Annotated in this window: 130 protein-coding genes and 1 tRNA gene (2 of these 131 running past the window's edge); 51 read left to right on the top strand and 80 right to left on the bottom strand. The window is 47.9% G+C overall.

Annotated features, from left to right (window positions below; all coding sequences use genetic code 11):
• Positions 1-1,171 carry the 5' portion of a lysine--tRNA ligase gene (lysS, locus tag QSJ47_RS01230; protein WP_285602167.1) on the bottom strand. Its footprint begins 326 nt before the window's first position, so only the first 1,171 of its 1,497 coding nucleotides appear in the window; it begins with the start codon at positions 1,169-1,171; its stop codon lies off the left edge, out of view.
• Positions 1,172-1,183: 12 nt separating this feature from the next.
• Positions 1,184-1,768 (bottom strand): CvpA family protein, encoded by a 585-nt coding sequence (locus QSJ47_RS01225; protein ID WP_285602166.1) that lies wholly within the window; start codon positions 1,766-1,768, stop codon positions 1,184-1,186.
• A 108-nt stretch (positions 1,769-1,876) separates the two neighbouring features.
• Between QSJ47_RS01225 and lnt the strand changes: the two genes are divergently transcribed.
• The 3 genes from lnt to QSJ47_RS01210 all read left to right on the top strand — a co-directional run bounded on the left by lnt (position 1,877) and on the right by QSJ47_RS01210 (position 4,631).
• Positions 1,877-3,145: an apolipoprotein N-acyltransferase gene (gene lnt, locus QSJ47_RS01220; RefSeq protein ID WP_285602165.1), complete on the top strand. Its 1,269-nt coding sequence runs from the start codon at positions 1,877-1,879 to the stop codon at positions 3,143-3,145.
• Between the two features lie 5 nt (positions 3,146-3,150).
• Positions 3,151-3,789, top strand: coding sequence for an ABC transporter ATP-binding protein (locus tag QSJ47_RS01215; protein ID WP_285602164.1), 639 nt, complete (start codon positions 3,151-3,153; stop codon positions 3,787-3,789).
• Between the two features lie 155 nt (positions 3,790-3,944).
• Positions 3,945-4,631: an SEL1-like repeat protein gene (locus tag QSJ47_RS01210; RefSeq protein WP_285602163.1), complete on the top strand. Its 687-nt coding sequence runs from the start codon at positions 3,945-3,947 to the stop codon at positions 4,629-4,631.
• Here QSJ47_RS01210 and gyrB read toward each other — a convergent pair.
• From gyrB to QSJ47_RS01190, 4 genes are all read right to left on the bottom strand, one after another.
• Positions 4,628-6,931 carry a DNA topoisomerase (ATP-hydrolyzing) subunit B gene (gene gyrB / locus QSJ47_RS01205; RefSeq protein WP_285602162.1) on the bottom strand — a complete coding sequence of 768 codons (2,304 nt, stop codon included), beginning with the start codon at positions 6,929-6,931 and terminating at the stop codon, positions 4,628-4,630. The genes QSJ47_RS01210 and gyrB overlap by 4 nt on opposite strands.
• A 62-nt stretch (positions 6,932-6,993) precedes the next feature.
• Positions 6,994-8,295: a chromosomal replication initiator protein DnaA gene (gene dnaA / locus QSJ47_RS01200; protein WP_285602161.1), complete on the bottom strand. Its 1,302-nt coding sequence runs from the start codon at positions 8,293-8,295 to the stop codon at positions 6,994-6,996.
• Entirely contained in the window at positions 8,289-8,759 is a 471-nt protein-coding gene (gene ruvC / locus QSJ47_RS01195) for a crossover junction endodeoxyribonuclease RuvC (protein WP_285602160.1), read from the bottom strand. The genes dnaA and ruvC overlap by 7 nt, the downstream gene beginning before the upstream one ends.
• Positions 8,760-8,764: 5 nt before the next feature.
• Positions 8,765-10,441, bottom strand: a complete 1,677-nt coding sequence (locus QSJ47_RS01190; protein WP_285602159.1) for a methyl-accepting chemotaxis protein — start codon at positions 10,439-10,441, stop codon at positions 8,765-8,767.
• Between the two features lie 107 nt (positions 10,442-10,548).
• Here QSJ47_RS01190 and QSJ47_RS01185 point away from each other — a divergent pair, with 107 nt between their 5' ends.
• Positions 10,549-11,004, top strand: a complete 456-nt coding sequence (locus QSJ47_RS01185; RefSeq protein WP_285602158.1) for a N6-threonylcarbamoyl adenosine t(6)A37 modification in tRNA — start codon at positions 10,549-10,551, stop codon at positions 11,002-11,004.
• 13 nt (positions 11,005-11,017) lie between these two features.
• Here QSJ47_RS01185 and QSJ47_RS01180 read toward each other — a convergent pair whose 3' ends face one another.
• From QSJ47_RS01180 to tig, 6 genes are read right to left on the bottom strand one after another with little or no spacing between them, the layout of a single operon-like run.
• Entirely contained in the window at positions 11,018-11,488 is a 471-nt protein-coding gene (locus QSJ47_RS01180) for a DUF1104 domain-containing protein (RefSeq protein WP_285602157.1), read from the bottom strand.
• Positions 11,489-11,544: 56 nt separating this feature from the next.
• Positions 11,545-13,596, bottom strand: a complete 2,052-nt coding sequence (locus QSJ47_RS01175) for a heavy metal translocating P-type ATPase (protein WP_221271900.1) — start codon at positions 13,594-13,596, stop codon at positions 11,545-11,547.
• A 2-nt stretch (positions 13,597-13,598) separates the two neighbouring features.
• Positions 13,599-15,110: a YifB family Mg chelatase-like AAA ATPase gene (locus tag QSJ47_RS01170; RefSeq protein ID WP_221272633.1), complete on the bottom strand. Its 1,512-nt coding sequence runs from the start codon at positions 15,108-15,110 to the stop codon at positions 13,599-13,601.
• 11 nt (positions 15,111-15,121) lie between these two features.
• Positions 15,122-15,637, bottom strand: a complete 516-nt coding sequence (gene def, locus QSJ47_RS01165) for a peptide deformylase (protein WP_221271899.1) — start codon at positions 15,635-15,637, stop codon at positions 15,122-15,124.
• Positions 15,637-16,230 (bottom strand): ATP-dependent Clp endopeptidase proteolytic subunit ClpP, encoded by a 594-nt coding sequence (gene clpP / locus QSJ47_RS01160; protein WP_221271897.1) that lies wholly within the window; start codon positions 16,228-16,230, stop codon positions 15,637-15,639. The genes def and clpP overlap by 1 nt, the downstream gene beginning before the upstream one ends.
• Positions 16,227-17,537, bottom strand: a complete 1,311-nt coding sequence (tig, locus tag QSJ47_RS01155; protein ID WP_285602156.1) for a trigger factor — start codon at positions 17,535-17,537, stop codon at positions 16,227-16,229. The genes clpP and tig overlap by 4 nt, the downstream gene beginning before the upstream one ends.
• Positions 17,538-17,639: 102 nt before the next feature.
• On the opposite strand from tig, the gene fliI reads away from it, so the two are divergent.
• Positions 17,640-18,950 carry a flagellar protein export ATPase FliI gene (fliI, locus tag QSJ47_RS01150; protein ID WP_285602155.1) on the top strand — a complete coding sequence of 437 codons (1,311 nt, stop codon included), beginning with the start codon at positions 17,640-17,642 and terminating at the stop codon, positions 18,948-18,950.
• A 257-nt stretch (positions 18,951-19,207) separates the two neighbouring features.
• Positions 19,208-19,447: a hypothetical protein gene (locus QSJ47_RS01145; protein WP_260321598.1), complete on the top strand. Its 240-nt coding sequence runs from the start codon at positions 19,208-19,210 to the stop codon at positions 19,445-19,447.
• A gap of 11 nt (positions 19,448-19,458) precedes the next feature.
• Here QSJ47_RS01145 and QSJ47_RS01140 read toward each other — a convergent pair whose 3' ends face one another.
• The 5 genes from QSJ47_RS01140 to QSJ47_RS01120 are packed head-to-tail and all read right to left on the bottom strand — an operon-like array spanning position 19,459 to position 23,633.
• Positions 19,459-19,932, bottom strand: a complete 474-nt coding sequence (locus tag QSJ47_RS01140; RefSeq protein ID WP_285602154.1) for a methylated-DNA--[protein]-cysteine S-methyltransferase — start codon at positions 19,930-19,932, stop codon at positions 19,459-19,461.
• Positions 19,929-21,308 (bottom strand): glycolate oxidase subunit GlcD, encoded by a 1,380-nt coding sequence (glcD, locus tag QSJ47_RS01135; protein ID WP_285602153.1) that lies wholly within the window; start codon positions 21,306-21,308, stop codon positions 19,929-19,931. The genes QSJ47_RS01140 and glcD overlap by 4 nt, the downstream gene beginning before the upstream one ends.
• 9 nt (positions 21,309-21,317) lie before the next feature.
• Positions 21,318-22,406 carry a plasminogen-binding N-terminal domain-containing protein gene (locus tag QSJ47_RS01130; RefSeq protein WP_221271889.1) on the bottom strand — a complete coding sequence of 363 codons (1,089 nt, stop codon included), beginning with the start codon at positions 22,404-22,406 and terminating at the stop codon, positions 21,318-21,320.
• A complete protein-coding gene (locus tag QSJ47_RS01125; protein WP_285602152.1) occupies positions 22,399-22,998 on the bottom strand; it encodes an NUDIX hydrolase in 600 nt (199 codons plus the stop codon). Before QSJ47_RS01125 ends, QSJ47_RS01130 begins: the two co-directional genes overlap by 8 nt.
• Positions 22,995-23,633: a peptidoglycan DD-metalloendopeptidase family protein gene (locus tag QSJ47_RS01120; protein ID WP_285602151.1), complete on the bottom strand. Its 639-nt coding sequence runs from the start codon at positions 23,631-23,633 to the stop codon at positions 22,995-22,997. Before QSJ47_RS01120 ends, QSJ47_RS01125 begins: the two co-directional genes overlap by 4 nt.
• 160 nt (positions 23,634-23,793) lie before the next feature.
• Here QSJ47_RS01120 and QSJ47_RS01115 point away from each other — a divergent pair, with 160 nt between their 5' ends.
• The 4 genes from QSJ47_RS01115 (at position 23,794) to flgK (ending at position 26,583) form a co-directional block, all read left to right on the top strand.
• Positions 23,794-23,988, top strand: coding sequence for a hypothetical protein (locus QSJ47_RS01115; RefSeq protein WP_285602150.1), 195 nt, complete (start codon positions 23,794-23,796; stop codon positions 23,986-23,988).
• Between the two features lie 59 nt (positions 23,989-24,047).
• On the top strand, positions 24,048-24,254 hold the full coding sequence (locus QSJ47_RS08190; protein ID WP_221271884.1) for a flagellar biosynthesis anti-sigma factor FlgM: 207 nt from the start codon (positions 24,048-24,050) through the stop codon (positions 24,252-24,254).
• A gap of 67 nt (positions 24,255-24,321) precedes the next feature.
• A complete protein-coding gene (locus QSJ47_RS01105; protein ID WP_285602149.1) occupies positions 24,322-24,750 on the top strand; it encodes a hypothetical protein in 429 nt (142 codons plus the stop codon).
• Between the two features lie 9 nt (positions 24,751-24,759).
• Entirely contained in the window at positions 24,760-26,583 is a 1,824-nt protein-coding gene (gene flgK, locus QSJ47_RS01100) for a flagellar hook-associated protein FlgK (protein ID WP_285602148.1), read from the top strand.
• Between the two features lie 18 nt (positions 26,584-26,601).
• Here the strand turns inward: flgK and QSJ47_RS01095 are convergent, their stop codons facing one another.
• The 35 genes from QSJ47_RS01095 to rpsJ form a co-directional block, all read right to left on the bottom strand.
• Entirely contained in the window at positions 26,602-28,221 is a 1,620-nt protein-coding gene (locus tag QSJ47_RS01095) for a phage tail family protein (protein ID WP_285602147.1), read from the bottom strand.
• Between the two features lie 13 nt (positions 28,222-28,234).
• Complete coding sequence (locus tag QSJ47_RS01090) at positions 28,235-29,239, bottom strand: hypothetical protein (protein ID WP_285602145.1); 1,005 nt, start codon at positions 29,237-29,239, stop codon at positions 28,235-28,237.
• A 14-nt stretch (positions 29,240-29,253) separates the two neighbouring features.
• Complete coding sequence (locus tag QSJ47_RS01085; protein ID WP_285602144.1) at positions 29,254-29,661, bottom strand: hypothetical protein; 408 nt, start codon at positions 29,659-29,661, stop codon at positions 29,254-29,256.
• A 21-nt stretch (positions 29,662-29,682) separates the two neighbouring features.
• Positions 29,683-29,970: a YkgJ family cysteine cluster protein gene (locus QSJ47_RS01080; RefSeq protein ID WP_285602143.1), complete on the bottom strand. Its 288-nt coding sequence runs from the start codon at positions 29,968-29,970 to the stop codon at positions 29,683-29,685.
• A 1-nt stretch (position 29,971) separates the two neighbouring features.
• Positions 29,972-30,385 carry a hypothetical protein gene (locus QSJ47_RS01075; protein ID WP_221271867.1) on the bottom strand — a complete coding sequence of 138 codons (414 nt, stop codon included), beginning with the start codon at positions 30,383-30,385 and terminating at the stop codon, positions 29,972-29,974.
• 209 nt (positions 30,386-30,594) lie between these two features.
• Positions 30,595-30,759: a hypothetical protein gene (locus QSJ47_RS01070; RefSeq protein WP_221271865.1), complete on the bottom strand. Its 165-nt coding sequence runs from the start codon at positions 30,757-30,759 to the stop codon at positions 30,595-30,597.
• On the bottom strand, positions 30,759-31,109 hold the full coding sequence (gene rplQ / locus QSJ47_RS01065) for a 50S ribosomal protein L17 (RefSeq protein ID WP_221271863.1): 351 nt from the start codon (positions 31,107-31,109) through the stop codon (positions 30,759-30,761). The genes QSJ47_RS01070 and rplQ overlap by 1 nt, the downstream gene beginning before the upstream one ends.
• Positions 31,109-32,113, bottom strand: a complete 1,005-nt coding sequence (locus QSJ47_RS01060) for a DNA-directed RNA polymerase subunit alpha (RefSeq protein WP_285602142.1) — start codon at positions 32,111-32,113, stop codon at positions 31,109-31,111. Before QSJ47_RS01060 ends, rplQ begins: the two co-directional genes overlap by 1 nt.
• Positions 32,114-32,121: 8 nt before the next feature.
• Positions 32,122-32,748 (bottom strand): 30S ribosomal protein S4, encoded by a 627-nt coding sequence (rpsD, locus tag QSJ47_RS01055; protein WP_285602141.1) that lies wholly within the window; start codon positions 32,746-32,748, stop codon positions 32,122-32,124.
• Positions 32,749-32,757: 9 nt separating this feature from the next.
• Positions 32,758-33,150, bottom strand: coding sequence for a 30S ribosomal protein S11 (rpsK, locus tag QSJ47_RS01050; protein WP_221271859.1), 393 nt, complete (start codon positions 33,148-33,150; stop codon positions 32,758-32,760).
• Positions 33,151-33,160: 10 nt separating this feature from the next.
• The gene (gene rpsM, locus QSJ47_RS01045) at positions 33,161-33,523 is read right to left on the bottom strand and encodes a 30S ribosomal protein S13 (protein WP_053829179.1); all 363 of its coding nucleotides are present in this window, start codon (positions 33,521-33,523) and stop codon (positions 33,161-33,163) included.
• Between the two features lie 2 nt (positions 33,524-33,525).
• Positions 33,526-33,639 carry a 50S ribosomal protein L36 gene (gene rpmJ, locus QSJ47_RS01040; RefSeq protein WP_006016749.1) on the bottom strand — a complete coding sequence of 38 codons (114 nt, stop codon included), beginning with the start codon at positions 33,637-33,639 and terminating at the stop codon, positions 33,526-33,528.
• A 57-nt stretch (positions 33,640-33,696) separates the two neighbouring features.
• A complete protein-coding gene (gene infA, locus QSJ47_RS01035) occupies positions 33,697-33,915 on the bottom strand; it encodes a translation initiation factor IF-1 (RefSeq protein ID WP_013890401.1) in 219 nt (72 codons plus the stop codon).
• A gap of 1 nt (position 33,916) precedes the next feature.
• Positions 33,917-34,678, bottom strand: coding sequence for a type I methionyl aminopeptidase (gene map / locus QSJ47_RS01030; RefSeq protein WP_221271857.1), 762 nt, complete (start codon positions 34,676-34,678; stop codon positions 33,917-33,919).
• The gene (gene secY / locus QSJ47_RS01025; RefSeq protein ID WP_221271856.1) at positions 34,678-35,937 is read right to left on the bottom strand and encodes a preprotein translocase subunit SecY; all 1,260 of its coding nucleotides are present in this window, start codon (positions 35,935-35,937) and stop codon (positions 34,678-34,680) included. The genes map and secY overlap by 1 nt, the downstream gene beginning before the upstream one ends.
• Positions 35,937-36,341: a 50S ribosomal protein L15 gene (gene rplO, locus QSJ47_RS01020; protein WP_221271853.1), complete on the bottom strand. Its 405-nt coding sequence runs from the start codon at positions 36,339-36,341 to the stop codon at positions 35,937-35,939. Before rplO ends, secY begins: the two co-directional genes overlap by 1 nt.
• 9 nt (positions 36,342-36,350) lie before the next feature.
• Positions 36,351-36,791 (bottom strand): 30S ribosomal protein S5, encoded by a 441-nt coding sequence (rpsE, locus tag QSJ47_RS01015; RefSeq protein ID WP_015106535.1) that lies wholly within the window; start codon positions 36,789-36,791, stop codon positions 36,351-36,353.
• Positions 36,792-36,799: 8 nt separating this feature from the next.
• Positions 36,800-37,156: a 50S ribosomal protein L18 gene (gene rplR / locus QSJ47_RS01010; protein WP_221271851.1), complete on the bottom strand. Its 357-nt coding sequence runs from the start codon at positions 37,154-37,156 to the stop codon at positions 36,800-36,802.
• Positions 37,157-37,164: 8 nt separating this feature from the next.
• Complete coding sequence (gene rplF, locus QSJ47_RS01005) at positions 37,165-37,701, bottom strand: 50S ribosomal protein L6 (protein WP_221271850.1); 537 nt, start codon at positions 37,699-37,701, stop codon at positions 37,165-37,167.
• Between the two features lie 9 nt (positions 37,702-37,710).
• Complete coding sequence (rpsH, locus tag QSJ47_RS01000) at positions 37,711-38,106, bottom strand: 30S ribosomal protein S8 (RefSeq protein ID WP_053827980.1); 396 nt, start codon at positions 38,104-38,106, stop codon at positions 37,711-37,713.
• A 9-nt stretch (positions 38,107-38,115) separates the two neighbouring features.
• Positions 38,116-38,301 carry a type Z 30S ribosomal protein S14 gene (locus tag QSJ47_RS00995; protein ID WP_015106540.1) on the bottom strand — a complete coding sequence of 62 codons (186 nt, stop codon included), beginning with the start codon at positions 38,299-38,301 and terminating at the stop codon, positions 38,116-38,118.
• On the bottom strand, positions 38,301-38,846 hold the full coding sequence (gene rplE, locus QSJ47_RS00990) for a 50S ribosomal protein L5 (protein WP_221271849.1): 546 nt from the start codon (positions 38,844-38,846) through the stop codon (positions 38,301-38,303). The genes QSJ47_RS00995 and rplE overlap by 1 nt, the downstream gene beginning before the upstream one ends.
• Positions 38,847-38,850: 4 nt before the next feature.
• Positions 38,851-39,072 carry a 50S ribosomal protein L24 gene (gene rplX / locus QSJ47_RS00985; RefSeq protein ID WP_053827983.1) on the bottom strand — a complete coding sequence of 74 codons (222 nt, stop codon included), beginning with the start codon at positions 39,070-39,072 and terminating at the stop codon, positions 38,851-38,853.
• Positions 39,072-39,440 carry a 50S ribosomal protein L14 gene (rplN, locus tag QSJ47_RS00980; protein WP_015106543.1) on the bottom strand — a complete coding sequence of 123 codons (369 nt, stop codon included), beginning with the start codon at positions 39,438-39,440 and terminating at the stop codon, positions 39,072-39,074. Before rplN ends, rplX begins: the two co-directional genes overlap by 1 nt.
• Positions 39,441-39,701, bottom strand: a complete 261-nt coding sequence (rpsQ, locus tag QSJ47_RS00975; RefSeq protein ID WP_053827984.1) for a 30S ribosomal protein S17 — start codon at positions 39,699-39,701, stop codon at positions 39,441-39,443. It abuts the gene before it with no gap.
• Positions 39,702-39,703: 2 nt separating this feature from the next.
• Positions 39,704-39,892, bottom strand: a complete 189-nt coding sequence (gene rpmC, locus QSJ47_RS00970) for a 50S ribosomal protein L29 (RefSeq protein WP_053827985.1) — start codon at positions 39,890-39,892, stop codon at positions 39,704-39,706.
• Positions 39,879-40,304, bottom strand: a complete 426-nt coding sequence (rplP, locus tag QSJ47_RS00965; protein WP_221271848.1) for a 50S ribosomal protein L16 — start codon at positions 40,302-40,304, stop codon at positions 39,879-39,881. Before rplP ends, rpmC begins: the two co-directional genes overlap by 14 nt.
• 2 nt (positions 40,305-40,306) lie before the next feature.
• The gene (gene rpsC / locus QSJ47_RS00960) at positions 40,307-41,011 is read right to left on the bottom strand and encodes a 30S ribosomal protein S3 (RefSeq protein ID WP_285602140.1); all 705 of its coding nucleotides are present in this window, start codon (positions 41,009-41,011) and stop codon (positions 40,307-40,309) included.
• Entirely contained in the window at positions 41,012-41,338 is a 327-nt protein-coding gene (gene rplV / locus QSJ47_RS00955; protein ID WP_053830718.1) for a 50S ribosomal protein L22, read from the bottom strand. It abuts the gene before it with no gap.
• Positions 41,339-41,368: 30 nt separating this feature from the next.
• Complete coding sequence (gene rpsS, locus QSJ47_RS00950; protein WP_053827988.1) at positions 41,369-41,650, bottom strand: 30S ribosomal protein S19; 282 nt, start codon at positions 41,648-41,650, stop codon at positions 41,369-41,371.
• Complete coding sequence (gene rplB / locus QSJ47_RS00945; RefSeq protein WP_285602139.1) at positions 41,650-42,480, bottom strand: 50S ribosomal protein L2; 831 nt, start codon at positions 42,478-42,480, stop codon at positions 41,650-41,652. The genes rpsS and rplB overlap by 1 nt, the downstream gene beginning before the upstream one ends.
• Positions 42,481-42,489: 9 nt before the next feature.
• On the bottom strand, positions 42,490-42,771 hold the full coding sequence (locus QSJ47_RS00940; protein ID WP_053829906.1) for a 50S ribosomal protein L23: 282 nt from the start codon (positions 42,769-42,771) through the stop codon (positions 42,490-42,492).
• Positions 42,772-42,773: 2 nt separating this feature from the next.
• On the bottom strand, positions 42,774-43,394 hold the full coding sequence (gene rplD / locus QSJ47_RS00935; protein ID WP_221271845.1) for a 50S ribosomal protein L4: 621 nt from the start codon (positions 43,392-43,394) through the stop codon (positions 42,774-42,776).
• Positions 43,394-43,978 carry a 50S ribosomal protein L3 gene (gene rplC / locus QSJ47_RS00930; protein WP_221271843.1) on the bottom strand — a complete coding sequence of 195 codons (585 nt, stop codon included), beginning with the start codon at positions 43,976-43,978 and terminating at the stop codon, positions 43,394-43,396. Before rplC ends, rplD begins: the two co-directional genes overlap by 1 nt.
• 31 nt (positions 43,979-44,009) lie before the next feature.
• A complete protein-coding gene (gene rpsJ, locus QSJ47_RS00925) occupies positions 44,010-44,324 on the bottom strand; it encodes a 30S ribosomal protein S10 (RefSeq protein ID WP_015106554.1) in 315 nt (104 codons plus the stop codon).
• Positions 44,325-44,460: 136 nt separating this feature from the next.
• On the opposite strand from rpsJ, the gene QSJ47_RS00920 reads away from it, so the two are divergent.
• The 10 genes from QSJ47_RS00920 (at position 44,461) to QSJ47_RS00875 (ending at position 54,686) form a co-directional block, all read left to right on the top strand.
• Entirely contained in the window at positions 44,461-45,516 is a 1,056-nt protein-coding gene (locus tag QSJ47_RS00920) for an ATP-binding protein (RefSeq protein WP_285602138.1), read from the top strand.
• Positions 45,517-45,570: 54 nt separating this feature from the next.
• Positions 45,571-46,656 (top strand): flavodoxin-dependent (E)-4-hydroxy-3-methylbut-2-enyl-diphosphate synthase, encoded by a 1,086-nt coding sequence (ispG, locus tag QSJ47_RS00915; RefSeq protein WP_221271835.1) that lies wholly within the window; start codon positions 45,571-45,573, stop codon positions 46,654-46,656.
• Positions 46,643-47,842 carry a 2,3,4,5-tetrahydropyridine-2,6-carboxylate N-succinyltransferase gene (locus QSJ47_RS00910; RefSeq protein ID WP_285602137.1) on the top strand — a complete coding sequence of 400 codons (1,200 nt, stop codon included), beginning with the start codon at positions 46,643-46,645 and terminating at the stop codon, positions 47,840-47,842. The genes ispG and QSJ47_RS00910 overlap by 14 nt, the downstream gene beginning before the upstream one ends.
• 107 nt (positions 47,843-47,949) lie before the next feature.
• Entirely contained in the window at positions 47,950-48,960 is a 1,011-nt protein-coding gene (locus tag QSJ47_RS00905) for a tetratricopeptide repeat protein (RefSeq protein ID WP_285602354.1), read from the top strand.
• A gap of 63 nt (positions 48,961-49,023) precedes the next feature.
• Positions 49,024-49,470 carry a 50S ribosomal protein L9 gene (gene rplI / locus QSJ47_RS00900; RefSeq protein WP_221271831.1) on the top strand — a complete coding sequence of 149 codons (447 nt, stop codon included), beginning with the start codon at positions 49,024-49,026 and terminating at the stop codon, positions 49,468-49,470.
• Between the two features lie 2 nt (positions 49,471-49,472).
• Positions 49,473-50,015, top strand: coding sequence for an ATP-dependent protease subunit HslV (hslV, locus tag QSJ47_RS00895; RefSeq protein ID WP_221271829.1), 543 nt, complete (start codon positions 49,473-49,475; stop codon positions 50,013-50,015).
• Entirely contained in the window at positions 50,015-51,355 is a 1,341-nt protein-coding gene (gene hslU / locus QSJ47_RS00890) for an ATP-dependent protease ATPase subunit HslU (RefSeq protein WP_221271827.1), read from the top strand. The genes hslV and hslU overlap by 1 nt, the downstream gene beginning before the upstream one ends.
• A complete protein-coding gene (gene era / locus QSJ47_RS00885; protein ID WP_221271825.1) occupies positions 51,352-52,248 on the top strand; it encodes a GTPase Era in 897 nt (298 codons plus the stop codon). The genes hslU and era overlap by 4 nt, the downstream gene beginning before the upstream one ends.
• Positions 52,249-52,285: 37 nt before the next feature.
• Positions 52,286-53,290 (top strand): L,D-transpeptidase family protein, encoded by a 1,005-nt coding sequence (locus QSJ47_RS00880; protein ID WP_285602136.1) that lies wholly within the window; start codon positions 52,286-52,288, stop codon positions 53,288-53,290.
• Positions 53,274-54,686 (top strand): 4Fe-4S dicluster domain-containing protein, encoded by a 1,413-nt coding sequence (locus QSJ47_RS00875; RefSeq protein ID WP_285602135.1) that lies wholly within the window; start codon positions 53,274-53,276, stop codon positions 54,684-54,686. Before QSJ47_RS00880 ends, QSJ47_RS00875 begins: the two co-directional genes overlap by 17 nt.
• 391 nt (positions 54,687-55,077) lie before the next feature.
• On the opposite strand, the gene QSJ47_RS00865 is transcribed toward QSJ47_RS00875, so the two are convergent.
• A complete protein-coding gene (locus QSJ47_RS00865; RefSeq protein WP_221271819.1) occupies positions 55,078-55,791 on the bottom strand; it encodes a 5'-methylthioadenosine/adenosylhomocysteine nucleosidase in 714 nt (237 codons plus the stop codon).
• An 87-nt stretch (positions 55,792-55,878) separates the two neighbouring features.
• Here QSJ47_RS00865 and QSJ47_RS00860 point away from each other — a divergent pair.
• From QSJ47_RS00860 to QSJ47_RS00850, 3 genes are all read left to right on the top strand, one after another.
• Positions 55,879-55,969 (top strand) — tRNA-Ser (locus tag QSJ47_RS00860).
• Between the two features lie 211 nt (positions 55,970-56,180).
• Positions 56,181-56,822 (top strand): hypothetical protein, encoded by a 642-nt coding sequence (locus tag QSJ47_RS00855; RefSeq protein WP_221271818.1) that lies wholly within the window; start codon positions 56,181-56,183, stop codon positions 56,820-56,822.
• A gap of 8 nt (positions 56,823-56,830) precedes the next feature.
• Positions 56,831-57,739, top strand: coding sequence for a PDC sensor domain-containing protein (locus QSJ47_RS00850; protein WP_221271816.1), 909 nt, complete (start codon positions 56,831-56,833; stop codon positions 57,737-57,739).
• Positions 57,740-57,890: 151 nt separating this feature from the next.
• Here the strand turns inward: QSJ47_RS00850 and QSJ47_RS00845 are convergent, their stop codons facing one another.
• From QSJ47_RS00845 to QSJ47_RS00810, 8 genes are all read right to left on the bottom strand, one after another.
• On the bottom strand, positions 57,891-58,331 hold the full coding sequence (locus tag QSJ47_RS00845; protein ID WP_285602134.1) for a glycosyltransferase family protein: 441 nt from the start codon (positions 58,329-58,331) through the stop codon (positions 57,891-57,893).
• Positions 58,303-58,500: a glycosyltransferase gene (locus tag QSJ47_RS00840; protein WP_260321592.1), complete on the bottom strand. Its 198-nt coding sequence runs from the start codon at positions 58,498-58,500 to the stop codon at positions 58,303-58,305. Before QSJ47_RS00840 ends, QSJ47_RS00845 begins: the two co-directional genes overlap by 29 nt.
• A gap of 53 nt (positions 58,501-58,553) precedes the next feature.
• Positions 58,554-59,363: an NYN domain-containing protein gene (locus tag QSJ47_RS00835; protein ID WP_221271814.1), complete on the bottom strand. Its 810-nt coding sequence runs from the start codon at positions 59,361-59,363 to the stop codon at positions 58,554-58,556.
• Between the two features lie 135 nt (positions 59,364-59,498).
• Positions 59,499-59,633: a hypothetical protein gene (locus tag QSJ47_RS00830; protein WP_285602133.1), complete on the bottom strand. Its 135-nt coding sequence runs from the start codon at positions 59,631-59,633 to the stop codon at positions 59,499-59,501.
• A 21-nt stretch (positions 59,634-59,654) separates the two neighbouring features.
• Positions 59,655-59,912 (bottom strand): hypothetical protein, encoded by a 258-nt coding sequence (locus QSJ47_RS00825; protein WP_221271813.1) that lies wholly within the window; start codon positions 59,910-59,912, stop codon positions 59,655-59,657.
• Between the two features lie 393 nt (positions 59,913-60,305).
• Positions 60,306-62,168 (bottom strand): molecular chaperone DnaK, encoded by a 1,863-nt coding sequence (gene dnaK / locus QSJ47_RS00820; protein WP_285602132.1) that lies wholly within the window; start codon positions 62,166-62,168, stop codon positions 60,306-60,308.
• 25 nt (positions 62,169-62,193) lie between these two features.
• Positions 62,194-62,748, bottom strand: coding sequence for a nucleotide exchange factor GrpE (gene grpE, locus QSJ47_RS00815; RefSeq protein ID WP_221271811.1), 555 nt, complete (start codon positions 62,746-62,748; stop codon positions 62,194-62,196).
• Positions 62,745-63,548, bottom strand: coding sequence for an HrcA family transcriptional regulator (locus tag QSJ47_RS00810; RefSeq protein WP_285602131.1), 804 nt, complete (start codon positions 63,546-63,548; stop codon positions 62,745-62,747). The genes grpE and QSJ47_RS00810 overlap by 4 nt, the downstream gene beginning before the upstream one ends.
• Before the next feature lie 268 nt (positions 63,549-63,816).
• On the opposite strand from QSJ47_RS00810, the gene QSJ47_RS00805 reads away from it, so the two are divergent.
• Positions 63,817-64,080: a TrbC/VirB2 family protein gene (locus QSJ47_RS00805; RefSeq protein WP_285602130.1), complete on the top strand. Its 264-nt coding sequence runs from the start codon at positions 63,817-63,819 to the stop codon at positions 64,078-64,080.
• The gene (locus QSJ47_RS00800; protein WP_221272629.1) at positions 64,080-64,346 is read left to right on the top strand and encodes a competence protein ComB; all 267 of its coding nucleotides are present in this window, start codon (positions 64,080-64,082) and stop codon (positions 64,344-64,346) included. Before QSJ47_RS00805 ends, QSJ47_RS00800 begins: the two co-directional genes overlap by 1 nt.
• On the opposite strand, the gene murG is transcribed toward QSJ47_RS00800, so the two are convergent.
• The 3 genes from murG to QSJ47_RS00785 are packed head-to-tail and all read right to left on the bottom strand — an operon-like array spanning position 64,343 to position 66,571.
• On the bottom strand, positions 64,343-65,410 hold the full coding sequence (gene murG / locus QSJ47_RS00795; protein WP_221271803.1) for an undecaprenyldiphospho-muramoylpentapeptide beta-N-acetylglucosaminyltransferase: 1,068 nt from the start codon (positions 65,408-65,410) through the stop codon (positions 64,343-64,345). The genes QSJ47_RS00800 and murG overlap by 4 nt on opposite strands.
• A 6-nt stretch (positions 65,411-65,416) precedes the next feature.
• A complete protein-coding gene (gene fliW, locus QSJ47_RS00790) occupies positions 65,417-65,821 on the bottom strand; it encodes a flagellar assembly protein FliW (RefSeq protein ID WP_221271800.1) in 405 nt (134 codons plus the stop codon).
• Positions 65,822-65,869: 48 nt separating this feature from the next.
• On the bottom strand, positions 65,870-66,571 hold the full coding sequence (locus QSJ47_RS00785) for an outer membrane beta-barrel protein (RefSeq protein ID WP_221271797.1): 702 nt from the start codon (positions 66,569-66,571) through the stop codon (positions 65,870-65,872).
• A gap of 458 nt (positions 66,572-67,029) precedes the next feature.
• On the opposite strand from QSJ47_RS00785, the gene gad reads away from it, so the two are divergent.
• A complete protein-coding gene (gene gad / locus QSJ47_RS00780; RefSeq protein ID WP_221271795.1) occupies positions 67,030-68,478 on the top strand; it encodes a glutamate decarboxylase in 1,449 nt (482 codons plus the stop codon).
• Positions 68,479-68,697: 219 nt separating this feature from the next.
• Here the strand turns inward: gad and QSJ47_RS00775 are convergent, their stop codons facing one another.
• From QSJ47_RS00775 to QSJ47_RS00765, 3 genes are read right to left on the bottom strand one after another with little or no spacing between them, the layout of a single operon-like run.
• Positions 68,698-69,726 carry an outer membrane beta-barrel protein gene (locus QSJ47_RS00775; RefSeq protein ID WP_285602129.1) on the bottom strand — a complete coding sequence of 343 codons (1,029 nt, stop codon included), beginning with the start codon at positions 69,724-69,726 and terminating at the stop codon, positions 68,698-68,700.
• Complete coding sequence (locus tag QSJ47_RS00770; protein ID WP_430886779.1) at positions 69,726-70,712, bottom strand: tRNA dihydrouridine synthase; 987 nt, start codon at positions 70,710-70,712, stop codon at positions 69,726-69,728. Before QSJ47_RS00770 ends, QSJ47_RS00775 begins: the two co-directional genes overlap by 1 nt.
• A gap of 8 nt (positions 70,713-70,720) precedes the next feature.
• The gene (locus QSJ47_RS00765; RefSeq protein ID WP_285602128.1) at positions 70,721-71,944 is read right to left on the bottom strand and encodes a CCA tRNA nucleotidyltransferase; all 1,224 of its coding nucleotides are present in this window, start codon (positions 71,942-71,944) and stop codon (positions 70,721-70,723) included.
• 48 nt (positions 71,945-71,992) lie between these two features.
• On the opposite strand from QSJ47_RS00765, the gene queC reads away from it, so the two are divergent.
• The 3 genes from queC to QSJ47_RS00750 are packed head-to-tail and all read left to right on the top strand — an operon-like array spanning position 71,993 to position 74,015.
• Positions 71,993-72,700 carry a 7-cyano-7-deazaguanine synthase QueC gene (queC, locus tag QSJ47_RS00760; RefSeq protein ID WP_285602127.1) on the top strand — a complete coding sequence of 236 codons (708 nt, stop codon included), beginning with the start codon at positions 71,993-71,995 and terminating at the stop codon, positions 72,698-72,700.
• A 57-nt stretch (positions 72,701-72,757) separates the two neighbouring features.
• Positions 72,758-73,639, top strand: a complete 882-nt coding sequence (locus QSJ47_RS00755) for a DnaJ C-terminal domain-containing protein (RefSeq protein WP_285602126.1) — start codon at positions 72,758-72,760, stop codon at positions 73,637-73,639.
• 10 nt (positions 73,640-73,649) lie between these two features.
• Positions 73,650-74,015, top strand: coding sequence for a heat shock protein transcriptional repressor HspR (locus tag QSJ47_RS00750; protein ID WP_221271785.1), 366 nt, complete (start codon positions 73,650-73,652; stop codon positions 74,013-74,015).
• A gap of 6 nt (positions 74,016-74,021) precedes the next feature.
• Here the strand turns inward: QSJ47_RS00750 and QSJ47_RS00745 are convergent, their stop codons facing one another.
• Together QSJ47_RS00745 and uvrB are read right to left on the bottom strand one after the other, a co-directional pair.
• On the bottom strand, positions 74,022-75,014 hold the full coding sequence (locus tag QSJ47_RS00745) for an SAM-dependent methyltransferase (protein ID WP_260321588.1): 993 nt from the start codon (positions 75,012-75,014) through the stop codon (positions 74,022-74,024).
• Positions 75,014-76,972 carry an excinuclease ABC subunit UvrB gene (gene uvrB / locus QSJ47_RS00740; protein WP_221272627.1) on the bottom strand — a complete coding sequence of 653 codons (1,959 nt, stop codon included), beginning with the start codon at positions 76,970-76,972 and terminating at the stop codon, positions 75,014-75,016. Before uvrB ends, QSJ47_RS00745 begins: the two co-directional genes overlap by 1 nt.
• Positions 76,973-77,030: 58 nt before the next feature.
• Between uvrB and priA the strand changes: the two genes are divergently transcribed.
• Genes priA through QSJ47_RS00725 form a run of 3 tightly spaced genes read left to right on the top strand, consistent with a single transcriptional unit; the run spans position 77,031 to position 79,391 of the window.
• Complete coding sequence (gene priA, locus QSJ47_RS00735) at positions 77,031-78,902, top strand: replication restart helicase PriA (RefSeq protein WP_221271783.1); 1,872 nt, start codon at positions 77,031-77,033, stop codon at positions 78,900-78,902.
• Between the two features lie 43 nt (positions 78,903-78,945).
• A complete protein-coding gene (locus QSJ47_RS00730) occupies positions 78,946-79,167 on the top strand; it encodes a DUF3450 domain-containing protein (RefSeq protein ID WP_221271781.1) in 222 nt (73 codons plus the stop codon).
• A 5-nt stretch (positions 79,168-79,172) separates the two neighbouring features.
• Positions 79,173-79,391, top strand: coding sequence for a hypothetical protein (locus tag QSJ47_RS00725; RefSeq protein ID WP_221271780.1), 219 nt, complete (start codon positions 79,173-79,175; stop codon positions 79,389-79,391).
• On the opposite strand, the gene QSJ47_RS00720 is transcribed toward QSJ47_RS00725, so the two are convergent.
• Genes QSJ47_RS00720 through QSJ47_RS00700 form a run of 5 tightly spaced genes read right to left on the bottom strand, consistent with a single transcriptional unit; the run spans position 79,392 to position 84,655 of the window.
• A complete protein-coding gene (locus QSJ47_RS00720) occupies positions 79,392-79,904 on the bottom strand; it encodes a DUF3972 domain-containing protein (RefSeq protein WP_285602125.1) in 513 nt (170 codons plus the stop codon).
• Positions 79,905-79,906: 2 nt separating this feature from the next.
• Positions 79,907-81,283 carry an aminotransferase class V-fold PLP-dependent enzyme gene (locus QSJ47_RS00715; RefSeq protein WP_285602124.1) on the bottom strand — a complete coding sequence of 459 codons (1,377 nt, stop codon included), beginning with the start codon at positions 81,281-81,283 and terminating at the stop codon, positions 79,907-79,909.
• A complete protein-coding gene (locus tag QSJ47_RS00710) occupies positions 81,265-81,600 on the bottom strand; it encodes a histidine triad nucleotide-binding protein (RefSeq protein ID WP_260321587.1) in 336 nt (111 codons plus the stop codon). Before QSJ47_RS00710 ends, QSJ47_RS00715 begins: the two co-directional genes overlap by 19 nt.
• 58 nt (positions 81,601-81,658) lie before the next feature.
• Positions 81,659-83,947 carry a TonB-dependent receptor family protein gene (locus tag QSJ47_RS00705; protein WP_502875103.1) on the bottom strand — a complete coding sequence of 763 codons (2,289 nt, stop codon included), beginning with the start codon at positions 83,945-83,947 and terminating at the stop codon, positions 81,659-81,661.
• Between the two features lie 42 nt (positions 83,948-83,989).
• Positions 83,990-84,655: an outer membrane beta-barrel protein gene (locus QSJ47_RS00700; protein ID WP_260321586.1), complete on the bottom strand. Its 666-nt coding sequence runs from the start codon at positions 84,653-84,655 to the stop codon at positions 83,990-83,992.
• Positions 84,656-84,772: 117 nt separating this feature from the next.
• Between QSJ47_RS00700 and QSJ47_RS00695 the strand changes: the two genes are divergently transcribed.
• The 5 genes from QSJ47_RS00695 to QSJ47_RS00675 are packed head-to-tail and all read left to right on the top strand — an operon-like array spanning position 84,773 to position 89,743.
• Positions 84,773-85,885, top strand: a complete 1,113-nt coding sequence (locus tag QSJ47_RS00695) for an MlaE family lipid ABC transporter permease subunit (RefSeq protein ID WP_221271770.1) — start codon at positions 84,773-84,775, stop codon at positions 85,883-85,885.
• Entirely contained in the window at positions 85,878-86,651 is a 774-nt protein-coding gene (locus tag QSJ47_RS00690) for an ABC transporter ATP-binding protein (protein WP_221271769.1), read from the top strand. The genes QSJ47_RS00695 and QSJ47_RS00690 overlap by 8 nt, the downstream gene beginning before the upstream one ends.
• A complete protein-coding gene (locus QSJ47_RS00685; RefSeq protein WP_221271767.1) occupies positions 86,636-87,490 on the top strand; it encodes an MlaD family protein in 855 nt (284 codons plus the stop codon). Before QSJ47_RS00690 ends, QSJ47_RS00685 begins: the two co-directional genes overlap by 16 nt.
• Positions 87,487-88,044 carry a hypothetical protein gene (locus QSJ47_RS00680; protein WP_285602122.1) on the top strand — a complete coding sequence of 186 codons (558 nt, stop codon included), beginning with the start codon at positions 87,487-87,489 and terminating at the stop codon, positions 88,042-88,044. The genes QSJ47_RS00685 and QSJ47_RS00680 overlap by 4 nt, the downstream gene beginning before the upstream one ends.
• A gap of 10 nt (positions 88,045-88,054) precedes the next feature.
• A complete protein-coding gene (locus QSJ47_RS00675; RefSeq protein WP_285602121.1) occupies positions 88,055-89,743 on the top strand; it encodes an SEL1-like repeat protein in 1,689 nt (562 codons plus the stop codon).
• Here the strand turns inward: QSJ47_RS00675 and QSJ47_RS00670 are convergent.
• Both QSJ47_RS00670 and crdR read right to left on the bottom strand, forming a co-directional pair.
• Positions 89,733-90,947, bottom strand: coding sequence for a sensor histidine kinase (locus tag QSJ47_RS00670; protein ID WP_221271763.1), 1,215 nt, complete (start codon positions 90,945-90,947; stop codon positions 89,733-89,735). The genes QSJ47_RS00675 and QSJ47_RS00670 overlap by 11 nt on opposite strands.
• Entirely contained in the window at positions 90,929-91,564 is a 636-nt protein-coding gene (crdR, locus tag QSJ47_RS00665; RefSeq protein WP_221271762.1) for a copper response regulator transcription factor CrdR, read from the bottom strand. The genes QSJ47_RS00670 and crdR overlap by 19 nt, the downstream gene beginning before the upstream one ends.
• A 162-nt stretch (positions 91,565-91,726) precedes the next feature.
• Here crdR and QSJ47_RS00660 point away from each other — a divergent pair, with 162 nt between their 5' ends.
• The 14 genes from QSJ47_RS00660 (at position 91,727) to selD (ending at position 105,438) form a co-directional block, all read left to right on the top strand.
• Positions 91,727-92,764 carry a cytochrome-c peroxidase gene (locus QSJ47_RS00660; protein ID WP_285602353.1) on the top strand — a complete coding sequence of 346 codons (1,038 nt, stop codon included), beginning with the start codon at positions 91,727-91,729 and terminating at the stop codon, positions 92,762-92,764.
• A gap of 52 nt (positions 92,765-92,816) precedes the next feature.
• A complete protein-coding gene (rpmB, locus tag QSJ47_RS00655) occupies positions 92,817-93,005 on the top strand; it encodes a 50S ribosomal protein L28 (protein WP_221271761.1) in 189 nt (62 codons plus the stop codon).
• Positions 93,006-93,025: 20 nt separating this feature from the next.
• Positions 93,026-94,165, top strand: coding sequence for a potassium channel family protein (locus QSJ47_RS00650; RefSeq protein WP_221271760.1), 1,140 nt, complete (start codon positions 93,026-93,028; stop codon positions 94,163-94,165).
• A 34-nt stretch (positions 94,166-94,199) separates the two neighbouring features.
• Positions 94,200-95,186 (top strand): lipid A deacylase LpxR family protein, encoded by a 987-nt coding sequence (locus tag QSJ47_RS00645; protein ID WP_221271759.1) that lies wholly within the window; start codon positions 94,200-94,202, stop codon positions 95,184-95,186.
• Positions 95,186-96,049 carry a hypothetical protein gene (locus tag QSJ47_RS00640; RefSeq protein WP_221271758.1) on the top strand — a complete coding sequence of 288 codons (864 nt, stop codon included), beginning with the start codon at positions 95,186-95,188 and terminating at the stop codon, positions 96,047-96,049. The genes QSJ47_RS00645 and QSJ47_RS00640 overlap by 1 nt, the downstream gene beginning before the upstream one ends.
• Positions 96,046-96,384 carry a diacylglycerol kinase gene (locus tag QSJ47_RS00635; RefSeq protein ID WP_221271757.1) on the top strand — a complete coding sequence of 113 codons (339 nt, stop codon included), beginning with the start codon at positions 96,046-96,048 and terminating at the stop codon, positions 96,382-96,384. Before QSJ47_RS00640 ends, QSJ47_RS00635 begins: the two co-directional genes overlap by 4 nt.
• 8 nt (positions 96,385-96,392) lie before the next feature.
• Positions 96,393-98,810: a DNA gyrase subunit A gene (gene gyrA / locus QSJ47_RS00630; RefSeq protein ID WP_285602120.1), complete on the top strand. Its 2,418-nt coding sequence runs from the start codon at positions 96,393-96,395 to the stop codon at positions 98,808-98,810.
• 22 nt (positions 98,811-98,832) lie between these two features.
• Positions 98,833-100,542, top strand: coding sequence for a DUF262 domain-containing protein (locus QSJ47_RS00625; protein ID WP_285602119.1), 1,710 nt, complete (start codon positions 98,833-98,835; stop codon positions 100,540-100,542).
• A gap of 78 nt (positions 100,543-100,620) precedes the next feature.
• The gene (locus QSJ47_RS00620; protein ID WP_260321583.1) at positions 100,621-100,974 is read left to right on the top strand and encodes a hypothetical protein; all 354 of its coding nucleotides are present in this window, start codon (positions 100,621-100,623) and stop codon (positions 100,972-100,974) included.
• Positions 100,971-102,110: a sigma-54-dependent transcriptional regulator gene (locus QSJ47_RS00615; protein WP_285602118.1), complete on the top strand. Its 1,140-nt coding sequence runs from the start codon at positions 100,971-100,973 to the stop codon at positions 102,108-102,110. The genes QSJ47_RS00620 and QSJ47_RS00615 overlap by 4 nt, the downstream gene beginning before the upstream one ends.
• Positions 102,111-102,157: 47 nt before the next feature.
• On the top strand, positions 102,158-103,000 hold the full coding sequence (locus tag QSJ47_RS00610; RefSeq protein WP_285602117.1) for an aldo/keto reductase: 843 nt from the start codon (positions 102,158-102,160) through the stop codon (positions 102,998-103,000).
• Between the two features lie 12 nt (positions 103,001-103,012).
• Entirely contained in the window at positions 103,013-103,936 is a 924-nt protein-coding gene (gene cysK / locus QSJ47_RS00605) for a cysteine synthase A (RefSeq protein ID WP_285602116.1), read from the top strand.
• The gene (gene epsC / locus QSJ47_RS00600) at positions 103,917-104,438 is read left to right on the top strand and encodes a serine O-acetyltransferase EpsC (RefSeq protein WP_221271748.1); all 522 of its coding nucleotides are present in this window, start codon (positions 103,917-103,919) and stop codon (positions 104,436-104,438) included. The genes cysK and epsC overlap by 20 nt, the downstream gene beginning before the upstream one ends.
• Positions 104,439-104,481: 43 nt before the next feature.
• Complete coding sequence (gene selD / locus QSJ47_RS00595) at positions 104,482-105,438, top strand: selenide, water dikinase SelD (protein WP_221271747.1); 957 nt, start codon at positions 104,482-104,484, stop codon at positions 105,436-105,438.
• Between the two features lie 33 nt (positions 105,439-105,471).
• On the opposite strand, the gene QSJ47_RS00590 is transcribed toward selD, so the two are convergent.
• The 4 genes from QSJ47_RS00590 to dnaG form a co-directional block, all read right to left on the bottom strand.
• Complete coding sequence (locus QSJ47_RS00590; protein WP_285602115.1) at positions 105,472-105,813, bottom strand: serine protease; 342 nt, start codon at positions 105,811-105,813, stop codon at positions 105,472-105,474.
• Between the two features lie 106 nt (positions 105,814-105,919).
• Positions 105,920-106,762 carry a DUF5718 family protein gene (locus QSJ47_RS00585; protein WP_221271743.1) on the bottom strand — a complete coding sequence of 281 codons (843 nt, stop codon included), beginning with the start codon at positions 106,760-106,762 and terminating at the stop codon, positions 105,920-105,922.
• 16 nt (positions 106,763-106,778) lie between these two features.
• Positions 106,779-107,837 carry a 7-cyano-7-deazaguanine synthase gene (locus QSJ47_RS00580; RefSeq protein WP_221271741.1) on the bottom strand — a complete coding sequence of 353 codons (1,059 nt, stop codon included), beginning with the start codon at positions 107,835-107,837 and terminating at the stop codon, positions 106,779-106,781.
• A protein-coding gene (gene dnaG, locus QSJ47_RS00575; protein WP_285602114.1) for a DNA primase crosses the window boundary here: on the bottom strand, positions 107,834-108,791 show its 3' portion. Its footprint extends 701 nt past the window's final position; the window shows 958 of its 1,659 coding nt (coding positions 702-1,659); its start codon lies off the right edge, out of view; it ends in the stop codon at positions 107,834-107,836. The genes QSJ47_RS00580 and dnaG overlap by 4 nt, the downstream gene beginning before the upstream one ends.

Here is a 108,791-nt window from a genome sequence, read left to right as displayed (position 1 = left end):
GCCTAGCTAGGGGGCTGATTTCAATGGGGTATTCTGTGATGAAAGTTGGGTTGATGAGTTTACCCTCCACACACAAATCAAAGGCTTCGGCTAAAAGCTTGCCATGGTTAATCATCCCCTCTAAACGCACGCCCTCTTTTTCTAAATAGGCTTGTAATTTTTTAGGGTCGCTGATGGTGTCCTTGTCTAGCCCGCCCACTTGCTCTAGCGCCTCTTTAAAGCCAAGCACCCGCACGGCGTTAAAGTCGATTTGGTGCTCTTGGTAGGTGAGGATGGCGGGCAAGTTTAGGGTGTTTAAGAGCGTGCTAAAAAGCTCCTTGGTGAGCGTGATCAAGTCCTCATAAGTCTTATACGCCCAGTAAAATTCGAGCATGGTAAATTCGGGGTTATGGGAGTGGTCCATGCCCTCGTTTCTAAAATTGCGGTTGATCTCAAACACCGCCTCAAAGCCCCCCACCACAAGGCGTTTTAAATACAGCTCGGGGGCAATTCTTAAATACCGCTCCACCTCTAGGGCGTTGTGGTAGGTGATGAAGGGGCGGGCGTTTGCCCCGCCGGCAATGGGGTGCATCATCGGGGTTTCCACTTCCAAAAAGCCCTTTTCTTCAAAGAAACGGCGGATGGTGGCGACGATTTTGCTACGAGTTTTAAACACCTCTTTGACTTCGGGGTTGGCGATCAAATCCACATAGCGTTGGCGGTAGCGCAGCTCTATATCGCTTAAGCCGTGGAATTTCTCGGGTAGGGGCACAATGGCTTTGGTGAGGATTTTACAAGCGGTGGCGTGCAGGCTTAATTCTTTGGTTTTTGTAACAAAGGGGTAGCCGATGACATTGACGATGTCGCCCACCTCCACGCATTTTTTAAAGTCCTCAAAGCCCTCTTTGCCTAAATCATTTTGGGACAAATACACCTGCAACAACGCGCTTTGATCCTCGATTTTGATGAAGCACGCCTTGCCCATGAGCCGCATGAAACGCACCCGCCCCACTAGGGCGTGGACGCTATTTGGGTCTTTGGGCTCGTCTTTGCTGTGTAGGTCGCTGAACTTCTCCAAAAAGGCGGCGTTGTTTAAAGTGCGCTGGACTTGGTTGTCGTAGGGGTTTTTATGCGCTTGGCGCAAGCTGTCGGCTTTTTGCAAGCGTTGTTGGATATAGGGGGTGTTAAACATTTTGATTCGCTTTTAATGGGTTGGCGCAAGGGATTTTTGCGTTTTTTCTAAAAGCTGTATGCTTTCTTTTTTAGCGTTTTGGGCTTTTTGTTGGATTATCTCGCCAAACTCTTGGACTTCTTTAATTCGCAAAATGTGCGAAGCCACGCTGTACATGTAGGGGTAAACCTGGCTATGGGTGTGCAAGTAGTTGTCTATGGTTTTCATAAAGGCAAGGCGGGAGATGGCATAAAGTAAGAAAGACAAGATCAAAAACATTTTGGCACATGCAAAGACAAAACCCAAAATCTTGTCCAACACGCCCAAATTACTAAGAGTGATCGCCTTGCTCACCACAATCCCCAACACCAAAAAGGCGATCCACACCCCCGCCAACACCACGACAAAGCCCACTAAATCATTTAGTGAAGGATCTTTAAAGGCGTAGACATGACTAGAAAAACTTGCCCCCACGGCATGCGCCCACCTAGAGGCTAAAAACACCCCCACCACGATGCCAAGCAAGCCAGCCACTTCGTCAATGAAGCCGTTGTAAAACCCCCGAATTCCAACTGCAACCACAAACACTAACAAAGCGATGTCAACATAAAAACCCATCACCACCCATTCTCTTAAAAAATCAACAACAAAAGCTCCAAAGGCAATCTTTAAGATAAGGTATTTTACAATGCCAAGCTTAAAATATCGTTGCCGTAAGGTTTGTTTTTGTTTTTTCTAAGCTTAAAACACCCTCTTTTCTTGCCCTTCAAAATCCCAATTTTTTGGGCAGTGCTGTTTTTAGCCCCCTTGTATGTAGGGGCACTCTTTAGCGGTGCGCCTAAATTCTTGGCACTGGCAGAGAGTGTTCTAGCCCCCTTAAGCCTATGGGTGTGTTTGCGCCTAAATGCCAAACAACGCTTTTTGTTCGGGCTGTTCGTGGGGTTTGGGATGTTTTATTGGACAGCTCTAAGCTTTCGTTACAACACCTACCCCCTTTTAATGCCCCTCATCGTCCTCTTGGTGGCTCTTTGCTATGGGGTCTTGTTTTATCTCTTGCTCTTTAAACAATCCCTGCTCTATAGAGTGCCTGCGCTGTGGCTAGCCAGCTACATCCACCCTTTTGGCTTTGACTGGTTTGTCCCCGATGCTTTCTTTGCCTACTCTTTCTTTAGGGTGGATAAGCTCAGCTTCTTGGTGGTTTTATGCGCGCTTGCGCTCTTGGTAGAGAAGCGTTTAAACCCCTTGTACGCCCGCATTGCGGCGGGCGTGCTCTTGGTGTGCACTTTACAAATGCCTAAGGGCACGCCCCCACTAAAAGGCGTTGAGCCCATCAGCACACAGATCAACCAAGCGGATAAATGGAGTGTTGCCACATTGAAGTTAAATATTGACGCAAACTTTACTCTCATCAATCAGGCGATTAAAAAACACCAAAAAGCCGTGATTCTACCCGAAACCGCCTTCCCCATCGCCCTAAACAAAAGCTCTTTAATCCCCCTCTTACTCAAATTAAGCCAAGACATCACCATCATCGCCGGCGGACTCTATGAAGAGGGCAAAACCATCTACAACTCCACCTACATTTTTGACAAGGGGAATTACCACTACGCCCATAAAGTCATCCTCGCCCCCTTTGGCGAGAGCATGCCCTTTCCTGACTCCATCGCCAACACCCTAGATCGTTTTTTCTTTGGGCCCGAAGTCTTTAAGCTAGGGCACGCTGAACACTTTAGCGACTTTAACACCACCGCCTTGCACCTGCGCCCCCTTGTGTGCTATGAGGGCACTTCTGCCAAAGCCTATAAAAACAGCCCTCCCTACTTGGTGGTCATCAGCAACAACGCATGGTTTGTGCCCAGCATCGAGCCCTTTTTACAGCGCATGCTCTTAAAATACTACGCCCGCCGTTTTGACAAAACCATCATCCACAGCGCCAACAAATCACCTGCCTATATCCTAAGCCCCACCCTCTTTGGCGATCAAGTTTTTAAGTGAGCCCCATGTTAGAAGCCACCAATTTAGGCCACAAATTTGAAAATTGGTTATACCAAGGCCTACACCTACACGCCGCCCCCGGCGAGTCCATCGCCCTTTTAGGCGTGAGTGGGAGTGGGAAGTCTAGCCTTTTAAACAATTTATCCACCATGCTAAAACCCTTGCAGGGGCAGGTGCGCCTACTGCAATACCAAGACATCTACGCCCTGCCTTTAAAAACCCTTTTAGCCCTAAGACGGCACGACATCGGCATCATTTTCCAAGCCCACTACCTCTTTAGGGGCTTTAACGCCTTAGAGAATTTGCAAGTGGCATCCATCCTTACCAACCAACCCATAGACCCCGCTTTGTTAGAAACCCTTGGCATCGCCCACACCCTAAAGCAACAAATCGGGGAGCTTAGTGGCGGACAGCAACAACGCCTCTCCATCGCTAGGGTCTTAACCAAGAAGCCCAAGATCATCTTTGCCGATGAACCCACGGGCAATTTAGACAGCACCACCGCCCTAGCCGTGATGGGAGTGTTGCAAGAGTATACCCACCAACAAGAGGGGGTTTTGATCCTAGCCACTCACGATGAAAAGATCGCCAAGGGGTGCACAAGGACTTATCTTTTAGAAAACCAAACTCTGCGCTTGCTTTAGAGAATTTGATTTTTTAACCCTTTTATGTTAGATTCCTAGCACTTTGCTTTTTAGGAGATTCAAATGAAACGCCTATGTTTGTGGAAGGCTATCTCCGGTTTCCCTCAAATTTGACTTAAGTTTGACTTAAACGGAACAAAAATAGGAGGTGTCTTGTGTCTATTTTTAAAAAGTTGGTTTTTTGTTTGGGTCTTTCAGCTCTTTTGCAAGCTGAGGAGGGTGTGAGTGCGTTGGTGCAAAGGGGCATAGAGTTTGAAAGCCATGGCCACAACAAAGAAGCTTTAGTGTTTTACACACAAGCGCATAAAAAAGGTGACTTGCTCGCCACTGCCTTTGTGGGCAAGATGTATCTAGGTGGATGGGGGGTTAAAAAGGACGCTTGCCGGGCTGTGGGTTACTTTGAACTTGTCGTTAGCCACGGCCATAACGATAAAGAACTTGCCATGCTTGTAGCTAAAGTGGGTTTGGCGAGTGCTTACGTCGAGGGGGCTTGTGTGTCAGTTGACAGCGCAAAAGCTCTAAAACTCGTTAAAGATGTTTTGTATGCCAATGGGGCAGGGGATGTACACGGGGGTGCTTTGAGGGTCGAGAGATTATGGGTTGGTGATTTTTCCACGACCCCCTTGCGTAAAGAGTACATCGGGATAGCCTTGTATTTGCTAGGCAATGGGGCGAACCCCAAAGCTTTGTCTACTCAAATGATCGACATTGAGACGCTGAAAAAAGCTGTCGAGTTTGACAATGAGTACGCTAAACGCGAACTGCGGATAGCCGAATTGGCCCACCAAGAAAAGAACAAGCAAAGCAGAAACGAACGCCCCACTAGCGAGCTTGTCGACTAAATGTCTAGGTTTTTCACATCCTTGGCGTGGGCTTGGATATAAAGGCGGCGGGGTTCGACCTCATCGCCCATGAATAGGTTAAACGCCGCATCTGCACTCTCTTCATCCTCTAAAGCCACTCTTAGTAAATTGCGGTTAGCCTCAAACATCGTGGTTTCCCAAAGCTGCTCGGGGTTCATCTCCCCTAACCCTTTGTAGCGTTGGATATACGCCCCTTGTTTAGCCCGCCCCTCAATGTCGGCTAAATAATCCAAACAATCCATGCCAAGCACACTTAGATCAAATTCTTGGATTTTTTGTGCCAAATCCTTAGCCTCCATAAACAAGGGGTCGTTAAATAGAGCTTCATCCACCAATAATTCCGCTAACCCTAATTTGGTGCGTACAAAGAAATGCACCCCATCGGCCATCACTTCTTGGCTGAGCACTTGACAAGAAATGCCCTCTAAAAAGGCATGTAAATCTTTGGCTAGGGTGTCAAAACTGGGACGCTCTGGCAACTCCACTAGATAACGCAACACCTCAAACATCAAGGGGCGTTTTTCTAGCTCTTTGAGCACTGAGCGGTAGCCGCTTAAAGTCTTTAGCAGGGCTAATAAATCCGCCCGCCCAATGCCCTCGATAGAAGTGCTATCAATCCCATGCTCGATCAAGAAGTGGTTTAATTCTTTCTCATCTTTTAAATATTTTTCAATTTTCTTTTTCTTAAAGCGGTAAAGCGGGGGCTGGGCGATATACACATGTCCATTAGTGATTAAAGGCTTTAAGTAGCGGTAGAAAAAGGTCATCAACAAGGTTTGGATATGGCTGCCATCCACATCGGCATCGGTCATGATGATGATTTTATGGTAACGCAACTTCTCTAGGTTAAATTCCTCGCCCACCCCACACCCAAAGGCGGTGATCATGTTTTTGATCTCTTCAGACTTTAAAATCTTGCTTAAATGCGACTTCTCCACATTTAAAATCTTGCCCCTTAGGGGTAAAATGGCTTGATAGGCGCGATCCCTGCCCTGTTTGGCTGAACCGCCCGCACTATCCCCCTCTACTAGATAAATTTCACACTCCCTAGGGTCTTTACTTTGGCAATCGGCTAGCTTGCCCGGCAAAGTCCCCACGCTCAAGTTGTCCTTTTTGCGGGTGAGTTCCTTTGCCTTTTTAGCCGCCTCTCTGCCCCTTGCGGCTAAGAGTGCCTTTTGCATGATCGCCTTAGCCACGCTGGGGTTTTCCTCAAAGAATTTTGCCATTTTTTCATAGACAAGTTTAGCCACAATGGGGCGCACAAAAGAGCTACCAAGTTTGGCTTTGGTCTGCCCCTCAAATTGCGGTTCTAGCACTTTCGCCGACACCACCGCCACCAAGCCCTCTTTAATGTCCTCTTGGATCACGCCCGCCTCTTTTTCGCGCACGCTGGCGTTTTCTTGGATATAGTTTAAGATCGCACGGCTAAGCCCCATGCGAAAGCCCGCCTCATGTGTGCCTCCCTCTGGCGTGCGGATATTATTGACAAAACTAAACATTTGCTCGCTATAACCCTCATTGTAGGCTAGGGCGATCTCCACCTCCATATCCTCGCCCTCCCCGCTAAAGGTGATGACTTGAGAGATTAAGGGGGCTTTGTTTGTATCTAAAATGAATTGCTTTAAGCCGTCTTCATAGTGGTAGACCTCTTTTAGGTTGTTGGGCTGGTCGCAAAAGGTGATGGTAACATTATGGTTTAAATACGCCATTTCTTGGAAACGTTTTTTTAAGATTTTAGCGTCAAATGCCACGACTTCCATGATGCTCTCATCGGGGAAAAACTCAATGGTGGTGCCCGTTTCTTTAGTGCTACCCCCCTCAAGTAACAGCGTGGTGGGCACACCCTTTTCAAACTCTTGGGTGTAAATCTTGCCCTCTCTTTTGATTGTCATTAAGAGCTTTTTAGATAGGGCGTTCACCACACTCACGCCCACGCCATGCAGCCCGCCTGAGACCTTATAGGTTTCTTTGTCAAACTTGCCCCCGGCGTGCAGCACCGTGAGCGCAACCGTGGCGGCGGGGATACCCTCTGTGGAGTGGATGTCCACGGGGATACCCCGCCCATTGTCCTCTACAATGCACGAGCCATACTGCGTTAAAGTGATTTTAATCTGCGTGCAAAAGCCTGCCATGCTCTCATCGATGGAGTTATCCACGACTTCATAAACCATGTGGTGCAAGCCATTGATGTTTGTGTCCCCGATATACATCCCTGGGCGTTTGCGCACCCCCTCTAAACCTTTCAATACTTTAATTTTATCGCCCATGTAAGATCGCATCGTTACCCTTTTTCCATGATTTGATGTATAAAGTGTGTCTAAGAATTATACTACAAACTAGATTAAACGGGCTTGGAGCTGTTGATCTTGGCCTGCATTTCCTCCACCAACAGCCTAGTGTGGTTTTCCTTAGTCATGCTTTGCGCAATGGTTTTGCTCGCCTTACTCACCCCGCTGTGATCCTTTAAGCCCAAAAACTGCGCAAGCGCGTTCGTGGAGGTGTCCGTGAGCGTGCGGGCTAGGTAGATGATGAGCTTTCTAGCCAGGGCAACTTGGCGGTTTCGTGAGTTATTGCGGATGTCGGCGGGCTTAAGATTTAAAGTTTGTGCCACTACCTTTAAAATATCCTCCAAGCCCACCTCTTGCAAGCGTTCTTTTGTGGTGTCCTTTAAGATTTCCTCTGCCATGCGTAGGCTGATCTCCTCTCCGCTTAAGGCTGCGGTGGCATTCAGGCGCAAGAGCGCACCCTCTAATTGGCGGATGTTTTCGTGGATGTGGCTGGCTAAATACTCCACGATCTCTTGGTCTATGCAAATGTGGTTGAGTTGGCATTTTTGTGTGAGGATGGCGATCTTGGTGTCGAGCATGGGGGCTTGGATGCTGGCGATCATGCCCATTTCAAAGCGCGAGAGTAGGCGATCGGCTAGCCCCTTGATGTGCTTAGGGGGTTTGTCTGAGCTCATCACAATTTGTTTACCCTGGGCGTGTAGGGTGTTGAAAGTGTGGAAAAATTCCTCTTGCACCATCTCTTTGCCGCCGAAAAACTGTACATCGTCGATCAAAAGATAGTCGCAAGAGCGGTATTTTTCTTGAAATTTGTCCATGCTGTGGTTGTTCAAGCGAAACACATAATCGTTTAAAAACTGCTCTGCCGTCACATACAGCACGCTTTGCAGGCGATCGCACGCCGTGTTGCCAATGGCGTTTAAAATGTGCGTCTTGCCAAGCCCCACACCCCCAAAGAAGAGCACCGGGTTATACACCCCACTTTTTTGTGCCACTTGGGAGGCGACTTTTACTGCCATGTGGTTGCACGCCCCCACAACCAGCGTGTCAAAAGTGAAAGCGGGGTTTAAGGTGGGGTTTTTATGGGCTTTGATTAGGGGTTTTGGGGGGGCTTTGGGCTTGGTCTCTTTAGGGCAAATTTGCACCTTTAGGGGGGTGTTTTGTTTTGCGCTTAAAACCTGCTCTAAGAGCGCGCCGTAGCGGGTTTTGATGTAATTTGCTAGCCACACATTGGGGGCGTAAAACACGGCACAAGTGGCGTTAGAAGCGTGAGGGTCAAAGTATAGGGGTTGTATGTAGGTTTGAAACTCGTAGGTGCTCATGTGCGTTTTTAGGGTTTCTAGTAAGTCTTCTAGCATTGGGGGGCTTTGCGCTGCTGGGCGTGGGTTAGGGCGATGGCGATCGCGTCCGTGATGTCTAGGGGCTTGATGTCGTTTTTAATGCCTAGGATTTTTTTCACCATGAAAGCCACCTGCTCCTTGCTCGCCTTGCCATGCCCTGTGATCGCTTTTTTGATTTGCAAAGGGGTGTATTCGCTAAAATGCCCCTTTTCTTGTAAAATCTTCAAGCCCAGCGCGCCTCTAAATTGCGCCAATTTCAGCACGCTCTTGGGATTGTAGGCGTAAAAAATATCCTCCATCGCCACCTCCGCAATGGGATAGGCCTTAAAAACCTGCTCGAGCCCTGCCACAACCTCTAAAATCTGCTCTTGCAAGGGCGCGCTCTGTACCTTGATGAAGCCCGCGCCGATGAGTTTCACGCTGTGCAAATCCACCACCCCATACCCGCACTTGCGGCTGCCCGGATCGATGCCTAAAACCAACACCCCTAGGATTTAAACTGCCCGATTTTGCTGCTGAGCTCGATGGTAGCGTTGCTAAGGGAGTTAGCCGCCTCGATGATGATATTTGCCTCTTTGGCTGTTTTTTGGTTGATCACCTCGATCTCTGCGAAGTCTTGGTTGATGTTGTCGATGTCTTTTTTCGTACCGATGATGTTCTCAATGGAGGCACCGACGCGCCCGACTACACCATCCAAACTCTCACTCATGTCTTTAAATTGCTTTTGCACCTCTAAGCTCACCCCACTTAATTGCTCGATCTTTTTAGAGTTTAAGTTCATTTGGCTGCTCACATCGTTGATTTCTTGCACAATCACCCCGATGGTGGAATTGATTTCTGCTAGGCTTTTTTGAGTCCTTGCTGCCAAATTGCGCACTTCATCAGCCACCACAGCAAAGCCCCGCCCGTGCTCGCCCGCTCTTGCTGCCTCGATGGCGGCGTTTAAGGCGAGTAAGTTCGTTTGGTCGGCGATGTCGTTGATGATGTGCAAAATGCTTTTCACGCTATCAGCGTTTTTGCTCAGTTGCTCAACCTTACCGGCCAAGTCCTCTTCGGTGTGGCTTGCCTCCGTGATTTGGTTAAATAGGTTTGTGATCGCCTTATCCGAGGTTCGGATTGACTCTTGGACCTCAGCGATGTTTTTTCGACTCTCCTCAGCTTCTTGGGCGTTTTGGGTCACGACATTGCCGATGTCGTTGCTCCGATCTTGGATTTGCTGTAACATCTCTGAGCGTCTTTGCATGCCCGCTAGGGCACTCTTGATTGTGGTGTGCAGAGTTTGGGCAACCCCGCTGGTGTTGCTACTGTTGGCTTTGATATCGTTAAAAAAGCCTTGTATGCTTTCGACAAAGTGGTTGATCCCATCTCCGATTTTGCCTATCTCATCATTGCTGCGGCTGGCACGGATACGCTGGGTCAAATCCCGATCGCCCAGGCTAAAGTCGTACACCTTTTGCACCAGTTGGTTCAAACGACGGATGATGGTGTAAAAGGTGAAGATGGCTGTAAGTGCAATCAAAATCGTCATGATCATGGTGATCCACATGGTCAGCGTGTCGATATTTTCGATGACCTTTGCCTGCACCTCTTTACGGGTTTTTAATGAGGCACTTAAGATGTCGCTAAAGTAAGTCGTGGCGACAATCACCATGCCACTTGTGGGGTCGTAATGGCTGTAGGCGACCTTAGGCTCTGGCGTGCCGCCGTTAAACTTAGGCATTTTGTAGTAGGTGTAGCCCCCTCCATTGTCGGCCTCTTTGATGTAGCCACACACATAGCAGACATTGTCTACACTCATCAAGTGCAGCCCACTTTTGCCCACGGTGGTGGGATTGACCGGGTCAAAGAGCACCGTGCCTTTTTTATCCACCACCACCATATAGATCACGCCCTTGTCGGCGTTGATTTCGCCAAAGTACTCCAGGGCCATTTTTTGCGCCTGTTCCTTAGGAAAGACTTTATAAAAACCAGCAATGCCTTGTTCAAGTAGATGGGTGATGTAGCGCAAATCGTCTTCACGACTTATCCTGTCCCCCCGCTTTTGGCTGTCCAAAATAGAGAATATCAATTTGTGCTGCTCGTGGTTGGCGATCAAGATCACCGCACTCCCTAAAATCAAGAGAGATAAGAAAATAACGCTGATAATCTTCGCTCCAAGGTTCATGGATCTTCCTCACCAAAGTTGGGGTCAATAAAAACGGCATTCTAACATAAAAACTTTGAAAGTTTAAAATCACTAATTTGGTTAAAATGCTTAAATAAAGGACGAACATGCCACATCAAGATTTGCGTACAAAAGCGGGTGTGATCCTAGCCCAAAGCGATACGACCATAGGCTTTTTTAGCCATGATCAAGATCGCCTAAATGCTACCAAAAACAGCCCTAAAAACAAGCGTCTGTTGCAAGTGTGCGCTGGTTTTAAAGATTTGCCCCGCGTGCCGTTAAAGCACCGCTCTTTAGTGCGCCATAAAAAGGCGACCTTTGTTTACAAAGGCAAGGAGGGTTGGCGAGCCTTTAGAGTAGTGCAAGACCCTCTAACTTTGGTGTTTTTAGAAAGGCTGGGCGTGGTGTTTAGCACTTCAGCGAATTTAAGTGGACAGGGCTATGAACCCCAAATTGCCCTAGACTTAGCAAACACAATCATAGAGGACAAGCGGGGCCTAAGCCCTAGAAAGCCCTCGAGCATCATTAAACTAGGGCATGCCCGTAAAAGGAGGCTGCGCTGACTGACACGGTGTGTCAGCGGTGTTTTTTCTTTGCAGCGGTGGGGAGACTGAAACCATTTTTTTGCAAATCATCGTAAAAACTACCGGACTGCAAGAGTTTTTTCCAGTGGTCCATGTAGTTGTATTCCTCCTGGATCTCGGCCTCTAGATTTTTAATGCTATCCTCTCGTTTAACTAAAGCCTCTTCAATCATGTTGAGCTCTTTTCTGCGCTGAGAGGGGCTGAGCTTTGAAATGTTTTTAGCCAACACATCTTGGAAGTGTTTTTGGAACTCGGCTTTATGCTTGGGGGTCATTTTGTTGTAGCGGTTCTTCATCTCGCTCAAATAAACGATCATCTTTTTCGCCTCCACCTTGCCCGCCATGTCTAGCATTTCTTGGTCGGGTTTACTTTGGTATTCGGGGAAGACATTCAACCCGATCGTTTGGGCATTTAGGGCTGCCACAAGCACCCCTGACATAGCAACTAAGCGTAACAATTTCATAAGCGTCCTTTTTATAAAAATAGTGGACCCTTATTCTAGCCTTGAAAACCTAACAATTACTTAATGCGCATCGTGCGCATAGAATTTGCTAGGGCAATCAAAGTTACACCCACATCCCCAAAGACCGCCTCCCAAAGGCTCGCCTCCCCAGCAACCCCCAACACCAAGAACAATGCCTTCACACCTAAAGCAAACACGATATTTTCTATGACAATGTGGCGGGTTTTGCGCGCGATTCTAAAGACCTGCACAATGGAGCTTAGGGCGTTGTTGGTGATGACGATGTCCGCGCTCTCTTTGCTCACTTGGCTCGCGCTGCCCATCCCCACGCCCACATCTGCCATCGCCAAAGTGGGCGCATCGTTGATCCCATCCCCCACAAAGGCACTTAAGCCCTTGTGTTGGGCTTTAAAGCTCTCAAAGGCTGCCACTTTTTGCTCGGGCAAAAGCCCTGCGTGGTAAGTGCAATCTAGCGCCTTAGCCACGCTCTTAGTGGCGTGTTCATTATCTCCACTAAGGATACAAAAATGCTCTAAGCCCCCTTTTTTAAGGGTTTGTAGGCACTCTTTAGCATCCTCTTTAAGCGAGTCAGCGACTACAATGTAGCCGACATACTCCCCATTGGTCGCCACATGCACGATCGTCCCCTCTAGGCTGCAACTAGGGTGGGGGATGTTGTATTTATGCAAGATTTGGTCGTTGCCTGCCACGATTAAATTTGCACAGCATTTAGCTTGCACGCCCATGCCCCCGATTTCGTTAAACTCCTCAATGTTGTGTTCACATAGATTTTGGCAAGCCTTTTGGATAGACTTGGCAATCGGGTGGGTGGAGAGGATCTGCGCACAGCTGGCAAAACGCAAGACATCTTCACGGCTAAAATGGGGCTGGTTCACCACCTCCACCACTTCAAATTCCCCCTTGCTCAAAGTCCCCGTTTTGTCAAAGGCGATATTTTTAATCTGTGTCAGGGTTTCTAGCGTGTGCACGCTTTTAATGAGAATGCCAAGCCTACTTGCCGCCCCGACCCCCCCAAAGTAGCCTAAAGGGATTGAGATCACCAGCGCACAGGGGCAAGACACCATTAGAGCAATGAGCCCACGATACACCCACTCGTGAAAGCTGCCGTGCCCTAAGAGCGGGGGGAGGGTGGCAATGGCTAGGGCAATGAAAAACACGGCGGGGGTGTAGTATTTGGCAAAGGTGGTGATGAGCTTTTCGGTTTGGGATTTTTGGCTCACGGCGTTGCTCACCAAATCCACGATTTTAGCCACCGAAGAGTCTTTATAGGTCTTGCTCACCCGCACCTCTAGCACGGCTTTTAAATTAATGCTCCCGCCTAAAACGGCGCTATTCTCACGCACATTGACGGGCATGGGCTCGCCCGTTAGGGGTTTTTGATCGAGTAAACTCTCGCCACTGAGCACCACTCCATCGGTGGGGATTTTCTCCCCCACTTTAACAACCACAATATCCCCGATTTTTAGCTCTTCAGGGTGCACCTGCTTTAAGCCCTCTTCTGTCTTGACAAAGGCTAAATTTGGAGCGACATCTAGCAAGGCTTGCAAGGACTTTTTAGAGCGTTTGATGGCTAAGCTTTGCAAGAACTCCCCAGCAGAGAAAAAAACCATCACGGATACGGATTCTTCATACGCCCCCACACAAAAGGCGGCGATGGTGGCACTGAGCATCAGCGTGTTCTCATCAAAAAAGCGTTTATTCTTTAGACTGTTAAACGCCCCTAAGAACACATCCTTGCCCGCAAAGAGATACACCCCTGCCAAAAGAGCGTAACTCAAACCCCTTAAAAGCGGGCTTGTTGCAAAGTGCAACACCCCCACAGACAGCACAAACAACACAATGCAAGAGAGCAGAGGATACACGCTCAAGGGCGCGTCCTCCTCAGCCTCCTCTTGCAAAATCTCCATCTCCGGCTCTAGCCGTTTGATGAGCTCTAAGACCTTAGAAAAGTCTTGGCAGTCCAAATACAAGGTGTTCGTGTTAAAAGACACCTGGGCCGCCTTGACATAGCTTTGTTTGTTGAGCTCTGCCTCTAATTTATTCGCACAATCGGGGCAATCTAGCCCCTTGAAGTAATATTTTTGCATATTCACCCCACTTTTCTAAATTGCAATGCTTTGAGCATGTGCGCCTTATTGATCGCCTCGCAGCCGGCTAAATCCGCTACGCTACGCGCGACCTTCTTACTCTTGCTCACCGCGCGCTCAGACAGCCCGAAGCGCAGGGTGGCCTGCTCTAGTAAATGCGCCGCCTCGGGCTCTAGTGGGCAGAAGGTGTTGATCTCGCCCTCTTGTAGCTTACCATTGAGCACCTCTTGCCCGCGCATTTTCTGCCTTTTAAACGCCTCGATCACCTGCTCGTGCATGGCTTTAGAATCTTGCGTGCTTTTAGCGTCTTCATTAATCAAAGCCATTTGCACAAATAAATCGATGCGATCCAACAAAGGGGCACTCAGGCGGTTTTTATAGGCCAAAATCTCCTTCTCTTGGCAGCGACACACCTTAGAGGGGTCCATTAAATTCCCACAAGGGCAGGGGTTCATCGCCCCCACGAATAAAAACGAAGTGTGATACTCGATCTTGCTATGCACCCTTGAGATGACTAATTTATTGTTCTCCATCGGTTCTCTTAGGCCCTCTAAAACCTCCCTCTTAAAGTGGGGCAGCTCGTCAAAGAACAAAACCCCATTGTGCGCAAGCGCGATCTCGCCCGGGCTAGGCACATTGCCATGTGTTGAGCCTAAAATGCTGGCTTTAGATGCGCTTTGATGCGGGTTTCTAAAACTTCTTAGCGGGCTGTAGTTGCCCTCCTGTCCGCTCAAGATATTTAACTTCACCGCCTCGATCATTTCGGCTAGGGTGCTTGGGGGCAAAATATAGCGCAGGCGTTTGGCGATCATGCTTTTGCCACAGCCAGGAGAGCCCTCAAATAAAATATTGTGTAGCCCCGCTGCTGCGATCAAAGCCGCCTCCTTAGCCACCTCTTGCCCCCTAACCTCTTTAAAGTCTAGGGCAAAATCCGTGCAGTAGTAGTAACGCTCTTTGCCAAGCTCTAAGCTAGCAAAGGGTAGGTGCAAGGGGGCACGCTCTGGAATGGCAGCCGGGTTTCTTAGCACCTGCAGGGCTTCTTGTAAATTTGCCACAAAGTGCAAATGCAAGTTAGGGATCAGGCTAAAAAGCTCTTTGCCCAGAGCGGGCACTAACACATGCGCACCGGGCTCTTGCAGGGCGATGTCTAAGAGCATGGGAAAGATCGCCTCGTTGTGTTTAAGCCGCCCATCTAGCCCCAACTCGCCAAAGGCAAACCACTTACTCTCTAAAGGTTGCTTTTGCAAGGCGACAAGTAGAGCCATGGGCAGGTCAAAATGACTTCCGCTTTTAGGCAAGTCAGCGGGGGAGAGGTTGATGGTGATCTTTAAAGGAGGAAAAGTAAAGCCATTGTTTTGCAAGGCGGATTGCACCCGTTGTTTGGATTCTTGGATGGCATTGTTGGCAAGCCCTGAGATCACAAAGGCGGGCAGGGCACGGGTGAAGGTGGCTTCCACTTCTACGATTTGAGCACTTGCCCCCGCCATTGTGGCGCAATAAAGTGTGTTCACCACTTGCACTTCCATTAGGGATTCTTTAGGTTTTTCTTAAATTCCTTTTCAAATTTTTTACGCTTCAACATAGACAATTTATCCACGAAGAGCACCCCGTTTAAATGGTCCATTTCGTGTTGGATCGCCACACTCAAAAGCTCGCTGGCCTGCAACACCTTAGCGTTGCCAAAGCGGTCTTGATAGCCTAAAGTGATGTTGGCGTGCCGCAACACCTCCTCGTAAAACTCAGGCACAGACAAGCACCCCTCGCGCCATAAAATCTCTCCCTCTGTTTGCATTAAGGTGGGGTTGATGATCTCTAGGCAATCCTCTAGTAGCTGCGTGTCGTCTTCTCTGGGCAAATGCACGAGTAGGGCTCTTTTTGCCACGCCCACTTGGATCGCCGCTAGCCCGATGCCCTTGTTGGCGAGCATGGTTTCGTGCATGTCGTCTAAAAGCTGGTGCAGCACCTCATCAAAGGCCACGACCTCTTGCGAGCGTTTTCTTAAGCGTTTGTCCGGGTAACGCACCAACTCCAAAAGAGCCATTAGCCTTGCTTTTGGCTTTTAGTGAGCACGGCATCGATCAAGCCATAATCCTTCGCATCCTCAGCGCTCATGAAAAAGTCGCGATCGCTGTCTTGCTCGATTTTTTCTAAAGGCTGGCCGGTGTTGGCGGCTATGATTTGGTTGAGCTCACTTTTAAGGCGTAAAATCTCTTTGGTATAAATGGCAATGTTAGTGGCTTGCCCTTGGGTGCCGCCGATGGGCTGGTGGATCATGATTCGTGAATGGGGCAGAGAAAAGCGTTTGCCCTTAGTGCCGCAACTGAGCAAAAACGCCCCCATGGACGCAGCTTGCCCCACGCAGATGGTGCAGATGTCTGGGTGGATGTAGTTCATGGTGTCGTAGATACTAAGCCCGCTGGTAACAGAGCCCCCGGGGGAATTGATGTATAAATTGATGTCCTTTTCGGGGTCTTCGGCTTCTAAGAACAAGAGTTGCGCCACAATGGCGGCCGCCACCGCATCATTGATTTCGCCACTCAAAAGCACAATGCGATCCTTGAGCAGGCGGGAGTAAATGTCGTAACTGCGCTCCCCCCGCCCTGTTTTTTCAATGACGATGGGGACATAGTTCATGCATTTGCCTCTTGGGGGAGCTGTTTATCTAACAAGAAAGTGAGCACCCGATCTTCGACCATTGCCATTTTCACGGCGGGGAGCATATTGTTTCTTTGGTAAGCCTCTAGTAATTGTTGGGGGTTTTGGTTTGCCATCATCGCCTCGTAATAGACGGCCTGATACACCTCATTGTCCGCCACTTGGATGTTTTCTTGTTTGGCGAGTGCGTCAATGATGAAGGTTACTTTCACGCTGCGGCGGGCTTGCTCCCTAAAACTATCCCTTTTTTTCTTAACCCTTTTGGAGTCGTCTTGTAATTCTTTGAGCTCTTCGGGCTTCATGTTTTGCAGGGATTGGCGGAAGGCCAAATCCATTTCTTGTTCGATGATGGTTTCGGGCAAATCAAAGGCGAGGTTTTTATCCAGCTTGTCGATCAAGGTTTCTTTGAGCTGTTGGTTGTAGAGCTTGGTTTTTGCCTCTAAGAAAAGTTGGTCTTTCACCCGCTCTTTGAGCATGTCTAGGGTGGGTTCTTTCTCTTGGTTTAAGACCATTTTGACAAAGGCATCGTCAATTTCGGGGATTTGGCGCAGTTGGATTTTATGCAATTTCACATGGAAAGACACCTCTTTGCCCGCAAGGGTGGTACTGGCGTAGTCTTTAGGAAAGGGGATGGAAAAATACTTCTCCTCACCCATTTTCATGCCGACTAATTGCTTTTCAAAACTAGGCAACAAACGCCCCTCGCCCACAACAAGGGCAAAGTTTTGTGCCCGGTTGCCCTCAAAGGGTTGGTTGTCTAACAAGCCTTCAAAGTCAAAGATCACGCCATCGCCATTAGCCACGGCTTTATCCTCGGGCGCGTCTGTAAAAGTCGCCCTCTCTTTGGCTAAATGCTGCAATCGCTCTTCAATCGCGCTCTCTTGCACTTCCTCTAAAGAGAAGCTAGGCACGCATTCTAACACCCCTGAAAGGTCGATTTGGGGCTTAAGTCCGATGTGCATTTCAATGTCAAAATACTCGGCTTGCTTATCAAACTTGCGGATGGTGGGGTTTCCGATCATATCTTGCGGGGTGATCTCTAGTGCTTTGCTGCCCTCTTGTAAAATCGCATCCAAGAGCTCTTTTTCGCTCTCTTGCTGGATGTGGCCTTGGTAGCGTTGTTTGATGATGTCTAGGGGAACTTTACCTTTTCTAAACCCGTCTAACTTGGTGTTTTTGGCAATTTTTTGGGCGATGCTGTGGGACTTCTTTTCAAAATCCTGCAGCGAAGGTTTGGCGCTGATAGATGCGTTGGCACTATCTAGCCGCTTGGTCGTTAAATCCATTATAAAACTCCTTGGGGTTTAATTAAAGTATAATAAACCTCACATTCTACCTTAAGCTGTGTTAATCTAAAATTAAGCCTTATAAGCCTTTAAGGATAGCCGATGTCCCTAGATGTTTTGCGTGCAAGGTTGCAACACCCCCGAGATTTATCCCCCCGCTATGGCGTGGTGGTGAAAATCCTGCCTAGCATGGTCTTTGTGAGTGGGTTTTTGCCCTCGGTGGGGGATGTGGTGCAGGTGCAAAAGACCGACGGGCTCGATTGCCTTGGCATGGTCGTGGTGGTGGAAAAGGAACAATTTGGTTTCACGCCCTTTTCCTTTGTGGAGGGGTGCAGGGTGGGCGATCGCGTGCTCTTTGTGCGCGAGGGCTTAAGCTTTCCTGTGGGCGAGGGGCTTTTAGGGCGGGTGCTCGATCCTTTAGGCAATCCCCTAGATGGACTAGGCTTCGTTAGGGCGAGTGCCTACGCGCCCGTGATGGCTGCGCCCATCAAGCCCTTAGATCGGGGGATCATTGACGAACCCTTTAGCGTGGGGGTGAAAAGCATTGACGGGCTGCTCACTTGTGGCAAGGGGCAAAAGTTAGGCATTTTTGCAGGCAGCGGGGTGGGTAAAAGCACCTTAATGGGGATGATCGTTAGAGGGTGTGAGGCGCAAATTAAAGTCATAGCCCTCATTGGGGAGCGCGGACGCGAGATCCCTGAGTTTATCCATAAGAACTTACAAGGCAATTTAGACAACACCGTCTTGGTGGTCGCCACGAGTGACGATGCGCCTTTAATGCGTAAATACGGGGCGTTTTGCGCCATGAGCGTGGCGGAGTATTTTAAAAATCAAGGGCATGATGTGCTCTTCATGATGGACTCGGTTACCCGTTTTGCGATGGCACAAAGAGAAATCGGGCTAGCCCTTGGCGAGCCGCCCACCAGCAAGGGCTACCCCCCTTCGGCTTTAACGCTTTTGCCCCAGCTAATGGAGCGGGCGGGCAAGGAACAAAACAAAGGGAGCATCACCGCCTTTTTCACCGTGCTGGTGGAGGGGGATGACTTGAGTGATCCCATTGCTGACCAAAGCCGCAGCATTTTAGACGGGCATATTGTTTTAAGTCGGGAGCTTACCGATCATGGCATTTATCCGCCTATTAATATCCTAAACTCCGCCTCAAGAGTGAGTAAGGAAGTGAGCAGCCACGAGCACATGCTGGCTGCGCGCAAATTCCGCAAACTCTACGCCCTTTTGAAAGAAAACGAAGTGTTGATCCGTATCGGCTCTTACCAACGGGGCTTTGATGAGGAATTGGACGAGGCGATGGATAAAAAGAGTGCCATGGACACGTTTTTAGCCCAAGAAGAGGAAGAGATTATTCCTAGCCAAGAGAGTGTACAAATGTTGCAAGAAATTGTGCAAGCCCCCTAAGAGTACCCCTAATGGACAAGCAGAAAATACGGGAGTTTTTTAAGAAAGTGCCTTTGGAGATGTATTTTATGACGCATGCGCTAAAATCTATAACCGCTTTTTTGACCTAGGCAAAGTCATAGATACCCAATAATTAAGCCAATGGGTTTTACTTAATCGTTTTAATTGTAGTGGTGGTGCTGGGTTTTGTGGCTTTGGTCGTTTTGCGCCAAGTAGCGATAAAACCCATAGAGTAAGACACTTTGAGTATGAAGGAGGTGATCGCCTTTTTTAAGGACGAGAAGGTAGCGCAAAGTTTAAGGGCGAATAGCTCCACGATCGCCACAGCGATCCACGAAAAGCAAAGTGATGGGCGTTTGAAAATCACGCTCGCCCCCTACGACAAACAACAAAGGGCGATCGCCTCTAATGCCCCCATGCGAGTTTATTTGGTTAAACGCATGGATACAGACTTAGAAAAAGTCTTTGCGGATAAAGAAATGGTGGTTTTGCAATGAAATTTTAGGAATTATAGTTTATGGCGTTGCTCGTGCTTTAACAACCACTCTTTAATCTGCACCCCGCCCCCATAGCCCCCTAGCCCCCCGCTTTTAGGCACCACTCGATGGCAGGGGATGATGATCGGGATGGGGTTGTTGTGGTTAGCGTTGCCTACGGCTCGACACGCTCTAGGTTTATTAATGGCGTGGGCGATTTCTTGGTAGGTTTTTGTGCTGGCATAGGGGATATTTTGCAAAGCCTGCCACACTTGCAAGCTAAAGGGGCTAGCTGATAGGCTCAAGGGCAAGTCAAAGCTAAAAAGCGTGCCGCTAAAATAGCCCTCTAAACTCTCTAGCACGGCTTGCATGAGGGCATCGGAGTTTGGGGTGGTGCTTGGCACGCTTGCTACAAAGTCTAAGCTCACTAAGCCCTTGCTATCCGTGCGTAGGACCAAATAGGGGCTAGGAAAACTCTTAGGGGGCTTGAAATGGGCTAAAATCACAGCCCCATTTTAAAGGGGTTTAAAATGTTATTGGGGTCAAAGGCTTTTTTGATCGCCCTAAAAAGCCCCATTTCTTCAGGGCTAAAGGCTAGGGGCATGAACTTTGCCTTAGAGAGCCCAATGCCATGCTCTCCGCTTAAAGTCCCCTCCAAAGCGATGGCGCATTTAAAAATCTCCTCCATCGCCCTTTGCCCCTGCTCTAGCTGTGTTGTTGGGTCTTCAAGCATGATATTCACATGCACATTGCCATCGCCCGTGTGCCCGAAGCAGGGGATGGGCAGGTTGTAGGCTTTAGAAATGCGCCCCACCTCCTCAAGCAAGGCGGGCAGGCTCGCCCTAGGCACCGTCACATCTTCGTTTAATTTTTTCTTACCATAAACACTAATACTCTGGGACGCATTGCGGCGCGAAAACCACAAGTTTTCCTCCTCCGTGGCGTTGTGGGCGATTTGAAAATCCACGCATCCACACGCCTTAAAATGCCCCTCAATGGCGTTTAACTGCCAAGTGATCTGCTCGGGTACGCTCCCATCCACTTGCGTGATCAAAATCGCTCCCGCCTCAATGGGTAACCCCTTATGAAAACGCTCCTCCACTGCCCGAATGCTTAGATTGTCTAAAAACTCCATCGCCACGGGCGTAACCCCACTTGCCATCGTTTTATACACCGCTTCCATTGCCTCTTGGATGGTTTGAAACACCCCCATCGCCGACTGGCGCAATTTGGGCTTAGCCAGCAGTTTTAAAGTGATTTCGCTAATCACCGCCAAACAGCCCTCGCTGGCAATCAAAATGCCCGCCACATTAAAGCCCGCCACATCCTTAATCGTTTTCTTGCCCGCTCTAATAATGTCGCCATTGGGCAGCACCGCCCTTAAAGCCATCACATAATCCTTGGTGATCCCATACTTGGCCGCGCGCATGCCCCCCGCGTTTTCGCTCACATTGCCCCCCAAAGTGCTTTGCTCTTGGCTGGCAGGGTCGGGCGGGTAAAAGAGCCCCATTTTCTCCACCTCGTTTTGGAAGTGTTTGTTGATCACGCCCGGTTGTACCCGTGCGATTAAATTCTTGGTGTCGATCTCTAAGATTTTGTCTAGGTGCTTTTCCACGCTTAAAATGAGCCCCCCACCCACGCTAAGAGCCCCGCCCGTAAAGCCGCTGCCCGCCCCTCTTGGCACCACAATGATTTTATGCTCATTGCAATAGGCTAAAATTTGGCTGATTTCTTGTTCGCTCTTGGGGAAGATCACGCCCTCGGGTAGGTGGCGCTCTCTGGTCGCATCGTAGGCGTAGACACTCAAATGGGCAGGGTCGGTGAAAAAATCCTCCTCCCCCACAAAACCGCGCAAAGCCTTGGCGTGTTCGGGGTTTAACATGGGCTACTCCTATTGTTCTAGTTTTTTCTCCTCTTGGCGTATGCGTTTCTTATCTGCCTTCTCTTGTTGTTTCTCGGCTTTTTTGGCTTTTTTCTCTGCCTTTTTCTTTTGTTTTTCTTTGGCGAGTTCTTGCTTGCGCTCTTTTTTCGCCTCTTTGGCTTCTTTTGCCCTCTCTTTGTTGGTCGTTTGATCTAGAGATTTTTCCTCTACCTTTTGCTGTTTAGAGAGCGTAGGGGCAATTTGTTGTTGCTCCTCTTTAATTTCCTTGTTGTATTCCTTCTCTAGGGCTTGTTTTTGCTTTGCGTTTCTGGCATTTTTAATATCTTTTTCAAGCTCTTTTTTATCCTGTGTCTTAATTTCTCTAACTAGCTTCTTTTCGGACTCTCTCCGTAGTAAGTTGTCGTAATAGCTGAAGTAGTGCCGTGCCTTGCCCCCAGCCATTATTTTCCCCAAAGTTCCCCGATCCACCCCCTCCACACGGGAGAAAAAGGGCGTGAAGGTGCGCCCCACTTTTGAGGTGTCAAAGGGCTTAGTTTCTAAAATGGCAAAACTTTGGCAGTCTAGGATATTTAGGCGGTTGGTGCTGACAAGGTAGATAAGCCCCACGCTGTAAATGTCGCAAGCCCGCCTTAAGGTCTTGGCTGTGGGGTTGAACCCATTTAAAAAAGCCACCAATAAATCGGAGCTGATAAATGTTATGTCGGTGTGGTCGTCCTTAATATTTTCATAGGTGTGTAAGTCGGGAGCGATTAAAAAGGCCTGACTGTTGAACTCCCTAAAAATCGCCAAGTTGCCCTTTTTTGGGACCATACGCGGGGTGGGTAGGTGCTTTTGTTTCATCACCTTATAGGGAGTGTATCTAGCATAGGCAACGCCATTTTGGATAGAAAACACTTCAAGGCTCGCTGCGATGACATCGTAATCGGTGAGTTTGGCTAAGATATAGCCACTCTCGCCCACTTGTAAATCGTAGGCTTGAAACTGCACGACTTTTCTAGCCGTGTCTACGCTATCAATATTGATTTTTAGAGGTGCGCTCCAATCTTTAGCGTTTAGCAGCCCACACAGCCCCAAAACCATGAAAAACCACTTAAGCATGTCCATCCTTAAAGTGCTGTTGAAACCACATCAATGCGTAGCCTAGCCCCACGCTTTTACAAAATTGTTCATTCGCTATAAAGCTATCTACTTCTTCTAAGGGTAGGTAGATAATTTCTATGTCTTCGGTGTCAACCCCCCCACCTTGGTGAACATGTTGGGTTTGGCTAATGCGGGCAAAAAACATGGTCTGCTTGCTCCCACTAATGCCCGTGGAGCCGTAAAACACTCCGATTTTTTGTAGCATTTCAGGGATCAGGGCGTAACCACACTCTTCTAGCACCTCTTCGCAAGCGATCTGCTCCACACTTTTATGCGCCTTATCTACAAGCCCCGCACACAATTCATAGGTGTAGCCATCCACGCTCTGCCCCCCATACAAACACGCACTCACAAACACGGGAGGTCTAAATTGCTTCACCAACACAAAGCTTTGTTTCTCGGTGTGGTAAAGCAAAATAGACACGCTGTCGTGCACGCGGACCATGTCCCAACTTTTATTCACCCCCCTTTCCTCGTATAAAATGCGCTTGGGTTTGAAGTAGGCGGAAGTGGGGCAGTCTGTGATTTGAATATTGTCGTAGGCGATCATTGGTCTGTGTTCTTTGTGTTTTCTTTGTGGGCGTGTTCAAAGGAGGTCAAATCTTCGAGCATGCTTGGGTAGGGCCTGATGGCTTGGCTAAAAAACTGCTTTTCATGCCCTTTAAGTTGACTTTTAGCCGTGCGGATACGCCCGAGTGGGTCGATGGGGCAGTCGTTGCGATACATCCCAAAGTGCAAATGTAACTCTGTGCTAAGCCCCGTGCTGCCCACCTTGCCGATCACCTGCGCCCTTTTGACGGGGGTTTTAAGCAAAAACTCCGTGAATTTCTGCCCTAATTCATCGTAATATTTATCTTTATAGGCAAAGACATAGTGGTTGCGTCTGTGGGTTTGTAACATCGCTGCTTTAATGTTGGGGTGGCTAAAGAGTTGGTTAAAGCGGTGTTTGCGAGCGTAGATCAAGCTTAGTTGGTCATCCTTAACGACCGCTCTTGTTAGAAGGCGTGGCTGCACGGATTTGCCCATAGGCACTAAGGCTTGTAAGAGTTGGTTATTGTTGTCTTTAGGTATATAGTAGGGCATGCCAACCCTAATCTCAGTGCCCAATTCTTTATCTTGGCAGGACAAGTTGTGATGAATTTTGGGGTCAATGTGGTGCTTGTTAAAAAAACCTAGTAAAGCCATGCCTTTTTCCTAAATGAGCCTCTGCCCCACAGCTGCTCCCACTCAAACCCACACAAAACAGCCACGCTAAAATGACCCGAATCATCACAATCCTTAATGAAAAAATCAAATTTTAGTATAGAATACCTTAAAATTCTCGACGGAGAGTGTAATGAAAAGAATGCGTTTTACACGCCTTTGGCTCGTGCCTACCATCACCTTTCTACTCTTTTGTTGTGCGTTGTTACTATTGTTGGTCTACACCTTCGGCAGATCACAATCTGCGTTTTTGAATTTAGACACCGCTAAAAAAGCCCCCGCAAGTGCGAAACAATTACGCCAAGAATTGTCTGAAAGGATGCGCTTGGTGCAATGATATAATTTAAATTTTTGTCTTTTAGCCGATGTAGCCCGAAATTTTAGAAAGGACCTTTCATGGTTAAGCCTGTAGGAACGACTCTTTCTTCTAGCCATGTCAACCCTAGCTCTGTCCACGGCTCTCGCTCCACTACCCGGACGACTACCACCCCAGCCCACGAAGCCGATCGGGTTGCCCAAATCAAAAAGGCTGTCGAGAACGGGCAATACAAGGTGGACATGGACAAGACCGCTCATAAAATGGCACAGGATTTGCTTAGCTAAGGCGATACCGAGCATTTTATATTCTCAAATAAAGGTAGCTTGGTATGAAACCACTTAAAGGTTGCGCATGCTTTATGGCTATCTTGAGCGATCCGTGCAGGATCTACAAACCCTTATCCAACTCACTTCCCAAGATTTAGAAGACATCAAAGAAGCCAACCACGAAGCGATCTTCGGGCGCAACGGGCTCAAAAGAGAGCGGATCGCCTCCTTTGAAAACTGCAAAGCCCTTTTTGACCAAGAGATGCTTGTCTTGATGGAGAAAAACCCGGGCACGCCTCTAGCTAATCTCTTAGATGAGCGCGGCTCTTTGCTTTTAAAAGAAATGCGCCAGCTTTTAACCGAGCTTAAAGAGATCAACGCCGATTACGCCCGCATTGTCTTTGCGGTGTCGGATTTTTACTCCAAGCTCATGCAGCAGATCGTGCCCCATGAGAGCACGGGTTATTACAACCAAAAAACCATCGCCAGCAGCTTTTTACAAGTGCAGGCCTAAGGGGTCTTTATGGGCGGGATATTTGCGACTCTAAACACTTCTTACACCGGTCTACAAGCCCACCAAGTCATGGTGGATGTAACCGGTAACAACATCTCCAACGCCAACGATGAGTTTTACAGCCGACAGCGCGTGATCGCCACGCCCCAAAGCACCCTCATGTACACCAACCGCAACATGAACATGGGGGTGAATGTCCAAAGCGTTCAACGCACGCACGATGAGTTTGTCTTTGCCCGCTACGCACACGCCAAGCAAGAGCAAGCCTACTACAGTACCCAGTTTGACAACCTGCGCGAAGCCTCCTCCTACTTCCCCGACATGGACGAAGTGGGCGTGCATACAGACCTGCAAGACTACTTCAATGCATGGAAAGACCTGGCTAAAGACGCCAAATCCCCCGCCACCAAGCAAGCCCTTGTGCAAAAAACCAATACCCTCACCAGAAGCATACACGATGCTAGAGCGCGCCTTGTAGACTTGCAGAAAAAAGCTAGCCACGAGCTTGTCAGCACCATCACCGAGGTCAACCGCCTAGGCAGAGAAATTGCCAACATCAACAAGCACCTTAAAGAAATGGAGGATACTAAAACCCTCAAACAAGCTAACGAACTGCGCGACAAACGCGATCAACTTGAGTTCCACTTAAAAGAGCTCATCGGGGGTAATGTTACCAAGAACCACATCCAAACCTACTCGCTAAACGACATTAAAACCGCCGACTTTGACGATGGCTATGTCTTCAATGTGGGTTATGGGTTCAACATCGTGGACGGGGCGATCTTCCACCCCCTTGTCGTGGAGCAGAATAAAGATGAGAACCAACTCGCCCAAATCTACTTTAGAGGCGATGATTTTAAAGTTGTTAACATCACCGATAAGATCGACCAAGGCAAGGTGGGGGCGCTGATGGGCGTGTATAACGATGGCTTGAACGGCACTAGAAAGGGCAAATTGCAAACCTACATTGACCGCCTAGACACCTTCGCCAGGGGTTTGATCCAAGCCACAAACGCCATCTACGCCCAAAGTGCAGCGCATAGCATTGAGGGGCACACCATGGACTTTCAAGGCACAGAAACCTTGAAAGACACCAACCACAACATCAAAACGGGGACTTTTGACCTGCTCGCCTACAACACCAACGGGCATGTGATCGCCAAAAAGACCATCACCATCACCCCCATCACCACCATGAACGATGTGATCAACCAAATCAACGCCAACACAGACGACAACCACGACAACAACACCACGAACGATTTTGACGACTATTTCGTGGCGCATTACGACAGCGATGCCAAACAATTCACCATCCAACCCAAAAACGCCTCTCAAGGGCTGTTTGTGTCGCTTAAAGACCATGGCACGAACTTTACGGGCGCTTTGGGCTTAAACACCTTTTTTGAGGGCGACAGCGCTAGAGACATTAAAATCAACGACACCTACCGTAAAGAGCCCACTGCCTTGCGCCCGTGGCTTGCCCCCATCGATGGCAACTTTGATGTTGCCAACATGATGCAGCAACTCCAATACAATAAGGTGGACTTTTTCAAAGATAATAAACTAGACAACAAGCCCATGACAATTGAGAATTACTACCAATTCCTCGTGGGTAAAATCCATACAGAGGCCGAACATGCCAAAAAGACCTTAGAAAGCAAAGATGCGATTTTACAAGTTGTCAAAAAGGAGCAACAAGCCATTTCTGGCGTGAGTACAGATGAAGAAATGGTGAATCTCATTAAATTCCAAAGCGGTTACGCTGCCAACGCCAAGGTTGTGACAGCGGTCGATCGCATGATTGAAACCTTGCTGGAGATGAAGCAATAGGGGCTTGATTCTTTTAAGCTACCAGCGTAATTTGCCCGTGCGGTTCGGGTTTTCAAGCGTTTTTTGCACATCCTGCATATTTTTAATGGAGAGCGTACCGCCATAGAGTTGGCAAATGCCATTTAAGGCATTATAAATTTCTTCATCATTGCAATCAGCATAAGCCACTTGATAGTCTCTAAAACACGCATCTAGTGCCATTAAGCGTTCTTGATGGGTGGAGGCAATCAAGGTTTCTAACTCTTCTCGTTTAGCCATCAACGCGGGCAAATGGACTTCCACCAACTGGGCGATCTCTTCAGCACGCATTTTGGCGCGATCTCTAGCCGCAAATGCCCCAAAAAGAGAATCTAAAGCCATATCAATGCCACGATGGCTTGCCACCACTGCAAACGCCCCAGCCACAATCGCCAAAATGGGGGCAACAAAGGGGGCAAGAGGGGGGGCGATCACGGCCAACTTAGCCTCTAAGCCTTTTTCTACCCCCACAGCAGCGACCACCCACGCCGCACTAAAAAGGGATTTTAAAATGGTTTTGAGCAAATCCCTAAAGCTTTTGATCTCCCCTTTGATGTAAGACACAATGCCGTTATAAATGGACTTTGCCGCGTTTCTAATCGCCCCCCAAAGCTGCCGCAAAGAGCCCGCTACGCTTTTAAAGATTTGCCCCACAATGCCTACCACCACATCGATCGCCCCAAAGCCTACCCCCCGTGCAAACGCCGCTTTAAAAGCCTCGAGAGTTTTACTTAAAAGCCGTTTGATCCGCTCTAAAATGCTGGTGTCGGTGTCTATGGGGTGTTTGGCATACATGTCCTTGATTTCCCACACAATGCCACTAGCTAAAGTAGAAAGGCTTGCCACAATGGCATCGCTAAGGCCTGCTTGCCCCATATGTGCCCCCGCTGCTACGCTTTGAGTCATCAAGGCTGTAGCTCTAGGGTTTTCACACATCCAGCGGTTAGTGGTGTTGTTGGCGTTCAGCTTGTCTAGGGCTTGTTTGGCTTTTTGGGCTTGTTCGCCACCACTTGCCGCCATTTTCTCTAGGTTTTCCTTATGGCGTTTGTAGTCCTCATAGGGCATGCGTAAATCCACCCCTGCCTCTAAGTAGCGATCTTCTAAAAGCCCTTTAGTGTCCTTAATCACCTTGAGTTGGGCGGTGTTGATGACATTGCCCTCTTTGTCTAGGGTGATGGTGTCTGTGGTGTTGTGGTTGGTGCGGGCAAAATCATCTAGTTTGCTAAAGTCCATGTGGTGTACCTCATCGCCATAAAAGGCTAAAATGTGCTCCACTTTTGCTTGGTCTTTGGGGCTTAGGTTTTCTAGCTTTTTATGGCTAGCTAAAATGCCTTGCACTTTTTTAATGTCGGCGAGCGTGTCTGTGGTGTAGGTCTTGTGCCCCGTGTTTAGCAACGCGTCTTGCATATTGCGTTGTCCAATGTCCAACTCTTCGAAGGTTTGCCCGTGGTAGTTAGGGTTATTTCTATGCCTGTCATACGCCCTAAAGCTGTCCGCACTCATCGTTACACTCGCCCCATACGCCCCGTAGGTGTTGAGGCTAAAGATATTCAGCCCCAAACGGGCTAAAGTTTGCGTCCCGATCTCCTCGATCACTTCCTCGTGAAAAGCTTTTGCCATGTGTACTCCTTGTTCAACCCCATCTCATTTGGATGTCTTGCATCAACTCTTTACATTTTTGCTGGTGGTGTTTGAGCTCTTGGGTCAAGGGCTCTTCATCGTGCATGAGGGGGGCACTGATGGCGATGGTGATGGTTTCTGCTTGTTGCATGAGGGTTTGTACTTGGAGCTTTTCCTCTTTGCTCCAAGCATCCGCATCAAGCCCCTTGGCTTGCATACATCCCTCAACAATATCCAAGACTCCTTGAAAAGCGGTGTCTAAATTACCCAAACTGTATTCCTTCTCTTGGGCTTTGCAAGCAATGTTTTGCCAAGTGAGCCCCTCGGCTTGCATGCATTCACACACTGCACGCACACTACTGTAATAACTTTGAGCATTGTATTTTCTCTCTTCTGCCTTGCTCGCAAAAACAGAAGCCGCCACCGCAATGACGGGGGCAGCCACAATCCCCCCTAAAACCCAAGCCCCTCCAGCCATGCCAAGCCCTCCAGCCGCCAAAGAACCTCCACCAAACCAAGCAAGCGTGGCGTTTGTGGCAGCCGCCCCGCCTAAAGCACTAAGAGCCGTACCCGTAGAAGCACTCCCCACTAAGCCAGCAAGCCCCCAAGCCCCAAACCCCGCCATCGCCCCCGCTGTGGCAGAACCCATGACAGAGCTTAACGCTGTCCCTAAATCTACAATGGCGTTGCGCACACTCACCAAATGTTGCAAACTCTCCTTACTGAGTATGTCTTGCCAACTCGTGTCGTTGCTGATTTTAAGTTTATCGACAATCTCTTTGAAACGCTCCAACGAGGTGTTGACAATCCTTTCTTGCAATGCCCCTAGACTTTCAAAAGCCCTTTGTGCCCCCTCTTGTTCCTCTTTGAGCTCTCTTTCAGCCCTTCTATAACGGCTTTGTGCTCGATCGTGTAAATCTTCTGCCTCTTTGGTGTCTTTGTAGGCATCGACCCCTTTTTTAGCCCCATAACCCGCAAGTGCTAGGGCTGCTGCCCCTAAAATAAATGGCAAAGGCATGCGTTCTCCTTACTCTATTTTTTCATCCAGCTGGGCAAGATGTTTTTAAAGAAACCTGACCATTTTGAAGGTGTTTGGTTGTTTGGCAACCTATTAGAGTGGTGATCTACCATGCTCTCAAAAGCCGTGTCTCCAAATAACACCTCAGCCTCTGTCTTTTTTAGAGGACGATTAGTGTCTCTAGCAAAGAAGTTAAATTTCCTGAGAAACTTGCCATCAGTCGTGGTGACTTCTACACTGATCTTGGCATCCCAAAAAGGGTCGTCATTAAACGGATTGGCATTTGGTGAGGGATTGGACGGTCGAGCATGTGATTTCCCTCCATTTAAAATCCTCTTTAAGCCACGCATGCCCTGTTTATAGGTTTGGTTTTCTTCCATCTCATCATCATTTTGCCAAAAATCATCATTGCGCAAATACATAACTTTCTCCTTCTTTAAAGATTAATCATCAGGCTCATGTAGGGACTTTACCCCCTCTTTTTCCTGCAACATTTGACAAGCCTTGAGATTTAGGGCGTAAAACTCCTCTAGGTTGTAGTGTTGGTAAAACACCTTTTCATACATTTCATCCACCCTACAAATCTGGGGGCGGTTTTCATAGATTAAACACCGCTGGGTTTGTTGATCTAAGTGGCGACACACCCCATTGCCTAAATCAAAGGCGGCAAGCTCTTTCACCCCCCCGATATTGCGGCAACATGCCCCACAAATGGTACAAGGATAGCCCATGTTAAAGTGCAATGAGATTTTTACCTTGATCGGTGAGCACCAACATTGCCTTAGTCCAGTCGGCGTAAATCCTAGCTAAATTGGGCTTTAGTCCAAAGCTTTGGATCATGGTGTCTAAAACCGCCCTTTCACCCTCATGTAGAGCCTCCAAGTGAGTTAAGCGATCTGCCATGGCTAGTGCCATTGTTTCAAGTAACACGATTTTTTGGTGCTCCTTTTGTTTAAAAACCCCCAGTGTGGCTTTCAAGTCAAATTGATCCGCCTTGTAGTCAATGTCCTCAATTTGCATTTCTAAGCAATAAGTCGCGATCACTTCTTTTTGTGCATCCGAAAAGTCGTCATTGCTCCATGCAAAATGGTGGGCGATTTGCAAGAACGCCTTTTTCTCCTCTGCATTTAACGCGCCTAAAAACATACCAACTCCTCATTTTTAAAATATTTACGATGATATTCTACCCCCCCCCCCCCCTGTCAAGCGATCCGTCCGCAAAGAGTAAAAACAAAAATAAAAAGTGGAGTTTTGTAACAAAAATGTAAGAGGGCTAAAGCTTAGAGTGGGGAGAAAAGACAAGGGGTTAAAGGGGTTAAAGAAAAGTAAAGTTTGAAGCCTAAAAGGCTTGGGGGTTATAAATTCATATTAGGCAAAAGCGTAGAAGTGTGGGCGGCGAACATGGCGATTTCTACAAGCCACGCCCCCACAAAGATAGAGAAAGCGAGTTTCTCTAGGGCAGGTTTAAAAAGTAAAATCCCTGCCACGATTAAAATAGCTAGAAAGCCTAGAAACTCCATTAAACAAAGGCGATTTGGGCGAGCACAGACGCGTCTCCTCTTCTTAGGGCACTTCTGTGGATGCTGGTGTAGCCCCCTTTACGTTCGGCATACTTGGGGGCAACTTCTGTAACAAGTTTATGGGTGGCTTCTTTGTTTTGCAAATAGGCAAAGACATAGCGGTGGGCGTTGAAGTCCCCAATTCTGGCCGCTGTTACTAGCTTTTCAATGTAGCTTTGCAATTCTTTGGCTTTGCAAACCCCTGTTTCAATCTTGCCATGCGTGATTAGGGCGATGGCTAGGTTTTTTAAAAGTGCCTTTCTGTGGGCACTTGTACGGCCTAGTTTTCTAAAACGATTTTGGTGACGCATTAATTGTCCTCACTTTTTAATTTATCGATCCGTGCTTTGAGCGATGCTTTAAACTCAGGGGAGAGTTCTTGCCCCACGGGGTATTTGAGTTGTTCTAATTTTTCAGCGATCTCATCGTAGGACTTCTTGCCTAGATTTTTAATGCCCTTAAGCTCGTAAGCGTCCATCAGCACAAGCTCCCCGATGTATTTGATCCCGATTTTATCTAGGCAATTAAAGCACCTAGCGCTTAAATCCAAATCCTCCACCTTGCGTACAAGCTCTTTCACCTCTAGGTTGTCCTCTAGAGCGTAAGATTTGGAGTGTGCCATGCTGGTGCTGAAAATATGCATTTGGGCGTGCATGGTTTTGATCGCCTCTTGGAAGGCGATTTGTGGATCGACCTGCCCATCGCTTTCGATGTCAAACACCACCCGCTCAAAATTGGGGTTGCCATCCACAAGCATGTTTTCAATGTTATAGACGACTTTTCTAATGGGGGTGAAGTAAGCATCTAGGGGGATGTAATCGCTAGGGATAAGCCCGCGGATGCTCTCACTAGGCACATAGCCCATGCCCCTTTGGATGATTAAAGCGAAGTCTAGTTGCACATCCTCGTTGATGGTGGCTAAGTAGGCTTCTTTATCCACCACTTCTACGCCCTCAGTTTCTAAATGCTTGCCGCAAAGTTTAGCGGGGCCTTTAAAAGAGTAATGCACCACAAGTTGCTCGTCAGGGTTTTTTGCCTGCCCCACTAGGCGGATGTTTTTAAGGTTGGCGATGAAAAGGGCGGCATCTTCAGCCATGCCCCGCACGGAGTCGAACTCGTGGGCGACATTTTCAATTTTAATGCCGATGGGGGCATAGCCCACAGAGCTTTGCAAGAGCAAGCGGCGGATAGGGTGGGCTAGAGTGATGGCATAACCCGCTTCAAAGGCAGAAACACAGACCTTAATGTGCCTGTCGTTGATTTTCTCAACGCTGATGTCCGTGGGGACATGGGGCGCTGTTTTAATCACTTTCATGCGTGCCCCTATTTTGAGTAAAGTTCAACAATCAGGCGTTCTTCAATGGGGATTGCCACTTCATCTCTCTCAGGGTAGCGGGTGAAAATCCCAAATTTTTTATCCTGATCCACATCAATCCAAGCGACCATCCCCGTTTGTTTGCTAAGCTCAATGGAGCGTAAAATTTGGGGGTTTTCCTTGCTTTTTTCAATCAGTTCGATTTTTTGCCCGTGCTTGATGAAGGCTGAGGGGATGTCCATGCGCTTGCCATCTACCAAGATATGCCCGTGCGTAACTAATTGGCGCGCAAAAGAGCGGGTGGTGGCAAAGCCCATGCGATAGACAACATTGTCCAAGCGACGTTCCAACAAGCGGACTAAATTCTCCCCCGTGTTGCCCTCCATGCGGTTTGCCTCTCTAAAAATGGAGCGGAATTGTTTTTCCGAAATCCCGTACATGGCTTTGGCTTTTTGTTTTTCTCTTAATTGCAAGCCGTAATCCGAGATTTTGCCCCGTCTTTGCCCGTGCTGCCCCGGGCCATAGGCGCGTTTGTCTAACGCGCTCTTGCCGCTTAAGCGTCGCTCGCCCTTTAGGGCTAAAGAAATCCCAAAACGGCGCTCTAACTTCTCAACTGCACCTCTGTATCTTGCCATGCTTGCTCCTTACACTCTTCTTCTCTTAGGGGGGCGGCAACCATTGTGCGCTAGGGGGGTGATGTCCTTAATCCAAAGGACTTTAATGCCCTCCACACTGCCCACGCTTTTAATGGCGGTTTCACGCCCAGAGCCCGGGCCCTGCACCTTGATCCCCACTTCTTTAAGCCCATGTTCTTTGGCTTTCATCATCGCGCTCTCTACGGCTTGTTGGGCGGCGTAAGGGGTGGATTTTTTAGACCCCCTAAAGCCTAGCCCGCCTGCTGTCGCCCAACAAATGACATTACCCATTTCGTCTGTAATGGTGATGTTCGTGTTGTTGAAGGAAGCACAGATATAAACCACACCTTTAGCGATGTTCTTTTTAACAACGCGTTTTTTTGTCCCAACTCGTTTTGCCATTCACGCTCCCTTATTTGCTGCCCACGGTTTTTTTCTTGCCTTTGCGGGTGCGGGCGTTGTTTTTCGTGGTTTGTCCGCGAACCGGCAAGCCCTTGCGGTGGCGGATGCCCCGATAACTGCCTAAATCCATCAGTGCCTTAATGTCCATTTGCACCTTTTTACGCAAATCCCCCTCCACGACATAATTGGCTTGGATTTCTTTGGTGATGCTAGAGATTTCGTCCTCGCTCAATTCATGCACCCTTTTATCCAAAGAGATTTGCACTTTGGCAAGAATGTCTCTAGAGCTTTTCAAGCCCACGCCGTAAATGTAGGTTAAAGCGTATTCAACCCGTTTCTTTTTGGGTAAATCTACCCCTGCAATGCGTGCCATGTCTATCCTTGTCTTTGTTTGTGTTTGGGCGTAACGCAAATCACACGGATCACGCCCCGCCTTTTAATGACCTTGCATTTGTCGCACATTTTCTTAACAGAAGGTCTAACTTTCATTGAAATCTCCTTAAGCAAAACTTCTATTCTAACTATCTTTGGTTAGAACTAACTTAATCACTTGTAGCGGAAAGTGATCCGCCCTTTATCCAAACTATAGGGGGTGAGCTCCAAACGCACCCGATCGCCTAGAGCAATGCGGATATAGTGCATCCGCATTTTGCCCGAAATCCGGCACAACACGATATGTTTGTTCTCCAACTCCACTTTAAAGGTGGCGTTAGGCAAACACTCGATCACCCGTCCATCCACCTCGATCACATCGTCTTTTGCCACTTTAAGCCTCCGTTAAAATTTGCGCTTTTTTACCCACCATCGCGATGGTGTGTTCGTAATGGCTCGTGTTTAACCCGTCTGTGGAAACCACGCTCCATTTGTCTTTTAAGATTTTAGGATTGCCCTCTTTTTGGCACACCATCGGCTCAAGACAAAACACCATGCCCTCTTTGATCTTAGGGCCGCTCTTGGGGTTTGCCTGTGGGGCTAGGTAGTTGGGGATTTGCGGTTCTTCGTGTGGTCTTTTGCCAATCCCATGCCCGCAAAAGTCCAACAAGGGCACAAACCCCCTTTTAGTGATCTCTTGCTCTAATAGAAAACTCACTTCTTTAAAGTGCATGCCCACTTTAAGCTGAGAAATGGCGGCGTATAAGCTCTCTTTGGCACAAGCGATTAAGGCTTGGTCTTTTTCTGTGGCTTGCCCGATGGCTAGGGTGATCGCCGCGTCCCCAAAGTAGCCTGCAACACACGCGCCCAAGTCCAGCCCCACAATGTCGCCTTCTTGGAGTTTATAATCTGTGGGGATGCCGTGGATCACCACTTCATTGAGCGACACACAAAGGCTATTAGGAAAGCCATACAGCCCCTTAAACGCCGGCTTGCCCCCCAGTTTGTGGATATTCTCTTCAGCTAAAGCGTCTAACTCCAGTAGGCTCACCCCAACCTTAGCTTTTTCTTTCAAGAGTTTTAAAGTCTGCCCCACCACTTGCCCGGCTTTGGCTAAAAGGGCAAGTTCTTTAGAGTTTCTAAGGGCAATTGCCATTAAAAGCCCACAGCGCTTAGGGTTTTGTATTTACTCATATACACCTGTGCTTCGATCTTTTTCATGGTATCAATCGCCACTTGCACCACAATCAGCACCGCCGTGCCCCCAAAGTAGAAAGGCACGCCCATGGCTTTGACCAAAATCCAAGGCAAGGTAGAGATGAGAGCCAAATACAAAGAGCCCCAAAAGGTGAGCCGGCTTGCCACGGTGTTTAAGAAATTCGCCGTACCCTCCCCGGGCCTTAAGCCGGCGATAAAGCCCCCATTGCGTTTTAAATTGTCCGCAATGTCCTTAGCGTTAAACACAATGGACGAATAAAAGTAGGCAAAGAAGATGATGAGTAGAAACATCAAGATATTGTAAGCGTAGCCATGGGGGTTTAGAAAGTCGGCGATGGCTTGCAAAATCTTATTTGAAGAGGCTTGTAAAATCGTGGAGGGGAACACTAAGAGAGCGGAGGCAAAAATGGGGGGGATCACCCCGCTTAAGTTTAACTTAATGGGGATGTAGTTCATGATCCGCTTGTTTTGATTCTGCATAACCACCTTACGGGCGTAAGAGATGGGGATACGCCGCTCGGCTAATTCTACATAGATGATTGCAAAAATAGTCGCCAACACGATCACCACAATGCCGATCAACACCAAGACATTGATGACCCCGGTATTGACTAGGTTAAAAGTCCCGGCAATGGCGTGCGGAATGCCCGAGACAATCCCAGCAAAGATGATTAAACTAATGCCATTACCCACGCCCCGCTGTGTGATCTGCTCGCCAATCCACATTAAAAGCATGGTGCCCGTAAGCATAGAAAAAGTGGCGATCAACAAGAAAGTTTGCATAGGCACCATGATCGCCCCATTGTGCCCATGCCCGATGCTTCTTAGCCCAAAGGACACGCTCACGGCTTGGATCACGGTGATCCCGATCGTGGCGTAACGCACGATTTGCATGTATTTTTGCATGCCATCGCGTTCTTTTTTCATTTTGGCTAAATTGGGGAAAGTGGCGCTTAAAAGCTCCATGATGATCGAAGAGGTGATGTAGGGCATGATGCCTAGCGAGATGATGCTAAGGCGGCTCACAGCGTTGCCACTAAACATATTAAAGAGCCCTAAAGCGTTGCTTGAGTTGCTGTCAAAAAAAGATTTGATGGCTGCCAAATCCACTCCCGGGATAGGGACATAGGCTAAAACCCTGTAAAGAAAGAGATAGCCTAGTGTGATGAAAATCTTAGTGGCAATGGCTTTTGTCATTATTTTTGTCCGCTAGTGGTGATTCTCTCGTCTTGGATTTTAGAGGCTAGCTCTTTTGCCCCTTGGCCTATCAACTTCACTTTTTCAATGTAGCTTGGGAAGGGATGGACTTGTTTAATCAGCTCCAAACTCAAGGTTTCTAGCTTTAAAATCTCGGGGTGTTTAGAAACATTAATGCTATAAGTGAGCCCCTTTGTGCGGCTTTTAAAGCCCACTTTAGGCAAGCGGCGTTGCAAGGGTTGTTGCCCGCCCTCAAAGCCGCGTTTTTGTTTGTAGCCGGTGCGGGCTGTCTGCCCCTTGCCCCCACGGGTGGAAGTCTTGCCCATGCCAGAGCCCTGACCCCTGCCGACTCGCTTGGTGTTTTTCACACTCCCTTTAGCGGGGCGTAAATTTTCTAATGCCATGAAAACTCCTTAACCCTTGATTCTTGCCAAAGCGTCAAAAGTCGCCCGGACCACATTGTAAGGGTTGTTAGACCCTAAAGACTTCGTCAAAATGTCTTTAATGCCCGCTAGCTCGATCATAGGGCGGGTAGAACCGCCGGCGATGATGCCCGTACCTTCGCTGGCGGGTTTTAAAAGGATTTTGCTCGCGTTGTATTTTTGCTCGATGTCATGCGCGATGGTTGTGCCTTTAATTTTCACTTCAATGATGTTTTTAAACGCGTCATCGACCGCCTTTTTAATGGCATCGGGCACTTCTCTAGCCTTGCCAAGCCCAAAGCCCACAAGCCCGTTTTTATTGCCCACCACCACTAAAGCGTTGAATCTAAAGCGCCGGCCCCCTTTGACGACCTTCGTCACCCGCCCGATATTCACCACGACTTCTTGAAATTCTTCTCTATTGATCTCCATGTCCATCCTTAAAGGGCGATGTTGTTTTCACGCAAAGTTTCGGCAAACGCCGCCACCACGCCGTGGTATAAATACCCATTGCGATCGAACACCACTTGCGTGATGCCCTTAGCTTGCAAGCTTTTGGCAAACTCTGTAGCGATTTTCTTGCTGTCTTCGATGTTCTTGCCAAAGCCTAGTTTCTTGCCATCCACATGGGCTAGGGTGTTGTGGTTGTTGTCGTCTATGGCTTGGGCGTAAAGGTGCTTGTTGGATTTAAAGACGCTTACGCGGGGGCGTTGCTCTGTGCCAAACACCTTTGAGCGTACCCGCATTTTGCGTTTAGCCCGTTGGGCTTTTTTCTTTTCTAACACATTTTTAGTCATGCTATCCCCTATTTCTTAGCGGTCTTACCGGCTTTGCGGATGATCACTTCGTCTTTGTATTTAATGCCCTTGCCTTTGTAAGGCTCAGGGGGGCGGAACGCCCGAATGTCGGCGGCGATCTGCCCGATTTGCTGTTTATTGCTCCCCTTGATGGTGATGGTGTTTTTATCCACCACCATATCCACGCCATCGGGGATGGGGTATTTCACTGGGTGGCTAAAGCCTAGGCTTAGCTCTAAAACCTTATGCCCTAGTGCGACTTTATAGCCCACGCCATTGACCTCGAGCACCTTGCTAAAGCCCTTGTCTAGCCCGGTTACGATGTTGCTTGCCAAAGCCCCATAAGTCCCCCAAAAGGCCTTGTCTTGGGCGTTTTCACCCACGGGCTCAAAGCGTAGAGTATTGCCCTCTAAAAGGATTTTCACCCGTCCGTGTGTTTCGAGCTCTTGGCTTATTTTTTGGTTTTTAAACACAAGTTTGGTGTGCTCCACGCTCACTTGCACCCCACTAGGGATATTGATGATTTTTTTACCAATTCTTGACATGCACTCTCCCTACCAAATGCTGCAAAGCACTTCACCGCCCACATTTTGTTTGTAGGCTTCTTCATTGGTGATGACCCCTTTGCTCGTGCTCACCACCACCACACCATAGCCATTTTTAAAGCGCTTCAACTCTTTAGACTGGCGATACACCCTACGGCCGGGCTTGCTTAGGCGTTTGATCTCATTGATGACCGCCTTGCCTTTTTCATCATACGCCAACTCCACAGAGATAAAAGGTTTGCCCTCTTTCTCCACCATGTGGAAATTGCTGATGAAGCCCCTTGCTTTAAAAATCTCTAGGATGGAGACCACGATTTTGGCGTAATAAAGCTCTGTAACCTCCAAACGCCGCATGCTCGCGTTGCGGATGCGTGTTAGAGAATCTGCCACAATGTCATTAACCATGTTATCCCCTTACCAACTAGCTTTTCTAAGGCCGGGGATCAAGCCCTCATTGCCCATTTTACGCAAACACACCCGGCACAAGCCAAAATCGCGATACACGGAGTGGGAACGCCCGCAGATGTTGCAACGGGTGTAGCCACGCACTTTAAATTTAGGTTTGCGGCGGGTTTTTGCAATGATTGATTTTTTAGCCATTAGCGTCCTTTCGCAAATGGCATTCCAAGTAATTCTAACAACTTAAATGCCTCCTTGTCGCTGTTTGTCGAAGTGATGATGGCGATGTTGAGCCCGTGGGTTACCATGATGTCGTCATAGACCACTTCGGGGAAAATGAGCTGTTCGTTTAGCCCAAAGCCGTAATTGCCCCGCCCATCAAAGCCGCTTTTAGACACGCCCCTAAAGTCCTTCACCCTAGGCAAAGCGATCACGATCAACTTTTCTAAGAAGTTATACATGACTTTGTTGCGTAAGGTAACCTTCACCCCCACCGCCATGCGTTCGCGGATTTTAAAGCCCGCCACGGACTTTTTCGCCATCGTGATGACCGCCTTTTGCCCGGCGATCAAAGAAAGGGTTTGGGCGATGTTTTGCATGATTTTCATGTCTTTGGCATAAGCCCCCGCCCCCACACTCAAAACGATTTTTTCGATTTTAGGGAGCAACATGGGGTTTTTAATGTTTAGCTCTTCGGCTAATTTACCCTTCACTTCTTTCTCATAGAAGCTTTTCAAGCCATACATACGCCTACTCCTCTTCTTTTTTCACATTCGAGATATGCATGGGCATTTCTTTAGAGAGATACCCGCCTTTGGGGTTGTCGTCCGTAGGCTTCATGCTTTTTTTCACAATTTTGCACCCCTCCACAACCACCATAGATTTTTTAGGATAAACCGCCAACACCTTGCCCACTTTGCCCTTGTCGTCCCCGGCAATGACCTTCACCAAGTCGCCTTTTTTAATCTGCATTAAAGCACCTCCGGAGCCAAAGAAATGATTTTCATGAAGTTTGCGTAACGCACTTCACGGCTCACGGGACCAAAAATGCGTGTGCCGATGGGATCTTTTTTGGCATCTAAGATCACCGCCGCATTGTCATCAAAGCGAATCAAAGAGCCATTGGGGCGTTGCACTTCTTTTTTGGTGCGGACAATCACGGCTTTCACCACCTGCCCTTTTTTCACCTTGCCATTGGGGATCGCTTTTTTCACAGAAGCCACGATCACATCGCCTACGCTGGCATAACGCCTATGGCTGCCCCCCAAGACTTTAATGCACATGATCTCTTTGCCACCGCTGTTGTCTGCCACCACTAACCTAGTGAAACTTTGGATCATTTACACTCCCTTAATGACGATTTCTTTGAGTGCAAAGGTTTTGGTTTTAGACACCGGCCTACACTCAATCGCGCTCACGAAATCCCCGACTTCTGCCTTGTTTTGGCGATCGTCGATGGTGTATTTCTTAAAGCGTTTGACAATTTTATGGTATTTTTGATGCACGACTTTGCGTTCCACCAAAATCACCACACTGCATGCATCGATGCGGCGTACCACCTTGCCCTGTATGGTGCGTTTATGGGCTTGTTTCTGTTCCATCATTAAGCCTTAAGGGCGTTTAGAGCCGTAGAAATGCGGGCAATGTCTTTACGCACCGCACGGATTTCACTAGGCTTGCTCAGCTGCATGGTTTTCAACTTCACCCGCAATTCAAAAAGCTCCAACTTCTTGGATTTCAGCAACTCTTGTAGTTGCTTTGTATCCTTGTCTTTCAACTCAGTAAACTTCATTTTCACTCTCTCTAGTCACAATTTTGGTTTTGAAAGGCAACTTCCTTTGCGCCAAAGTCAAAGCCTCTCTGGCCAAGCCCTCTTCAATGCCTAGCATTTCATAGACAATGCGTCCGGGCTTAATATTCATCACCCATTTTTCTACAGAGCCCTTACCCTTACCCATCCTCGTTTCTAGGGGTTTAGCGGTGAGGGGTTTATCGGGGAAGACCCTGATCCACACCTTACCCGCCCTTTTAATGTGGCGGGTCATCGCCACCCTAGCGGCTTCAATTTGGCGTGAGTCGATCCGTCCATGCTCAATGGCTTTAATGCCGATGTCGCCAAAGGCAAGGCTCGCACCGCGGTAAGACTTACCCCGGTTGCGCCCTTTCATTTGTTTGCGGTATTTGGTCTTTTTAGGCATCAACATGGCTATTCTCTCCCTCTTCTAGTGCGCGCTCTAGGGGCGCGTTCTTCATTTTCTTCGTGTTTTTCGGCTTGGATACCCTTGTGTAAAACTTCGCCTTTAAAGATCCACACTTTCACGCCTATATTGCCATACACGGTAAAGGCTTCGGCAAAGCCGTAGTCAATTTTAGCCCTTAGAGTGTGTAAGGGGACGCGTCCCTCCATATACCACTCAGTGCGCGCGATCTCTGCCCCGGCTAAACGCCCAGACACCCTCACTTTAATCCCCCGTGCCCCAGATTTCATGGCGGTTTGCATGACTTTTTTCATGGCGCGTCTAAAGGCGACCCGTTTTTCTAATTGTGTCGCCACATTCTCGGCGCAAAGTTGTGCGTCCGCTTGGGGGCGTTTAACTTCTTTGATATTGACCGCAATTTCTTTCTTAATCAAATTTTTCAAAGAAGTTTTGATTTTCTCAATATCCACGCCCTTTTTGCCAATGATGAGCCCAGGGCGCGCCGCCACCACAGTGATGCGTAATTTTTTCGCCGCCCTTTCGATCAAAATCTCGCTCACGCCAGCGTAGTAAAGCTCTTTTTTAAGGAATTTGCGGATGCGGTAGTCTTCTTCAATGTTTGCCACCGCCACATTGCTGCTAGGAAACCAGCGAGAAGTCCAGTTGCGGTTAATGCCTAATCTTAAACCAATAGGATTGACCTTTTGTCCCATTTAGTTTTGCCCTCCCTTGCCCACTTCAACTAGAATGTGTGCGGTGGGCTTTCTAATGGAAGTGGCACGCCCTCTAGCTCTTGGCATGTGTCTTCTTAACACGGGACCTGCATCCACACGGCAGCTTAAAACTTCCACTTCTTTGGAGTCATGCCCGCCATTATAAACCGCTGCGCTGATCACCCTTGAGAGCATGCGGGCGGCTTTGTTGGGGGTGAATTCTAAACGGGCGATCGCCACTTCGGCGTTCATGCCTTGCACTTGTCTAGCGAGCAGCCTTGCCTTGGTGGGGGATAGTCGGGTGTATCTAAGGGTTGCCCTACTCATTTGCTTTCCTTTGTGTGTTGTTGTGCCATGTTATTTACCTATCTTTTTTTGCACGGTGCCTTTATGCCCCTTAAAAGTCCTTGTGGGGGCAAATTCGCCCAGTTTATAGCCCACATGGTTTTCTGTGATATAAACAGGGATAAAGATACGCCCATTATGCACATTGTAGGTCAGCCCAATCATGTCGGGGAGAATGGTGCTTCTTCTTGACCATGTTTTAATGGGGCGATTGTCTTTTTTGGCTTTGTGTTTGAGAGTCTTGTCCATCAGGTGCTTATCCACAAAAGGACCTTTTTTAATTGACCTTCCCATTATTTGCCTTTCTTGCGTGAAATGATCAAGCGATCGCTTGCTTTTTTGCGTCTGGTTTTATAGCCTTTAGCTGGAGTGCCCCAAGGCGATACGGGGTGTCCGCTAGAGCCCGTTTTACCCTCACCACCGCCATGGGGGTGATCGACTGGGTTCATGGCAGAGCCCCTAGTTTGTGGCCTAATGCCTCTGTGGCGGTTGCGTCCGGCTTTACCGATGTTGGTGTTGATGAAGTCCTCATTGCCCACCACGCCAATGCTCGCCATGCACTCGCTCAAAATATAACGCATTTCGCCACTGGGCATGCGTAAGATGGTGTATTTATCCTCACGCCCCATGATTTGTGCGCTCATGCCCGCACTTCTAGCCAGCTGTCCGCCAGCCCCGGGGTGCATTTCAATGTTATGCACGATGGTACCAATGGGGATACTTCTAAGTTTCATGGCAAAGCCGGGTTTGATGTCTAGCCCGCCCTCAGCTGCGATCACAATGTCGCCCACTTTCAAGCCACTGGGCTGTAAAATGTAGCGTTTATCGCCGTCTGGATACACGATGAGCGCAATCCTTGAGTTGCGGTAAGGGTCGTATTCGATCGCCGCCACCTTGCCCTCAATGCCGAATTTATTGCGTTTGAAGTCAATGATTCGATAAAGCTTTTTCGCCCCTGCTTCTTTGTGGCGGCTGGTGATCCGCCCTTGGTTGTTGCGTCCGGCGTGGGCGGGGAGTTTGACTAAAAGTTTTTTCACGCTCGCTTTAGCGGTGATGTCGCTTGAGCTTAAGCCGCTCATAAAGCGGCGGCTGGGGGTGTAGGGTTTGTAGGTTTTAATCGCCATATTCTGTCCTTATGCGCTCAAAGCGGTGATGTTTGCGTCTTTGGGGACTTTGACATAGAACTTTTTATAGCCATTGCGTTGCCCCATTCTGCCCTTAAAGCGTTTCACCTTGCCCTCTTGCCTGAGTGAATTGATTTTTAAAGGCACGAAGCCAAAGTAATCTTTAAAGATCGCCTTGAGCTGGTTTTTGCTGACACCCATTGTGGTTTGCACCACAATCACCCCATTTTCTTGCATGGATAGGGATTTTTCGGTGTAAAGAATGGATTTGATGTCTGTGATGTCTGCCATTCTCATTCTCCTTCATGTGCTTTGATGAGCGCCTCAAAGGCGGCTTTTTCCACCACCACTGCCCCAAAGGCGGCGATCCAATAGGCATTCACTTCGCTCGTTTCAAGCAAGTAGCAATTTTTGAGATTCCTAAAGGCTAAATAATTGCCCTCATCTAATGCCCTTGTGATGAGTAGGACATCTCTAAAGCCTAGGTTTTTCACAAAGGCACTTGCGTCCTTAGTTTTCTTGCTGGGGATGTCGATTTGATCCACCACCACCAAGTTATGATTTAGGGCTTTTTGGGCTAGGGCGTATTCTAAAGCGAGTCTTTTTTGCTTTTTGTTGATCTTGAGATCGTAGTTGCGGTTGTTGGTCGCCCCGTGGCTCACACCCCCCCCCACAAACACGGGAGAAGTGATGCTGCCTGCCCTTGCGCGTCCGCCGCCTTTTTGATTCCAAGGTTTGCGTCCGCCCCCACTCACTTCGCCGCGGTTTTTGCTCTTGGCGGTGTTGGCACGGGCTAGGGCGCGGTAGTGTTTAATGTATAAATAAAGATTGTGCTCTTTAATGTCCTTGAAGCGCTCGGGCAAATCTAATTGCCCGACTTCTTGACACTGCTGGTCTAAGACTCTTGCTTTCATTACTTCCCTTTCTGGATGCTGATCCTGCCATACGCTCCGCTGTAGCCGGCCACAGAACCTTTCAGCACCAAAATTTTGCTCTCTTTGTTAAAAGACAGGACTTCGTTATGGCATGTAACCTTCTCATTGCCATAATGCCCTGCCATTTTCTTGCCTTTTTGCACGCGTCCGGGCCACTCTCTGTTACCAATAGAGCCTAGCCGGCGGTGAAAGCGGCTGCCATGTGCGGCTGGGCCCCCTTGAAAGTTCCAGCGTTTCATCGCGCCGCTAAAGCCACGCCCCTTAGTGTAAAAGGTGGCTTTAATACGGGCGGCGTTTTCTAAAGGCTCTAAGCTCAAATCGCCCAAGTCTTGTGCCTGCCCTTGCAAAGTCGCAAAGTGGTTGAACTCTGCACTCAAGTTATACTTTTTTTGTTGCCCGGCAATGGCTTTGTTGTGGGTTTTATGTAGGGGGTAGGCGACTAGAAGTTGTCCGCCCTCTTTGACCTCACAGACCTTGCTATCTAGGATTTTCAGCAAGGTTACGGGCGTGCTGTTTGCACCCACAACACGGCTCATTCCAATTTTCTGCACTAGGTATTCCATTTACTCTCCAATAAAAATTGCGTTTGAAGCGTTACTTCGCCTCCATTGAAGTAACTTCTACATCCACTTCAGGGGCTAAATCTAATTTCATCAGGCTATCCACGGTTTCAGGGGTGGCGGCCATGATGTCGATCAAACGGCTATGTACCCGTATTTCAAACTGCTCTCTAGAGTCTTTGTTGATATGAGGGGAGCGCAGCACCGTGTAACGCCTGTTTCTTGTGGGTAGGGGGATGGGGCCCCTGATCTCTGAGCCAGAGCGTTTGACCGCTTCCACAATCGCCACCACCGAACGATCCAAAACCCTATGATCGTAGGCTTTGAGCTTGAGTCGTATTTTTTCCATTAAAATCCTTAGCAAATTTAAAAGCCTTGATTATAGGCTAAAAACGCCCACAAGTCAAGGCAAAAGCCCCCATTTAGCGTAACTTGCCCTTTTAATTTTATCCTTCTTATAAGGATAAATATACTAGAATTTAAACATGCCCTATCCCATGCTAGAGAGCCTTTTAGAAAACCCCCTGCAAGCCAAAAATCTCAAACCTAGAGATATTTTAATCAAGCCCAACACCTTACTTTATGGGGGCGTGAAGGCAGGCAAGAGCTCTTTAGCCCTACTAAACGCCGCTAACTACAAACGCCCCATGTTTGTGGATTGCACGGATGAACGCTTAAACTTAGCCGAGCTTTTTAAAGCCCTGCCTTTATTTTGCCAAGATAAAAGCGTGGATTTACTCATTTTGAAGCACCCCACACCCCCCATGCCCCCCTTAAACACCCCCACAATTTTAATCCAAAGCACGCCCCAAACCCCCCCCAAAGGCTTTAAAACCCAAGCCATTTTGCCTTTAAGTTTTGCCGAGTTTGTGCGCTTTCACAAGAAAGAGCCAGAGACACTGCTAGCCCGTTTTTTAAAAGAAGGCAATTTGCCCGAACTGCTCTTTTGCCTCCCAAATGAAATCGCCCTTAAAAAACAAGCCCTTTACGCCCTAGCTTTTAAAGACAAAGCCCCCCTATTTAAAGCCCTGCTGCCTTATCAAGCTAGAAGCCTAAGCACCCACCACCTTTACACCCAGCTTAAAAAGAGCCTAAAAATCTCCAAAGACCACCTTTATGCCTTCATCGCCTTTTTGCAAGCAAGCCACACCCTTTTAAGCCTAGCTAGCTTTAAGGCAACCCGCCCTAAACTCTACTTTTACGATTTTTCTCTGCCCTACGCCTTTAGCTACACCCACCCCCTGCCCCCCGTGTTTGAAAACATGCTTGCTTTAGAATTAATCCGCCACTTTGGCGTAACGCAAATTTCTTGCCACTACAACGCCTTTTTAGTAGCTGAAAAATACCTATGTATCCCCAGCCCCTTTCCAACCCCAGAGCAATTAGAGCACGCCCTGCCCTTGCTTTTAAAGGGCATGCCAAGCCCCCTTCATGTGTGGGTTATTACAATCAACACCACCTTAAAGGGGACTTGTGGCAAGCAGGCTTGGCAAGCTTGCCCCTTCACCCATTTTTGCCTACAAGTCTTGCCCGCCCTTTAGCTCTATCTCATGCATTTTAGGTTAAACTCGCCCTTTATGCAAAGGACTTAAAGCATGCGCCCTCGTTTTGCCACAAAGCAAATTTTTATCAGCTCCACCCCCATAGGGGGCAATGCCCCCATCAGCACGCAGAGCATGGCCTACAGCCAAACCTGCGACATACAAGCCACAAAGGCACAAATCGATCGCTTGAAGCTTGCGGGGGCTGACTTTGTGCGGGTGGCGGTGCGTCATAAAAAGGACGCAAACGCCCTAAAAGAGCTTAAAAAAGTCGCCAGTTTGCCTTTAATCGCCGACATACACTTCCACCACCATTTGGCCCTAATCGCCGCTGAAAGCGTGGATGCGATCCGCATCAATCCGGGCAATATCGGCGCAGTCGAAAACATTAGAGCGGTGGCTAAAGCGTGCAATGAGCGTAATTTACCTATTCGAATCGGGGTGAATGGGGGGAGTTTAGAAAAGCCCTTTGAGCTCAAATACGGGGCAACGCCAGAGGGCATGGTGCAATCTGCCCTTTATAACATTAAGCTTTTAGAAGATGTGGGCTTTAGCAATATCAAAGTCTCTTTAAAGGCGAGCGATGTGGAGCGGACAATCCAAGCTTACGAGAAGTTACGCCCCCTAACGCCTTATCCTTTTCACTTAGGCGTTACTGAAGCAGGCAGCTTGTTTCACTCCAGCATTAAAAGCGCGATGGCTTTAGGGCATTTGTTGAGAGAAGGGATCGGGGACACCATTAGGGTGTCGATCACAGGGGAGCTTGAAGAAGAGATTAAAGTCGCTAAGGCGATTTTGCGTTACAGCGGACGGCAAAAAGAGGGGATCACCTTTATTTCTTGCCCGACTTGCGGACGCATTGAGTCTAATTTAGTCGCTTTAATGGCACAGGTGGAGCAAAGATTGGCCCACATTAAAATCCCCTTAGATGTGAGCGTGATGGGCTGTGTGGTGAATGCTCTAGGCGAAGCCAAGCACGCCGACATTGCGATCGCCTTTGGCAAGAAAAGCGGCTTGATTATCAAAAAAGGGCAGGTGATCCACAAACTTCCCGAAGACCAGCTCCTAGAAACCTTTGTTAAAGAAGTGCAAGAATTAGCCACACAACACCAACACGAGGACAACCATGCAAAACTTTAAACGCTTTGTCGATGACTTCCAAAACTCCCCCGACTATAAAAAGCCCCTAGCCTTTGGGATCGCCAAAATCCAGCACGGGCAACACACAGGCAAGCCCTTATGCGCCACCTATCCCGTGCTAAATTGGGGCGAGGCATTGGGGGCGTATGCGGTGTTTAAAGAGGCGAGCAAGTCCGCCCCGCCTTTAAGCGAATCTGTAAGCGAAGCCGTTTATGGGGTGGATGTCGCCTTTATCCAAAAAGCCTTAGAGTTGTTTAAGCCCTTTTTAGCCGAGAGTTTGGGGGCACACAAGCACCCCAATATCCAAGTGCTCTTAGAATTGCAACGCGCCCAGTTATACAGCCAGAGCCCCAAACAAGAACAGCTTTACAATTACCATTTTGTGCTGCTTTATGAGGACAAGCCCTGCCAAAGCCTAGAGAGCGTCTATATGAAACTCTTAGCCCTATCTCTAGGCAAAGCCCCTTTAAGAAGTTTAAACTTAGAGGGCATTTTTGGGCTATTGCCTAATGTGGCTTGGAGTGGCAACATTGCTTACGAGTTGGAGTATTTACGCACACAAGAGATCGCCCTAAAGGTGCATGGCAGCTACCCGTCCATTGACTTCATAGACAAATTCCCCCGCTATCTCATGCAAGTTTTACCCCAAGTGGATAATATCCGCCTGCTGGACAGCGCTAAGGCACGCTTTGGAGCATATCTTGGCAAGGGCGGTTACACCCAAATGCCCGGAGCCAGTTACATTAACTTTAACGCCGGCGTGGAGGGGGCGTGCATGAACGAGGGGCGGATCAGCTCTTCGGTGATGGTGGGCGAGGGCACGGACATAGGCGGCGGGGCAAGCGTTTTAGGTGTGCTGAGTGGAGGCAATAGTGAGCCCATTAGCATAGGCAAAAACTGCTTACTTGGGGCTAACTCAGTGCTTGGCATAAGCCTAGGCGATGGGTGTATTTTAGATGCCGGGATTGGGGTTTTAGCCGGGACAATCTTTGAAATCGCCCCCAAAGACTTAGAGAAATTGCAAGAGATGAACCCCGGCTTTAAGCCTAAAGAGAGCGGGCTTTACAAGGGGGCAGAGCTGTCGGGGCTAAATGGCTTGCACTTTAGGCAAAATAGCCAAAATGGCAAGATGTGTGCGCTGGCAAGCAAGCGGCACATACCGCTCAACACGAATTTACACCACTAGGGGGCGTTATGCGTGCTAAATTGTTTTTGGCATTTTTGGCATTTTTGGGCTTTTTAGTGGCGGCAGGGAACACCCCACAAGGTGCAACGACCCAAGGGGCGCAAAACATGCAAGGGACGCAAAATGCGCCCTCCCAAAACACCCCTTCCGCCCAAGCACAACCCGCCCAACCCCCTACCCGCTTTGCCCCCACCACTCCCGGCACGCCACCCCCACGCACACAACCACCCATGAACGACCGCTTAACCCCCCCCACTCTCGCCCAAGACGCTTTGAGTGCGGGCATAGCGGCGATTAAGGCGGCGGATTATAAAAGTGCGTTTCGGCTCTTTGTCAAGTCCTGCGATCAGGGCAACCCTGCCGGGTGCTTTGCGGTGGGCACGATGTATGCCAATGGCGTGGGGATACAGACAGACCCAGAAAAAGCCACCCGCTACTATGAGCTAGGCTGCAGTGGGGGGGATGCGAGTGCGTGCGCAGACTTAGCCCAAACCTACGACTACAAACAAAACCCCACCCCCGATGATAAAGAAAAAGCTGCGCAACTCTATGCCGTGGGTTGCTCGGGGGGCAGTGTCTTGGCGTGCAATAATTTGGCGTGGATGTATGCCAATGGCGTGGGCGTGCCTAAAAATTATTACAAAGCCCTAGACTATTACAAATACGCTTGCGAAAATGGGAGCGATTTGGGCTGTTATAATTTGGGCTTGATGAGCAATGTTAAAAATATCTATGGCATTGACAAGGCGAAACTGAGCGATGTGGATTTGAACTATCTAGCCTGCAATGCCGGCGACATTCAAGGCTGCGCCAATTTGGGTTGGATTTACACCAAGGGCACGGAGGGCGTGCCTAAGAATAACTTTTACGCCGCCAAATATTTCCAAAAGGCTTGTGAAGGGGGCAATCTCTCCAGCTGTAATAATTTAGGCGTGCTTTATCAAAAGGGCTTGGGCGTGCCCCAAAACGACCAAAGGGCGTTAGATTTGTTCTCCTATGTGTGTAACTATGGCTTACAATCGGGGTGCGACAATTACGGGATTTTTAAAGAAAAACTTTTGCGGACAAACCCCAATTATGGGCGTTTGTTCCTGCCCCTAGACCCTAGTTTGCGTTAAAGGCATTTTAAACCTAGTGGCTCTATAATGGGGGGTTTTTTAAACCAAACTCAAAGGATTTTCATGCAAGTTTTATTGTTAAAAGATGTGAAAAATTTAGGCAAGGCAGGCGCAGTTGTGAGCGTGAAGGATGGCTATGGCAATAACTTTTTGCTCGCCAAAGGTTTAGCTAAACTAGCGACTAACGATGTGATCCGCCAATTTAAAGCCACCGCTAAAAAACGCGCTGAACAAGAGGCACAAGATTTAGCCGACAAAGAAGCCCTAGCCAAAACTCTAGAGCAAATCACGCTTAAAATCACCAAAAAAGTCGGGGCTAATGGCGCGCTCTTTGGCTCAATCACCAAAGAGGAAGTCATCGATGCCCTGCAAGCCAGCCACCCCATTGAGCTAGACAAAAAGACCCTAGAGCTCAAAACCCCCATTAAAAGCACGGGGCTTTATGAAATTGAGGTGAAATTAGGGCACGGCGTGCATGGCGTGTTAAAAGTGGATGTGGTGGCTGAGTAGCGATGTTTCACGCCACCACCATTTTAGGCTATAAAACGCATTTTGAGGACAAGGATTACGCCATTATCGGCGGAGACGGGCAAGTGAGTTTCAATAATTGCGTCTTAAAGGGCAACGCCACGAAAATACGCACCCTGCACCACGGGCAAATCTTAAGCGGGTTTGCGGGCAGCACCGCCGATGCGTTTAGTTTGTTTGACATGTTTGAGCGGATTTTGGAGGGCAAAAAAGGGGATTTGTTTAAAAGTGTCGTAGATTTTAGCAAAGAGTGGCGTAAGGACAAGTTTTTACGCCGCTTGGAGGCGATGATGATTGTGCTAAACAAGCAATCTATTTTTATCTTAAGCGGCACGGGCGATGTGGTTGAGCCTGAAGATGGCAAGATCGCAGCGATTGGCAGTGGGGGCAACTATGCTTTAAGTGCCGCTAGGGCTTTAGATAAATTCGCCACCCTAGAGCCTAGAGCCTTAGTTGAAGAGTCGCTAAAAATTGCGGGCAATCTTTGCATTTACACGAACCAAAACATTAAAATCTTGGAGCTTTAATGCAAGACCCACAGAAGTTAAACTTAACCCCACAAGAGATTGTGGAGTATTTGGATGGCTACATTATCCAGCAGCAAGACGCTAAAAAGATGATCGCCATTGCTTTGCGTAACCGCTGGCGGCGGTTGCAACTGCCCAAAGAAATCCAAGAGGAGGTTACGCCTAAAAACATTTTGATGATCGGCTCTACGGGCGTGGGTAAAACCGAGATCGCGCGGCGTATGGCTAAGATGATGGGGTTGCCCTTTGTCAAAGTGGAGGCGAGCAAGTACACCGAAGTGGGCTTTGTGGGGCGGGATGTGGAGTCGATGGTGCGCGACTTGGTCGCTGCAAGCGTGCATTTGGTGGAAACTGAAGAGAAGCAAAAGAACCAAAGCAAGATCGAGGATTTGGTGATCGAGCGCATCGCTAAAAAACTCTTGCCCCCCTTGCCTAGCAGCGTGAGCGACACCAAAAAAGAGGAGTACGCCCTAAACTTTGAAAAAACTAAAGAAAAGGTGCGGGGCACTGCCCTAGACAACCAAAAGATCGAAATTGAGCTAGACAAACGCAGCTTGGAGGGGGATTTTAATGTCCCCCCTGAGATCATTAAAGTACAAGAGAGCTTGACAAAGATTTTAAGCAAGGGCACAGAGAAAGTTACTAAAGAGATGACGATCAAAGAAGCTAAAGATGCCCTGCGCCACGATGTGTCCCAAGCCATTTTAGACATGGAGAAAGTGCAAAGAGAGGGGCTAGAGAGGGCAAGGCAGTGTGGGGTGATTTTCATTGATGAGATTGATAAAATCGCCGTGAGCAGCAAAGAGGGCGGGCGGCAAGACCCCAGCAAAGAGGGCGTACAACGAGATTTGCTCCCCATTGTGGAGGGCAGCACGATACAGACGAAGTATGGGGCACTTAGCACCGATCATATTTTATTCATTGCCGCCGGGGCGTTTCATTTGAGTAAGCCTAGCGACTTGATCCCCGAGTTGCAAGGACGCTTCCCCCTAAGGGTGGAACTAGAGAGCTTGAGCGAGGAGATCATGCACGAGATTTTAACCCGGACAAAAAGCTCGATCATCAAGCAATACCAAGCCTTGTTGCAGGTGGAGGGTGTGGATTTGGTCTTTGAGCCAGAGGCGCTAAGGGAATTAGCCCGCCTTTCGTATTTAGCTAACCAAAAGACAGAGGACATTGGGGCACGCCGACTACACACGACTTTAGAAAAGGTGCTTGAGGACATTAGTTTTAACGCCACAAGCTACAGCGGGCAACAAGTCGTGGTGTCCAAAGAGCAAGTGAGCGACAAGCTTAAAGACCTTGTGGAGGATGTGGATTTAGCCCGCTTTATCCTATGACAAAGGCGGGATTTATTGCCTTAATCGGGCAACCAAACGCCGGCAAAAGCACTTTAATCAACGCCCTTTTGGGGGCGCGTTTAGCCCTCACTTCGCACAAGGCGAACGCCACGCGTAAAATCCTAAAAGCCATTATCCCTTACACTGATAAAACCGGTGCGGAGTGCCAAATGGTGTTTTTAGACACCCCCGGGCTATGCACCCAAGAGAAACTTTTAAATAGGGCAATGGTGGCGCAGAGCCATAGTGCCTTTGAGGCTTGCGATTTGGCGGTGTTTGTGGCGGGGATACACGACTCTTTAAAAGCCTATGAGGAGTTTTTAAAATGGAGGAGTGCAAGCAAGCCCCATTTATTAGCCCTAAACAAAATAGACACCGCCACAAACGCTCAAGTTTTAGCCAAGCTCAAAGACTACACGCCCTATAGCCAGCACTTTAAGGCGTTGATCCCCATCAGCGCACAAAAGGGGCGCAATTTAAACGCCCTACTAGATGAAGTGGTAAAACTTTTACCTAACGCCCCCTTTTACTACGACCCGGACATGCTCGGCGACATCCAAATGCGTGAGATTTACGCCGAGATCATTAGAGAGCAGATTTTTAAGTTCTTAAGCGATGAAATCCCCTATGAGAGTGCGGTTTTGGTAAAAGCCGTGCAAGAGCAAGAACATATCGAGAAAATCCAAGCCCAGATCATCGTGGCTAAAGAGAGCCAGCAAAAAATGGTGATCGGCAAGGGCGGGGCGGTGGTGAAAAAAATCGGGCAGGAGGCACGCCGTAACATCGAGGGCTTTATCCAAAAAAAAGTGTTTTTGCGCTTGGAGGTCGTGGTGCAGAAAAACTGGACTTCTATGCAGGATCAGCTCAAAAAAATGGGCTATGTGGTAGAATAGGGAACTCTTATTGTCATTTTCTATTTTAGGGGTTAGCATGTTTTTGCAAAAAGCGTTTTTGCGCTCTATTTTTGTGGCGGTGGCTTTAGCGGTGGGGGCGCAGGCGGACACTTTAATGGGCTTTGTCAAGGCTTACCACGAAAAGGGCATCGAGTCCATTGAAAAGCTTTTGCAATCCTATTTGAGCCAAAGGGCGTTTTGGGAGGATTTGCTAGAGACCAAGGACACCACCTATGGCTACTATGAAGATTTAAACTATTTGTTTTTGATCAACAAGGCCAACCCCAAATTAGAGCTCTACCAAATGGGTGGGGAGAAAATCACTAGGGTAGACGCCACAAAAGCCCTTGTGGGTTCTAAAATCGGGGTGAAGGTGAGCGAGGGGGATAAGGCGACCCCCATAGGGGTTTATCAAATCATCAAAAAGATCGCCCCCCCCAGCACTTTTTATGGACCCCTAGCCCTTGTTACCAACTACCCCAACCCCCTAGATGTGGTTTTAAAACGCACCGGGCACGGCATTTGGATCCATGGCATGCCCTTAGATGGTAAACGGAACAACAACACCAAGGGTTGCATCGCCATCAACAACAACGCCCTCAAAACTTACGACAAGATCATTCAAGGCAAGAAGTCCATTTTGATCGTCTATGAAAACAACCTGCCCCAAGCGAGCAAGGCGGAGCTAGCCACACTTTTAAGCAGTCTTTATGCGTGGCGTTCAGCGTGGGCTAAGAGTAATTTAGTGTCCTATTTGGAGTTTTACGCCCCCGACTTTAGACATGTGAGTGGCATGGACATTAAAAAGTTTGAGAAATTCAAAACCAAAATCTTCGCCAAAAACGAGGGTAAAATCATCCGCATTTCGGGTGTGAATGTCACCCCTTACCCCACCAGCGGGGGAGATAAGCTTTTCCGCATCGCCTTTAACCAAGACTACGAAGCCTATAAACACAAAAAGTCCACTTACAAATCACATGGGCTAAAAGAACTCTATGTGCGCTTGAAGGGGCAAAAAATGCAAATTGTGGTGGAAAAATAGCCCCTTGCTGGAATTTGTCTATGTCAAAGACCCCAAGCACCCACTAGTCGCCCCCCACGAGCACATCGTGGTGCAAGATGTCCCCGCGCCAACTGATTGCGTGGTGAGCAATGTGCCTTTGAAGGGAGCCAAGAGGGTCGCACCTGAAATTAATTTTCTCATTGAAAACAGCACCCAAAGCCCCCTAGAATTAGCCGCCAGCCTATCGCTACTCTACGAGGTGCATGGTCTACAATTTGACTTTGCCCCCACCTCCACCCAAGAAACCCCTTTAGAGGTGTTTAGCTACAACTCCAACATTTGTCAATACCACCAACGACGGGTGGAGTGTTGTGGCAAATGCACGGAGGTTTGCCCCACGCTTGCCATCACCAAGCTAGACCCCGAAATTGCTAGAGAAAAGGGGGTAGAGTGTGCGGACAACCGCCATTTAGAGATCAAACCTCAAGATTGTATTGACTGCGGCAAGTGCATCGCCGTGTGCCCGAGCGGAAGTTTACACTATAACGCCTTGAGCCTAGAGTGCATGCAAGCCATTGCTAAACTCTATCAAGGCTATATCCCCCTCATTTTAGACAAAAATATAGAATTGCCCACTACCCCGCTTAAAAAAGAGGTGTTGCCCTTAAGCCTGAACGCCAACATCTTAGAACAAACCTATTTGCTTACACTCTTGCAAGAGAGCGGGGCGCAAGTGGTGCTCTACGCCAAAGAGCTAGGTGTGGGCACTCTTGAAAGCATCGCACTGCTCAATGGCATTTATGAAAAAATCTACCAACAACCGGCGATCTTGTGTGCCTTTAGCCCAGAGGAGCTTAAAGCTTGCCTAGAGCAGGCGCAGATTTTAGAGCACACCCATTTTAGCCCCCCCACCACCCCCATACACACCAAGCGCGATCTGTTCGCCAAACGCCTCGCGCACATGGTGGGTGAGGGGGATTTTGGGCAGGTGGGCTGTGGGGCGTTTATCCGCTATGGGCACATTAAAATTTTTGAGAGCTGCACGCTTTGTTTAGCGTGCGTGGGGGCGTGCAACACCAACGCCCTAAGCATCGATGGCAACAACTACCGCCTGCTTTTTAACCCGTCCTTATGCACCACTTGCGGGTATTGCGTGCCCACCTGCCCTGAGAAGTGCCTTGAGTTAGAAAGGGATGGCATTGCCCTAAATCCTAGCTACTTTACCCCTCAGCTGATGGCTGAAGACACTTTGTTTTCTTGCCGCATGTGTGGCAAGGCGATGGGGACAAGTAAAAGCGTGTTGAAAATCGCTAAGTTTATGGAGCCGCGTTTTCAGGGCGATCAACGCCGCATCGCTAGCTTGTATGTGTGTGCCGATTGCAAGGTGAAGGTCATGCTTGAGGACATCGTGGACATTTCCGCCATTTTGCGCTAAGGTCGTTAATATTTACCACGCTTTTAGACGCGTTCATTGAGTCGAGCCACCTGTGGCGGGAGCGGGGTAGGGTGTTTAACACGATTGGACATTTGGCGCTAAACAAGCACGAGTTTATCAGTGGGTATAAGTTTAACTTGTGCTTTGAAAACTTTTTAGCTCTAGGCTACACCACTGAAAAAAAATATAGACACCTACTTCGTCCACACATTCCCCATTACGCCCTAGAGTGCCCTCAACTTTATCATAAACAAAATAATCTAGTTAATCCAATCTACAATCTAAAAGAAAGGTATTTGTCTACATGTGCTTTGGTAGAGAACGCCTTGCTATGGCTTTTAAAAACTCTTAAACAAACCTAAATGGGTGTTTAAACACCTCCTCAACGACCTTAACTTTTGTTTATGGCTAATTCCTGCAACATAGCGTAGACAAAGTCTGCGCTGATCTGTGCGCTTTGGTGCAAGAATGCGTCAAAGTCCACAGGGGCTGCGCCATCGGCCGTGTCGCTCACACTCCTTAACACGCAAAAGGGGATGTTGAAATCGCGGCACACAAAGCCCAAACTCGCCCCCTCCATTTCTACGGCACTTGCCCCGAAGTGTTGGGCAAAGGATTGTTTACGTTTGGGGTCGCTCACAAATTGATCGCAAGTGGCAATGATCCCCTCTTTCAAAGAGAGATTTAATTTTTGCGCCACACTTTTAGCTAGGGCGTTTAATTGTGGGTCGCTCTCCACAAACACGCTACTTTCAGGGATAAAGCCTAAAGGGTGGTTGAAGGGAGTTAGGTCAATGTCAGCTTGACAAAGTTTGGTTGCTAAAAGCAAGTCATTAATGGCTAGATTTGGAGCTAATCCGCCAGCAACACCGCTAAAGATAATGGCTTGCACGCGGTGGTGCAAAACCAGCGTGGTGGCAGTGGTGGCGGCATGCACCTTACCTATTTTGCTGTAGGCGAGCACGATGTTTAAATCTTGGAGTTTTAGACCGTAGTAGGTGTTGTTGCCTAGGGTTTCTTGCGTGTGTTGGGAGAATTTGGCTAAAATGGGGGCGATTTCTTCGGCCATTGCGCCCATCACCCCGATGGTTTGAAAAGTGGGCATGTTAGATCCTTTGTTTAAAATCCGTTTATTTTAGCATACTAAGCTGTCCTTCAGTTATCTTTAATTAAAATCTAGTTTTGTGCTTGTGGACAGGTGGGTGAGTTGGCTGAAACCACATCCCTGCTAAGGATGCGTAGCCGCAAGGTTACCGAGGGTTCGAATCCCTCCCTGTCCGCCACTTTTGATTTTTCCCATTTTAAATCCTCAAATGGTCGTCTGTGCTATTGTTATCTATTGTGGGAGTAGCGTGCTCACCTGGTTTGCAGTTCTCTGTCAAACCAACATGACCAAAATTCAACCGCCCAGTCCTGCGTTGATCTCAGTTAAAACAGATACACTAAGTTAACCCTTCTTAGGCTATAATGTCCGTATTTTTTAAAGGGGTTTTTATGCGCTTTTGGGTGTTTTTGATCGGGCTATTTTGGGGGTGCAATAGTGTATTTTCGCCTTTTAGCCTGAATTTAAGCTATCCTTTAAACCCGTCTAAAATTAACCTCGCTCTAGACCCACTATTCTTAAACTCACCTAAGGTGGTCTTTAACGCCGAGTTCGTCCCCGAGTATGATCGCCACCAATTCACAAAAGCCCTACAAAGAGCCACAATTGGGTTGCTTAAACATCTAGGTTACCCCTTAAATCCGCAGGGTTACAATACCCATTTGCAAGCTAAAATCAGTCTAGCTTTTAAAAATACTCCAAAAGATTTAAAAGACATTGCCAAAATACTTAAAAGGGGGCACAACAACTCTTTAGACCCTGCGCAAGTGTTGCAAATGCTAGATGCTAGGAGTGAAATCAGTTTGCGCCTGTGTGCTGAAAACTCCACTAAGTGTTTAAGCCACATTAGCGTGCGGATTGAGCAGCCCATTTTACGCGCCAACCCACTAGATAGCGACCCTAATGAGCGCAGCGGACCTAATGCCAACTACAACCATGCCCTAAACTTAGCCTTAAACAAACTATTTACAAAAAGCATGCAAGCCTTGCAAAATGATTTAAGAGGGGGGCAAACCTTCATACTAAACCAATAGGAGTGCGCATGTTGTCTAAAGATGTGACCGAATACACCAAGATCAAGAGTGAGCTTTATGCCTATGTGTCCTATTTGTTGACCCAAAATATTAAGAACTATCTTAAAGAGCCGACCTTAACATACATACAACTAGCGATGGAGCGTATTAAGCAAGAAGTCCGCATTAAGGAGGATATTTTTATCCTAGATGTCAATGGCAACTTGATCGATGGAGAGGGTAATGTCAAGAGCTCTTTTGCCCAAAACTCTTTAGAGCGGGGGTATTTCTATGAGGCGGTGGCTGAACGGCGTTGTATCCTCACAAACCCCTACCCCACCCGTAGCAATCGGGGGCTAGTTGTAACAGCTGCCTACCCCATTTACAACGACAAGGACGAGTTGTTTTATGTGGTGTGTATGCACATCCCCTTAAGGGTCGCCGTGGCTTTAAGCTCCTCTTCTAAACATTACAGCGCCTTTGCTGAGGGTAGCGTGGTGATGTATTTTAGCATTTCCATCACTTTAGCCCTTGTGTCTTTGCTCTTATTCGTTAAGAGTCTATCGAGCCTTTACCACGCTTTAATACACTTTAGTAGCTTTGATGTGAAGGAAGTTTTCCACCCGATTGTTTTATTGACCTTAGCTTTAGCCACGGTCGATCTAGTCAAAGCGATTTTTGAAGAAGAAGTTTTAGGTAAAAATAGCGGGGATAGCCACCGCGCCATACACCGCACGATGATCCGCTTTTTAGGTTCGATCATCATCGCCCTAGCCATTGAAGCGTTGATGCTGGTCTTTAAATTTAGCATCAGTGCACCGAATAAGATCATCTACGCCGTGTATTTGGCAGCAGGGGTATCGGCACTTCTCATTGGCCTAGCCATTTATGTCAAATTCGCCTACGGGGCAGCTAACGAGTCTAATAGCAAAGATTAATTTTACCTTGTGGCGCACACCCTTTTAAAAGGAGTGTCCCCTACCCTAAAGTTTTTCGATTTATGGTACTTAACACCTAGACCTTGCACGCACAAGACAAACTCTAAGATTTTATACAGATACCTTAAGAGCATGGTTGCCGTGCTTGCTTTTATACCTTTTCTTTACGCGCTCTTAGATTTTCTTTGTTTGTGAGCCACAAACTCTTTAATCCCCGAGTGCCACTTTCCATGCCCATTTCCCCCCCACTTTCAGTATAGACTCCGCCCTCAAGTCCGCTAGCCGTATATAGCGCACGCAACGAAAACACATTATCGGTGGCGATTTTGTAATCTATTTCATAGCCCCCAAAGCGGGTATAAACTTTTCTACCCACAAAAAGGGTTGGGCGCGCCGAGACCCTGCCGTAAAACCCTTTCTTGCTAAAATATCCACCCACATAGTGGTACACAATTTTAGTCCACTTAACATATGCCAAATCAGCATAGACCATATCCGCCCATAGGTGCGTTTTAAACACCCCACACACTTGTGCCAGCACACTAGAATCAGCTAAATCATCGCTATTTGAGTATCCCCACAATCTCCCCATTTACTAAAAAAATGCTCTTATTCATTGCACCATAAAGTCCTTTGTCCTTAGAGTTAAAGACTTGCAAATGAGAGTGAGCTTTTAAAATCTCAAGCATGTTGTCCGTGCTGCCCCCATCGAGGATCAAATGCTCCACGGGGAGGGCGTACTTTGCATGGCGACAGATCACATGCTCTTTTCATCGTCTTGCCCCCGTTTAGCACGGGAGTGATGAGAGAAATGCTAGAAATGCGTCTCACCTTTTAGCCCATCAAAGGGGTTATTTAGGGGGGTGTAGGGCTTGTGAGCTCGGGGTTTTGGCTGTGGAATGCTCTCTAGCACCCGAGCCACGCTTAACATCCGCACGCCATCGCACGCCCCCTTGAGCTCATCGGGGAAGGGAGGGAACTTCTCCATGCGCCCGATAAACACCTTAAAGACATGCTGATCTCTGGCAAACTCCAAAGCGGGCACAAAGTCGCTATCGCGACTAAAGAGCAAAATATGCCCATGCTGGTTAGTTTGGCAAAAATTATCCACCAAATGCGCCATGTCCAACCCTAAGAGCAAATCCACTTGCTTTTGGCGCACAAACATTTGCTTACGGGTACTTTCCATTTTTACCCGATCCACCTCTTCAATGCAGGGCACATACTCGAATAAAATCTTTGCCTTCCCCACCCGCACCTCTTTTGGCATGTCCGTCCAAAGGGTCAAATTGCGGTTAAACTCTTGCACATTGTTAGACCTTCTTATCTTGCCCTCGTAGTCTTTGGGGTAATCGCGCTTGTAGTCCTCAATCTGCGTCTTTAGCTCATCTCGTGCCCTAGCGGCTGCCTCCACAAAAGGCTCGGACACATAGATATACATGCGGTAAAGCACCTCATCGGGCTTGATAAAGACTTTAAAAAACGCCATGAGCTGGTGCATGTTGTTGTAGTTGAAATGGGGGGGCTTAAAATCAGGGCAAAACTTTTGCAAATACTCAAAATCCCCCCGTAAACATTCCCAATCCACGAACATAATCAATTTTGTTTGTTCTGTAAGAGGCATGGTTTCTCCTAAGATATTCAAAAATATAGACCTAAACTCTAAAACTCTACCCTTAATCATTTTATCAACATATCATTGTAACCTCCTAATCTAAGATTAGAGACCATTAAAATACGCCTCCACTTGCTTGAATCTTTAGCGGACAAGTCCCACGGCTGCCCCCTTTAAAAGCGTGGGGTAATGCTCTCCTAAACCCTCTAAAAACCCCCTTAAAGCTCCCTCATCTTTAAAATCAAACACAAAACCATTAACTCCATTTTCTACAAACACTTGCCCCCCCACACGCACAGCTCACCAAAACCGGCAAACCACCGCTAAGACTTGCTCCACCGCCAAGCCCCAAGGCTTGGCAACGCTTGGCAAGATCAGCGTATCGTGGGTGCACAGCAGGGTAGCCATTTGGCTATTTGCCACCACTCCCAAAAAAGACACATTAAAACTTACCATGTCTTTGGGTTTAGCCTCTAATTCCCTCGTGCCTACAAGGCTTAAGCCCAAATGGGGCAACCCTTTAAAGATTCTAAACAAAAACTCTAAATTTTTCACCACCATTAGCCTAGCAATACAGATAAATTTTTAAGCGTAGGAGCGGGGTTTTCTTTTGAGGGGGGTGGATGATCCCCACCCCGTGCGTGGTTTTGATTACCCCCATAAAGTGTAAGGTCTCTAAAAGTTTGGCATGCCACACCTCACACACAAGGGCGGTTGGGATCCGTTTAAAAACAGCCCTTTTAAACCCACTTTGAGACTCTTTGTAATGTAGATGTCTTGGGTATCTCTAAATTCTCTTTATTTTTTTGCGCCAATCCCTTTGGTTATGCTCATTTCGCCCCCTTAACTCCTCTTTAACTCCTTGCTTTTGGCTTGTAACGCCTCAAGAGGAGCGGTACCATCCTACTTCAAGGCTAAGGGAGTGCCCCTTATGAGGAGTGCTGCTAGTGTTTATTCCACCTCAGCGTCTATCACATCCTCATCTTTTTTAGCCGCTTGGGGGTTTTGCTCTTTTTGCATCATCGCCTCTGTGAGCTTTTGCGAAGATTCGGCCAAGGCTTTCATTTTTGCCTCCACTTCTTCCTTGCTGGCGTTTTCGTTTTTCAGCGTACTTTCCAAATCGCTTAGGGCTTTTTGGATTTTTTCCACTTCGCCAGGCTCTAAGTTTGCCTTGTGCTCCTCAAGGTTTTTCTTGGTTTGGTGCGCTAGGCTTTCGGCTTGGTTTTTGGCTTCCACCACCGCTTTACGGCGAGCATCTTCTTCTTTGTGTAGTTCTGCGTCTTTGACCATTTTATCGATCTCGCTGTCGCTAAGGCCACTAGAACCGGTGATTTTGATCTCTTGGGATTTGCCGGTGTTTTTGTCTTTGGCGGACACGGTTAAAATCCCGTTTGCGTCAATGTCAAAGGTAACCTCAATTTGGGGCACGCCTCTAGGGGCTGGGGCAATGCCGGTTAAGTCAAACTTGCCTAGGGATTTGTTGTCCTTAGCAAATTCCCTTTCACCCTGCAAGACTAAGATGGACACGGCGGGTTGGTTGTCCTCAGCGGTGGAGAAGACTTGGGCTTTTTTAGCGGGGATGGTCGTGCCCTTTTCAATGACTTTTGTCATCACACCGCCCAAAGTTTCAATGCCTAGACTTAAAGGGATCACATCTAAGAGCAAGACATCTTTCACATCGCCCTTAAGCACACCGGCTTGGATACTCGCCCCCACAGCCACGACTTCATCGGGATTGACAGACTTGTTTAAGTCTTTGTTAATGAAGTTTTTCACCCGCTCTTGCACTTTGGGAATACGAGTCGATCCGCCCACCATCACCACTTCGGCGATGTCGCCACGGCTTAAGCCCGCATCTTGGATCACGCTGTCGATTTTTTTAATGGTGTCCTCGATCAAGTCGTCGATCAAGCTTTCAAACTTCGCCCGGGTGAGCTTTTTCACCAAGTGTTTAGGCCCGCTGGCATCGGCGGTGATGAAGGGCAAATTGATCTGAGTTTCTTGAGCGGAGCTCAGTTCCTTTTTGGCGTTTTCGCTCGCTTCTTTCAAGCGCTGCAAAGCCATGGTGTCCTTTTTAATGTCAATGCCATTTTCCGCTTCAAATTCTTTAGCGATGAAGTCGATGATGCGGTTGTCAAAGTCATCGCCCCCTAAGAAGGCATCCCCGCCGGTGGCAAGCACTTCCACGACATTATCGCCCGTTTCAAGCACGGTAACATCGAAGGTCCCCCCGCCAAGGTCATAAACCATGATTTTTTCAGACTCTTTTTTGTCTAAGCCATAAGCTAGGGCTGCTGAAGTGGGCTCGTTGATGATTCTTAGGACATTTAGCCCGGCGATGGTGCCCGCCTCTTTAGTCGCCTTTCTTTGGCTGTCGTTGAAGTAAGCGGGCACGGTGATCACCGCCTCATTCACTGGTTCGCCTAAGTAACTTTCTGCATCCTCTTTGAGTTTCATGAGGATTTTAGCCGAGATTTCTTGGGGGGTGTAGATTTTGCCCGCAATTTCTACGGCACAAGCCCCATTGCGATCCACGATTTTATAAGGCAGGCGTTTTTTTGCCTCTTGGGCTTTGTCCTCATTGCTCATCAACCCCATAATTCTTTTGATAGAATAAATGGTTTTTTCGGGGTTAGTAACCGCTTGGCGTTTGGCGCTCTCGCCCACTAAAATTTCGCCCTTGTCGGTGAAAGCCACGATAGAAGGCGTGGTGTTTTTGCCCTCTTTATTCGCAATGATTTTTGCCTCATTGCCCTCATAAACCGCCATTGCGGAGTTGGTGGTGCCTAAGTCGATTCCGATCACTTTTGCCATTTTGTATCCTTTGTGTTGAGATTAATTAGTTTTTTGCAATGCTCACCATTGCGGGGCGTAACAAGCGTTCTTTATACTTGTAGCCCTTTTGAAAGACCTCTACGATCTGCCCCTCCTCTTGCCCCTCTGCTTGCACTTGCATGATTGCATTATGCAAGTTGGGGTCAAACTCCAGCCCACACTCTACGCATTCAATGCCATGCTTTGCGAGCACCTCGTGCATTTTTTGCAAGGTGAGCTCCAAGCCTTGAGCCACGCCCTCGCTGCCCTCTTGCTTAGCACTACTCAAGGCGGCGTGCAGGGTGTCGATCACGGGCAGTAAATCGTTGGCGATCTTTTCATAGGCGTATTCTAGTGCCATCGCCTTGTCTTTTTCTAGCCTTTTTTTGGCGTTTTCAAAGTCGGCGTGGGTGCGTAGGTATAAATCCTGTGCCTCTTTAAACTTCGCTTGGTAGTCGATTGGTGGCTCTTTCTGGGCTTGCGCTTCGCCTGCCTCGTTTGCCTCAGTTTCGCCCACCGCTTCTTGCTCTCTTAATTTTTCCACTTCTAATGCTGTGTCTGTCATTTTCTCCTCTTTCATAGTGATAACCCCCTAATCGCCCCATAAAAGCCCTCAAAATCCTGCTCTAGCCCTCCCACACAGAGCATACGGGTTTGCTCGCCCTTGAGCTTAATGGGGCAAAACACACCCAAAAACCCCAAGGGCAAGACCTTTTCAAAGTGTAGCCCCTGCTTTAGCCCCCTTAGCAAACTCCCCTCTAAGATTTGCCTAAAAAGCCCTTGCGCCCCCCTGCTTTGGGCGAGTTGCCCAAGCACACACAGCCCAAAGTAAAGTTTTTCTTGATAGAGTTGGTCGATCTTTTTGGCTAGGCTTGTGGCACACACGGATAAGGCAAGTTCTTGGATCGCCTTGCACTCTAGCCCGATCAAATCCTTAATAAAGCCCTCTAGTTTTTTGTTGTAAGCGAGCAGGGCGGGCGTGCTGTTGCCAAAGTCTAAAATCAAAAACTGCCCAGCGTGGTTATGCACCGCCTGCAAGGTCGCCTTTTGGTAACGCTCCACCATGCTAAAAATCCTATAGCTTTCGCTCGCCCTTTGTAATTTGTCTAAATCCACTTCTAGGGGGGTGCTTAGGGTGAGTTTAGAACGCCAATAGTCTTTTAGGGCTTGGGTCGTGGGGACACGCCCACTGCTGGAGTGGCTTTGGCAAATCGCCCCCTCGCTGGTGAGCCGTTTAAAGTAGTTGCGGATGGTCGCAGAGGAGATTTGCACGGCTTGGGCTTGCAAGGCTAAACGCAAGCTTTCAGAACCCACGGGCGCATGGTTGTAAAGATAGGTTTTGATGAAGGCATCTAAGAGCCACTCTTTCTTTGAGCCCATGGGTCTCCTTTCTCAAATTTCCCCGAAGTATAGCATAAATTTTGAAAAAATTAGCAATATTTTTACGATAATGCTAAAAATTCCCGCATTTTGGGCGTTTAAAAGGCAAACTTTATATTAGTCATATAAAGTTACATAAGTTATTTTATTAAAAATATTTGCTATGAGTGGCAAGTATTAGAGAGCAAAAAGGGGATGATTAAAGCATTTGGGACGTGTTAAACGAAATGTGCTAAAATACGGCTTATTTTATCTGTAAGGGGGTTTCTTGCGGTGGTTGTGGGTGTTTTTAGCCCTAGATTTCTTGGGTGCGGATGGGGGAGATAATTTTTTTAAAGCCATTGAGGCGCAACTGCAAAGCAACACGGCCAAGGGCATTTTAATGCTGATTTTTATCGGCATTGCCTTTTATGTGTGGCGTAATTTAGACCGCTGGCGGGATATTCTCTTTACAATCTTGGGCGTGGTGCTAGGAATCATGCTCTTTTTTAAGGCTCCGGCGCTGGCTTCGTGGTTTATGGGGTTGTTTTGATGGAGTGCCCTTTGTTGGTCGTGTCTGTAGCAAATTTACAAGCCATTTCTACAAAGGACAAATTTCTATGGCTCAATGCCAAGTCGTGGATTGTGTCGATCTTCGTGCCTTTTGTGCTGTGGCCGTGGCTGGGCACACTGTGGGCTTTGGCGTTGTATGGGGGGTTTTTAGCCCTTTTTAGCGTGTTGGAGTTCTTTGATGAGGACATTGCCGACATTTTAATCGCCCACTCTAGGCTCACGGGGGCGACAAGTTTTTACGCCTAAGGCTGGATTTGTTCTAAAATCCGATCCACAATTTGGCGTGCCCCATCGCTAGAAACTTTTTGGCGTAGGCTCTGGCTCACTTTGGCGATCTCTAGCCCCCCTTGCTTGGGGGTTTCTAGCCACTCAATGAAGTGAAAAAGGTGGTCGGGGTGTAGGTGGCTCTGTTCCACGATTTGGGCGAGCCCCTCGTTGGCGAACTCTAGGGCGTTGTAGTATTGGTGGTTTTTGGCGGCGAAGGGGTAGGGCACAAAGAGGGTAGGCAAGTTGTTGGCGCACAGCTCCCACACACTGCTCGCCCCCGCACGGCTCACGCAAATATCCGCTTGGCGCATTTTCTCCACAAGCTGCAAATCAAAGGCGAAGAGATCGACTTGCTCTAGAATCCCCAAACCTTGATACACGCTAGCGACCCGCTCGTAGTCTAGCTTGCCGCATTGGTGGATCACCTTTAAACCCCTTTTGAGGAGTTTTCTAGCGCATAAAATGGCAAATTCATTGATCGCCCTAGCCCCTTGCGATCCGCCTAAAAATAAAATGCTCTGCACCTGTGTGCGGATTCTGGCACTTTCAAAAAAGCTGTTTTGGATGGGGTATGGGGTGTAAATCCGCTTGGGGTTCTCCTCTGTGCCTTTAAAGCTGCTGAAAATGCACTTGGCATAGGGGGCGATGAGTTTGTTTAGTGCCCCTTGCACGGCGTTTTGCTCGTGGATATAAAGGGGGATTTTGGAGAGAATGCCCGCAAAAGAGCCCGGCCCCGCGCTAAAGCCCCCCACGCTGATCAAGGCTTTGATGTGGTGTTTTTTTAAAAGACCTCTAGCGGTTTGGGTGCAGCGCAGTTGCTTATACAAGGCGTGGATTTTTTTAAAAAACCCCTTGTTGACAACGCCCGTAGTGTTTAAAAAAAAGCATTGTTTGAAAAGAGGGCTGTTTTCAAACCAAGCTTTATCCTGCCCTGAAGTGCTGCCAATGTAAAGCAAGTCTAGCCCCCTATTTTGCAATTCTTGCGCCAAAGAGCGGACGATGCATAAATGCCCACCTGTGCCTCCCCCAGTGATCGCTAACATGGGCTTTTAAGAGCTTAGACGAGCGCTTTTAGCTTGCACGAAGGATTTTAGGGTATCTCTAAAGCCAAAGTCGGGGTAGTCCATGATCGAGAGAGCGATTTGGGCGGCGTAGCCATTATCGGGGTTGAAAACAAGGGGGGCGAGGAAGTTCACCATCGAGTCCTCTAGGTTTTTTTGCACCACGACCACGCAATACACTTCTACATGGGATTTAGCGTTGAGTTCTAAGAGCAACTCTATGTATTTGGGGATGCTAAAGCTGTATTCGCGTAGCTTATAGGGGTTGGCTAAAACCATGCTGATGGTCCCATCAACACTACTCACACGGCTAAAGAGATCATCAATTTTTGTTAATTCCACCTCCATGATTCTCTCAAACCCGAGAATGGGGGCTTTTAATGTGTAACGCATGGACTTCCTTTGGCAAAATATAATCCCAACCTAGCAAAACCTGTTCCACTAAAATGCATAGGTGTAGTTAAGATACACCGAAAAATCGCGGTGGATGGTTAGGGTTGCGCTGTCTTTATCGTGGTCAAAGTTCTTAGAGTAGCGAGCAAGGGGGGAATATAGAAAGGGCATCATGATCCCTAAGTCTAACCCCTGATGTTTAGAGAAATTTAAGTGCAAGCCAATATTTAAGGGTAATTGAAACTGCACGGGGTAAACTTTGCGCGTAAAACCTCCACCTAAACTCGCCGTAAGTTCCCCCTGAAACACCGAAGCCACCCCTGTTTGCCAAGTTTGCACGCTAAAGAGCAAGCCCACAAACCCCCCGAAGGTAAAATCCCGCCCTCTCCATTTTCTCTCTATAAAATTCAGCATGACATCCGCCCCCAAGCCATAGACAAATTGCGAAACCCACGCTCCCCCATTGCCCCCAAAATTAAAATAATAACGCAGTCCGATTTGCTTATTTTGCCCAAAGAAATGTTTAAATCCCAAGCGCACATTGCCCCCACCCATAGGGGCTATGCTATCTTGTAGCCTTCTTTGATCCTTGATCACAATAAAATCCATGTTTTGCGATACAAGTGCATTACTTCTTACTAGGCTAAATTGCGGACCAAAACTCAAATACCAACCCTTATTTTCAGCACATAAAGGCAAGAGTGTAAGCCCCCAAAGATAGACTAGACGCAACACTTGAAACCGCCGCATGGGCATTCCTCTAAACAAATGTCTTTAGTTTAGCCAAATCCCTTTGGATTTTGAAGCCTTTCTAAGCCACATGCTTTATTTTTTAGAATTAGTGTCTTATAACCACTTTTATTAAATGCGCACCTTAATGTCCACGGCATCCATATCCGCGGTGCTGCAGGAATTGGGGGCGATAATGGCATCCCCGTAATGAAATGCTGCAAACTCTAATGAATTTCAGTGTGTGCATTAGAGAGAGTAAGAATATTTACAAGTCATGTCAAAGCTACACACCTATATCCACACAATAATCTAGCAATTACCTACTAAAAACTATCCAATCGTGTGTGGTTTAAGAAGTTAAATTTTCTAAAAAATGCAAAATAATCCCCAAACCCAAAGCATGTTTTAAAGCAAGTTAGGCAACACTAGCGCCCATTTAGTTTAGTTAACACAATCTTAACTTTGAGGAGGTTTTTATGCTACACAAAAAAAGCCACATTGAAAGGGATGAGGAAAAATTTGTCTTCAAGGCTGACAATTCGTCCACACCTATTTTTGGGAGTCTAGAAAGCGATGTCTTGTTGCCCCGTGACAAGATAGGGCAAAAAATGATGGATCCACGCATCGCCTATCAATTGGTGGCAGACGAAATGATGCACGATGGTAACCCCCGCTACAATCTTTGTACTTTCGTGCAAACCTACATGGAAGAGGAAGCCAGAAAGATCATGCTCGATTCTATGGCGACTAATGCCATCGATAAATCCGAATATCCGCAAACCACAGAGATAGAAAAGCGGTGCGTCAATATCATTGCCAATCTTTGGAACGCCGACCCTAAAGAGGATTACATGGGCACTTCCACCGTGGGTTCTTCAGAGGCTTGTATGCTAGGTGGTATGGCTATGAAGTTTCGCTGGCGCAAGCGTGCTCAAGAGCTAGGCATAGACACCGCAAAGAAAAAGCCTAATCTTATTGTGGGCTCGGGCTATCAAGTAGTGTGGAAAAAGTTTTGCGTTTATTGGGACATTGAATTGCGTGAGATCCCCATGACCGATCGAAACAACCTCACCTTGGATCCAAAAAAGGCCATCGAGCTTTGCGATGATTACACCATAGGCATTGTGCCCATCATGGGCATCACCTATACAGGGATGTTTGACGACATCGTTACTTTAGACAAACACCTTAGTGCCTACAACCAAAGCGCAAAAATTAGCGTGCCTATCCATGTCGATGCGGCTTCAGGTGGGCTTTATCTACCCTTTGTCAACCCTGATTTGGCTTGGGATTTTCGCTTAAAAAATGTCGTGTCTATTTCTACTTCAGGGCATAAATACGGTTTGATTTATCCGGGGATTGGTTGGGTGATATGGCGGGATAAAGAGTTCTTGCCTGAGGAATTGATCTTTAAAGTGGCGTATCTAGGGGATTTTGAACCGACTTTCCAAATCAATTTTTCCCGATCGGGTTCGCAAATCTGGGCACAATATTATTGCTTTGTGCGCTGGGGCTTTGAGGGGTATAAAGCCGTGCATGCAAAAACCCGTGATGTGGGGTTGTTTTTAGCAAAGGGCATTAAATCCTTGGGGCTTTTTGACATGATCAATGAGGGGCAAAATATTCCCATTATTTGTTGGGCTATGAGTGCTAAAGCTAAAGAGGAAAAACAATGGGATCTTTACGATCTGGCTGATCATCTGCGCTTCAATGGTTGGCAAGTCCCTGCCTATACACTCCCTGCAAATTTGCAAGAGGTGTCGGTGATGCGTATTGTCGTTAGGGCGGATCAGAGCATGGAGCAAATGTCGCTCTTTTTAAAGGACATCAAACAAGCCATTAGAGAGTTAGATGCGGCGCGCATTGTACGCTCCAAGTGCCCAACACAAGAGGGTAAAGTTGTCCCAGTGGGTTACACACATTGAAAAATTTAATGGTTTGGTTTTACCCTTGGTTATGGGTAACAGGTGGGGATCTTGAACTCTCCCTAGGCTGTATTGAGTGCGTAAGACAATGTAGTGGCAAGCTGCATAATAGGGGGATTTGACTAGTGCAAGTACTCTTTTAAAATTAAATGGAGAATTAGCAGAAGAACTAGGCTCCGCAAGTAAAACTAGACTATGTAAGGCATAGCACTAAAAAGTCTAGAACAGATACGCATAACCCACATAAAATTGGCTTTGGCGGGTGATGGCAAGGGTTTGTTTGATGGTTTGCTGTGTTCCCGGGTTGGTGTTGCCGTAGTTGTACCAGTTGTGGGCATTGATGGAGTAGTAGGGCAATTTCCAGCCCAAGTTAAAGCGGTTGTGTTGCCCTAAGTAGAGCTGGTAGCCCACATTGACATAAAAGCCATTGCCGGCGGCAAAGAAGCGGGTTTTATCAATATGCCCCTTGCTAAGAGAATTACTACCTAAGGCACTTAAAGCCTCGTTGTTGAAATTGTCGCTCCACAGCATGGCATACTCCACGCCCCCGCCCACAAAAACCCCCATTTTAAAGAACATCATTTTAGGGTGTTTTTTTCGTAGCCAAATGTCAATGGGGATGTTTAAGAAAAAATCCACATTTAAGCCCAAAGTTACCATATGGGCGGGGCGTGTGAGTAAGACTTCTTGGGGCGTGGGCGTGGGACAGAGCCCTAGCGGATTTGTGGCGGTGAGAGCCGCACAGGGCGAGCTGTAACCTTGTGGGGTAGTGTAAGTTACTTGCCCGTTTTTGTTAGTAGTAGCAATGGGGATCACTTGCCCCGTGTTGGGGTCAATGGCTTTAATGTTGGCGGGGTTGTAATTTAATCCGCCCTTATTCTGCACTTTGTAGCGATGCCCTAAGTTGGCATTGGCGTATTCAATATCCCCATAGACACGCAAGCCACTAATGCCGAATTTATCAAAAAACAGTTCATCGCCCAAAGTGTAAGTAAAGGCAAAATTTGCGCTCTTATTACCACTAGGTTTATAAAACCCCTCAATTTCATTGTTTTTACAAAGGTTGTCGGGACAGGCATAGACGCTAGCATTATCAGGCAAAGTGCTGGGGTTATTCATACTCACTTGGTTGCTAAAGGTGCTTTTAAAGTTTTGTGCCATGCCAAAGCGCACGCCCGTAAAGACATGGTTTTTCACCGCCCCCAAAGGGTGCAAAACTAGCCCCGCTAAGAGTAATCGTTTTAACATCAAACGCTTTGGTGATTCAGGGTTACAATTTGGGGCAGGGGGTTTAGGGGCGTGGGGGAGCTAAAAAACTCTTCAATTTGCGCCCGCGCCTCTGTAGGTTCTTTCATGTTATTGACCGCCATTTTAAAGGTGCTGGCATTGGCATGCCCCTTGGCGTAGGCGTGTAGGTTTTTGCGAAACATCACAACCCCCCGATCCCCATAAAAGGCGACCATTTTGTCAAAATGCTCCAAAACCAAATCCTTTTTTAGCACGGCGGGCAAGTCCTCAGTGTCGTTTTTAATTTGCCAAAAAATCCACGGCTGGGTTAGGCTTGAACGCCCGATCATCACCCCATTTGCCCCCGTGTAGGCGAGCACCTCTTTTGCCTTTTTGGGGCTGTCGATCTCGCCATTGGCGATCAAGGGCTTGTTTAACACTTGGCGCATTAAACGCACGCTCTCGTAATCTATGCGCTCTTTTTTGTAGCGATCCGCTCTCGTCCTCGCGTGCACCACCACAAAATCCACGGGCGCATCGTTTAGGGCGTGGGCGATTTCAAGCGGGATTTTGCTCTCAAAACCTAGGCGCACTTTCACACTGCTATAAGGCTTGTGGCTCTTTTCTTTAATGAGGCGCAAGAGTTTCACCAAGTGGTTTAAATCCTTTAAAAGCCCGCTCCCATTGCCATGGTTTGCCACTTTAGGGGCAGGGCAACCGCAATTAAAGTCTATGATGTCAATGCCCTCAAGGGCGTTGATCTTCTCTACAGCCTGCTCCACCACTTCGCTTTTAGAGCCGGCGATTTGCACGCTAAAGGGCTGTTCCTCGGGCGATTTTTCTAGCATTCTGGCGGTTTTGTGATAGGCGTGCACCAAAGCGTGGCTGCTCACCATTTCGCTCACCGTTACATCCACACCAAAGCGTTTCACCACACTTCTAAAGGGTAAATCCGTATAACCGGCTAGGGGGGCTAAAAATAACAATCTCTCAAAATTCAATTTCACCATAAACCCTATTTTAACGCATTTTCTCTTAAGTTTTGCGCCCACGCTCTGGCAAATTTCGACAGAGCGGGGGGGGTGTTTTCTAGCCTCTGGTGTATCACCTCTTTTAAGCACGCTTGCAAGCACGCCCCAATCTCTGCCTTTTTTAGCCCCACGCCCTTTAAACTGCGCCCATTGATCGCCAAAAAGCCAAGCGTATAAACCTCCCTTTGTGCCCCAATTTGCTTAAAATGTGTCCTCAACACCGCCCATTTAGACGGCTCATAGGCTTTAAGCCAACCTAGCCACGCCCGCACTTGGCTTAAGCGCAAGTTTTGCATTTGTGTTTTGAGCCACACCTTAGAAGTGGGGGGGCTTTGGTGGATGTAGGGGAGCAGTTTTTCTATATTCTTTAAAAGTTTTTTCGGGGGTTTTAGTTGCTCCAGACTCTCAAGGGGTGTTGGGCATGAAAAAAGCAGGCCTAAAAAGCGCGTGGTTAAATTTAAGGGGGTTTGGCTTAGGGGGGCTAGAATTTGGGGGTTTAGGGGGGTGTTTAGCACGCCCTCTAACACGCTTACATAAGTGGCACACACTGCTCCCGCCTGTGCGCCCATTAAAATTTGACACAGCTCGGCAAAAATGCGCTCTTTGCTAATGTGCTTAAGTAGGGGGGCGTGCTCTAGCACGGCTTGTGCGCTCTTAGGCTCTAGCTTAAAACCCAACACGCTAGCAAAACGCAACGCCCGTAAAATCCGCAAAGCGTCTTCATTCACCCTATCAACCGCCACGCCCACGAACCTTAAACGCTTGGCTCTTAAATCCGCTAGCCCCCCATGCAAGTCTAGCAGCCCCTTTTGTGGGTGGCAAGCTAGGGCGTTGATGGTAAAATCCCGCCTTTTTAAGTCGGTTTCTAGTGTGGCGTTAAAATGTACTTTAGGGTGGCGATGATCCGTGTATCCGCTCTCCTCTCTATAAGTGGTGATTTCAAAAACTTGTTTGCCAAAGCGTGCACCCAGAGTGCCAAAGGCTAGGCCTAGGGGGATTGTGGGGATTTTATGCGCCTTTAAAAGGGGGGCTAGCTCTTGTGGTGTGGCGTTTGTGGCTAGATCGCAATCTTTGGGGGTGCGCCCTAAGAGATAATCACGCACACAGCCCCCCACCACCACCGCCTCAAATCCCCCCGCCTCTAGGATTTCTAAAAGGCGCAAAATGGGGGGGGGTAGGTTAAAATGGTAATTTGTGTCCCAAAGCACGCTAAGCCTTTTGCTATAATGGGCGGTATTTTAACAAAAAGAACGCCTATGTTAGAGAAAATCTACCATGCCTCCTGTGTCCTCTGCTTTAGCGGGGGGCAAGATAGCACCACTTTAGCCCTGTGGGCCAAAAAAGCTTTTAAACAAACCCATTTACTCGCCTTTAACTACGCCCAAAAGCACGCCATAGAGCTCAAGCAAGCCCAAAAAATTGCCAAATTGCTAGACTTGCCCTTAAAAATCCTGGATTTACACTTTTTACAAGAAATCACCCTCTCCGCTCTGTTTGCAAGCAATCCGCAAAGCTCCAACGCCCCCCACCCCAAAAACCCAAATCTGCCCGCCTCCTTTGTGCCCGACAGGAATGCCCTATTTTTCACCCTAGCCCATGCTTATGCCTTTAATTTGGGGGCGGATTTTGTGCTCGTGGGGGTGTCTCAAGAAGATTACAGCGGTTACTTTGACTGCCGTAAAGAGTTTATAGACAGCTTGCAAACTTCTTTAAACTTGGGGGCATTTGGCACGCCAGAGGGCATTAGCTTTTTAGCCCCCTTTATGGCGATGGGTAAAGCCCAAGAGTTTGCCCTAGCCCAAGATTTAGGCGGACTAGAGCTCATTTTAGAGCACACGCACACCTGCTATGAGGGGGTTAGGGGAGTGCGCCACGCCTATGGCTATGGCTGTGGGGCGTGCCCTTCTTGTAAATTACGCCAAGACGCCTACAAAGAATTCTTAAGAGACTATAAACAAGATTGATAGACAAAGACTAAAGTTTTATGCTATAATGGGCTTTACTTTATTAATGGAGCGTTTATGAACAAGAGTTTATACAGCACTTTAGAAGTCGCCGAGGGGGCAAGTCAAGAGGAGATCAAAAAATCCTACCGCAGGCTCGCTAGAAAATACCACCCCGACCTCAACAAGGGTAAAGAGGCCGAAGAGAAGTTTAAAGAGATCAACGCCGCCTATGAAATCCTAAATGACCCGCAAAAACGGGCGCAATACGACCAATTCGGGGACAACATGTTTGGCGGGCAGAACTTTAGCGACTTCGCCCGTTCGCAAGGACGGGGGGCGAGTTTGGACGACATTTTAGCCTCTATCTTTGGGCGGGGGGGCTTTAAGAGCGACTTCATGGGTGGGGGGGCTTATTCCAACATGGGGGGCATGGGTGGGTTTAATGGCTTTGGCTTTGCCCCTGATTTGGATTTATCCGTGGAAATCCAAATCACTTTGCAAGAAGCCGTTTTGGGGGGCAAAAGACGGGTGCAATTAAGCCATGATAGCTTTGAGATTAAAATCCCGGCCGGTGTGCGCGAGGGCGAGGTGCTAAGAGCCAAGGGGCGCGGGCGCAGGCAGGGGGGGATGGTGGGCGATGTGCTCTTAAAAGTGCGGGTGCTTGAAGATAATGTTTATACCCAAAAGGGCGATGACTTGTATAAAAGCTTTGATTTGCCCTTGAAAACTGCCCTCTTTGGCGGGCGGGTGCAGGTGGAGACGCTGTATAAAGAAGTCGCCTTAAAAATCCCGCCCAACACCAAGAACGCCCAGAAGTTCCGCCTAAAAGAACTGGGGGTGAAAAACCGCAAAACGGGGGGCGTGGGGGATTTATACCTCTTGGCAAATGTCATTTTGCCCCACACGGACACCCTCAGCGCGCCCTTCAAGCAAACTCTGCAAGAGCAGTTGCCTTAAGGAGGGTGCGATGGTGGATTACGATGCACCCCTTTATTTGATCAGCGTGGTGGCAAAAATCCTAGGCGTGCACCCGCAGACCCTGCGCCAATACGAAAAAGAAGGGCTGGTCGAGCCCAAGCGCACGGGGGGCAAGATGCGCCTCTATTCGCAAAGGGATTTAGATAAAATCAAAACCATTTTGCGCCTGACTAGGGATATGGGCGTGAATTTAGCGGGCGTGGATATTATCTTGCGCCTCAAAGAGAGGCTTGATGAGCTAGATCGCTTAAACGAGCAACTCCAAGCCCACATGCAACAAAACGCCCAAAACAAACCCGAAACCAAGCAAATCACCAAAACCTCGTACGAATTGATTTTATTTAAAAAGGCTTAGCAAACCTCAAGGGTTTGACACAATTAGCCCCTTAAACTTTTCGCCTAGACCTTCGGGGCTAATCAAGGCGTGGGCTTTCAAGGCCTCTTTTTGGTAAGTGGCATAGGGCACACTCTTAGCGAATAAGTTTAACAGCTCTACAAAGCCCATTTTTAAAAGTGTGGCGCATTGCGTGCCGTAAAATATGGAGCGCGCCCCTTGTGCTTGGAATAGACTTTCTAACAGCTTAAAATCTATGTCATAAGTGAGATCGCATTGCTGATATAACCCCTTTAAATCGCTTAAAATGTCCTCTAGCCCTAAAACTTGGTGCGCCTTGTAGCCCCGAAAGCTGATAGGTTCAAACCCATACTGCCCGTAATCAAGGCTTATAAAATACCACTTTGCCCCTTCTAAACTTTGGTATAAATGCGCTATAAACTCCCCCCAAGCAAAGGGCACACAGCCCCCAACAGGGTAAAAACCCTCAAGGCGTTTTAATTCGCTCTCCTCCAAATTGCGCCACACGGGTTTAAAATCCTTAACGCTTAAAATCTGCCCCTCCTGCACCAATTCACACGCAAAGCTGTCCCAAAGTTCATTGCAATATAAAAAGGCATTATTAAGCCCCCTTAAGCCTACTACGCTCTTTATGTGTTCTACTTGTATGCCCTCTTTGGCTAAACGCTCTTTTTGCAATGTGGCTAGTTCGCCCAGTGGCTCCACGCACACAAAACGCACGCTCCCAAACACCCCCACACTCAAATCCTTTAAAAAGCGCACTAAATCCGCCATTAAACGCCCCGAGCCCGCCCCAATTTCCACCACGCTTAAGGGCAACTCTAACTCCCCTTTTTCAAGCAGCTGCAAGAGATAAAACGCCAACGACCCGCCTAAAAAGCTGCTTGTGCTCACAGAAGTGTAAAAGTCCCCACTAGTGCCAATGAGGGCGTGGCGGTAGTAGCCCCCCTTGCCATAGAGCCACTCGTGCATAAAAGGGGCAAAGCTGTGAAAATCCACTAAAGCCCCCTAAGTTTGGCGATCTCATCTCTTAGTTTCGCCGCCGCCTCAAAGTCTAACACCCGTGCCCGCTCTTGCATTTGGGCGCGTAGCTTTTTAATCAACTGCTCTTTTTCTCTCTTGGGCATTTTGTCTGTGGATTTGGGCTTAGGAGGGGTGTAGTCTTTGAGCTCATCCTCTAGGGGGCGTTGAGTGCTTTTGGGGGTGATGTTGTGGGCTTTATTGAAAGCGATTTGGATCGCGCGCCTTTTATCCGTGGTCGCCATCGCCTCTTGCATGCTCGCCGTGATTTTATCGGCGTAAAAAATCACCCGCCCATTAATGTGTCGTGCGACCCTCCCCATTGTTTGGATTAAAGCGGTGGTGCTTCTTAAAAACCCCTCTTTGTCTGCGTCTAAAATGGCGACTAAGGACACTTCGGGCAAGTCTAGCCCCTCTCTAAGCAGGTTAATGCCGATCAAAATGTCAAACTCGCCTAAGCGGAATGAGCGGATTAAGTGGTTGCGCTCAATCGCATCGATGTCGCTGTGTAAGTATTGCACCTTTAAGCCCCCCTCTAAATAGTGCTTACACAGCTCTTCAGCCATTTTTTTCGTCAAAGTCGTTACCAGCACCCGCTCTTTGCGCGCCACGACTTCTTTAATCGTGCTGTATAAATCCTGCACTTGGTTTTGGGTGGGGCGGATCTCATACTCGGGGTCTAGTAGCCCTGTGGGACGCACGATTTGCTCGGCAATGTGCCCCCTTGAAAGCTCTAATTCTAGGGGGTTTGGGGTGGCGGAGACAAAGAGAAAATGGGGAGGCTTTTTGATAAACTCTTCATACTTTAGGGGGCGGTTGTCTAAGGCGGAGGGCAGTCTAAAGCCATAATCCACTAACACTTGCTTACGGCTGTGATCGCCCGCATACATGCCCTTAAATTGAGGCAAACTCACATGCGATTCGTCCACGATGACTAAAAAGGGGCGTTTTTTTTGGGCGAAGTAGTCTAGCAGGGTGTAGGGCGTGTCGCCCGCCTTTTTGTCGGTGAAATGCCGTGAGTAGTTTTCAATCCCCTTACAAATGCCCGTGGCCGCCATCATTTCTAAATCAAACTCTGTGCGGGTTTTAAGGCGTTCATACTCTAGGGGCTTGTTGTGCTCCTTAAAGAATTTAAGCCTGTCGGCTAACTCGGTCTCAATGCTATTTAGGGCACTCTTTAGGCGGCTTTGGCTCACAATGAAGGCATTGGCGGCATAAAGCACATAACTCTCTAGGGCTTTAAGGGGTTTATTCTCTAGTGCGTCAAAGCTATAAATGCGTTCGATCTCATCGCCAAAAAACTCCACACGGATAAAGTTGCTGTCATTGTAGGCAGGGAAAATATCCACACTCTCGCCCACCACTCTAAACCTGCCCCGCTCTAGGATTTCTTGTCGCTCATAGCCCATGTCTATGAGTTTTCTTAAAAACTCTGTGTAGGGCAAGCTTTGCCCCACTTCTAATTTTGTGAGCATGCTTAAATACTCCATAGGATCGCCAAAGCCATAGTTCGCCGACACGCTTGCCACGACAATGACATCGTCATAGCCTAGCAGCGAAGTGATGGCACTAAGCCGCAGCCGCTCCAAATCTTCGTTAATGGCACTATCTTTTTCAATGAATAAATCCCTTCTTGGGATATAGGACTCGGGCTGGTAGTAGTCAAAGTAAGAGATAAAATACTCCACATGGTTTTTAGGGAAAAAGCCCTTAAACTCGCTGTAAAGCTGGGCGCAAAGGGTTTTGTTGTGCGACATGACTAAAGTCGGCATTTGCAATTTAGCAATGAGTTGAGCCATGCTAAAGGTTTTGCCGCTACCTGTAACACCTAGCAAGGTTTGGTAAGCCGCCCCTTGCTTAACGCCTTGGACTAGCTGATTAACCGCTTTTTCTTGCTCTAAACTTGGTTTGTAGGGGGCTTGTAGGATAAAGTCCATTTTACTCGCTTTTGCTAAAATCAAGGCTCTATCATAGCTAAAAAAGAGAAGGATTTTTATGTTAAAGCATTACAGCGTGGCGGTGCTAAAACACAAGTTAAAGCCTTTAATTTATCAAAGCCAAAGCCCCTTACAAGTGGGCGACTTGGTGCAAGTCCCCTTAAATGGGCGCGCTTGCAGGGGCGTGGTGTTAAGCGAATGTGAGAAACCTAGCTTTGCGTGTAAAGAGGCAAGCCCCACTGACTTTTATCTTAATGTCCCCCAAATGCTGCTACTAGAGTTCATCGCCACTTATTACTGCTCCACACCCTCTTTAGCTGCCACGCTTTTTACCCCCTTTAGCAAAAGCCAAAAGCCACTAACCCCTCCCCAAGTAAGCCCCAATTTAAGCCCCCTAAGCCCAGCCCAAGAGCAAGCTCTAAATGCTCTAAAAACCTTAAAAAGTGCCCTGCTCTTTGGGGACACGGGCAGCGGCAAGACGCACATTTACAGCCATTTGATTTTAGAGAAGTTGCAAAATAACCAAAGCGTGGTGGTGCTCGTGCCTGAAATTGGGCTCACTTCACAAACCAAACGGCTGCTTTTAACGCTCTTTGGCGCACAAGTGGGGCTGTGGCATAGCAAGTTAAGCCCCCTAGAGAGAAAGCAAACCCTAGCACACATTGCTAGCGGACAAACTAAAATCATAGTCGGCACAAGAAGTGCCTTGTTTTTACCCATGCCCAATTTGGGGCTAGTGCTCGTGGATGAAGAGCACGATCAAGCTTATAAGGCTAGCCTTGCCCCTTATTACAACGCTAGAGATTGTGCCTTGTATTTAGCCAGCAAACTGCCCATTCAAGTCATTTTAGGCTCGGCAACCCCACATTTACGCTCGTATTATAGAGCCAAAGAAAACCACAGCCTTGTGCGGCTAAGGGGGCGTTACTTTGAAAACCCCCAAGAAATCATCTTTGAAGAAAGCAAAACCGCCCTCACTCCGCTTTTATTAAACCATTTAGCCCAAAGTTTGCAAGCACAACAACAAAGCATTATATTTTTGCCCACAAGAGCTTCGTTTAAAAAGCTCATTTGCCTTAGCTGTGGGGGGGGCGTGCGCTGCCCCTTTTGTAGTGTGAATATGAGTTTACACCTTAAGGACAAGTGCATGCGCTGCCACTACTGCCAGCATGAAGAGCAAATCCCCAAAATCTGCCCCACTTGTAAGCAAGACAGCCTAGCGGGCAAACGCATCGGCACACAGCAATTAAAAAGCGAGTTAGAGCAACTTTTACCCCGTGCTCGCATTGGACTGCTAGATAAGGACCACACCCACACGAACAAGCAAATACAGCGCATTTTAGACAACTTCAACACCCACCAAATAGATATTTTAATCGGCACGCAAATGCTCGCCAAAGGGCATGACTACCACAGGGTGAGCTTGGCGGTGGTTTTGGGCTTGGATGAGGTGTTAAACAATGGGAGTTACCGCAGTTATGAAGAGGGAGTCGCCTTAATGCACCAAATTGCCGGGCGCAGTGGGCGCAAAGAAAAGGGGCGGGTGTTGATCCAAAGCCTCAACGCCTCTTTTTTACAACGCTACACCGCAGATTTTGAAGACTTTTTAAAAGAAGAGTTGCAAATGCGCGCCCCTTGCTTTCCCCCGCTTAGGCGTTTGGCGCACATTGAGTTTAGGGCCAAGGAGCTAGCAAGCGCCACAGCGCACATGCAAGCGGGGCTAGACATTTTAAAACCGCTCTTAGAGCAAAACAAGGGCGTGGAGGTTTTGGGCGCAGGGCAGGCGCGCATTGCCAAAATTGCCGGGCAAGAGCGTTTGCAAATCCTCTTAAGTGCCACTTCCACCAAAGAGTTACACCTTGTGTTAAGCCATTTGCAAGAGCACGCCAAGGGGGTGTTTAAAATAGACATTGACCCGCAAGACATTTAAACTTTGCTATAATGGACATTTTAATTTTGTTTCAAGGATGCGCATGGGGGCTGAGATTTTAGACAAACTGCAAGAAAAAGTCGAAGAGTTGATTTTGCGCTTGACGCTTTTAGAAGACGAGAACAAGAGCCTACGGCTTGAGAACGCCACGCTCGCAACCCAAAATGAGGAACGCGACCGCCAAATTGCAAGTCTTTATGAAGAAATCGCCGCCAAAGACAAGCGCATACAAGACATTTACGAGATCATCACTAAAGATTCTTAAGAAAGATGAACTCTGTTGAGCTGGTTGAAGTGAGCATTGGGGGCAAACGCTATAAAATCACCCTAAACGAGCGTTTCAACGCCCAAACAAAGGCAGAGATCAAAGAGAGTTTCCACAATAAAGAGATCGCCCCCATCGACCTTTTTAAACTCCACTTAAGCAAAATCCAAGAAATCGCCGACTTAAACGCCAAACTTGGGCAGTTGCTCAGTAAAATCCCCTAGTTACTTTAAATTCCCCATGTCCGTCACCTTGCCCCACATTAGGCGGTATTTGCGCTTCATAAACTCCACCTCCTCACGTACCCTATCCAACTCTTCTTGCAATAGGGCAATGGTTTTTTTGTCTTCATCATAAATTTCTTGCATGGAGATCAGGGCTTCTTTGAGTAGGGTGTTTTCGTTTTTGTAGGCGGCGATGGTTTCATCTTTTGCCCCCACGACCTTATCGTGCAAATTTAAAATGGTGTTGATGGTCTTTTCCACATAGATAGGGTCTGTTGGGGTGTTTTCTAGCAAAGTGGGATAGCCCGCCTTAGCCGCCACGAGGCTTTTACTACTCCCTCTTTTGGCTAAAATTTGTGCTGCGCTGTGTAGATCTACCCAAATTTTCTGGGCATCATGCTTGCTCTCAAGGCTCTTGTCTTGTATGAGTGCCAACACCCGCTCTTTAGGCAGTTTAGACACGGCGACAAATTCGTCTAACTCAATCCAAGTTTTCTCGGGTTGTTTGTCCATCTTCAACCTCCACGCAAAGTTTTCACCGCCTTTTGGAGTCTGTCTAAGAGATGGTCTATGTCTTCAAGGCTGTGGGTGTAGTGCAAACTCACGCGTAGCCACCCCGGAGCTTGTCCTTTGGCTTTGAGCGCACAAAAGCGGCTATCTTGCAGACCTAATAAATCGTGTCCATAGGGCCCAGCGCACGAACAGCCCGCCCGTGTTTCAATGCCATAGCTGTAGCTAAGAAGGGGGGCTAAATCGTAGCAAGAAACCCCGCTTGCGTTAAACGCCACATTGCCCACCCTCTTGGCCTGCAAAGAGCCGTAAATGTTTAAAGCGGGGATGTCTTGCAAGCCTTGCATGAAGACTTTAGTGAGCATGCTCTCTCTACGGCTAATGTAACTTGTGCCTAGCTCGTTTCTTAATTGTAAGGCTAAAGCCGCCCTTAAAAGGGGGATGAGCGCATAAGTGCCCACTTCTTCGCGCAAGTGCGCATCTGTGATGTATTCGTGGGTGCTGCGGCTCACATAGGACACCACGCCCCCGCCACTAAAGCTGGGTGCTAAAGTGGTGTCGATGAGCGATTTTTTGAGTGCCAAAAGCCCACAGCTGCCCACCCCCCCTAAGAATTTATGCGCCGCCACAAAGCAAGCGTCCAAAGGCACGGAGGTTAAGTTATCGTGGGGGGCAAAAGCGGCCAAATCAAAGGCTAAAAGGGCGTTGTGTTTTTTGCAAAGTTTGGCAATCTCAACATAGGGCACAATGAGACCCGTTACATTAGAAGCCGCACCTACAGACACAATCAAGGGGCGATCTTTAGGGTGTGTTTCTAAGAGTTTAGCAAAGTCTTTAAGGCAAAATAGCCCCATCTCATCGAGCTTAACCCGCACCACTTCGCAAAGCCCCTCGCGCCAACTCACTTCATTAGAGTGGTGTTCATAGGGCCCCACGATGACTTTAGGTAAGTTTAGCCCTTGCAGCTCGCCTAGCCTTTGGCGGCTCTTGGGGGGCAAGTAGATGCCTAAAATCTCTTGCAGCCGTTTAATGGCGTAACTCGCCCCAAAGCCAGCACTCAGCACCAAAAAATCCTCATTTAGCCCCAAGAATTTACGGATATTATCCTTGCAATGCAAATAGACCAAATCCATTAAGTGGGCGTGCTTAGACACCCCAGAGTGGGCGTTGGCATAAAAGGGTAAGAGTTTAGCAACGCGCTTTTCTATGAGGGTTGAAGCTAGCCCTGATGCCGTCCAGTCAAAGTAGCGCACCCCACTTTTGAGCACCACGCTTTGGCGGATATGCTCTAGTTGCTCTTGTTTACTCACTTCAGGCAAAAGGGGGGCAAAAATGCCCTCTAAAAATTTATCTTGTTGTCTGTCTAAGAGAGTTTTGGCCATGCGAGTTTTGTGCCGCCTAGAATATGGAAGTGCAAATGGGGGACTTCTTGCCCCCCATCGCTGCCGACATTGGTGATGAGCCGATAGCCACTCTCCTTAATCCCTAGTTTCTCCACGACCTCTAAGATAAAGCCACCCATTTGCGCTAATAGCTCGGGGCTAGCGGCGTTAAAATCCTTCACGCAAGTTTTGGGGATCACAAGCACATGAACGGGGGCTTTGGGGTTGATGTCGTGGAAGGCTAAGAAGTGGGGGTTTTCTAGGACTTTTTGACAAGGAATTTCTCCTGCGATGATTTTTTCAAACACATTAGACACATGAAAACCTTTAGAATTTTTGTTTATTATAGCTGATTTTGCGCACATTCGTTGCGCTTTAAAACTCGTAGCTCAAATACGCCGTAACCGAGCGACCGGGGGCGGGCTGTCTGCCCGTGGGGCTAGTGCCAATGCCCCGAAAGTAGTATTTCATGTCAAAAATATTGTTCACTTGCAAACTACCTACAATCCTATGCCGTCCGCTTTTCCAAAAAACTTGGCTAATTTGGATGTTCCACACCCAATACCACGGCAGTAACCCCACGCTGTTACAGCCATAGCTCACGCCCCCCGTTTTAGCCCCACTTAAGGGAAAGCACGCCGTTTGGGAGCGGGCTTGATTGAGCATAGATGAAAAAGCACGGCTGTAAAAGTAGCTAGAAAGCCCTATCGTAGTGTATTTATAGGTGTAGGTCGCCCCTAAGATGAATTGGTGCGGGCTTACATAGGGCAGTTGCTTGCCCTTGATGTTAAAGGGGTGACTCACGATGCCCTCAAACCATTTGGTTTCATCTAGGGCGTTGTTGGTAACCACGGCGTTGATGTAGGTGTAAGCCACATGCAAATTTAGCCCCCTTATGGGGGAGTAGTAAAGCTCTAGCTCCACGCCTTGGCTTCTAGCATTCACGGGCCCCGGGCTATAGCCACCTGAGTAATAATTTTTGGCAAAGATTAAAAAGTAGTTGGCGTTGAAACTGAGTTTATCTTTATAGCTGTAGCGACCGCCAAATTCCATTTCGTCAAAAAGTTGGTTGTAATTGCTTGAATACAAGGCAATCATGCGATTTTGCGGGGGGATGAAGCTTCTGCGGTAGTTACCATAAAAGAGCAAGCCCTCTAGGGGCTTGTAGCCGATGTTTAGCGCCGGGCTCCACTCGCTTAGGTGGGTTTTTAGGGTTTGCAAGCGTGTGTAATCAGGCTTGATAGGGACTTTACGATCATAATTTAAAAAGGTGTAACGCAGGCCCGGGGTGAGCACAAACTTGCCCTTGAAAAACTCTAATTTGTCGCTCAAATAAAGGGCGGTGTAGTTGTTATCCATGTCTTGGCTAGATTTTAATAGCGGTGTGGCTTGGGGCATTTGGCACTTACCACTAATTAAAGTCTTGCAAGTGGATTGCATGGGGGCCATGACAATGTCGTTGGTCATGAAGCGCAAGCCGAAGTTTAGGTGTTGGGTTAGGTGCTTGGTGGTGATGTGTAAATTGACATTGGGCTCAATGGCGTTTAAGAAAAAGTGGCGGGCGTGGTTGACGATGAAAAACCCGGGGTAGTTGTCGTTGGTGTAAACCAGCCCCCTAGAGGGGTTGGTGTTGACATTAAGGTAGTTGGAGTCAAATTGGAAATCTCTACTCATGGCATGGCCATAGTAAGTGAGCGTGAAATCGCCACCGATTTTCGATTCGTCTCCAAAGAAGTTTTTATACACCACGCCCCAGCGATTTGCGTCTCCGCTCTTAGTGTTGTGGGGGCGGTTGTTTTGAAAGCGGTTAGAATCGTAGGCACTAGGGGCAAGAGAGCCGGGGTCGGTTAGGAAAAATTTATAGTATTGGTAATAGGCGGTGATTTTATTGCTCTCGTTGATTTGGTAAATCCCATCAAACATGTAATTTTGGATGGTCGTGGGGCTGTTGTAGCGAAAACCCTGCCCGGTGATGTAGTTTGCCTGTGCTTGCACGCCGACATACTTATTAAACATGCCCCCCGTTTTTAAATAGGTGTTGTATAAAAAGTTATTGCCAAGACTCTTATTTGCCGGACCGCTGCTAGAAGTGATGAACCCCCCATTGGAGCGTCCCCAAAAGGTGGTGCGCTCAGTGATTTGGTTGCTCCACTTGGCGGGGATGGGCTTTGTGATGATGTTAATCACCCCCCCAAAGGCATTAGGCCCATAGCGCACGCTCTCCCCCCCTTTGGTTACACTGATGCGATCTACGGATTGGAAAGTTACGGGGAAAATGGAAACTCCAATGAGCGCATAGGGGGCGACATAAATGGGGATGCCATTGACCAAAACTAACCCCGTGTTGCTGTGCCCCGGGCTACCCCCCCCAAAGCCACGAATAGAAAAACTAGGCATCGCGCCCGTGCCCGTGAAGTTGCGGATGTGCACCCCGGGGACATTCTGCAAGGCTTCTTCCACGCTTTGGTTTGCCTGCTGTGTGAGCTGTTTATGCGAGATCACCGTGCGGCTGCCTAGATAGTTTTTTACCCCCGGACTTTGCCAGCTTAAGGGGGCGTCCTCGTGGGGCAAAATTTGCGTGGTTTGGACTTTTTGGAGGCGTTTTGTGGGGATGGCGTGCAACACGAGGGCTACACTGCATAAGAGGGCGACTTTTCTCAAAATAACTCCAAAAATAGGACTCTTTCTATTCTAACACCCCCCGCTTTAAAACTTATACAGATACACCACATTAAACATTTGGGAGGTTTCAAAGCGCTTAGAGGCTAAAAGGGTCTTGTTGGTCGGCAAAATTTTAAAGCCCACTTCAATGCGGTGTTTGGAAAAGAGCGTTAAAGCCACGCCCGCTTGGATGATGACCCCAAAGGTTTTGATCTCTTGCTTGTTGCGCATTTGGAATTGGTCGTTGTCCATATAGATCACCGCCCCTCCGCCCACGCCTGCATAAAAGCCCAAGAAGTGCTGGTAAGAGGGGGTTAGGCTAAACTCAATGGGGAGTTCTAAGCCCGCTGAAACCACGCCGTAAAAGGAGTTGCTAGGGGGTTTGTTAAAATCCCAGTTAACCACAGAAGTGGCTAAATCCAAAGCCGCAAACACCCTAAGCCCGATGAAACTTGAAAAGTAGCTTTGATACCCCCCCTTAAAACTCAACACAATGGGGAAAGTCTGGCTCTTGCCCTGTTTGCTCTCTTTTTTAATATCGATCACGCCAAGACCCATGCCAAAGAACCCGCCGTCTTTGGCTCTGCGTTGCTTTTGCTTGTTCTGTAGGCGTTCATATAGCCGCGCTTCTTTTTGCAAGGATTTTAAAAATTTTTTGGAGTCTGTTTGTGCTTGCAAGGTGGGGGTTAACCAAACAACACCAAAGCACACCAAAGACCCCAAAAAACGCATACGAATTAATATTTACCTCGAATAGTGTATAATCCGCCTATCATAACATAAAATGGTGGTGAAAATGCACGGGTTTTTAGCGCATAGGGGGGAGGTTTGCTAAACCAAAGCACGGCTTATATCCAAGCCAGAACTTTAGTCTTGCAAGGAGATTGGGACTTTAAAACCTCAGCGCGTGCGCTCTCCCATTTGAAGAACATTTTAAAAGACACGCCCCCCATCGAGGCGATTGACTTTAAAGAAGTGGGGAGCTTAGACTTTGTCTTTTTGATGTTGCTTTACGACCTTTTGGGGCGGCGCAAACCTAGATTTTTAAACCCCAGTGCTTACAATGCTCGGGTGTTAGGAGTGGTGGAAGGTTGGGTTCGGGCAAACCCAAGCATTTTACGAGAGGAACATGTTTCACGGGTGTTTAAAAACCCCCTGGAGCGGTTGGGTCGGGGAGTGGCTTCTTTTTACAACACCTTGCTAAACACCTTCGATTTTTGTGGCATGGTGATTTATTTTGTGGGGTTAGCTTTTGTGCGCCCCAAGTCCATTTGCTGGACTCCGCTCACCTACCACATCCATGAGAGTGGGTTTAAGGTCTTGCCGGTGAGCATTTTAACGGTCTTTGTGGTGGGCTTTGCGATCGCACTGCAAGGGGCAACGCAATTGCAACAAATGGGTTTTCCCATGATGAGCATTGAGATGACGGCGAAATTAGCCCTTAGGGAAATGGGACCCTTTATTTTAGCGTTGGTGGTGGCGGGGCGCAGTGCTTCAAGTTTTACCGCCCAAATTGGGGTGATGAAGATCACCGAAGAGTTGGACGCAATGAAAACCATGGGGCTTAACCCCTTTGCCTTCTTGGTTTTGCCTAGAGTGCTTGCTTTGATGATTGCCATGCCCTTAATGGTTTTCTTAGCCGATGTCTTTGCCCTTTTGGGGGCGATGATTGCCATTAGGTATCAATTAGATGTGGGTTTTGCCCACTATGTCGCCCGCTTGCACGACAATGTCGGGCTTTCACATTTCTTTGTCGGGTTGGTGAAAGCCCCTTTTTGGGGCTTTGCGATCGCTTTGGTGGGCTGTATGCGAGGCTTTGAAGTGAAGGGCGATACCGAGTCTGTGGGCAAATTCACCACGATCAGCGTGGTGAATGCGCTCTTTTGGATCATTTTCTTAGATGCCGTTTTTTCAGTGATCTTTAGCAAGCTCAATGTCTAACCCTTTAATTTCAGTTGAAAATATCCACACCGCCTACGGGGATCGGGTGATCCATAGAGGGGTGAGCTTTAGCGTGGATAAGGGGGAGGTGATGGCGATTTTAGGGGGGAGTGGCAGCGGTAAAAGCACGCTTTTAAGGAGCATGATTTTACTCAACAAGCCCATTAAGGGCACAATTAAACTCTTTGGCACGGACATTTGGAAGCTGAAAGACAGGGAGCGCAATAAAATTTTTCAGCGCATTGGGGTGTTGTTTCAGTTTGGCGCGCTTTATAGCTCGCTCACGGTGTTAGAAAATGTGGGCGTGATGTTGGAGGAATACAGCCATTACCCCCAACATAATATCATTGAAATCGCCAAAATGTGGCTAGAGCGGGTGGGTTTAAACAAAAACACCTACTATCTTTACCCCTATGAGCTGAGCGGCGGGATGAAAAAGCGCGTGGGGCTGGCTCGGGCAATGGCGACCAACCCCGATATTTTATTTTTAGACGAACCCACTAGTGGGCTAGACCCCTATTCGGCAGATAAATTTGACGATTTGATCCGCTCGCTCAAAGAAACCTTACAGCTCACCGTGGTGATGATCACCCACGATTTAGACTCTGTAAAAAATATGGTGGATCGTTTCATCATGCTTAAAGACGGCTTGATCGACTTTGATGGCACACTCACAGATTTTATCGTGCGTGCCAGAACACGGCCCCTTGAAGAGGGCAATTTATTTAATTCTACAAGAGGAGAGAAGTTTTGGAAAGGCATGTGAATTACACACTCATCGGGGGGCTTTTTTTGGCTTGCATGGTGTGTATGGTGTTTTTCATTTTATGGCTAGGGCATGTCAATTTAGAGGACGAAAACTACCTAAGCTATGTGGTTTATACCGATAAGGATTTGGGCGGGATTGGGCCCAACACCCCCATAAACTACAAGGGCATACAAGTGGGATCGGTGCGGCAAGTGGGCTTTGATAAAGGACACTTGGGGGTGGTGAAGCTCACTTTACGCATTTTAGGGCGCGTGCCTGTGCGCAAAAACTCTTCTGTCAAAGTCGAATCGCAGGGCTTGGTGGGGATGAAATATTTAAGCTTGATCCAAAGCGACTCTAAAGAGTTTTATAGCAAAGAGGACCCTGAGCGGGTGCTAAACTACAAGCAAAGCTTTTTAGAGCAACTCACCAGCAGCGCAGGGCATATCTCTGATGAAGTGCTCTACATCATCCGCAGCATCGATAAAATTTTAAACCCCCAAAACATTGAAAACATCACTAAAACCATCGCCTCCATCCAAAAAGCCACACAAGGGCTAGACAACACCCGCCTAGCCCTAGACAACTTGCTTAAAAACGCTAGCAAGACTTTAGAAAAAGGCGACACCCTTGTGGCTAATGGGGATGTTTTAGCCAAACATGCCGACGAACTCATTAAAGACATTGATTTAAAGGTGCGCGGCAAGCAATATGACTTTAAAACCATGCTCTCGCCCTTACTCTTGCAAATGCAACTGAGTTTGCGCCATATCGATAACTTCGTGCAAAAAGGCTCTAACTTAATGGATAAATTTGATGCCAATCCCTATAAAACCATCTTTGGGGATCGCAAATGAGAGCAAAATTTGGACTTTTTACTCTCCCCTTGTTTTTTACAGGGTGCTTGAATTTAAATTTAAAGCAAGTCTTGCCTGCCATTAAGGACTATGATTTAAATGTGGGGGCTGTGGCGGCACAAACTTGTAAGGATGCCTTTAGTGTAGGTTTACTCGAAGTTTTGGGGGCGGATTTATACAACACAAAGTCCATTGTCAAACGCACCGCCACAGGCGAGATCACTCACATGAAGGGGTTAAAATTCGCTGATGTGCCCGCCAATATGTTTAAGCGCATGTTGCTCTTGCAAGCCCCTAAACATTGTGTGGCGATTTCTTTAGCTCCCTATGCCAACGCCCTAGCCACGCTCCAGATTAATATCCTAACCCTTGCGCTTTTAGACAACACAGCCGAAGTTGTGTTAGACTATACCCTAGTAAAGGGCGCAGAGAGCCAGCATGGGCGCATTATCCAAAGGGAACAAGTCCAAGAACAAAGGCTATCCCAAATCCAAGGCTTGCAGCGTGTAAGTTTAAAAGCCATTACTCAGCTGTTAGAGCGGATCAAGCCTTGAAAGGAGCAACATGGCAGAGTTTGAAGATGACAGCTCTGAAGAAGAGGCCTTAGAGGAAGAGCTAGACCAAGATTTAGACACACAATCTGAACTAGAGTACGGGGAATACCTAGCCATTGCTAACCAAGCCCTCAAAGGCAAAGATTATCCAAAAGCTCTAGAAAACTTTACCCGTGCAGCTGATTTAGGCAGCGTGCGGGCTCTAGTGGGGCTTGGCGTGATGTATGCAAGGGGCAAGGGGACAAAAGTTGATAACGATAAGGCTATGCACTATTTCCAGCGAGCCGCTGACTTGGATGACATGCAGGCGCTCGTGAATTTAGGAGTCATGTATGACTTGGGGCGTGGGACGAAAAAAGACTACCAAAAAGCTCTTCACAATTTCCAAAAGGCTGCAGCCTTGGGAGACATCTACGCGATCAACTACCTCGCTTTAATGTATCGCATGGGCAAGGGAGTGGGGGTGGATTATAAAAAGTCTATAGAATATTACGAAAGGGCAGCCAAACTAGGCAGCATTAAGGCCTTGGTGAGCTTGGGTGTCATGTATTACGAGGGGCAAAGCACGGAGGGCAAGGATCATGCTAAAGCTTTTGGTTATTTCAAAGAGGCGGCGAAGTTGGGCGATGCCAAAGCCTTTTACAATCTAGCCATCATGTGCGAGAGCGGGGAGGGGGTTACTAAAGACAGCACAAAATCTGCGGAGTTTTTTAAAGAGGCAGCAAAATTAGGCTTTGCCAAGGCAATTTACACTCTAGCGACCATGTATGAAAGTGGAGAGGGGATGGACAAGGACATAGAGGAGGCGATTAAACTCTACCAAGAGGCGGGCAACATGGGCGATTCCGATGCGCTTTGCAGTCTGGGCACTTTATACCGCACAGGTAAGGGCGTGGAGCAGGATAAATACAAGGCCCTAGCCTATTACCAACAAGCTGCCGACTTAGGCAACGCCAACGCCATGGAAAATGTCAATGCCATGCAAGATCAGATGGGTAAGCAAAAGGCGCAAACTTTCTACAATTTAGGGGTGGTCTATGCCAGTGGGCAAGGTATCCCAAAGGACGAAAAGAAAGCTTTAGAATACTTCGAAAAGGCCGCAGATTTAGGCTATGCTAAGGCATATTACAATCTGGGTGTGATTTACAGCAGGGGGCTTGGGGTAAAAAAAGATTACGGACGCGCTTTTGCATGCTTTCAAGAGGCGGCAAAGCAGGGTGAAGTGGAGGCTTACTACAGCCTAGGACTGATATGTGAACACGCTAGGGGAGTAGAAAAAAACATTTTGCGAGCCATTAGGTATTACGAGCAAGCAGGGGCTTTAGGCAACGCCGCTGCAATGCACCACTTAGGCGTACTCTACCATGTGGGTAAGGTGATGGCTAAAGACTCTAAAAGGGCTTTTGAATGTTTTCAAGAGGCGGCCAGACTTGGCTCGGTGAAAGATTGCTACAATTTAGGCGTGATGTATAGCAAGGGAGAAGGGGTAGAAAAAGACATTGAGCAGGCTTTAAACTACCTTGAAAAGGCGGCAAGTTTGGGCAGCTCGGATGCGATGTATAACATGGGCGTGATTTATTACAAAGGCGAGGATGTGAAACAAGATTTAGACAGGGCGATCGAATGCTTTAAGCGAGCGCACAAAATGGGCAACGCCCGGGCACGCCAAATTTTAGCGTCCTTGTTCTCTAAGAATTAAAATACACCCTAAAGACATTGCAAAAGATGTGGGGATCATCGGTGGGCTGGCTCTCAATTTCTAGGCTAAAGCCATAGCGCACGCAAATTTGTTGCACTAGGTCTAGCCCGATCCCATAGCCCTTTTTATCATAATCCAAACGGCTGTAACGCTCAGTTAAAGCCTTGATTTTAGACTCTGGGATGGCTGCTCCGCCATTACTCACCTCTAGGCAATCCTTTAGAAGCACTTTAACAAAGCCCCCCGGGTGGTTGTATTTGAGGGCGTTCATTAAAAGATTGCTCACTAAAGTGGCGATGTCCTCTTCGCAGGCCTTAAAGGTCTTGGATTCAAGCTGGCTACTTAAGCTCACATGGTAAAAATGTGCCATCTGCTCTAAGGCGGTGATTTGCTGGGCTACCAAGCTTTTTAAGTCTAGCAAGCGGGGCTCTTCTTGGCGTAATTCCTGAAAGTAGAGATAGGCTAGGCGCTCGTAAAGGTGGGAGATGCGTTTAGCACTGGCTAAAATCCCTAAGATTTTGGGGTCGTTTGTTTGTTTATACAGAGCTTTAGCGGCGATGAGCAGGGCAGCGATGGGGGTGTTGAGCTCGTGGGCGATGTTTTGGCTAAAGGTGTTGATGCGGCTGCGTTCACTGGCTAGGGGCTGTAAAAACAAGTGGGCTAAAAAGAAAGAAAGCACCCCCACGCAGGCAAACACCCCTAAAAACACTAAGAATACGCGGCGGTAAAGGGCGGTGAATAAATGCGTGGGGTGTTCTTCCTCCAAGATCACCAAATCCACGCCCAAATGCCCAAAGGTCTTGTTATCCACTAAGTAAAAGGCGTTGTCTTGGTCTAAAAACACGGGAAAGGGCCCGTCCTTGCCAAAGAAAGCCAAACTTGTGGCGTCGCCAAAGTCGTGGTTGTAAAGCACATGTTTAGCCGCATCTAAAAGCACGAAGTGCACATGGCTGTATTTATGTGCTAGGGTCTTAAAGGGCTCGTCCAAGTGGTGCATGTGCGCTTGGATGATGTCTTGGGTGAGCTGGTTGCTTTGGCTTTGTAGGCGGGCCTCAGTGCTTTCTAAAAAAATGCTCTTGGCATTGTGGAGGAACAATAGGGCGATGAACACAATGAGCACAAAAGACGAGCCCAAATACAGCCCCACAAAACGGCGCAAGGACTGCTTTTCATAGGTGTTGAGTTTCATGGAATTTTTAAACAATAGCCTAACCCCTTAATGTTTTGTAGTTGTTCTTTACCTAAAAGCTTACGTAGGTTTTTAATGTGGCTGCGCAAAGTTGAGCTGTCCACGCCCTCATAATCCCAGACATTGGCGATGATTTGCTCGCTGGCCAAAACTTGGTTTTTGTGGCGGATAAAAAATTCGAGCAAACGTTTTTCTTTGGGGCTTAAGAAGTGAGGCTTGTCGGTGTGCAAGACCCCGTTTTCATAAAAGCACTCGGGGTTGATCTGTAGCTTGGGGGGAGTGAGCAAGCGCTCCATACGCAGGCGCAATTCTTCTAGTTCAAAGGGCTTTTTGAGGTAGTCGCTCGCCCCCACAGCAAAAGCCTTACGTAAAGCGTGGATGTCGCTACGCACACTGATAAATATCGTGGGGGTGCTGATGTTTAAATCCCGCAGGGTTTCTAACAGCCCAAAACTATCGCCCTCGGGCAGCTGGACATCTAAAAGCAAGAGATCAAAGCTCTGTTGGCTCAAAATCTCTAGGGCTTGGGCTTGGTTATACGCCCCCACCACTGCAAAGCCTGCATTTTCCAAAAACTCCGCTAGGATTTTATGCAATAAAAAGTCATCCTCTAGCAAAAAAAGCTTTTTCATAGCGGGTATTCTAACATTTTTTGTTATATAGTGGGGTTTTGTGTTAAAATAACTAGGTTGCTTTGCAACAACACAAACCAAAGGATTTTTATGCCAAAAATTTTTAAGTTTTCTCTCTGTGCCTTGCTTGCTCTAAGCGCACCTTTAAGTGCGCATAAGAAAATGGATAGTATGGGGCTCATTAAAAAAGCCCTAGAAGCAAACCTAGTCCCCATGCCCATAGGCAAGGATTTAGACAAGTTCTTAGCCCAAAAAGTCAAAGAATTGGACTTAGAGTATAAGGGTGCTGTGATGACGAAGGCACAAATTGAGTTGGGTAAAAAACTCTACTTAGACCCGAGAATCTCCACTTCCTATTTGATCTCTTGCAACACTTGCCACAATTTAGGGCTAGCAGGGGTGGATTTGGTGTCTAGGGCAGTGGGCGAGGGCTGGAAGCCCAACCCCCATTTTTTAAACTCCCCCACGGTGTATAACTCCGTGTTCAACGCCGTGCAGTTTTGGGACGGACGGGTGGCACACCTAGACGAGCAGGCCAAAGGTCCCATCAGCAACCCCGTAGAAATGAACGCTAACCCTAAAATTGTGGAGGCAAAAATCAACTCCATGCCCGGCTATGTCAAAGCCTTCAAACGCGCTTATGGCAACAACATTAAAATCGATTTAAATTTAATCACCGACACCATTGCCATGTTCGAAGCGACCTTAGTAACCCCAAGCCGCTATGACGACTTTTTGCGGGGCAATGTCAAGGCGTTGAGCCGCCAAGAGCAAGAGGGTTTAAAGGTGTTCTTAGATAAGGGCTGTGCGGGTTGCCACAATGGCATTAATTTGGGCGGGATGATGCAACCCTTCCAGGTGACTGCGCCTTATAAGTTTGCCAATGTGGGCGACTTCAAGGGGGATAAAAATGGCATGGTCAAAGTCCCCACTTTGCGTAATGTCCTAGAAACCATGCCCTACTTCCACAATGGGCAGTTTTGGAACATCAAAGATGCGATCAAAGAAATGGGTGCAATCCAACTGGGTGTCACCATCAACGATGAGGAGGCGACAAAAATCGCTACCTTCTTCAATGCGCTTACGGGCAAGAAGCCCACGATTGTCTACCCAGAATTGCCCGTAATGAGTGCGAGCACCCCCAAACCGCAAGGTATCATGGAGGGCGACAAACAACCCGCTAAGCAACCCACGCACTAATTTAAGCGCAACTTGGGTATAATGCTCGCTTTATTTTGCAAAAGGAGAAAAAATGGCAAAAAGGTGTATGTTGAGCCACAAGGGGCCTATGGTGGGTAACCGCGTGAGCCACGCCAACAACAAGAACAAGCGACGTTTATTGCCTAACTTGCACACCATCCGCATCACCCTAGAGGATGGCACAAGGCAGAAGATCAAAGTTGCCACTTCCACTTTAAGGACCATGCGTAAGAGCCAATAGGCGGATTAGGGTGTCCTTTAATGTTGCAAAAAATTAAGGGATTTCTCTCTTCTGTTAAGAAAAAGAAAGTCAAGGCGGATTATAATTTAAACGCCGAGATTTATGAACAATTTGAGGCTTTTAGACTCCCCTTAGTTTTAATCCAATGTTTTATCTTGGTAGGGACTTTGGGCTATTTAGCCTTAGAAGATTACAACCTCGTCCAAGCCTTTTTCCAAACCACCTACACCTTCACTTCTACAGGTTTTGGGGCACTGAACGAAAGCCACTTTGGCACGATCAGCGTCTTTTTCACTTCCATCATCATGTTCTGCGGTACGGGGGTCGTTACCTTTAGTGTCGCCGTTTTAATCAGCGTCATCAACAAGGGCGTTTTATCTAGGCTCATTAGGGAGAAAAGAATGATCTACAAAATCGCAAGGCTCAAAAACCACTATGTCATCTGCTACCACAACGAATACACGATTGAACTGAGCAAACAATTTAGAAGCGCACAAATTCCCTTTGTGGTCGTGGATAATAAAGAGGGCTTTGAAGAAGAGGCGATCAAGCACAAATACCCCCACTACATCGTGGGCGACCCACACACAAACCTCGCCATGTTAAAAACCCACTTAAGCAGTGCAAGGGGGGTTGTCACCTTCTCGGAGATTTTGCCCGTCAATGTGGCGCTCATTGTGAGTGTGCGGCTCTTTGAGAAGGAACTCAAACGCAAGCCCTACTATGTGATTGCCAGCGCCCACACCGATGAGGGTTTGGAGAAGTTAAAAAAACTTGGGGCAGATAGCGTGGTCTCGCCCACAAAACTGATGGCGCAAAGAGTGAGCGCAATGGCGATCCGCCCTGACATGGAGAATATCCTAGAAAAATTCATCTACAAAAAAGACACCTTGCTCGACCTAGAGGAGGTGATCGTGCCTAAAGAAAGCTGGCTGGTGCAGCGCAAACTCAAAGAGGCGCACTTTAGGGAGATCACCAAAGTTTTTATCATCGGCATTATCCAAAAAGACGGGCGTTACATCCCCATGCCCGATGGAGAGGCGATCATTGCCAGCGAGTCCAAACTTTTAATGATCGGCACTTCTGAGGGCGTGGAAAAGTCCAAATCCTTTATTTTGCAACACCAACGCCCTATGGAAATGGACTACATCACCCTATAAGCCCCCACTAGACTTTTTTAGCTATAATAGACAAATGAAACCGCACTTGCCCCTTTTTTGTGTCCTTTTTTGCTCTTTAAAAGCCCTCACGCCCTACCACAAGCAATACATACAGCTACTCACAGAGGATGATGGCTACATCAACCCCTACATTGACCGCTACTACACGGCGGGCACAAGGATCGGCTGGGTGAGTAAAGAATACGATTACAACCGCAAGAAATCGCCCATGTCTTGGGCGCATTTTGTGAGCTTACAGGGCAAGAAAGAGAGAGAAACCCGTTTTAACATCTACCTCACGCAGGACATGTATACCCCCACTCTAGCTAACCGCAAACTTCCCATGCCACTTAAAGGTGAGCACCTTTATGGAGGGTGGTTGCGCTTAAACTTTGGGATTTTCCAAAGAAGCGCGCACTCTTTAGAACACACCAGCGTGAGCTTTGGCATGGTGGGACCCTCTTCTTTGGCTGCGCAGACGCAAAATCTCATACACACATGGGGGCATGACCCAAAATTTTTAGGCTGGAATAGCCAAATCAAAAACGAATTCATCTTTGAGCTCAACTACACTTGGATACAAAAGCTTGACTTTTATAAAAGCCGTTTTTTTAGCATAGACATGTTGCCCGCCGCTAGCTTTAGCTTAGGCAACGCCTTGACTAACTTTAACTTAGGCACGACTTTGAGGGTGGGCTATAACTTAAACGCTGACTTTGGGCCTAACCAAATCCATAGTAACTTTGCCGGGGGTGAGCCTTACAGCAACCGCTTTTCTTTCTATGTCTTTGCCGGGGCAATGGGCTCGTTTCAGCCCCTAGATATTTTCGTGCAAGGCAATGACCCACAAACGCACAACATTACACAACTGCCCTATTTTCTCTACGATGCCCAAGTAGGGGTGGCGATCCTTTACAAGGGGTGGCGTTTTGCCTTCAGTGCCATTGACCTTAGTAAAACCTTTAGAAACCAACGCCAAAACCACAATATCGGCAGTATAGAATTGGACCTAGCTTTTTAATGCGTAAAAAATTCATGTTTATTTTACTCGGGATGGGCGGGCTTTTATGTGTGTTGCTCTTGGGCGTGGGCTTGAAACTGAGCGGTGATGTCAAACGCAAATTAGAGCAGAGTTTAAACCGTCTCGCCACAAATATCCACGCCAAACCCTTTAAATGCTCCGGCTTTAAAAACATTGTGTGCCAAAGTACGGGCGTTTTAGGGCAAACGGGCACAATCAAAGTCGCTCTAGAGGAAGTCAAGACAAACGCCTTGCGTTTTAAACTCGATGTCCCCACCATCCACACCAAAGAGGCGTGGCAGCCCACAAACGCCCATTGCCTTTTAGATTTGAGCCTAAAGGACACTTTAATCGGGCAGAATGCTTGCCACCTTAAAAACGCCAAGGCCACCTATGAGTTTTTTTTAAACGCCCGTTTTAAGGAGGGCAATAAGCCCGTGAGCTTAAAAAATCTCTTAGGCAAGGACTCTCCCACGAAGGATTTAGAGGTTCTGGTGGAGCGGCTAGGCTTTAGAGCGTCTTCTAAGGACATGCGCTCCTTACTCTACCCCGTTTTACAAAAGAGCGGGGACATTAAAGACCCCCATTTTGACGCACACGCCTACGACAAGGCGTTAAAAGAAATCGCCCGCTCGTTTAAAGGCACGATTTTAGTCGGGCTGTTGGTGGCGGGTTTGCAAGATGAAGTGGCAAAGGCGAATGACTTGTCGCAAAAGTTTTTAGACTTTGCCAACAACAAACGCGACTCTGTGGGCTTTGAGCTAGTGAGTAAAAACGCTCCCTTTAAACGCTGGCAAGATTTAAGAAACTTTAAAGAGATTTGGGCGTATTTGCCCCACTTCTCGCTAAAGGTCTTGCCTTGAAACGCATTTTACAAGCGTGGCTTTACTCTAAGGCGGGGCTAAAAGCGGCGTTTAAAGACGAGCCCGCCTTTAGGCAGGTGGTGCTCTTAGCCCTTTTGGGCTTTATCGGGGCGTGCTTTGCGGCACACAGCTTTACGCAATTTGTTTTGCTCATTTTGCCCGGGGTGTTGTGTATGATTGTGGAGCTTTTAAATAGTGCGATTGAAAATGCCGTGGATTTCACGGGCACACACAAGCACCCCCTAGCCAAAAAAGCAAAGGACATGGGCAGTGCCGCGCAATTTGTGGCGTTGGTGTTTTTTATTTTAGTGTGGGGGGGTTATTTTGTCTTTTAGGAGCACTGATGGAAGTTAAAGATATCAAAATTGAAGAGTCCTTACAAGAGAGTTATTTAGACTACTCGATGAGCGTGATTGTCGGGCGGGCATTGCCGGACGCTAGGGACGGGCTAAAGCCCGTGCATAGGCGGATACTCTATGCCATGCACGAGCTAGGCTTGGGGGCGAAAGTGCCTTATAAAAAGAGCGCGCGCATTGTGGGCGATGTGATTGGTAAATACCACCCGCATGGCGATAGTGCCGTGTATGAGGCTTTGGTGCGTATGGCACAGGACTTTTCTATGCGTTTGCCCTTAGTCGATGGGCAGGGCAATTTTGGCTCGATCGATGGCGACAACGCCGCCGCGATGCGTTACACCGAAGCACGCATGGCAAGGGCGAGCGAGGAGTTGCTAAAAGACATTGAAAAACAAACCGTGGATTTTAGCGACAACTACGACAGCACCTTACACGAGCCAGACATTCTGCCTAGCCGTTTGCCTAATCTTTTAATCAATGGCTCTAGTGGGATTGCGGTGGGGATGGCAACTTCAATCCCCCCACACCGCCTAGATGAAATCATAGACGCTTTAATTTGCGTCTTAGAAAACCCCCAAGTGGAGCTACTAGAGCTTTTAGAGATCGTGCAGGGCCCCGACTTCCCCACCGGGGGCGTGATCTATGGCAAGCAAGGGATTTTAGAGGCTTACAGCACGGGCAGAGGGCGGATTAAGGTTAGGGCGAAAACCCGCTTTGAAAAGACGGGCAGCCGAGAAAGTATCATCATTGAGGAAATCCCCTACCAAACCAACAAGGCTAAATTAGTCGAGCAAATCAGCGAATTAGCCAAGGATAAAATCGTGGAGGGGATTGCAGAGGTTAGAGACGAATCCGATCGCGAGGGGGTTAGGGTGGTGATCGATTTAAAAAAGGACGCGGTGGCGCAGATTGTGCTAAATCACCTTTACAAGTCGAGCAACATGGAAACCACTTTTAGCATGATCATGCTTGCCATTTACAACAAAGAACCCCGCATTTTCACGCTCTTAGAACTCTTAAAACTCTTTTTGCTCCACAGAAAAACCATAGTGATCCGCCGCACCATTTTTGAGCTAGAAAAGGCAAGGGCAAGGGTGCATATTTTGGAGGGCTTGTTGGTGGCTTTGCAAAACAGCGAGGCGGTGATCGCCTTGATTAAGAGCAGTGCCGATACTTTGGGAGCTAAAGAAGCCCTAGCTAAAGTACATAATCTTAGCGAGGAGCAGAGCAAGGCGATTTTAGAAATGCGTTTGCAACGCTTGACAGGGCTAGAGCAAGAGAAAATCCAGCAAGAGCATACAGAGTTGCAAGCGCAAATCGCCTATTTGCAAGGCATTTTAGAGCATGCCGACAAATTAAACGCCTTGATTAAAGAGGAGCTTTTAGAGGTCAAGGAGAAATTCAGCACCCCACGAAAAACCCAAATTGAGGAGGACTATGAGGGGCTAAGTGCTGAGGACTTGATCGCGCATGAGGATATGGTCGTTACCGTGAGCCACAGAGGCTATGTCAAACGCATGCCCTTAAAGGTGTATGAGCAACAAAAAAGGGGCGGTAAGGGCAAAATCTCAGGCAACACGCATGAGGACGACTTCATTGAGTTTTTCTTCAGCGCCAACACCCACGACACGATTTTATTCGTTACGAACATGGGGCAACTTTATTGGCTGAAGGTCTATCGTATCCCTGAAATGGGGCGTAATGCGATCGGCAAGGCGTTAGTCAATCTCATAGACTTACAGCCCGGGGAGCGGATCAAGGCGACTTTATCCACCCCTGATTTTAGCCCCGATAAATCCTTGGTCTTTTTCACCAAACAGGGCTTGATTAAACGCACGAATCTAAGTGCCTTTGGGCGTATCCGTGGGGGGGTTAGGGCGATCGTGCTTGATGAGGACGATGCCCTTGTTACCGCACAGATTTTACACTCAGGTACGCAAGAGTTGTTTATGGCAAGCTCTAAGGGGTATTGTATCCGCTTTGGCGTAGAGGGGGTGAGAGAAATGGGGCGGATCACGCGGGGGGTGATTGGCATGCGTCTTCGATCGGGCGATGAGGTGATCGGGGGGGGCGTGATTTCTAGCGAGCAAGAGAAGTTACTGAGTGTCAGCTCTAAGGGGCTAGGCAAGCAGACTTTGGCAGGGGCTTACCGCTTGCAAGGGCGGGGCGGCATGGGCGTGATCGCCATGAAAATCACGCAAAGAACGGGCGATTTGATCGGCATTGTGAGCGTAGATGAAAGCCAAGATTTAATGATTCTCACCAAAAATGGCAAGATGATCCGCATGCCTATGGATAGCATTAGAGAAACGGGGCGTAACGCCAGCGGTGTGAAACTTGTGAGCGTGGAGGGCGATGGCGTGGTTTATACGAACACTTGCCCGAAAGAAAATGAAGTGGAATAGAAATTAAAACAAAGGAGATCATATGCAATCCCAGTCCCAAACTTTAGAAAAGTTTTTTAAGGACAGCTATACAATTCCCCTTTACCAACGTGCTTATTCGTGGGAAAAAGAGCAGTGGGGTCAGTTCTTGGCAGACTTGGAGGAGGTGACTCGTGGGGGCAATAAATACTATTTTGGAAATGTGCTGTTAGAATCGCTAGAAGATGAAACACATATTGACATCATCGATGGGCAACAACGCATCACCACGATCCTTATTTTTATTCGTGCCCTACACAATGTCTTGGCAGAGAGAGTAAACAATGAGGATAAATTAGGTCAAAATGTCAGCGAAGAAAAGTTTTTAAGTTACCTGATTGAAGATTTTCTTGTGAATCGAGATGTGCCCAAGCTCCAAGCTGTTAAATACGATAACCCCTATTTTCAGGGGATGATCATCACAGACAATGCAACAATGCGTCAAGACCCTAGAACGCCCTCCCAGCAACGCATTAAGGGGGCTAAAGATTTTTTTATCGACCGCTTAAAAAAATATGAAACACCGCATATTTTGGATCTGCTAGACAAAGTCAAAAATGCCACCGTACTCCGCACAGAATTTCAAAATAAAAAAGATTCTGTTTTGATATTTGAGTTGCAAAATAACCGGGGCAAGACTTTAACCCACATGGAACGGCTCAAAAGCTATTTGGCTTACCAAATCTACACCTATAGTAAGAATCGACAGAGTGCAGAAAGACGCTTAAAGAACATGGCGCGTGTGTTTGAAGGCATTTATGGCATGCTTTACTACCTTGGGAATTGGGAGGAAGATACGATTTTGCGCTTCTTCAACATCTCTTATTTCAAGCAAGGCTATGATTATAACGAGAATGATGAAAATTATAACTATAAGAGGGACTTACACGATTCCCAAACAGGTGATAAGCTTGAATGGATAGAAAGCTACACCGAAGAGCTGAGAAGTGCTTTCATGGATTTTGAAGAGTTTTATCGCTTGGACAATCCCCATAAAAATTTTCTTGTCAAATTAGATATCGTACACGTTTATCCCTTTATCTTTAAGGCTTACCGCATTTTTAGAAATGCTCCGGAAAAGCAAACTCTTTTAGAGCAGGTCTTTAAAGCTTTAGAGGTCATCGCCTTTAGGGATAAGCTGATTAGAACCCGTGCAGATTTGCCCACAAGGCTACAAAAAGCCCTGCAGGATTTTGAAGATGTGCCCACTTTGCGTCAAAAACTTAAAGAGATTTGCGCCGACAAATCTTACTGGGCAGATACAGCACTGACCAATGCGCTTAGGCCAGAAGGCTATGACGATCACTGGCGCAAAAATGCAAGCATCATTTTAGGGCGTTATGAAAATTATTTGCATGCACAAAAGTCCCGCACCAAAGGCTATACGATCAACATTGAGAATCCCCAAATTGAACACATTGCGCCACAAACAGAAAATAACGAAAAACTCAAGAGCGGATACTGTGATTACGATGAGAACTTTTATCAAAACTACCTCCATTGTATTGGCAATCTTTTGCTCATCGATGAGGCACACAATGTTTCCATTGGCAATAGGGATTTTGCAGAGAAACTAGAGAGCTACAACAATGCGCCACCCCTACTCCAGCAAAAAGAAATCAAAGATTTTGTGCAGGATAAGTGGGATAAAGAAGCCATTGAGAGACGCCACAATAAGATTGTAGATTTTGTACTCAAAACTTGGAGTCTATAGGGTGTGGAAACACTAGGGGCGTTTTTTAAAATCTTTTTGTCAGCATGTTTGATAGGGTCTTTATATGCTGAGGAGTTTGTGCTCTCTTACCGGGTGCAAACGCATAATGGCATCGCCACAAACGAGGCGTTTGGCTTGAGCCGGGCACTTAAAAAACACCCCTATAACGCCAGCTACACCTGCGATATACCCGTGAATGAGCCCAAATTAAGCCCCCCCCAACAGCCCTATTTGCTCGACATTCTGCTGAAAAGCTACCAAAATGCGGTGGTGGATTGTCTGTATAAGGGCGAGGTTTGGGTTAGGGCCAGCGGGTTTAACAGCCAATTACAAAACCAAAACCAAGCCAGCCTAGACATACACGCCCCAGCCAGCGTCCATTTAGAGGGGGGGTTGTTGGTGCTAGAAATTTACGAGAAGGGAGAGAAATGAAAATCGCCATTGTAGAAGACGACATCAACATGCGTAAGAGTTTGGAGCTCTTTTTTAGTGATCACGAGGATTTAGAAGTGGTCGCCTTTAAAAGCCCTAAAGACGCATTAAAAGCCATAGACGAAAGCTTTGAGCTCATCATTACAGACATCAACATGCCCCAAATGGACGGGTTGGAGTTTTTACGCAAACTAGAAGGGCGTTTTGAAGCGATTGTCATCACGGGCAACGCCACGCTCAATAAAGCCATCGAGTCGATCCGCTTGGGGGTGAAGGACTTTTTTCAAAAGCCCTTTAAGCCTGAATTGCTTTTAGAATCGATTTATCGCAGCAAGAAAGTCCTAGAGTTTCACAAAATCCACCCCGTGAATAAATCTTGCAAAAAAGAGTTTTTCATCGCCACTTCGCAAGCCCTAGAGGCGGTGAAAAAACAAGCCCTAAAGGCGGCCATCACCGATGCGAGCGTGTTTTTACAAGGCCCTAGCGGGGTGGGTAAAGAGGTCTTTGCCCACTTTATCCACGAGAACTCCAAGCGCAAGGGCGCGCCCTTTGTGGCGATCAACATGGCCGCGATCCCCGAGCATTTGCTAGAGTCCGAGCTCTTTGGGTTTGAAAAGGGGGCTTTCACGGATGCCACCAGTGCTAAAGCGGGCTTGTTTGAGAGCGCCAATAAAGGCAGCGTGTTTTTAGATGAAATCAGCGAAATGCCCTTGAAGTTACAAAGTAAGCTCTTAAGGGCGATCCAAGAAAAAGAGATCGTGCGGCTAGGCAGCCACAAGCCCATTAAAATCGATGTCCGCTTTATCTCCGCCACCAACACGCAAATCCAAGAGAAAATCCAAGCCAAAGAGTTTCGAGAGGATTTATTCTTTAGATTGCACACCATCCCCCTTAAAATCCCCCCCCTGAAAGAACGCAAAGAAGAGATTTTATCTTTAGCCGAGTGGAAGTTACAAGAGGTGCTGTGTGCCTATGATTTGGGTAAGAAGTGCTTTAGCGAGCAGGCCAAAGAGTGCCTTTTAAATTACACGTGGCATGGCAATGTTAGGGAGTTGCTCTCAGTCGTGGAGCGGGCGGCGATCTTAAGCGAGGGGGTGCAAATCAGCGAAAAGGATTTGTTTTTAGAGCGTAGTTAAGCTTTTTATGTTAAGGTGAAAGCTCATTTTGATTTTAAGGAGAAAAAATGGAATTTGTTACTTTGAATAACCAAGTCAAAATGCCCCTTTTGGGGATCGGGGTGTTTCAGCTCCAAGATTGCGAAAAATTAATGCTCGAGGCGATTGAGAGTGGGTATCGCTTGTTTGACACCGCCCAAATGTATGGCAATGAGGCAGGCGTGGGACAGGCGGTGAAAAAAACCAGCGTCCCCCGTGAAGAGTTGTTTATCACCACCAAAGTGTGGTTTAGCAATGCTGGGGAGCAAAAAGCTAAGGCATCTGTAGAAAAATCCTTGCAAAAAATGCAATTAGATTATTTGGATTTGGTGTTGATCCACCAGCCCTTCAACGACTACTACGGCACTTACCGCGCCCTAGAAACCCTGCATAAAGAGGGCAAAATCCGCTCCATTGGGGTGAGTAATTTCTATCCGGGCCGCCTAGCCGACATCACCACCTTTAGCGAAATTGTCCCTGCTGTCAATCAAATTGAAGTCAATCCCTTTTTTCAACGCCACCAAGACCAAGAAAACATGCAAAAATACAAAGTCCAGCCCCAAGCGTGGGCACCTTTTGCTGAGGGCAAGAACGACATTTTTAAACACCCCGTGTTGCAAGAGATTGCCAACAAACACCAAAAAAGCATCGCCCAAGTAATCTTGCGTTGGATCACCCAAAGGGGCATTTCTGTTTTATTCACTTCAAGCAAGAAAGAAAGGGTTGTGGAAAATGGAAAAATCTTTGATTTTCGCCTCGATCAAGAGGACTTAGACAAAATCGCCACAATGGACACAAGGCAGAGCGTGTTTTTCGACCACAGAGACCCTAGTGGACTAGAATACTTGGGGACCATCCCCTTTAACGCTTAAGAAAGGCAGTCTATGATTTACAAAAACGCTTTAGACTTGATTGGCAACACCCCCATTTTAAAAACCAGCAAGCTGTTAGAAGAGGGGGCAGGGGATTTGTATGTCAAATTAGAGAAGTTTAACCCCGGGGGGAGTGTGAAAGATCGGGCAGCATTAGGGATGATCGAGCAGGCAGAGAAAAGCGGTCGGCTCACTCCGGGCACAACCATAGTCGAGCCCACGAGTGGAAACACGGGGATCGCCCTAGCCTTGATTGGCTTACTCAAAGGTTATAAGGTCATCATTGTGATGCCTGAAAGCATGAGTGTTGAACGCCGAGAGCTCATCAAGGCTTATGGGGCAGAGTTGGTTTTAACCCCGGCAACACAAGGCACAAAAGGGGCGATCGACAAAGCCCTAGAGATCGGGGCAGCCCCCGGGCATTTTATCCCCCAACAATTTGAAAATCCGGCTAACCCTGATAAGCATTACAGCACCACAGCTGAGGAGATTTTACGGGATTTGCCCCAAGTGGATGCCCTAGTGCTAGGCGTGGGCACGGGGGGGACAATTGCGGGTGTGGGGCGCAAATTTAAAGAGAGCGGGCACAAGGCACAAATCATCGCCGTTGAGCCGGCACAATCGCCCATTTTGAGCGGAGGGCAGCACAGCCCTCATAAGATACAGGGCATTGGTGTGGGCTTTGTCCCGGGCAATTACGACAAAAGCGTGGTGGATGAAGTGATTGCCGTGGATGAAAAGGATGCGATGAACACCGCACGGCTCTTTGGGGCAAAAGAGGGGGTTTTAGTGGGGATTTCTTCAGGGGCGGCGATTTTTGCGGGCATGCAGGTGGCGCGCAAACTAGGCAAGGGCAAAATGGTTTTGACCCTTGCAGCTGATGGGGGAGAAAAATACATCTCCACCGGACTTTACAATGATGGATCTCATTTATAGCCTAGAGCGTGCTTTAGCACAAGACCCGGCGGCACGCAATAAATTGGAGGTGTTGTTGCTTTATCCGGGCGTGCATGCCTTGATTTTGCACCGCCTTGCCCACGCCTTGCACCAAAGGCATTTTTATTTTCTTGCCCGTGCACTCTCGCAATTTAGCCGCTTTTTGACCGGGATTGAGATTCACCCGGGGGCAAAGATTGGGCGGGGGTTGTTCATCGACCATGGCATGGGCGTGGTGATTGGCGAAACCACGCAAATTGGCGATGATGTTACGATTTACCATGGCGTAACTTTAGGTGGCACGGGCAAACTTAAGGGCAAAAGACACCCGACTTTAGGCAACCGGGTGGTCGTGGGCGCAGGGGCAAAGGTGCTAGGGGCGATCACCATTGGCGATGATGTGAAAATCGGGGCAAACGCAGTGGTGCTCGCCGACTTGCCCAGCGGTTCTGTGGCGGTGGGCACAAAAGCTAAAACCATTTTCAAGGAAACTAATGGCTGAAGAATTGACCCAATTTGTGCGCTGTGCGGGTTGAGCGGCTAAGGTGGGTCTGGAGGACCTGAAACGAATCACGGCTAAGCTCAAACAACCCCGCTTTGAGGGTGTTCTCTTAGATTTTAGGGACAAGGATGATTGCGGAGCAATAGAAGTGGGTGGCTCTACGCTCGTGCAAAGTGTGGATGTAATTCCCCCTGTGGTAGATGACCCCTACATTTACGGGCAGATCGCCACAGCCAACGCCCTGAGTGATGTTTTTGCCAAAGGGGCTAGGGCAATCAGTGCGCTCAGTATCCTAGCGTGGGATCAAGAGCATGTGAGCGCTAAGAGCGTGCAGGCGGTTTTGCAAGGTGCGTTGGATAAGCTGAATGAGTGTGCTTGCGCGCTCTTGGGGGGACATAGTTTGAGTGATGTGGAACAAAAATTTGGCTTGAGTGTTACGGGGCTTGTGGAGAAATCCTTGTGGCCCAAGAGGGGGGCGTGCGTGGGCGATGTGCTGATCCTTACAAAGCCTTTAGGCAGTGGGATTCTCACCACTGCCCTAAAGCGCAAGATTTTAAAAGAAGCCCCCCACGCCCTAGAGAGCATGGCAAGCTTAAATTTAAAAGCCATGCGGGTTTTGCAAGACTTCAGCGTGCATGCTTGCACGGATGTTACAGGCTTTGGGCTTGTGGGGCATTTGGCAGAAATGCTAACCCCCGGTATTTCCTTTGAAATAGACACCGCACAAGTCCCGCTTTTGGAGGGGGCATTAAAGTTTGCCAAAGAGGGGGTGTATCCTGGGGGTAGTGTGGCAAATAAAAAAGCCCTGCAGGGGCAGGTGTTAAGCCAAACAAACCTACCCGACATTCTCTTCTATGATGCGCAAACCTCGGGGGGCTTGCTTGTGGCTTTGGAAACTAGAGAGGGGGCAGAATGCGTTAAGATCCTGCAAGATCAAGGCGTGGAGGCGCAGACGATCGGGCGGTGTACACTTGGCAGGCAAAAGATCGCCCTACTCTAAACCACTCCCAAGCCCAGTGGGAGTTCACTCCCCCTAGCCCTCAATCCTTTGTAATTTGTCTTCGTAGCGCTTAATAGAGGTGAGAGTGTTGTTGTGTGTGCGTCTAAATTTTTCAAAAGACTCACGGATGGATTGCATGCCGATTTTGCACTGTTTGGACAAGGAGCGCAAGCGCATGTAAACATCACCAAGCGGTTTATAAGCTTTATAGCGGTTCATAAAGAAAGTGTGCCGTTCTAAAACATCCCTACATCCATAAAGCTTCTTTTTACTTTCTCTTAAGTAAGTGGCGTAAGCCGCCTCTTGGCGCATATATTCTTGTTTAAGCTGGTTAAATTCGTGACTCGGATCTGGATTGATTTGTTTTTGTTTCATATTTATCCTTTATTAATAAAATTGGACCTCATTCTAAGCTTATCTTGCTTAATAAACTTTTAAAGACCTCAACTTGGGGATTTTATCCATAAAAAACCACACAGATTCAGTTAATATTCTCCAAGAGCACCTTTTGTTGGATAATGGAGGTGTCGGCTAAAGAGGCTTGTAACAAAGTGTTGGAAGCCGTCATCTCTAAAATTTTGTCAAAGCTGTAGCGGCGGTGGTTGTAGACAATGATGGTGATCGTGTCGCCCTGTTGCAAAAAATGCTCTTGGGCAAAGGGCATGTAGGGCGTGGCCCCGATGGCGATCAAGAGTTTAGAGGGGTAGTTGTGCGCTCTTAGGATTTCTTGTAGGTCCTCTAAAACTCCCGTGTCTCTTTGGGTGTTCAACATTTCCACGATCCAATCCATGAGTTTGTCGTAAAAATACTCATATTTGACGAGTTTAGAGTTCTCCCCATAGACATGGGTTTGCCCTTCTCTAGTTAAAAACGAGGCGATGGAGAAGTCGTTACACACGCCTCCATAGACAAAGCGGTCAATGGGCAACTTCGCCCCCATGCCCTTAGAAGCCCTAGAAAAATTCTTTTTAGCCGACAGCCTTTTGGCGGGGAAGTTGCGGATCGAGCCATCGTTGAACGCCATGAAGTAGTGGGGGGTGATGCTCTCCACCAAGTGCTTGTCATTATAGGTGATTTCACACTCTAGGGCGATCTCTGGCTCGGCTTGGGCGCGCAAACTCAAATCATCGGGCAAGACCATGACTTCATTGTCCATGCAATCACGCCCTAAATAGCTCGGATCGTTGGGCAAATAAAAAGGAAAAAGCCCTTTAGGTGCGTCTTTCTCTATATGTTTCATGTTGATAAAGCTGTGTGCTTCGCCTGCTTGCTCTAAATGCTTTGCAAAGTTACCCACAACCCCTAAACCGATAAAGTCTTGCATCCTTTCTCCCTTTGATTTAAGTTAAAAATAAATAGCTCTGCGCCTTTTCTCTCTCAAGGGGGCTAAGGCTAAAGGCTTCATCCCCCACCTGCACGCCATAATCCCGACCACTCTCACTTTTAGCATAACTGAGCACAATCTGTGCAGCTAATTTTTTCTCCTCACGGCTTGCGCTCTTCTCCACAAGTCCTAAGGGACCCTTGCAATCGAGCAACTCGATTTTTTCCATTAGAGGGTGCGGGGCTTCAAGTTTGGCATTTTCTAGCTCATTGCGCGCTACAATCACTCGGGTATTCCCCACGACCATATAACGCCCCACCTTGACAAGCACATTGTCCTGCACCACCATCTCCTGCTGTGTGCGCTGGCGGTGGGCTTGCAAGTCTTTAAGCTTGCGGCTCACGCCCAGATCAGTGAGCAAGCACCCCCCGCTAGGGTTTTCATAGTGCTCAAGCCCAAGCTCTTTGACTTTTTCTAATTGCATGCTGCGCCCCCGCCCTTGCACACTTAAGAGTTTCGCTCTATCCACCCACCCCTGTTTTTCAGCAAAACTAGGTTCTAAAAGCTGTGCGCTCATAGGTCTTAACAACAACTCGTCTAAGGTCTTGGGTTTGCTGTGGTCATCACCTCTGCGATCTAACAAGCCATCAAAGCAACTTTCAACCCCAAAACCACGCACTAATTTTTTTACTTGATCCATCGCTTCGCGCCTTTGGCTCTTGGGGCGCTGGCCTAGCACCTCCCCGCTGATGACAAAGTCCGCCTTGAGTTCTAAAAGCTTGTAAAAGGCTTGGCGGAACATATTGGCGTGGCAATCGATGCAGGGGTTAAAATACTTGCCATAGCCGTATTGGGGCTGAAACAAGACATGGTTAAAAAACTGCTCTTGGATGTCGCATAAAAGCAATTTTGCACCCACTTGCGCGCTGGCTTTCTTTAAGTACTCTCTCTTGTCCTTATTGCCTCCAAACCCGATGTTAAAATGTAGGGCAATGACTTCAACCCCTTGTGAGGCGACAAGGTGCATGGACAGCAAGCTGTCTAACCCTCCGCTAAACAACGCTAAGGCTCTCATACTTTGACTAGTTCTCCTTGGTTGGATTGGTGTAACTTCGTCCGCCACAAAGCAAGCATTTCTAGCCTTTGGCTCAATTCTAGACCGGGAAGGTAGTTGATTTGCTCTAATTGTGCGGCGCAGTGGCGTTTAATAAATAGGACTAAATGTGCCTTAAAATCTTTGTCTGGAGGGGTGGCCATAGGCAACCTCTCGTCTAGCTTAATGGCGGCAATTTGCGCATCTTCGGGCTGGGCGTTGCACAAAAGTAAAAAGGCGTGGGCGCAGTGTTTAAAGACTTGGGGGGTGCTGATGTAGACCTTTGCCTGCCTAAGTAACTCGGGGTAGAGCGCCATGTATTTGATCAACAACTCTTCTAAGGGGTCGCTGATGGGGCGTTGGGCTAGGGGCTGGGGTTTTGGGTTTGGGGATTTAGGCTTTTGGGGGCTAAAAAAGCGCAAAGAGGTTTGCAACAGGCTAACCGCCATGGGCTTGTAGTCTTCTTGCACCACGGGGGGTAGGCTATGTAAAAAGGCTTGGACTTGCTCAAAGGCTTGCTTTTTTTGCAAAGGGTCATTCAAATTGCAATCCTTGGTGAGCCCCTGCAACACAAACTCAATGAAGGGGATGGGGCGGGCTAAAAGAGTTTTAAGCTCCTCTATCTGCCCTTGTAAAACCATGTCGGCGGGATCAAGCGGAGGGGTTAAAAGCACCACACCCCCACTTTTGAGCTCCTTGGCTAAAAGCTGGCTTGCCTTAAACGCTGCTGTGCGCCCTGCTTTGTCGCCATCATAAAGCAAAATGACAGAAGGCTCGCCCCGACCTAAGACTGGCAAATGCTCAGGGGTTAAAGCTGTGCCTAGCGTGGCAACCGCCGTATTAAACCCGGCTTGGTGCAGTAAAATCACATCTAAATAGCCTTCTGTCAAAATGAGTTGCTTAGTTTTTAGGATATTTTGGCGGGCTTGGAAGTAG

This window comes from Helicobacter sp. NHP22-001, assembly GCF_030270165.1.
Lineage (GTDB): Bacteria > Campylobacterota > Campylobacteria > Campylobacterales > Helicobacteraceae > Helicobacter > Helicobacter gastrofelis.
Note: the sequence above shows the minus strand (reverse complement) of the source record. Positions and strands in the feature narration are given on the sequence as shown.

Bases quoted from the DNA above. Each gene is read 5' to 3' on its own strand.
- QSJ47_RS00905 (WP_285602354.1), top strand. From the start codon at position 47,950: ATGCAAGGGACGCAAAATGCGCCCTCCCAAAACACCCCTTCCGCCCAA.
- QSJ47_RS00865 (WP_221271819.1), bottom strand. From the start codon at position 55,791: ATGCCCACTTTTCAAACCATCGGGGTGATGGGCGCAATGGCCGAAGAA.
- crdR (WP_221271762.1), bottom strand. From the start codon at position 91,564: ATGAAAAAGCTTTTTTTGCTAGAGGATGACTTTTTATTGCATAAAATC.
- QSJ47_RS00585 (WP_221271743.1), bottom strand. From the start codon at position 106,762: ATGCAAGACTTTATCGGTTTAGGGGTTGTGGGTAACTTTGCAAAGCAT.
- QSJ47_RS00675 (WP_285602121.1), top strand. From the start codon at position 88,055: ATGGCAGAGTTTGAAGATGACAGCTCTGAAGAAGAGGCCTTAGAGGAA.
- QSJ47_RS01085 (WP_285602144.1), bottom strand. From the start codon at position 29,661: ATGTATTTGCGCAATGATGATTTTTGGCAAAATGATGATGAGATGGAA.
- rpsH (WP_053827980.1), bottom strand. From the start codon at position 38,106: ATGGTTAATGACATTGTGGCAGATTCTCTAACACGCATCCGCAACGCG.
- QSJ47_RS01130 (WP_221271889.1), bottom strand. From the start codon at position 22,406: ATGCTTAAGTGGTTTTTCATGGTTTTGGGGCTGTGTGGGCTGCTAAAC.
- rpsM (WP_053829179.1), bottom strand. From the start codon at position 33,523: ATGGCACGCATTGCAGGGGTAGATTTACCCAAAAAGAAACGGGTTGAA.
- QSJ47_RS01095 (WP_285602147.1), bottom strand. From the start codon at position 28,221: ATGGCAAAAGCTTTTCACGAGGAAGTGATCGAGGAGATCGGGACGCAA.
- rpsS (WP_053827988.1), bottom strand. From the start codon at position 41,650: ATGGGAAGGTCAATTAAAAAAGGTCCTTTTGTGGATAAGCACCTGATG.
- rpsC (WP_285602140.1), bottom strand. From the start codon at position 41,011: ATGGGACAAAAGGTCAATCCTATTGGTTTAAGATTAGGCATTAACCGC.
- rplC (WP_221271843.1), bottom strand. From the start codon at position 43,978: ATGGAATACCTAGTGCAGAAAATTGGAATGAGCCGTGTTGTGGGTGCA.
- grpE (WP_221271811.1), bottom strand. From the start codon at position 62,748: ATGAAAGAGGAGAAAATGACAGACACAGCATTAGAAGTGGAAAAATTA.
- rplD (WP_221271845.1), bottom strand. From the start codon at position 43,394: ATGAAAGCAAGAGTCTTAGACCAGCAGTGTCAAGAAGTCGGGCAATTA.
- rpsD (WP_285602141.1), bottom strand. From the start codon at position 32,748: ATGGCAAGATACAGAGGTGCAGTTGAGAAGTTAGAGCGCCGTTTTGGG.
- QSJ47_RS00920 (WP_285602138.1), top strand. From the start codon at position 44,461: ATGCCCTATCCCATGCTAGAGAGCCTTTTAGAAAACCCCCTGCAAGCC.
- QSJ47_RS00995 (WP_015106540.1), bottom strand. From the start codon at position 38,301: ATGGCTAAAAAATCAATCATTGCAAAAACCCGCCGCAAACCTAAATTT.
- QSJ47_RS01105 (WP_285602149.1), top strand. From the start codon at position 24,322: ATGCTTTATGGCTATCTTGAGCGATCCGTGCAGGATCTACAAACCCTT.
- QSJ47_RS00645 (WP_221271759.1), top strand. From the start codon at position 94,200: ATGAAACCGCACTTGCCCCTTTTTTGTGTCCTTTTTTGCTCTTTAAAA.
- era (WP_221271825.1), top strand. From the start codon at position 51,352: ATGACAAAGGCGGGATTTATTGCCTTAATCGGGCAACCAAACGCCGGC.
- rplE (WP_221271849.1), bottom strand. From the start codon at position 38,846: ATGTATGGCTTGAAAAGCTTCTATGAGAAAGAAGTGAAGGGTAAATTA.
- rpmC (WP_053827985.1), bottom strand. From the start codon at position 39,892: ATGAAGTTTACTGAGTTGAAAGACAAGGATACAAAGCAACTACAAGAG.
- QSJ47_RS00590 (WP_285602115.1), bottom strand. From the start codon at position 105,813: ATGAAACAAAAACAAATCAATCCAGATCCGAGTCACGAATTTAACCAG.
- QSJ47_RS01075 (WP_221271867.1), bottom strand. From the start codon at position 30,385: ATGTTTTTAGGCGCGTTAAATGCAGAGGAGAAAAAGGCGTTCTTGCAA.
- dnaK (WP_285602132.1), bottom strand. From the start codon at position 62,168: ATGGCAAAAGTGATCGGAATCGACTTAGGCACCACCAACTCCGCAATG.
- QSJ47_RS00845 (WP_285602134.1), bottom strand. From the start codon at position 58,331: ATGGGGAGATTGTGGGGATACTCAAATAGCGATGATTTAGCTGATTCT.
- secY (WP_221271856.1), bottom strand. From the start codon at position 35,937: ATGACAAAAGCCATTGCCACTAAGATTTTCATCACACTAGGCTATCTC.
- rplP (WP_221271848.1), bottom strand. From the start codon at position 40,304: ATGTTGATGCCTAAAAAGACCAAATACCGCAAACAAATGAAAGGGCGC.
- QSJ47_RS00800 (WP_221272629.1), top strand. From the start codon at position 64,080: ATGGAGTGCCCTTTGTTGGTCGTGTCTGTAGCAAATTTACAAGCCATT.
- epsC (WP_221271748.1), top strand. From the start codon at position 103,917: ATGATGGATCTCATTTATAGCCTAGAGCGTGCTTTAGCACAAGACCCG.
- gad (WP_221271795.1), top strand. From the start codon at position 67,030: ATGCTACACAAAAAAAGCCACATTGAAAGGGATGAGGAAAAATTTGTC.
- hslU (WP_221271827.1), top strand. From the start codon at position 50,015: ATGCAAGACCCACAGAAGTTAAACTTAACCCCACAAGAGATTGTGGAG.
- QSJ47_RS01090 (WP_285602145.1), bottom strand. From the start codon at position 29,239: ATGCCTTTGCCATTTATTTTAGGGGCAGCAGCCCTAGCACTTGCGGGT.
- QSJ47_RS00810 (WP_285602131.1), bottom strand. From the start codon at position 63,548: ATGGGCTCAAAGAAAGAGTGGCTCTTAGATGCCTTCATCAAAACCTAT.
- QSJ47_RS01215 (WP_285602164.1), top strand. From the start codon at position 3,151: ATGTTAGAAGCCACCAATTTAGGCCACAAATTTGAAAATTGGTTATAC.
- QSJ47_RS00610 (WP_285602117.1), top strand. From the start codon at position 102,158: ATGGAATTTGTTACTTTGAATAACCAAGTCAAAATGCCCCTTTTGGGG.
- QSJ47_RS00720 (WP_285602125.1), bottom strand. From the start codon at position 79,904: ATGGACAAACAACCCGAGAAAACTTGGATTGAGTTAGACGAATTTGTC.
- fliI (WP_285602155.1), top strand. From the start codon at position 17,640: ATGTCCCTAGATGTTTTGCGTGCAAGGTTGCAACACCCCCGAGATTTA.
- QSJ47_RS00650 (WP_221271760.1), top strand. From the start codon at position 93,026: ATGTTGCAAAAAATTAAGGGATTTCTCTCTTCTGTTAAGAAAAAGAAA.
- dnaA (WP_285602161.1), bottom strand. From the start codon at position 8,295: ATGCTAGAAGACTTACTAGAAACCCTAAAAACGCACATGAGCACCTAC.
- hslV (WP_221271829.1), top strand. From the start codon at position 49,473: ATGTTTCACGCCACCACCATTTTAGGCTATAAAACGCATTTTGAGGAC.
- rpsJ (WP_015106554.1), bottom strand. From the start codon at position 44,324: ATGGAAAAAATACGACTCAAGCTCAAAGCCTACGATCATAGGGTTTTG.
- rplV (WP_053830718.1), bottom strand. From the start codon at position 41,338: ATGAGTAGGGCAACCCTTAGATACACCCGACTATCCCCCACCAAGGCA.
- QSJ47_RS00725 (WP_221271780.1), top strand. From the start codon at position 79,173: ATGAACTCTGTTGAGCTGGTTGAAGTGAGCATTGGGGGCAAACGCTAT.
- QSJ47_RS00580 (WP_221271741.1), bottom strand. From the start codon at position 107,837: ATGAGAGCCTTAGCGTTGTTTAGCGGAGGGTTAGACAGCTTGCTGTCC.
- rplQ (WP_221271863.1), bottom strand. From the start codon at position 31,109: ATGCGTCACCAAAATCGTTTTAGAAAACTAGGCCGTACAAGTGCCCAC.
- murG (WP_221271803.1), bottom strand. From the start codon at position 65,410: ATGTTAGCGATCACTGGGGGAGGCACAGGTGGGCATTTATGCATCGTC.
- QSJ47_RS00715 (WP_285602124.1), bottom strand. From the start codon at position 81,283: ATGGCCAAAACTCTCTTAGACAGACAACAAGATAAATTTTTAGAGGGC.
- QSJ47_RS00850 (WP_221271816.1), top strand. From the start codon at position 56,831: ATGTTGTCTAAAGATGTGACCGAATACACCAAGATCAAGAGTGAGCTT.
- gyrB (WP_285602162.1), bottom strand. From the start codon at position 6,931: ATGCGATCTTACATGGGCGATAAAATTAAAGTATTGAAAGGTTTAGAG.
- QSJ47_RS00680 (WP_285602122.1), top strand. From the start codon at position 87,487: ATGAGAGCAAAATTTGGACTTTTTACTCTCCCCTTGTTTTTTACAGGG.
- tig (WP_285602156.1), bottom strand. From the start codon at position 17,537: ATGGATTTAACGACCAAGCGGCTAGATAGTGCCAACGCATCTATCAGC.
- QSJ47_RS01180 (WP_285602157.1), bottom strand. From the start codon at position 11,488: ATGAAATTGTTACGCTTAGTTGCTATGTCAGGGGTGCTTGTGGCAGCC.
- rplI (WP_221271831.1), top strand. From the start codon at position 49,024: ATGCAAGTTTTATTGTTAAAAGATGTGAAAAATTTAGGCAAGGCAGGC.
- QSJ47_RS01175 (WP_221271900.1), bottom strand. From the start codon at position 13,596: ATGCAAAAATATTACTTCAAGGGGCTAGATTGCCCCGATTGTGCGAAT.
- rplX (WP_053827983.1), bottom strand. From the start codon at position 39,072: ATGCAGATTAAAAAAGGCGACTTGGTGAAGGTCATTGCCGGGGACGAC.
- rplF (WP_221271850.1), bottom strand. From the start codon at position 37,701: ATGTCAAGAATTGGTAAAAAAATCATCAATATCCCTAGTGGGGTGCAA.
- rpsQ (WP_053827984.1), bottom strand. From the start codon at position 39,701: ATGGAACAGAAACAAGCCCATAAACGCACCATACAGGGCAAGGTGGTA.
- rplR (WP_221271851.1), bottom strand. From the start codon at position 37,156: ATGACTAAAAATGTGTTAGAAAAGAAAAAAGCCCAACGGGCTAAACGC.
- QSJ47_RS00615 (WP_285602118.1), top strand. From the start codon at position 100,971: ATGAAAATCGCCATTGTAGAAGACGACATCAACATGCGTAAGAGTTTG.
- QSJ47_RS00755 (WP_285602126.1), top strand. From the start codon at position 72,758: ATGAACAAGAGTTTATACAGCACTTTAGAAGTCGCCGAGGGGGCAAGT.
- def (WP_221271899.1), bottom strand. From the start codon at position 15,637: ATGGCTCTTTTGGAGTTGGTGCGTTACCCGGACAAACGCTTAAGAAAA.
- glcD (WP_285602153.1), bottom strand. From the start codon at position 21,308: ATGTTAAACCCCGAACACGCCAAGGCTTTGCGCGGTTTTGTGGGGGAG.
- QSJ47_RS01225 (WP_285602166.1), bottom strand. From the start codon at position 1,768: ATGGGTTTTTATGTTGACATCGCTTTGTTAGTGTTTGTGGTTGCAGTT.
- QSJ47_RS01190 (WP_285602159.1), bottom strand. From the start codon at position 10,441: ATGAACCTTGGAGCGAAGATTATCAGCGTTATTTTCTTATCTCTCTTG.
- rplN (WP_015106543.1), bottom strand. From the start codon at position 39,440: ATGATCCAAAGTTTCACTAGGTTAGTGGTGGCAGACAACAGCGGTGGC.
- QSJ47_RS01185 (WP_285602158.1), top strand. From the start codon at position 10,549: ATGCCACATCAAGATTTGCGTACAAAAGCGGGTGTGATCCTAGCCCAA.
- QSJ47_RS00785 (WP_221271797.1), bottom strand. From the start codon at position 66,571: ATGCGGCGGTTTCAAGTGTTGCGTCTAGTCTATCTTTGGGGGCTTACA.
- clpP (WP_221271897.1), bottom strand. From the start codon at position 16,230: ATGAACTATGTCCCCATCGTCATTGAAAAAACAGGGCGGGGGGAGCGC.
- queC (WP_285602127.1), top strand. From the start codon at position 71,993: ATGTTAGAGAAAATCTACCATGCCTCCTGTGTCCTCTGCTTTAGCGGG.
- QSJ47_RS00690 (WP_221271769.1), top strand. From the start codon at position 85,878: ATGTCTAACCCTTTAATTTCAGTTGAAAATATCCACACCGCCTACGGG.
- QSJ47_RS00660 (WP_285602353.1), top strand. From the start codon at position 91,727: ATGGATAGTATGGGGCTCATTAAAAAAGCCCTAGAAGCAAACCTAGTC.
- QSJ47_RS00775 (WP_285602129.1), bottom strand. From the start codon at position 69,726: ATGTTAAAACGATTACTCTTAGCGGGGCTAGTTTTGCACCCTTTGGGG.
- QSJ47_RS00940 (WP_053829906.1), bottom strand. From the start codon at position 42,771: ATGGCAGACATCACAGACATCAAATCCATTCTTTACACCGAAAAATCC.
- QSJ47_RS01115 (WP_285602150.1), top strand. From the start codon at position 23,794: ATGCGTTTTACACGCCTTTGGCTCGTGCCTACCATCACCTTTCTACTC.
- QSJ47_RS00640 (WP_221271758.1), top strand. From the start codon at position 95,186: ATGCGTAAAAAATTCATGTTTATTTTACTCGGGATGGGCGGGCTTTTA.
- gyrA (WP_285602120.1), top strand. From the start codon at position 96,393: ATGGAAGTTAAAGATATCAAAATTGAAGAGTCCTTACAAGAGAGTTAT.
- QSJ47_RS00750 (WP_221271785.1), top strand. From the start codon at position 73,650: ATGGTGGATTACGATGCACCCCTTTATTTGATCAGCGTGGTGGCAAAA.
- priA (WP_221271783.1), top strand. From the start codon at position 77,031: ATGTTAAAGCATTACAGCGTGGCGGTGCTAAAACACAAGTTAAAGCCT.
- rplO (WP_221271853.1), bottom strand. From the start codon at position 36,341: ATGGCATTAGAAAATTTACGCCCCGCTAAAGGGAGTGTGAAAAACACC.
- QSJ47_RS01120 (WP_285602151.1), bottom strand. From the start codon at position 23,633: ATGGCTTTACTAGGTTTTTTTAACAAGCACCACATTGACCCCAAAATT.
- QSJ47_RS00910 (WP_285602137.1), top strand. From the start codon at position 46,643: ATGCAAAACTTTAAACGCTTTGTCGATGACTTCCAAAACTCCCCCGAC.
- ispG (WP_221271835.1), top strand. From the start codon at position 45,571: ATGCGCCCTCGTTTTGCCACAAAGCAAATTTTTATCAGCTCCACCCCC.
- QSJ47_RS01070 (WP_221271865.1), bottom strand. From the start codon at position 30,759: ATGGAGTTTCTAGGCTTTCTAGCTATTTTAATCGTGGCAGGGATTTTA.
- rpsK (WP_221271859.1), bottom strand. From the start codon at position 33,150: ATGGCAAAACGAGTTGGGACAAAAAAACGCGTTGTTAAAAAGAACATC.
- QSJ47_RS00730 (WP_221271781.1), top strand. From the start codon at position 78,946: ATGGGGGCTGAGATTTTAGACAAACTGCAAGAAAAAGTCGAAGAGTTG.
- QSJ47_RS01080 (WP_285602143.1), bottom strand. From the start codon at position 29,970: ATGGGCTATCCTTGTACCATTTGTGGGGCATGTTGCCGCAATATCGGG.
- rplB (WP_285602139.1), bottom strand. From the start codon at position 42,480: ATGGCGATTAAAACCTACAAACCCTACACCCCCAGCCGCCGCTTTATG.
- cysK (WP_285602116.1), top strand. From the start codon at position 103,013: ATGATTTACAAAAACGCTTTAGACTTGATTGGCAACACCCCCATTTTA.
- QSJ47_RS00625 (WP_285602119.1), top strand. From the start codon at position 98,833: ATGCAATCCCAGTCCCAAACTTTAGAAAAGTTTTTTAAGGACAGCTAT.
- QSJ47_RS01125 (WP_285602152.1), bottom strand. From the start codon at position 22,998: ATGATCGCCTACGACAATATTCAAATCACAGACTGCCCCACTTCCGCC.
- rpmB (WP_221271761.1), top strand. From the start codon at position 92,817: ATGGCAAAAAGGTGTATGTTGAGCCACAAGGGGCCTATGGTGGGTAAC.
- rpsE (WP_015106535.1), bottom strand. From the start codon at position 36,791: ATGGAGATCAATAGAGAAGAATTTCAAGAAGTCGTGGTGAATATCGGG.
- flgK (WP_285602148.1), top strand. From the start codon at position 24,760: ATGGGCGGGATATTTGCGACTCTAAACACTTCTTACACCGGTCTACAA.
- rpmJ (WP_006016749.1), bottom strand. From the start codon at position 33,639: ATGAAAGTTAGACCTTCTGTTAAGAAAATGTGCGACAAATGCAAGGTC.
- QSJ47_RS00855 (WP_221271818.1), top strand. From the start codon at position 56,181: ATGCGCTTTTGGGTGTTTTTGATCGGGCTATTTTGGGGGTGCAATAGT.
- QSJ47_RS01060 (WP_285602142.1), bottom strand. From the start codon at position 32,113: ATGAAAGTGATTAAAACAGCGCCCCATGTCCCCACGGACATCAGCGTT.
- fliW (WP_221271800.1), bottom strand. From the start codon at position 65,821: ATGCGTTACACATTAAAAGCCCCCATTCTCGGGTTTGAGAGAATCATG.
- QSJ47_RS00880 (WP_285602136.1), top strand. From the start codon at position 52,286: ATGTTTTTGCAAAAAGCGTTTTTGCGCTCTATTTTTGTGGCGGTGGCT.
- QSJ47_RS08190 (WP_221271884.1), top strand. From the start codon at position 24,048: ATGGTTAAGCCTGTAGGAACGACTCTTTCTTCTAGCCATGTCAACCCT.
- map (WP_221271857.1), bottom strand. From the start codon at position 34,678: ATGGCAATTGCCCTTAGAAACTCTAAAGAACTTGCCCTTTTAGCCAAA.
- uvrB (WP_221272627.1), bottom strand. From the start codon at position 76,972: ATGGACTTTATCCTACAAGCCCCCTACAAACCAAGTTTAGAGCAAGAA.
- QSJ47_RS00835 (WP_221271814.1), bottom strand. From the start codon at position 59,363: ATGCCTCTTACAGAACAAACAAAATTGATTATGTTCGTGGATTGGGAA.